The organism is Pasteurella dagmatis (assembly GCF_900186835.1).
GTDB lineage: Bacteria > Pseudomonadota > Gammaproteobacteria > Enterobacterales > Pasteurellaceae > Pasteurella > Pasteurella dagmatis.
Map to the genome: position 1 here is coordinate 1405172 of NZ_LT906448.1, position 115343 is coordinate 1520514.

Genomic DNA, 115343 nt, shown 5'->3' on the forward strand with positions numbered 1-115343 from the left:
CACTTTCTTCAATGACTAATTCGCCCACTTTCAAACCGTTGCGTTCCATTTGTTTTGCTAATAAATGGCGAGTCGCAATATTGAGTTTTTCATCTTCGGTATAACCAGAGAGACGAATCACTTCCATACGGTCTAATAATGGCGCAGGAATACGCATTGAGTTTGAGGTTGCCACGAACATTACATCAGATAAATCGTAATCCACTTCTAAATAATGATCGTTAAATGTGGTATTTTGTTCAGGATCAAGCACCTCTAACAATGCAGAAGCTGGATCTCCACGCATATCCGAACTCATTTTGTCGATTTCATCAAGCAAGAATAACGGGTTTTTCACGCCCACTTTGGCCATTTTTTGAATCAATTTACCCGGCAAAGCACCGATATAGGTTTTACGATGACCACGGATTTCAGCTTCATCACGCACTCCACCTAACGCCATACGCACATATTTACGCCCTGTTGCTTGTGCGATAGATTGACCTAATGAAGTTTTACCAACCCCCGGAGGCCCAACTAAACATAGAATCGGACCTTTAATTTGATTTAAACGTGTCTGTACCGCTAAATATTCTAAAATGCGCTCTTTCACACGCTCTAAACCGTAATGATCTGCATCAAGCACTTGTTGTGCTTTCGCTAAGTCTTTTTTCACTTTAGTGCGTTTATGCCAAGGTACTTGTACCATCCAGTCAATGTAACTACGAACGACTGTGGCTTCTGCTGACATTGGGGACATCATTTTTAATTTTTGTAATTCAGCTTCGGCTTTTTCTCTTGCTTCTGTCGGCATTCTCGCATCTTCAATTTTTTTACGAAGTTGCTCAATTTCATCTGCGCTGTCACCTTCGCCAAGTTCTTTTTGAATTGCCTTAATTTGCTCATTTAAGTAATAATCGCGCTGAGTTTTTTCCATTTGTTCTTTCACTCGGCCACGAATACGCTTTTCAATTTTCAACAAATCCGTTTCAGATTCCATTAAGCCAAGCAAATATTCAAAACGTGCAACAACTTGTGGAAGTTCTAACACCTTTTGTTTGTGCTTAACCGCTACCGGCATATGCGCAGCTAGAGTGTCACTTAAACGGTCAAATTCTTCGATACGCTCTAAAGCAGAATGTACATCAGGTTGTACTTTTTTATTCAACTTCGCATATTTTTCAAACTCAGCCAACGTAGCTTTTTTCACCACTTCAAGTTCTTTATCATCACCAAATTCAGTTTCGATTAGACTAATGTTTGCTGAGAAAAACTCACCGTTATCGTCTAAATGCTCAATATTTGCGCGTTGCTGACCTTCTACCAACACTTTTACTGTGCCATCTGGCAATTTCAATAATTGAATGATATTAGCAACAGTACCGACACTGTAAACATCATCAATAGTTGGCTCTTCTAAATCCGCTTGTTTTTGTGAAACTAGTAATAGTTGTTTACCTGCCTCCATTGCTTCATCGAGGCTGCGAATAGATTTCGGTCTACCAACGAATAATGGCATTACCATATAAGGAAATACAACGACATCACGCAATGGTAAAACTGGAATTGTCTGCTGCTGTGTTTTTTTTGCGCTCATTACGCTCTCTCTTAGTTAAAAATTGGGGTATTTTGCCTAATATGAGGGCAAATAATAATAAATCAAGTTGGAAAGTGAAAAAGTGCGGTAAAAAATGACCGCACTTTTTATTAGTATGACAAGAATGAATTATGCTTTATACACCAATGTTGGTGCTTGTTTTTCGGTAATTGTACGCTCTTCAACAAGGACTTTTTCAAGATTCACCAAAGACGGTAAATCATACATTGTGTCTAGCAGTACCGCTTCAACAATTGAACGTAATCCACGTGCTCCCGTTTTACGCTCTAATGCTTTTTTCGCCATTGCGATCAATGCTTCTTGCGTAAACTCTAATGCCACATCTTCTAACCCAAACAACGCTTGATATTGCTTGATCAACGCATTTTTTGGCTCAGTTAAAATTTTGACTAAAGCTTCTTCATCAAGCTCAGCCAGTGGTGCAACTACGGGTAAACGCCCAATAAACTCTGGAATTAAACCAAACTTCATTAAATCATCAGGCTCAACTTGCTCGAATAATTGGCTTAATGTCGCTTTATCTTGTTTACCTTTCACTTCCGCACTGAACCCAATGCCAGAACCCACGTGGACACGTTTTTCAATCACTTTATCTAAACCCGCAAACGCACCACCACAGATAAATAGAATTTTTGAAGTATCAACACGTAACATTTCTTGTTGCGGATGCTTGCGACCACCTTGTGGTGGAATTGATGCCACAGTGCCTTCGATTAATTTTAATAATGCTTGCTGTACACCTTCACCTGATACATCGCGTGTGATTGACGGATTTTCAGATTTACGTGTAATTTTATCGATCTCATCAATGTAGATAATGCCTTTTTCAGCACGCTCAACATCGTAATCACAGCTTTGTACTAATTTTTGCAGGACGTTTTCAACGTCTTCTCCTACATAACCCGCTTCTGTTAACGTGGTAGCATCTGCCATTGCGAAAGGCACATTCAACATACGTGCCATTGTTTCAGCGAGTAACGTTTTACCACTTCCCGTAGGACCGATTAATAAAATATTACTTTTACCTAATTCAACATCGATAATTTTTTTATCTGAACGCAAACGCTTGTAATGATTATAAACTGCAACCGATAACACTTTTTTAGCATAATCTTGACCAATCACATAATCATCTAAATGCGCACGAATTTCGTGTGGTGTAGGCAGTTTTTGTTCTTCTTGCCCCTCCACTTCTGGTGTTTCTGAAACTTCTTCAGATAACAGCATATCGTGGCAAAGTTCGATACATTCATTACAAATATAACCGGAAGTGCCCGCAATTAACTTGCTCACTTCTTTTTGTTCTTTACCACAGAAAGAGCAATGTAACTCAGTGTTTTTTTCCATTTTTAATCCTAAATTCTTATCGTTTCACTAACACTTCATCTACTAAACCATAGGCTTTTGCTTCTTCAGCTGACATAAAATTATCACGATCTGTATCACGCTCAATACGTTCAATACTCTGACCTGTGTGGAAAGCCAGACGTTCATTTAAGGTTTGTTTAATTTTTAAAATTTCTTGAGCGTGAATTTGAATATCAGATGCTTGACCACGGAAACCACCTAACGGTTGATGAATCATCACACGTGCATTTGGTAATGCAATACGCTTGCCAGCAGTACCACCCGCTAATAAAAATGCACCCATTGAGCAAGCTTGCCCAACACAAAGCGTGCGAATATCAGGTTTAATAAATTGCATTGTGTCATAGATTGCCATACCCGCAGTCACTGAGCCACCTGGTGAGTTAATATAAATATTAATATCTTTTTCTGGATCTTCTGATTCTAAAAATAATAATTGAGCGACAATTAAATTTGCCATACGGTCTTCTACTTCACCACTCAAGAAAATAACACGCTCTTTTAATAAACGTGAATAAATATCATAAGAACGCTCACCTCTTGAGGTTTGCTCTACAACCATAGGAATTACACTCATATTTACCTCTTTCAATCCAATTTAATAAAATTAAAGCAATTCAGTTATTCTACCTGAAAATTAGAATTTTTCTAACTTGAATATTTCTAAGTAATAAAAAAGTGCGGTCAAAATTGGATTTTTTTGACCGCACTTAAATAAGCGCTAAATTTCAACGCAATAATTGAATTATGCTTGTGGATTCATCACTTCATCGAAAGAAGCTGCTTTTTCTGTAACTTGTGCTTTGGCAAGAACTGCATCCACAGCCTGCTCTTCTAAGACCACATTACGAATATTATTCATTAACTCTTTGTTTTTGCTGTAATATTCAACAACTTCAGCAGGTTGCTCATAAGCAGATGCGATTTCTTCGATCATTGCTTTAGCACGAGCATCGTCAACTTTTAATTCATTAGAAGCAATAACTTCAGCTAATAATAAACCAACTTGAACACGACGTTTTGCTTGTTCTTCGAATAATTCACGTGGTAATTGAGCTGTTTGTTCTGCATTACCACCGAAACGTTGTGCTGCTTGACCACGTAATACTTCAATTTCTTGTTCTACTGCAGATGCAGGTACTTCAATTTCGTTTTGCGCTAATAAACCGTCAATAACTTGACCTTTTACTTTTGCAGTTAATGCATTTTTCAATTCACGTTGCATATTTTTACGAATTTCATTACGTAAATCATCTACAGTTTTGGTATTTGGGCCAAATTTAGCAACAAATTCATCTGTTAATTCTGGTAAAACCATTACTTCAACTTTTTTCAAGTTGATCGCAAATTTCGCTGCTTTACCTTTTAAGTTTTCAGCATGATATTCTTCTGGGAAAGTAACGTTAATATCAAATTGTTCACCTGCTTTGTGACCAACAATGCCCTCTTCAAAACCAGGGATCATACGACCTTGACCCATAAATAATGTGAAGTCTTCCGCTTTACCACCCTCGAACTCTTCACCATCAACAGAACCTACAAAGTCGATCACCACACGATCTTCTGCTTTTGCAGCATCTGTGCTTTCAGCCCAAGTTGCTTGCTGTTTACGTAATACTTCGATCATTTTTTCGATGTCAGCATCAGTGATTTCAACAACTGGTTTCTCAACTTTGATTTGATCTAAACCTTTTAATTCAACTTCTGGATAGACTTCAAAAGTTGCAGTAAATACTAAATCTTTACCCACTTCAAATTGCTCTACTGCGAAAGACGGACGACCTGCAAGATTTACTTTTTGTTCAATAATTACATTGAAAAAATTGCTTTGTAATAATTCGCCTAATACATCGTGACGCACTGATGGTCCAAAACGTTTTTCAATAATGTGTGGTGGTACTTTACCTTTACGGAAACCGTCAACACGTGCAGTTTTTGCAACACGTTTTAATTCTTCACGAACTGCACCTTCAACAGCGTCAGATGGAACGGTGATTTGAACACGACGCTCAAGACCTTGAGTTGTTTCAATAGTAAATGACATTATGTTACCTCAAAATGAATTTGCACTCGGCGAATGCACACACCGAACACGTTAGTAAAAATTAAAGTTAAAAATAACCGAAGAATTATAGCGACATAAAACACATCAGTCGAGAAAATGCCATATAAAAAAATATATTTGTTTATTTTTTAATCTAAAATAAAAAGAGGCATTCATTTACGCCTCTCTTTTTTTATTTAAACAGCAAATTAAAGAGCTTTAGGTAAACGAATTTTTTGTCCTGGGAAAATTTTATCCGCATCTTTGATAACTTCTTTGTTTGCATCAACAATCGCAGTGTATTTTGCACCATTGCCATAGGTTTTTTCAGCAATTTTCCAAAGTGTGTCGCCTTTTTGAATCACATAGAACTCATCATCGCCAGCTAAGCTTTCACCGCTTTTAATCACAACTTTATCTACGTTTACAGAAGTGATACCTTCAACGTTCCCCACCATTAATACCGCTTTTTCTAATGCGCTAGCAGACTCTGCATTGCCTTCAATAAAAGCAACGCCATCTTCTACTTTCACGACCACATTTTCAAGACCTGGGTTGTCTTCGTTAAGGTGTTTAGTTACTGCTTCTGCTGCATCTTCTTTTTTAGAAAATAGTTTACGACCGATTTCGCCTACAAAATCAAATAAACCCATAATATGTTCCTCTGTTGTTAATGAAAATCTTACCAAACATAACGGAATATATTCTCTAAGTCCACCGAGAAAGTCGAATATTTACACAAATTGAAAATTATTGCATAAATTTGACCGCACTTTGAGCAATCTACGCTACAATGCAAATTTATGCTAAAAAATAGATAGGACATTATTATGCGTTGGCGTGGTCGTAGAGAAAGTACAAATGTTGAAGATCGCCGCTCGGCAGGCGGTGGTTTCGGTGGTGGTAAAAAAACGGGAATTTTAGGTTTTATTATCTTATTAATTGGCGCTTACTATGGGGTAGATTTATCCGGTTTAGTCGGCACGCCTGACTTCGGTTTACAACAATCTAATTCATTAAATTCACAAGAAGAACAAGAGCTTAATGGCTTGTCTCGTGTGGTTCTTGCCGACACAGAAACTGTTTGGGGCAATTACTTTGCGAGCCAACAGCAACGTTATCAACCACCAGTGATGGTGCTTTATAATGGCGTTACTCATACTGCTTGCGGTACAGGTCAATCAGCAATGGGGCCGTTTTACTGCCCGAATGATCATAAAGTCTATTTAGATCTTTCTTTTTATAGCGATATGAAACACAAGTTAGGCGCAGACGGCGAAGCGGCATTTGCTTACGTTATCGCACACGAAGTAGGACATCATATCCAAAACTTATTGGGCATTTTACCAAAAGTTCACCGCTTACAAGGGCAAACAAGCCGTGCACAAGCAAATCAACTTTCTGTCAAAGTGGAACTTCAAGCAGACTGTTTTGCTGGCGTTTGGGCACACCAAGCCTCAAAAACGGGTTTATTTGAAACAGGTGATATTGAAAAAGCCTTCAATGCAGCCGAAGCCGTTGGCGATGACCGTTTACAAAAACGTAGCCAAGGTTATGTTGTGCCTGACAGCTTTACTCACGGAACATCAGAACAGCGTTTGCAATGGTTCAAACGTGGGTTAAACAGTGGCAATCCAAGCCAATGTAATACATTCTAACCATCTACATCTTTGCTTAAAGTGCGGTGAAAAATTTAAAATTTCACCGCACTTTTTTATGTTTTTATTACCAACTTATTTTAATAAAGCCGCAGCTTTTTGCATAATCTGCAAAGTGAGCTCGCAAGATTTCACAAAACTTGGGATAGGTAAAAACTCAAAATTCGAATGAAAATTATGTGCGCCTGTAAAATAATTAGGTGTTGTAATCCCTTTTACAGATAGTGCTGCACCATCAGTACCGCCTCTCATTGGTATCACTTTAGGCTGCACATTAACCTCTTTCATGGATGAAAAAAGTAAATCAATCGATCGTCGATCTTCTGTTAATGTATTTGCAATATTGCCATAAATATCAGAGATCTCACATTCAATTTTTGCACGCGGATATTGTTTTTGAATTTTATCTACCGCATGCAAAATAAATTGTTTACGTTGCTCAAAACTGTTTTTATCAAAATCTCTAATCGCAATATTTACATTTGCTGCTCGTTGATTAGCTGAAAATCCATTAAACCACCAATATCCCTCTTTATGCTCTGTGCATTCTGGCGTTTGGTTACGATCAAACAACTGAATAAAATCTTGTGCGACTAAAATAGGATTAACCAATACACCTTTGGCTGACATTGGATGTGCACTCACTCCTTGAATATTCACTTTAGCAACTGCAGCATTAAAATTCTCATAAACAACTTCACCTAACTCGCAGCAATCGATAGTATAAGCAAAATCTGGTTTAAATTTCGTTAAATCAAGTAACTTTGCTCCCCTTAAACCAATTTCCTCGTCAGGTACAAATGCAATATAAATATCCCCCGTAGGAATTTTATCTTTCTTAATTAACGTCAGTGCACTCATAATCGTTGCAATTGCCGCTTTATTATCTGCGCCTAATACACTGGTACCATCACTAAAGATAATTTTCTGGTTTTCATAAGCTAATATTTCGGGATGCTCTGCTACCCGTAACCAAATATTTTTATCTTTATTCAACAACAAATCTTCACCTTCGAAAGTTAAGATTTGTGGTTTAATATCTGGCGATAACGATACATCAACTGTATCTAAATGTGCCACAAAGCCAATTGGTGTCGCATTTTCAATGTTACCTTTTAAAAGTGCGGTCACATTCGCATGCTCATCAATTTCGACATTTACTAAACCCAAGGCTTTTAGTTCATCAGCAAGTAAATGAGCCAGTTTTCTCTGCCCTTCTGAACTTGGTACTACAGTTGCACTGGCTAAACTCTGGCTACTTATAGATAAGTAACGAAAGAAATTCGAAACAAGTAATTGTTGTATATCCATACTGCCCTCCTTTTTGATGTTCAAATAAACATTAGTACAAGATAGCCTATATGAGCGATAATATACAATTAGATTATTGAAAAACTATTCCCCTTTCTCAACCTGATAATTCGTTATAAAAAAGCCACTTCTTAAGAATCAAATACTGAATTGATTGAATAGTAGTAAATAGCGCATAAAACGCAACACCCTGTAATACCAACATTTGCTTATCAAAAAGCGTATCCATATAATAAGCAGCTACTGAGTATTTTATGGGTAAAAAAATGGATTTAACGATTTATCTACAGTTTTTTGTTAGCCTTATCGCATTAGTGAACCCGATTGGGGTTGTGCCTGTGTTTTATGCAATGACGTCTACTTTTAGCAAAGAGCAACGCAATAAAACAGGATTAATTACTTGCTTTTCAATTGCAGTGATTTTACTTGTCAGCTTTTATTTTGGACAATTTATTTTAAATTCCTTCAAAATTTCAATTGATTCCTTCCGCATTGCAGGGGGAATTATTGTAGTGCTGATCGCCTTAACAATGATCAACGGTAAAATCGGTGAACACAAGATTAATAAAGAAGAAAAAAGTGAGAATTTGGATGACTATACCAACATAGCAGTTGTACCACTTGCTATGCCAATTATGGCAGGCCCCGGCTCAATCAGTGCTACAATTGTGTTTGGCTCGACACAACATCAGGCTCTAGATTATCTCTATTCATCACTCACCATTATCCTATTTGGTATCACTTGTTATATGTTATTCCGTTATTCTGAGCCGTTAATTAAACGCTTAGGAAAAACAGGCGCTAACGTGATTACCCGTATTATGGGTTTACTGCTGATGTCTCTTGGTGTTGAGATTATTACTAGTGGATTAAGAAACCTCGGTGTTTTCTAACTCTCTTAACTCGACAAAAGTGCGGTGATTTTATAAACAATTTATAAAATCACCGCACTTTTTTATTTCCCATCTAAAAATCATTCTCAATTTTTATCTTTATCTCTATACACCCTATTTAAAACTAGATATTTATAGATAAAAAACCATCAAAATTAAATTTTATCTAAAAAAACATAGCTTTTTTCATACAAAACATCGGCTTTATTAAAAATAATAAAATAATCCAAAGAAAACGTTTGCATAAGCCCAAAAACTTATTGCATATTATCTGAGAAGCCTATGTGGCGAAAAAAATAATAAAACAATGCAAACAATTACAACATCTTAGAAGGATATCATTATGACAACTCAAGTTACCTCATTAGAAGAGTTTTTATCCTACGTTGCAAAACGTGATTCAAACCAACCTGAATTTTTACAAGCGGTACGTGAAGTTTTCACATCAATTTGGCCATTCTTAGAAGCAAACCCGAAATATCGTTCACAAGCGTTACTAGAACGTTTAATTGAACCAGAGCGTGCAATTCAATTTCGTGTTGCGTGGACAGATGATAAAGGTCAAACACAAGTAAACCGCGCATTCCGTGTGCAATTTAACAGCGCTATAGGCCCATTCAAAGGCGGTATGCGTTTCCACCCGTCTGTAAACCTATCAATCTTAAAATTCTTAGGTTTTGAACAAATTTTCAAAAACGCATTAACTACATTGCCAATGGGTGGTGGTAAAGGTGGCTCAGACTTCGATCCAAAAGGAAAATCAGATGGCGAAGTAATGCGTTTCTGCCAAGCATTAATATCAGAATTATATCGCCACGTAGGCGCAGATACTGATGTACCTGCTGGTGATATTGGCGTAGGTGGTCGTGAAGTCGGTTACCTTGCAGGCTATATGAAAAAATTATCAAACCAAGCATCTTGCGTATTCACAGGACGCGGCTTGTCGTTCGGCGGTAGCTTAATTCGTCCTGAAGCAACAGGTTATGGCTTAGTATATTTCGCTCAAGCGATGCTTGCTGAAAAAGGTCAGAGTTTTGAAGGTAAAACCGTTTCTGTATCAGGTTCTGGTAACGTTGCCCAATATGCCATTGAAAAAGCCTTACAATTAGGTGCAAAAGTCGTCACTTGTTCCGATTCTTCTGGCTATGTGTACGATGAAGACGGTTTTACTCCGGAAAAATTAGCTGCATTAATGGAATTAAAGAATGAAAAACGTGGTCGAGTTGAAGAATACGCAAAACAATTTGGCTTAAAATATGTAGCGGGCAAAACCCCTTGGGAAGTGCAAGTGGATATTGCATTGCCTTGCGCAACGCAAAATGAATTGGATTTGACCTCTGCGAAAACCTTAATTGCGAACGGTGTTCAGTTAGTGGCAGAAGGTGCAAATATGCCAACAACAATTGAAGCAACTGATGCATTCTTAGAAGCTGGTGTATTGTTTGGACCTGGTAAAGCAGCAAACGCAGGTGGCGTGGCGACTTCCGGTTTAGAAATGGCACAAAGTTCTCAACGTTTATATTGGTCGGCTGAAGAAGTGGATCAACAACTACATAGCATTATGTTGAACATTCACGAAAACTGTAAAAAATACGGTACAGTTGAAGGTCAAGAAAACATTAACTATGTAGTGGGTGCTAACATAGCAGGTTTTGTAAAAGTGGCTGATGCAATGCTTGCACAAGGCGTGTACTAATCGAAGCTGAAAATCTAAAAAAATCGACCGCACTTTGAGCTCATTCATCGCAAAGTGCGGTCTTTTTTTGCTATTCTTCTTTATCTATAATTGTTCTAAAATAACGTCAATTAATATCAGGATGATAGGTAGCACAATGAAAGGTATCAATTTTCTTTTTCTTCTTTTCTCTTTATTTTCTTTGAATAGTTGGGCCTCAAGTTGCACTGCATCAAATTTAGATGTAGTAGTGCTTGGCTCCGGAGGACCTGAAATTCAATTATTTAGAAGCAATCCGCCACCACAAGCAAGAGCCTCAGCTAGTTACTTAGTGCGTGAAAATGGGCAAGCAAAATTTTTAGTGGATTTAGGTACTGGTGCATTACAAAACTTTGCTCAAGCAGATGCTAAAATCGAAGATCTTAAAGCAATCTTCGTCAGCCATTTCCACGTAGATCATATAAATGACTTACCCTCATTGTTAAAAGCCTCTTTCTTCTCTAATCGTACTGACGATCTCCCAATTTATGGTCCAACTGGAAACGAGGTCATTCCTGATACTGCACAATTTATTTCTCGTTTATTTGGTGAAAATGGTGCCTATGCCTATTTGTCTGATTTTCTAAGTGGCGATGCAAACTATCTAGTAAAACCAATTTCAATCAATGCGGATAAACATAATCCTGTAGTATTCAATACCGAAGTTGATGGTTTCCAAATTCAGGCTATTGGCACAGAACACGGTTTACTTCCAGCCTTGGCTTGGCGGATTGAAAAAAATGGCTGTAGCGTGGTCTTCTCTGGTGATACCAGTAATAAAGGCAAAACATTAAACCAGTTAGTAAAAAATGCGAACTGGTTTGTGGCACACAATGCAGTGCCTGAAAGTAGTCAAGATAAAGTGGCACAAAAATTACATATGAAACCATCAGAAATCGGTGATATTGCAAAGCAAGGCGAAGTCAAAAATATTCTTTTAAGTCACTTAATGCGTCGTACTGAAAATGCAAAATCAGAAACGAAACAAGCTATTAAACAGAGTTATAAAGGAAAGATTCACTTTGCGGAAGATTGCGCGATCTATGCATTAAATGAGAATAAGCAAACGATAAGTTGTAAAAAATAAAAATCGGTTATAAAACAACCCGAATTGTTAATTTTTTGTTTAAGAAACAACGTCTATCTGTTGAACTTTTCAGCATTATAGTGAATAATTTCCATTATTTTGTAAGGTTATTAGTAAGAAGTTTTTTATGTGCCAATTATTAGGAATGAACTGTAACACCCCAACAGATATTGTGTTCTCTTTTGAAGGTTTTCGTCGCCGAGCAGGATTAACCGACTGCCACTCTGATGGCTTTGGCATTGCCTTTTTTGAAGGAAAAGGCGTACGTATTTTTCGTGATAATCAGGCAGCACATTCATCACCTATTGCAGACTGTGTGAAGCAATATCACATTAAATCTTTTAATGTAATTGCCCATATTCGCAAAGCCACTCAAGGGGAAGTCAATATTGAAAATACACACCCTTTTATTCGTGAATTATGGGGACAAAATTGGGTATTCGCTCATAATGGCAACTTACAAAGTATTCCTCTGCCACGAAATGCATTATTCTACCCAATTGGCGATACTGACTCAGAATCAGCTTTTTGTTATATGGCAAGTGAATTAAAAATGCGTTTTACACAAAAGCCTACAAAATCGGAGTTATTTGAAGCAATCAAAGAAATTACACACGAGATTGTAAAAGGTGGCACATTTAACTTTATCCTTTCAAATGGAGAGTGGATGATTGCACACTGTTCCACTAATTTACATTACCTCACACGTAAAGCCCCCTTTGGTAAGGCGCAGCGCATTGATGATGATGGTGTTATTGATTTTAATGATCACGCAAAAGCTGGCGATAAAGTGACTATTATCACCACATTTCCACTGACTAAGGATGAAGTTTGGACAAAAATGGAACGAGGTGGTTTTGTGTTCTTTCAACAGGGCGAGAAAATCGATGAAGTACTAGGTAAAAAAGGTGAGAGTATTGATGATGGCACATTAGGCTATCAAAAATGTGCATAATTATTTTAAATGTATTTTTCAACAAAGCGTGATGTTTATCACGCTTTTATTTTGTTCAAATCTTATCCTGAGTTTTTGTTAAAAATTAGTTAATTAATGATATTTTTTAACCAAAAACAGGATAAAATACCGATCTAAATCACAAATTCGAGATTTAATTTAATTTTATTTTTGAATTTATACTCCAACCTGACTACTATAATGACCTAATTCTTTTCTGCGTATCTATTTCATACCTACGCACCTTGTTTTTCAACAACAAAACGGAGCATTATATGACAACGAAGTCTTGTGCAAAATGGAGTAAATTTGATCTCATTTGGGCATTAAATTTATTTGGAACAGCCGTTGGCGCTGGGGTTTTATTTTTACCAATCAACGCAGGTAAAGGAGGGTTCTGGCCATTGGTCTTAATGGCAATTATCGTAGGCCCAATGACCTACTTTGCGCACCGAGGGCTTGCTCGCTTCGTATTGTCGTCTTCGAAAAAAGGCAGTGATATTACAGAGGTGGTTGAAGAACATTTTGGTCACACTGCTGGCAAACTTATCACACTCCTCTATTTTTTCGCCATCTTTCCAATTCTTCTTATTTACGGCAATGGTATCACTAATACTGTCGATTCATTTATCATAAACCAACTAGGAATGGAACCTATTTATCGCCCATTACTTTCTTTTGTATTAATTGCTGCACTGATTTCTGTAATGTTAATGAGCGAAAAAATTATGCTTAAAATTACAGAATTTCTTGTTTATCCACTTGTGTTAATTCTATTAGCCTTATCATTGTATTTAATTCCAGAATGGAATACCTCAATGTTAAGTGAAATGCCAACTGCAAATGCATTCATTAGTACACTTTGGATCACTATTCCAGTATTAGTTTTCTCATTCAACCATTCACCAGCAATTTCATCATTCGCACAGTCCCAACAACGAGAATATGGTGACTTAGAAAATACCGAAAAACACGCAAGCCGTACTTTAAAAGCGACTTCAACAATTTTATTAGTATTTGTAATGTTCTTCGTATTTAGCTGTGTGTTAAGTTTAAGCCCTACTGAATTAGCAGAAGCAAAAGCACAAAATATCAGCATTTTATCTTTCTTAGCGAACAAATTTGATAACCCTTATATTTCTTACTTAGGTCCATTAGTCGCATTCCTTGCGATTACAAGCTCATTCTTTGGTCACTATTTAGGGGCTAGAGAAGGTTTAGAAGGATTAATCACAAAAATAAGTGGAAAAGACATCAATCGTAAAAAATTAAATTATACAACTGCAATCTTCTTCTTAATTACACTTTGGATTGTTGCAATTATTAACCCAAGTATTCTTGGCTTAATTGAATCTTTCGGAGGTCCAATTATTGCAGCTATTTTGTTCATTATGCCAATGTATGCGATCCGCAAAGTGCCAGCAATGCAACGTTATCAAGGTAAATTATCCAATATCTTTGTGGTCGTAATGGGGCTATTTGCAATTTCAAATGTGATTTATGGGTTATTTTAAAATTTAAAAATCCGTGTAGAATAGCCTCCTTTTTTACTCTCTTTAGGGAAAAGTAAGAACATTATGATTAGTGTATTTGATATGTTTAAAATTGGTATTGGACCATCCAGTTCCCATACCGTTGGACCAATGAAAGCAGGTAAGCAATTTATTGATGACTTAGTCTCAAAAAATCAGCTTGAGCAAGTGACAGCACTTCAAGTAGATGTTTATGGTTCACTTTCAATGACTGGGCGTGGGCACAATACTGATATCGCTATCATTATGGGATTGGCAGGCTATTTACCACATAATGTCGATATTGATCTCATCCCTCGTTTTATTTCTAACTTAAAACAGACCGCACTTTTACCAATCGCAGAAAACAAAAAAGTGGTGAATTTTGATTTTGATAAAAATCTGATTTTCCATCAAACCTTTTTACCGTTGCACGAGAATGGGATGAAAATTACTGCGTTTACCGGTGATGAAGCAATTTATAGCCAAACCTACTATTCTATTGGTGGTGGATTTATTGTTGATGAGGCACATTTTGGTCAAGAAGAAGAGCAATCAGTCGCCGTGCCATATCCTTATAAAAATGCGGCTGACATGCTAAAACACTGCCAAGAAAACGGCTTCGCATTATCTACAGTAGTTATGCAAAACGAATTAGCCTTACACGGCAAAGAAGCACTTAGTCAGCATTTGCAAAATGTGTGGGAAAGTATGAAAGCCTGTATTGATCATGGAATTAGTACAGAAGGGATTTTACCAGGTCCATTGAGAGTACCTCGCCGTGCAGCAACGCTTTACCGTATGTTAAAAGCCAATAGTAGTTTATCTAATGATCCAATGAGCATTGTAGATTGGGTTAATATGTTTGCTTTAGCTGTAAATGAGGAAAATGCGGCAGGTGGCCGTGTTGTGACCGCCCCAACAAACGGAGCTTGTGGTATTGTTCCTGCCGTATTTGCTTATTACGACAAATTCATCGCACCAATCACTCCTGAGATCACAGAGCGTTATTTACTGACTTGTAGTTTCATTGGCTCACTTTACAAAATGAATGCCTCAATTTCAGGAGCAGAAGTAGGCTGTCAAGGTGAGGTAGGCGTAGCTTGTTCAATGGCTGCTGCTGGCTTAGCTGAAATTCTTGGAGGTAGCCCAGAACAAGTGTGTATCGCCGCAGAAATCGGTATGGAACACAACCTTGGTCTAACGTGCGACCCTGTTGGTGGGCAAGTACAAGTTCCTTGTATTGAACGCAATGCGATTGCATCAGTAAAAGCAATCAACGCTAGCCGTATGGCACTGCGCCGCACTACAAGCCCACGAGTGACCCTAGATAAAGTGATCGAAACCATGTATGAAACAGGGAAAGATATGAACGCAAAATACCGCGAAACCTCACAAGGGGGATTGGCGATTAAAGTGGTGTGCTAATCTGCATTTCATCAGATAAAGAGTGCGGTCAATTTTCAGAAAGTTTTAAAACTTTTTCAAAATTGACCCCACTTTTCTTTAGCTCACCTGAAATTAGGTAATCAAAAAGCGGATAACAAAATCCGCTTTGATGTGTTTACTTTATGGGTAGCGATAATGCCCAATCATTTTATATTTAAACAAAATATCTTCTTCTTGTGTCCCTGACCCTATATTATGAATGACTAATGGGATACCCTCTGGTGTTTTCTTATCTGAAACAATGCCAATATGCGGTAAATTACGGGGCAAACGCCAAGTAACAATATCACCCGCCTTGAAACTAGCAACATCAGTCAGAGATAACGACTTACCTTGTCGTTGGAAAAATTTTTCCAAATTGGGAACTCGACGGTGATCAATATTGGTATCCGTCGCTTTTAGTCCCCACAGTTTTGGATAACTTTCCCATGCTCTTTTCATATCTTGATTGACTAATTTTTGTAAATCAATATGCTGATGGCGATAAGCTCGGATAACCACATCTGTACAAACTCCCGTATGTAATGGTACATCCCCCATTGGAAATGCAATTTTACGATAAGTCGGATCATAACTTTTAGTGACATTAATTTGTTGGCGTGCATCTTGCACCAATTTCGTGAGGTTCACAGCAAGGCTTGCTTGACTCACCAATAACAAACAGATACCTAATAAATATGTATTCATGACTGAAACTCCAATTCTACAGCCCTCTCCCCTAATATTTCCCCTAATTGTGCAAGTAATTCATCCGTAGGATTAATTGACCACTGAACTCCCATTTTGACCTTGCATTTGCCTCGTGGACTCGAATAATACACATGCATAGGTAGACTCCCCCCACTATGTGGCTCAAGTAAGGTTTTAAATTGTCGAATAAATAATGGTGTTATCTGTTCTTCCGACAAACAAACAGCAAGAGCTTTCGCATAACGGCTACGCGCCTCATCTAAGCTCATTAATTCACGCACTGTCATTTTTAGTCCACCTGAAAAGTCATCAAAGCTCACTTGCCCTGAGACAATCACTATTGTATCTTTCTGCAATTTCTCGCCAAATTTTTCTAAAGCATCTCCAAATAAAGTAATATCTAAACGACCAGATCGATCATCAAGAGTTGCAATGCCCAAACGGTTACCTTTTTTTGTAATTGCCACACGTGAAGCGACCACTAAGCCGCTCACTGTACTCAATTGTCCTCGATAGTTTGGTGCCAAATCTTTTAAACGAGTAGAACTATAGTGCTCTAATTCTTTAATATACGGGCTAATTGGATGGCTACTTAAATACAGCCCAAGCGTTTCTCGTTCTCCATCAAGTATGACTTTTTCACTCCAACGTGGCGTACTGGCATAGGCCTTTTCCACATCTTCGTGTCTTTCTGTCAAGACACCGAACATATCTGTCTGCCCAAGCGCCTCGTCTTTTGCATGCTGATCAGAGGCTTTCAACGCATCTTCTAGATTTTTCGACAATGCGGCTCGATGTGGACCTAACTTATCAAAAGCGCCAGATAAAATCAGGCTTTCAAAAGTACGGCGGTTGATTTTTTTCAAATCCACACGAGCACATAAATCAAATAAGTCTTTAAAAATACCACCTTGCTCGCGTGCAGAAATTAAAGCTTCAATCGGCCCTTCACCCACACCTTTAATCGCTCCGATGCCATATACGATTTCACTATTTTCATTCACACTAAAATGATGTTTACCCGTATTAATATCAGGTGGAGCTACTTTTAAGCCCATACGCAAACACTCGTCATACAAGCCCACAATTTTATCAGTGTTATCCATTTCTGATGTCATTACCGCTGCCATAAATTCTGCTGGGTAATGGGTTTTTAACCATAAAGTTTGATAAGAAACCAATGCATAAGCTGCTGAGTGCGATTTGTTAAAGCCATAACCTGCGAATTTTTCTACAAGGTCGAAGATCTTCATCGCAAGTTCACCATCAACTCCCTTTTGAATAGCACCTTTTTCAAAAATTTCACGTTGTGCTGCCATTTCCTCAGGCTTTTTCTTACCCATTGCACGGCGTAATAAATCCGCACCACCTAGCGTATAACCTGCCAGTTCTTGTGCAATCTGCATGACTTGTTCTTGATAAACAATAACACCATAAGTTGGTTCTAAAATTGGTTTTAAACTTTCGTGTTGATATTCAGGATCAGGATAAGCAACAGGCTCATTTCCGTGTTTACGGTCAATAAAGTTCTGCACCATTCCCGATTCTAACGGACCCGGTCGGAATAATGCCACTAGTGCGATAATATCCTCAAAACAGTCAGGTTGAAGACGTTTTATCAAATCCTTCATCCCACGCGATTCTAGCTGGAAAACAGCCGTTGTTTCAGAGCGTTTTAATAGTTCAAAGGATTCTGGATCATCTAATGGAATTGTGGAAATATCAACTAGTGGTTTCCCCTCTTTAGCAAGGCGTGTATTGATCATATCCAACGCCCATTTAATGATGGTCAAAGTACGCAAACCTAAGAAGTCGAACTTCACTAAGCCGGCATATTCCACATCATTTTTATCAAAATGCGTCACAGGGTGTTTACCCTCTGAGTCGCAATATAGTGGTGAAAAATCCGTAATTAATCCCGGTGAAATGACTACCCCACCTGCGTGTTTACCCGCATTACGTGTCACACCTTCGAGTTTACGAGCCATATCGATCAGGGCTTTGACTTCTTCATCCGAATCATAAACTACTTGTAACTGTGGCTCCGCTGCAAAAGCCTTTGCCAGCGTCATACCTGGATCAGGTGGAATTAACTTAGAAATTCGATCAACAAAGCCATACGGATGCCCAAGTACACGCCCTACGTCCCTGATGACCGCTTTTGCTGCCATTGTGCCAAAAGTAATAATTTGTGATACCGCACCACGTCCATAAGTTTCTGCAACATGTTCGATAACTCGATCTCGACCATCCATACAGAAGTCAACATCAAAGTCAGGCATAGAAACACGTTCTGGGTTTAAGAAACGCTCAAAAAGTAAGTCAAATTCGAGAGGATCAAGATCGGTAATTTTTAACGCATAAGCGACTAACGAGCCCGCACCAGAACCACGCCCCGGTCCTACTGGAATATCGTTATCTTTCGACCACTGAATAAATTCCATTACGATCAAGAAGTAACCTGGGAACCCCATCTGGTTAATTACATCCAATTCAACTTGCAAACGCTCATCATATTCTGAACGACGCTCTTGTCGGACTTTCTCATCAGGAAACAGCACTTGCAGACGCTCTTCCAAACCTTCTTTAGATTTTTTAACCAGAAATGCTTCAGTAGAAAGATCTCCTGTTGGAAATTTAGGTAAAAAATATTCGCCTAAACGAATTGTCACATTACAACGTTGAGCGATGAGTAAAGTATTTTCAAGTGCAGAAGGAACATCTGAAAACAGCTCACACATTTCTTGTTCTGAACGAAAATATTGCTGACTAGTATAAATTTTCGGACGTTTTGGATCATCAAGTGTATAACTGTCGTGAATAGCTACACGAATTTCGTGCGCCTCGAAATCCTCTTCCTCTAGGAATAACACATCATTAGTCGCAACAACAGGTAAACCTTTTTGCTCCGCATATTTAATAGCTAAGCTCACATAACGCTCTTCTTCATGGCGTCCAGTTCGGCTCAAACTTAAATAAAAATGTTCAGGGAAATATTCTTGATAAAAATGTACCGCACTTTCAATCTCTGCTTGGTTACCTTTAAGTAACTTTTTCCCTACATCACCATTATGCCCCCCCGAAAGAATGATGAGTCCTTCACGATGTTCAATGAGCCATTCTTGATCGATATAAGGTAAATCTTGGTAGCCACGCTCATAAGCTTTAGAAAGTAATAAAGTAATATTTTGATAACCTGTATTGTTTTTCGCCAGCAAAGTGAGTTCAAAACGTTCATCACCACATAGAGCGCTTTTTACTAGAACATCCGCCCCAATAATCGGCTTTATGCCTGATGATAGTGCTTCACCATAAAAGCGTACCAATCCACAAAAGTTAGTAAAATCAGTCAATCCCATTGCTACCATATTGTTTTCGACACAGGCTTTAACTAACGGCTTTACTTTAGCAATGCCGTTAATCATCGAAAAATCACTGTGAACACGCAGGTGAACAAAACGGGGGATAGACATAAAATAGAATCCTTGGAGTGTGTAAGTTTATGTGGAAAGTGCGGTTTATTTTAACGGGATTTTTTCGGTTGCACAAATTTAGTAAGATGAATGAAAGTACATAATTTAGGAAATAAAAAAGGCTTGGGTTGCCCCAAGCCTGAAAAGTCATAAAGTTCAATAAAAATAATTATTTTGCTAAATTCTCGCGAATTGCATCAGCTAATTCTTTGCTTACTTTATCGAATAAAGCTAATTGTCTTTCAACAATTGCAGGGTCAGTTACGCCTGATAAACCTGCTGCGAAGTTTGATGCTACGCGAGCTTTTTGTTCCGCATTGAACAAATTGTAAAGCGCAGCTGGTTGTGAATAATAATCTTCATCATACTCACGGAAGTTAAAGTGTGCAGCTGAACGCTCTAATTCTAATGCTGGCTCTTGTTGGTGAGTAGGCACATAAGTATCAAAACGGTTCGGTGCATAGTTAGGGTGTGTACCACCATTGTTATCTACACGCATTGCGCCATCACGGTGTGTGGTGTGGTATGGGCATTTTGGTGCGTTAACAGGGATTTGGTGATGGTTAACACCTAAACGGTAACGTTGCGCATCTTGGTATGAGAATAGACGTCCTTGTAACATACGGTCTGGAGAGAAACCAATTCCTGGAACGATGTTAGAAGGTGCAAACGCTGCCTGTTCTACTTCTGCAAAGTAGTTAATTGGGTTTTGATTTAACTCTAATACGCCCACTTCGATCATTGGATAATCTTTGTGTGGCCATACTTTTGTTAAGTCAAACGCATAGTTATGTTTGTGTGCATCTGCTTCTGGCATGATTTGTACTTGAACATTCCAACGTGGGAATTCGCCACGCTCAATCGCTTCGTATAAATCTTGTTGGCTTGACTCACGGTTTTCACCCACCACTTTAGCCGCTTCTTCATTAGTATAGAATTTGTGACCTTGTTGTGTTTTGAAGTGGAATTTCACCCAAAAACGTTCATTTTGTGCATTGATAAAGCTATATGTGTGGCTACCATAACCATTCATATGACGTAAATCTGCTGGAATACCACGGTCACTGAAAAGAATCATAATTTGGTGTAATGATTCAGGATGACGTGACCAGAAATCCCACGCAGCATTCGCATCACGCATATTAGTTTGCGGATTACGTTTTTGAGTGTGAATGAAATCAGGGAATTTCAATGGATCACGGATAAAGAATACTGGTGTATTGTTACCTACTAAGTCCCAGTTACCTTGCTCTGTGTAGAATTTTAATGCGAAACCACGAACATCACGCTCTGCATCAGCAGCACCACGCTCACCCGCTACAGTTGAGAAACGCAATAACACTTGAGTTTGTTTACCAATGCCATTGAATAAATCCGCTTTTGTGTATTTGCTAATATCGTGAGTTACAGTGAATGTACCATAAGCTGCTGAACCTTTAGCATGAACAACACGCTCAGGAATACGCTCACGAGCAAAGTGCGCTAATTTCTCTTGATACCAAACATCTTGTAAAAGTAATGGGCCTTTAGGACCTGCAGACATTGTATTATCGTTTTCAACGATAGGTGCACCTGCAGCGTTAGTTAAAGTTTTTGAACCGTGGTCAAATGGGCATTTAGACATAATCTACTCCTCTAAAATAATGGACATACCAGATTTATTTTATCAATAAAACTGATAACAATTTTCATCATAAGTACGGTATTCATACTTGGTTTGAAAAATTATATGTATTTTAAACAAACTCGCAATCTATTATTTTGATAGAAAAATTTTATTAAAAAGGAAATATCAAACAATCTGATATACAAAACCTATTACAATACATAAAAATATTCACTATAAAAATTTTTATTCCTGTATGCTTTTATTCTAAACTAGAACCCCATCCAGATTAAAAGAAAAAACACATATAAATCAATTAATTAAAAAAATATTACATTCTATCAAACCCACTTTAATATAATAAAATGGAATAAGTATCAGTTACTTTTTTAAATATAAAAATTTAATACAAAAAAGAAAAAATTTATTTTAAGTAAATATAAGAACTATATTAATACCAAAATAATATTTATTGTGTTACGAATAAAAAATAATAAAACTCAAATAATAAATATAACACCAAACCAGTAAAATTAGAATAATTAATCGAAAGTTAAATGGCATATGATATAATTTAATTATATTAACAATATGTGTATTTATATTTTTTATAAATCTGTAACAACGAGCGATTAACAGTTGACTATAAGGAGATAAATAATAGTTTGAAAACACAAGAATAATTTAAAAGGAAGTAAAAAAGAAAACTCAAAATAATTTAAGACGAGATATAAAACACATAGGGCAATCTATAACATTTACCCTATATAAAACATAAAATTTTTTTCATTGACAACAATCAATAGTTTATTTTCAATAAAAATAAACTATCAATATAATCTAAGAGCATTACTTGAGAAGCAATGCTTGTGCGCATACATAAGCAGAACTCCACGCCCATTGAAAATTATAACCTCCTAGCCAACCTGTCACATCTAAGACTTCACCAATAAAATACAAACCTTGGACAGAATAAGCCTCCATTGTTTTTGAGGACACTGCACTAGTATCAATACCTCCCATTGTGACTTCTGCAGTACGGTAACCCTCTGTTCCATTAGGTAAAAATTGCCAATGATGAATTAATTGATCGAGTTGTTGAAAAATTGGTTTGCTCAGTTGTGCAATAGGCATATCTTGTACTAATTGTTGTACAATCCAAAGCTCTACTAATTTTTTAGGTAATACTTTTGCCAAAGCATTTTTTAGCAGTAACTTTGGCGAAGTTGCTCGTAGTTGTTGTAAAAAGTCAACAATATTTTCACTTGGTAATAAATCAATTTCGATGGATTCATTTGGTTGCCAATAATTTGAGATCTGCAAAATCGCAGGACCTGAGATGCCTCGATGAGTAAACAACATATTATTAGCAAAAGCCTTGCCATTTTGCGCTGTAGCCACGATAGGTAATGCAATTCCTGAAAGTGCGGTATAAAATTTATCAATTTCACGCCAAGTGAAAGGCACAAGGCTAGCACGTGGAGCGAGCACTTGAATACCAAAATGCTCTGCAATTTGATAACCAAAAGGTGAAGCTCCAAGACCTGGCATTGAAAGCCCACCCGTTGCAATCACTAAGGATTGGCAATACCATATTTGCCCATTGGCAATTAATGAAAAGCGCCGCTTATGGTCATTTTCTTGCTTTCTTACACCGCTAATTTGTTGACGTAGTTGAATATTAACACCATATTTTTCACATTCTGACAGCAACATTTCAACGATTTTTTCTGCACCTTCATCAGTGAATAGCTGTCCTAACTCTTTCTCATGATAAGCAATACCGTACTCTGCCACCATTGCAATAAAATCCCATTGGGTATAGCGAGCAAGAGCAGATTTAACAAAGTGCGGATTTTGTGAAAGATAATGTTGTGGTGTAACATCAAGATTAGTGAAATTACAAAATCCACCACCCGACATCAAAATTTTACGCCCAACTTTTTTGCCGTTATCAAATAACGTCACTTGCTTACCTAGCTTAGCGGCTTGGCTTGCACAAAATAAACCAGCAGCCCCCGCTCCAATAATAATAACTTCAGAATAATTGTTCATAAATGTGATTAATATGTTGTAAGCAATAAGCTAATGTAGGTTAATATCAGATTATTGCTTTATTTTGATTGTTGCAGTCTAATTTCTGCCATTTGAATACGTTGAATCAAAGTACGGCGATCGATATTTGGTCGGTCGGAGTCTAACATTTTTTGCCATGTCTGTGCGGCTTTTTGATAATTTCCTTGAACAAATGCATCAGTAGCAATCAATGATAGGCTTGAAATTTCTTGTGGATCTTCAATCAGTGCTTGATTTAATAATGCCTGCACTGCCTCCGTCAGTTGTTGCCCCGATTGATAATAAAGTGCAGTCGCTAAAGCGCCTAAAATATAAGGCTTATTGCCTAACAAGCTTTGTGCATTCTGGTAAGAAATCCTTGCACTATCAAATTCATTATTTTCGATATACGCTTGTCCCAATGCGAGCCAATTTTCTGCATCATTAGGATCTTGGCGCAATTTATTTTGAATTTGTGTGATTTTATCCTCATTTTGCTGAGATATAGCTTGCTCCATTAATTGCATTTGTTGCTGTAAAAAAGTGGCTTCGCCTTGCTCAACGTCTGTATAACGAGGCAAAGAAAAATAGTACAAACTTGGCACAGTAATTAATAAGAACGCTAAAAACATATTCAATTTTAATGAGAAACGCACCGCACATTTCCCTTCAGTTAATACAAAATCCGATTGATTTTGTAATTGTTTTTCATCTTCCAATAAACGCTGCCCCAATTCATTACGCAATTCTGGGTCTGAGCTCATCATCAATTGCTCACGATATAAAGCAATATTTTTTTGCTGACGATAGTTGTTTTGCCAAGACAACCATTTTCCGAAAGGTAATAATAGCAACACAATAATCAACAACGTAAAAGTTAATAATCCCCACCACATCATTCTTGTCTATCCGTTTGTTCTGTTTGCTTTAATAAACGTTCAATTGCATCTTGTTGCGATTTATTGAGCACCCTCTCGGCTTTTACTTGTTTTGAACGTTTTTTGGCATAGCTAAGCATCAAACCTAAAGCAAACAATAATGAAATAGCAGGGAGGCTCCATAATGCGGCGGTCGTCCATTGGAGAGGTGGATTATACAACACAAAATTACCAAAACGTGATGTCATTAAATTCACAATTTCTTGATTGCTTTTACCTTCATCAACCATTTTGTATACTTCAATTCGCAAGTCATAAGCAATAGGCGAGTTAGATTCCACTAAATTTTGATTTTGACATTGTGGACAACGCAAGGATTTAGCAAGCTCCACAGCTCTCACACGATCTTCCGTATTTTTGAATTGATAAGTGTCCACTATTTCTGCTCGAACCAAAACACTGAAAAAGAGCAAAAAACTTAACAAGAATCCATTGCACCTTGTCACTATCTGTTTTGTCATTATTTTGTCTCCAAATGTTGCAACTCAGGCACAAAGTAGTTTTGCCATATTTCAGCATTAAGTGGACCAGTATAACGATACTGAACAACACCGTATTTATCTACTAAATAGGTTTCGGGTGCACCGTCCACACCAAGGTTTAACGCAAATTCCCCTTTACTATCATTAATCACCAATACAAACGGGTTGCCAATTTTCTGCAACATTGCTAATGCATTTGAGGTTTTATCACGATAATTGAGCCCGACAATTGGAATAGATTTTGATAGTTGCATTAAAAAAGGATGCTCTTGCTTACAATAAGCACACCAACTCCCCCAAACATTCAATAAAAATGCTTGTTTTGGTAAATCCTTATTGCTTAATACTCTCTCTATTTTTAATAAATCTGTTTGATAAAATTCTGGTACAGGCTTACCAATTAACGCAGAAGCTATTTTCTTTGGATCTTGCTGTAAACCAATTAATAACAATGTACAAACAGCTAAAATCACAAATAATGGCAGAAATAAAAGAGCTCTTTTCATCTTAGATTTTTCCTGTTTAATCTGTGTTTTTCACAGACTGAAATTGCTTATTGCGTCTTAATCCAATCGTAGCCAACAGTGCACCAAATGCCATTAAAATACCGCCAAACCATAACCACCTAATAAACGGCTTATATTGCAAACGGAAGGTAAATTCGCCATTGCCTAAGCGATCGCCCATCACAATATACACATCACCAAACCAACCCCAATTGATACCGACTTCACTCATATTCATTGTGCGAACATCGTAATAACGGCGTTCAGGATAAATTTCGGCATAAGGTTGATTTTGTTTTGTCACCACAAAATGGGCTTTTTCACTGGTATAATTTGGTCCCAATACATTTTTGAAACCTTTATAATGGAAATGATAGTTCCCTAATTGTTGAGTTTGATTTGGTGCAAGGCGAACACCGATTTCACTACTGTAATAACTACTCATAATCGCGCCAATCGCAGTAACAGCAACGCCTAAATGTGCAAGAATCATCGCAAATTGTTTTACTGAAATATATCGCCACGGTGCCCACAAAGTCGCTAAGATTAACCAAATCGATAAGCTCAATAGTATGTAAGCAGTTAAGTTAAAATACAATGATTCGTTCCTATCCACATAGTAGGATATTAAGAAATACGCAATGATTAATGCAGGAACTAACAATAAGGCTCGTTGTATAAAACGCTTTTTATTTAAGGTTTTCCAATGCATTGACAATACCGCGATCATTGCAAATAAAGTAATAGCAAAGAGAGGTAAGAAAATCGCATTAAAATAAGGTGCACCAACGGAAATCGAACCCCATTGAAATGCAGTGAATACAATTGGATAGAAAGTGCCTAAAAACACACTTAAGGTTGCAATAGTCAATAAAATATTCAGTAATAGCAGGGCATTCTCTTTAGAAATTATGCGAAAACGTACCGCACTTTGCTGTAAATTAACTTTCAATGCAAAAAGAGTTAATGCCCCAACTGTCAGCAAGAAGAATAAAATTAGTAGAGCAATACCACGCTCTCCATCCACGGCAAAAGCGTGTACCGAGGTCAGCACGCCAGAGCGGACAATAAAAGTACCAAGTAAACTAAAAGAAAAAGCAAGTAAAGAAAATAGAATCGTCCAATAACTAAAAATACCACGTTGTTCAGTGACGGATAAGCTATGTAATAACGCTAAGCCAAGCAACCAAGGCATTAAAGAAGCGTTTTCAACAGGATCCCAAAACCACCAACCGCCCCAGCCTAATTCGTAATATGCCCACCAAGAACCTAATACTATGCCCAAAGTTAAAAATAACCAAGACACCAGCACCCAAGGACGCATCATTCGTGCTAATGCAGCATCTAAGTGTCCACTAATGAGCGCAGACACCGTTATCGCAAAATTCACAGCAAAGCCTACATAGCCAAGATACAACAATGGCGGGTGGAAAATAAGCCCAACATCTTGCAACATGGGGTTTAAATCACGCCCTTCAAAGGCTTGAGGGAATGCACGTTCAAAAGGGTTAGATAAAAAGAGGATAAAAAGGCAGAAAGCTAAACAGATCAAGCCTAATACTGAAAGGCTTCTCGCAGAAATAATCGGTTCTTTATGACGGCTTGAAAAGGCAAATAACATCACCCAAATAGCGAGTGCAAACAACCAAAATAGCATTGAGCCTTCGTGTCCACCCCAAGTGGCTGACACCTTAAAGAAAATAGGTAATTGAGAGTTTGAGTGATGTGCAACATATTGCACAGAAAAATCATCAACTGCAAAAGAATATGCCAAACAAGCAATAGAAATGCTCGTAAAAATGCCAAATAAATAACTTAGATTCCAAGCCGTACCAATCATAGTAGGTTTACGTAAAACAATGCCAAATTGTGGCACAGTTGCGAGCAATAGTGCACAGAAAGAAGCAATAAGTAAGGCAAAAAAACCAAGTTCAGGGATCATATCGAGTAATCAAATAAGATAGAAGTACACATTAAAAAGGCGAACTAGCCGTTCGCCTCTCTCATTATTTTTAAGGGCTATTACGCCAACGTCATTTGTCCTGCGTAGAGGATAAAGAAACGCAAACATAACACGCCAATTAAACCTAAGCAAGACACGAATACCATAAAGCCTTTTGTATGCTTTAACTGATGATTCGCTATCGCATTAAGGATTAATGGCAGCACTAAACCAATGCCAACCACACCAATCCAGAACACATTTGCCCAAAATCCACTTAAAAGTGCGGTCTCAAATGCAACAGTTTTTTGTCCACCACCTAAATACAAGCCGATAAAGAATGCGGCTAATAGGAAAATTTCGATACAAACAACAGGAACCTCAAATTTATGAATAAATGCTAGCGATTTTGAATGTGTATCTTCTTTAGTAAAAAGCAATGTACACACAATTAACGCAGCTACACCAGATGATGTACCCGAAGCCAAGAACAAGATTGGTAACACTGGGTTATTCAACATTGGATAGCTGATCAATGCAGACAATAGGAAACCTGTATAAGCCCCTAATAATACAGATAAAATGATTAAAATAATTTCAATTAAACCTGTAAATTTTGTTGCAACTGCAATCAGCTTATTCACAAAAGCAAATAGCTTAGCATATTTCTCAATCAGTCTTGCAACTAATTTATGGAAAATAATCGCTAACCATAACATTAAGAACAGCATATACACTTGGAATAACATTACACCCATCGACATAATGGATGTCGTACTATAATTAAACATCAAATACCAGAATGTCCAAGGCTTGGTTAAGTGGAAAATCAAAATCACTAAACCAATAATAATACTCAATGGTGCCAAAAAAGCGGTGCAACGAATGACATTATTTTCTGAAGGATCATCACCTGCTAGCCCTGCTCGTTTTAACAATACCGCAAGCATTGCCGCACCCGCTGAGATCCCGAGTAAAAACAAGTAAACCGCAATGGTATGATCCCATACTAAAGACGGGAAATGAAATGGACTGTTCATCGTCTTAACTCCCCTCTTTTCGCTGGCACATGGTAAAGATTTGGATCTGTACCTAATTCAACTTTTGTACGATACACTTGTTTCTCTTTCACTTTCTGTACTATCTCGCTATTTGGATCATTCATATCACCAAACGTCAATGCGTTTGTCGGACAAGATTCAACACAAGCCGGTAATTTACCTTTGGCTAAATTTGTATCACGACAGAAGTTACATTTATCTGCGGATTTATATACAGGGTGAATAAAACGGACGCGATATGGGCAAACCGCAATACAATATTGGCAACCTACACAAAGATCTTTATGTACATCAACAATGCCGGTTTCCTTATCAACAAAAGATGCCCCCGTTGGACAAACGTGTACACAAGGTGCATTACTACAATGCTGACAGGAATGGCGGAAAAACTCATATTCCGCATTTGGAAATTCGCCATAAGGTTCGCTGCGTATAATTTCCAAACGAGAAACCCCTTCAGGAACTTGGTTAGTTTCACGACAAGCATCCATACAAGCTGTGCAACCGATACATGAGGTTTCATCATGTAACATTGCATAACGGATTGGCTTTTTCTCGTCACTAACACTTTGTCCCACTGATTTTATTGATGTTCCCGTCATTAGGATTAACGCTCCCATACCGGAAACAAAGTTTCGGCGTGAGCAAGCTGTCATTTTTTATCCTTTTGTTCGGTTGCATAAATATGTGGTGGTTTCAACTCGGCTTTACGTTTTTGTTGTTCACCGTGACAATCCACACAAAGTTTCACTTGTTCTTTCTTCGCAATACCAGACATTTTATCTTGTGCTGGGTGTAACGTATGGCAACTTGCACAAGGTAATTTCATTGCATGAACATCGTGCGCCCAAAGCGTTTCACGTAATTTTTTCGGTTGGTGACACGCAAAACACACTTGGTTTTGCTCTTCTACAGTAAACATTGGTTTTTTATCACTGAAAATATTACTATGGAAACGCATTACATCTTTTGCACCTCGACGATGATCTTCAGAGATATTACCATGACAATTTACACAGGTAATTGGTTTACCTGTATTCGGATTTTTTTCTGATAAGTGAGTACCATGGAATTTACCAAAATGGAACTCTCCGCCAGATTGACTATCGTTAGATTCTAGTTTATGACATTTCGCACAATATTGGTTTGGATCACGTTGATGCTCTAGTTGTGGCTCATAAACTAGTGTGCTTACGCCCTTCGACGTATTCGCTTCAGCCACTGTCGCAACACCAAAAGCAATTAATCCTATTACGATAGCTATTCCTTGTTTAAAAAGGGAATTTAAGCTCATTTTCATTACCTCAAAATTAGTGTTAAAAGCACCGCACTTTTACTTTATTTAGCACATTAAAGTGCGGTCGTTTTTGACAAAGTTTGTTTATTTCTCAGGAGGAAGTAAGCCTTTTTCTCTAGCTTCTTTATCCCATTGAGGAACAATAGTTTTGAGGAATTCTGCTTTCGCTCTGCGCTCTTTCTCAATATCAACACCAGTTGCTTTCCACGCATTTTCAGCGGTTGAAATATCAGGCACTTTTACAGGCTCTGTGATACCATGTTTTGCTAATACACGAACTAATTGTGTTCTTGCATCAGAAGCACGATCTAAGCCTGTACCAAGCACTTTTAAGATCACATCAGGTGCGTGAATATGACCACCATGACCTGCAGCTGAGTAGTCCCAACGCCATTGTGCATGACGGATAGCTTGCAATGCGTCTTTCATTTCTTCTTTAGTTGCACCCGCTTCCCAAGCGGCTTTAGCTTCAAAGTGTGCTGCAACTAATTGATCTTCAAGTCTTAACATTACGTCTTTGATTTCTTTCTTACGAGACTTCACGATATCTTTTAATTTTTCTTTGCTTTGATCGTGACAGTTTGCACAAGTATGCTCAAAGGCATTGAATGGGTTACCAATTTGGTGATCTGTATAAACTTTACCATCTACCCCTTGTACTTTTGGCATATGGCAGTCAATACAAGTCACACCATTTTTACCATGAACACCTAACATCCAAGTTTCATAGTCAGGGTGCTGTGCTTTTAACATTGGCGCTTTTGAAAGGGCATGTGTCCAGTCAACAAAACCGATATCGTCGTAATATTTTTCCATTTCATCAACGCTAATACCGTTGTCCCAAGGGAATGTCACTTGTTTCAAATCCCCTGCAAAATAGTATTCCACGTGGCAATTTGCACAAAGCGCTGCTCGTTGATCTGTTCTATCTGCATCCGCAAATTTCTTATTAATTTTTTCTAAAGGACGTAATACGTGAGGGCGAGCGATACGTAATGCTGGTTTACCTTCAGCAAAATCTTTCGATGTGGTATCGTGACAATCTGCACAGCCAATTGGATTCACAATTTCTGAACCGCCGCTTCCCCAAGTTGCACCGAAATAGCCCGCTTCACCACGCTCTGCGATTAAACGAGGAACGTCTGGGCTTTTACAAGTCCAACAAGCCATTGGCATTGGACCAGCATCTGGTGTCATCGGTGCGCCAGTACGTAAAATTTCTCTTACATCAGTAATTGCATAAAAGTGTCCACGAGGCTTCTTATAGTCTTTTGCAAAAGCGTAACCGGCCCATAAAACAACTACACGCGGGTCTTCATAGTTCACTGAATCAAGATCTGTCGATTTTGAAGTGTCTGCCCAACCTTGGTACTGTTTTGGGAACTGTTCTTTAAATAAGTCATTTCTCGATTCTATCTTTAAGCTAGGATTTGCTGGCTCAACTGGTTGTTCGATTGGTTTATACTCAGCCATTGTGTTAGGTAATACTGAAACACCCCAAGCCACAGTTGCCGCAAGTAATAGGCGTTTTTTCAATACGTTCACGATAATTACTCCATTAAAAGGTTTGACCTTAAGTTGATTTGTGTGTACAAAAATGATTAAAAACTACCAACCCCTTCATCATCCTAAATGATAATTTTTATCATTAAAAACAACAAAATAGCTGATAAAAAAGAAAAATCCATACTATAAAAATAACAAACCATTTTATGAATTGCTTATTTTTTTCACTATTTCTTGTTTTGGATCAAGTTTTTTATTTAAGAATAAAATAAAAGCTAATTTTGTAGCATGAAAAATACCACTTAAGAGGTATGAATCATATGTAATAAACTAGGATTTAAAGCGTTTTAGGGATATAAAGAGAATATACATAAAAATACTCATAAAGAGGTGTTATGCTCATTTTATGCCACATAAAATAAATAATTGAATAAAACAAAAATATTTTATTTCTAATAACGTAAAAAATATAAAATGAAATGAAGGAGCTAAACTTAAAAAGGAAACCAACAAAAAAGTGCGGAAAATAGACCGCACTTTTTTATCAATCTAACGTAGTATCTCAATTACTTGTCCCGATAAAGTTTAGAACAGATGAGTTTACCTAAAATATATAACTGCGATTTCTTATAATCTTGCACTAACTGAATATGCTCTGATATTTCTGGCGATTTTTCCCCTTCTCCCCAAAACTCGGTGTAATAGGCTGTTGAGAGCTGATCCATTGTTTGTGTATCGCAATTCACTACATGTTTTCTACGTAATGACTTAGCATATAATTCAGGTTTTTCAGGATAAGCATATTTACTTTTTTCTAAATTAACGACGACATCAAAGTAAACTAAATAGTCCTCAATATGCCCTTTAATCACTTTATTGGCATCAACAAAGTGATTTGGCTCTTGTGATAATCGAATAAAACCTGACTTAATTAGTGTTGGCACAACCAATGCAACATCGTCAGGAGCTTTTGGCTGTGGAGCGGGAGCTTTGCAGGCAGTTAAAGTAGAGAGCCCAATAATAATAGCAAGTAATGTTTTCATATTCACTCCTAGTTAGTTCCTTTTTACATAGGCAAATAGAAAGGTTTATTTTCCAGCACTTTGCATTCTAACGGGATCAAGGTGACAAAAAAAGCATTTATTGCACAATTTAATAAAATTAATTCAAACAAATAAAATTTATAAAACAACTATCGCAAACGTTTGCTTAGACGTGATACAATTCGCCCGTTTTAGAATTTCATATCCAATCAATATAGGAAACAATCGTGAGTAAACAATCATTAAGTTACAAAGATGCGGGTGTTGATATTAATGCGGGTAATGCATTAGTAGAAAAAATCAAAGCCGATGTAAAACGTACAACTCGTCCAGAAGTTATTGGTGGTTTAGGCGGTTTTGGTGCGTTATGTGCGATTCCAACCAAATATAAAGAGCCAATTTTAGTGTCTGGAACTGATGGTGTTGGCACAAAATTACGCCTTGCAATTGATCTTAATCGCCACGATAGCATTGGTATTGATTTAGTCGCAATGTGCGTGAATGACTTAGTGGTACAAGGTGCAGAGCCATTATTCTTCCTTGACTATTACGCAACAGGTAAGTTAGATGTTGATGTTGCAGCCAGTGTAATCAAAGGCATTGCAAATGGTTGTGAACAATCAGGTTGTGCATTAGTTGGTGGCGAAACTGCTGAAATGCCAGGTATGTATCACGCTGGTGACTACGATCTTGCCGGTTTCTGTGTCGGTGTCGTTGAAAAATCAGAAATCATTGACGGTAGCCAGGTTAAAGTGGGCGATGCTTTAATTGCCCTAGGTTCTAGCGGTCCACACTCAAATGGTTATTCTTTAATTCGTAAAGTGATTGATGTTGCAGGTGTAAACCCTGCAGAAGAACAATTGGCAGGTAAACCACTTGCTGATCAAGTGCTTGCACCAACGAAAATTTATGTGAAATCAATCTTACAATTACTCAAACATACTGATGTCCACGCAATTTCACATTTAACTGGTGGTGGTTTCTGGGAAAATATTCCACGTGTATTACCAAAACACGTGAAAGCAGTGATTAATGAGAAAAGTTGGGAATGGCAACCTATTTTCAAATGGTTACAAGAGAAAGGCAATATCGATACTCACGAAATGTATCGCACATTTAACTGTGGTGTTGGGATGATTATCGCATTACCACAAGAAGATGTTGAAACTGCTCTTGCACTACTCCAACAAACTGGCGAAAACGCATGGTTGATTGGTCGTATAGAACACATTGAAGAAGGTGAAGAACAAGTAATTATTCGCTAATGAAAAATATTGTTGTTTTAGTTTCTGGTCAAGGCACAAATTTACAGGCATTAATTGATGCTTGTAATGAGGGCCAAATTGCAGGAAAAATTGTTTCTGTCATTAGTAATAAAGCAGATGCATTCGCTTTAGAACGTGCGAAAAGTGCGGGTATTTCTAGCCGTGTTTTTTTACGTAAGGATTTTGAGAATAACCAAGCAATGGATCACCAAATTGGCAATTACATTGAATCTATTAATGCCGATCTTATTGTCCTTGCTGGCTATATGAAAATTTTAACTGCGCCATTTACACAACGTTTTTCAGGTAAGATTTTAAATATTCATCCATCTTTATTACCTAAATATCCAGGATTACATACCTACCAACAAGCCTTAGATGCGGGTGAGAAAGAACATGGTACTTCTGTGCATTTTGTTAATGAAGAAGTGGATGGTGGTGCTGTTATTCTCCAAGCGAAGGTGCCAATTTTTGAAGGCGATAGTATTGCGGATATTGAGGAAAGGGTTAAAACACAAGAACTCCGTATTTACCCATTAGTGGTAAAATGGTTCACTGAAGATCGTTTAAAACTCGTTGGCGATATGGCTTTCCTAGACGGGGTGAAGTTGCCACCTCAAGGCTATGCAATGGAAGACGAAATTGATTAAAAAAAGTGCGGTCTGTTTTCAGACCGTTTTTTATGCCTAAAAAATATCAAATTAAACAAATACTGACCTGTTAATTTCACAGATTATGTTTTAGAATTTAACGATTTTATTTTTCATATATGTAAAAGGAGCACACCATGAAATTAGTAGAAGTACAACATCCGCTCGTCAAACATAAACTAGGCCTAATGCGCGCTGTCGATATTAATACCAAAAAATTCCGTGAATTAGCCACTGAAGTAGGTAGTTTATTGACTTATGAAGCAACAGCTGATCTTGAAACAGAAAAAGTGATTATTGACGGCTGGTGTGGTCCCGTTGAAATTGACCAAATTAAAGGTAAAAAAGTTACCGTTGTGCCAATTTTACGTGCAGGTTTGGGCATGATGGATGGCGTATTAGAACACGTCCCAAGTGCACGTATCAGCGTTGTAGGGATGTACCGTAATGAAGAAACACTTGAACCAGTGCCTTACTTCCAAAAACTTGCCAGTGATTTAGAAGAACGTTTAGCGATTGTTGTTGACCCTATGTTAGCAACTGGTGGTTCAATGATCGCTACGATAGATTTATTAAAAGCAAAAGGTTGCCGCCACATTAAAGTATTAGTTCTTGTTGCTGCACCAGAAGGGATTAAAGCATTAGAAGCAGCACACCCTGATATCGAATTATATACCGCATCAATCGATAGCCACTTAAATGAACATGGCTATATCATTCCAGGTCTTGGCGATGCGGGTGACAAAATTTTTGGAACCAAATAATCCAAAAAACAAAGCGACATTTCAGATGTCGCTTTTTTCCGTTCATTTATAGCGTTTGCCGCATAATTAGAAAACGCATCACTATAAATATAAAGTTAATTCAGACAGAGAGTTGAAACTTAAATGACAAATCAAAATCCAACTGTTCTTACAGAACAAAGCCACGCTAAACAAGCATTTGTAGGCTTACAGATGCTATTTGTTGCATTTGGTGCATTAGTATTAGTGCCACTCATTACGGGTTTAAATCCGAATACTGCATTATTAACGGCAGGTATCGGTACGTTATTATTCCAATTATGTACAGGTCGCCAAGTCCCTATTTTTCTTGCTTCTTCTTTCGCATTCATCGCACCAATTCAATACGGTGTAGCGACTTGGGGTATTGCAACCACAATGGGCGGATTAGTTTTCACCGGCTTTGTATATTTCGCATTAAGTACTTTAGTGAAATTAAAAGGTGCAGGTGCATTGCAAAAAGTCTTTCCACCAGTTGTAGTTGGACCTGTTATTATCATCATCGGTATGGGACTCGCTCCGGTTGCAGTTGATATGGCGTTAGGTAAAAACAGTAACTATGAATACAATGATGCTGTGCTTGTTTCAATGGCAACTTTATTAGCCACCCTATCTGTTGCTGTATTTGCCAAAGGGATTATGAAACTCATCCCAATTATGTTCGGCATTACTGTGGGTTATATACTTTGCTTATTCTTAGGCTTAATCGATTTTAAACCAGTTTTAGATGCACCTTGGTTCAGCTTACCAGAAATTACAACACCAGAGTTCAAATTAGAAGCAATTCTTTATTTATTACCAATAGCAATTGCACCTGCAGTAGAACATGTGGGCGGTATTATGGCGATTAGCTCAGTAACAGGTAAAGATTTCTTACAAAAACCAGGTTTACACCGCACTTTACTTGGTGATGGTATCGCAACTAGCGCAGCATCATTCTTAGGAGGTCCACCAAACACCACTTATGCGGAAGTTACAGGTGCAGTAATGCTTACTCGTAACTTTAACCCGAAAATTATGACTTGGGCTGCAGTATGGGCAATTGCAATTTCATTCTGTGGTAAAGTAGGGGCATTTTTATCGACTATTCCAACTATCGTGATGGGCGGTATTATGATGCTTGTATTCGGATCAATTGCTGTTGTTGGTATGAGTACATTAATTCGTGGTAAAGTTGATGTAACAGAAGCTCGTAACCTTTGCATTATCTCTGTAGTAATGACATTTGGTATCGGTGGAATGTTCGTAAACTTTGGTGAAGTATCATTAAAAGGTATCAGTTTATGTGCTGTAGTTGCTATCTTATTGAACTTAATTTTACCAAAAGCTAAAAACGCACCACTAGAAGAGAATCAATAATACAAAATAGGGGTTAAGTCTTGCTTAACCCTTCGTTTTTCGTTTATTCTTATTGCTGTTTTGGAATATTTTATATAGGTCTTTTTTTGTTAGAGAAGCAATTACTCTTACCTATTCATCAAATTGATGATGAAACATTGGATAACTTTTTCCCCGACAATAATTTATTGTTGCTTAATTCTCTGCATAAAAATTTTACTTTTCCTGAACAGCAATTCTTTTATATTTGGGGAGAACAAAGTAGTGGGAAAAGCCATCTACTTAAAGCAATTTCGAACCATTTTTTCTTACAACAACGCCCCGCAATCTATGTTCCACTGGAAAAATCTTGCTATTTTTCACCTGCGGTCTTAGAAAATTTAGAATATCAACAGCTTGTATGCTTAGATGACCTACATACTGTGATTGGTAATGATGAATGGGAGTTAGCAATTTTTGATCTATTCAATCGGATTAAAGAAATCGGTAAAACACTCTTATTGATTAGTGCAAATCAATCCCCTACCGCGCTGCCTGTAAAACTGCCTGATCTAGCCTCTCGTTTACGTTGGGGTGAAATTTATCAATTGACACCACTCACAGATATACAAAAAATCCAAGTGTTACAACAACATGCTAAAGAACGTGGTATTGAACTACCTGATGAGACATCAAACTTCTTACTAAAACGCCTTGAAAGAGATATGCAAACTTTGCTTGATGCTCTCACTCAACTCGACCAAGCATCGCTACAAGCACAACGTAAACTCACTATTCCTTTTGTAAAAGAAATTTTAAAATTATAAAAAAACCACCGCACTTTTCAGTCAGTGGTTTTCATTTCATTCGTATTATATTAACGATAATGACTATAATGATAACCGACACTCGGCATTATTAGCACTGGTCGAGAATAGATAGCTCTTTTATCCTGCTTTACTCTTGAATCGCTAGCATTCAACGGGGACTCAACACTATCTGAATACGCTTTTTTCTTGTGAGCAGGTACAGTATCTCCTGTCATCACTTTTTGTTGATATTCCTCAACTACTTTGTAATCTAACGTAATTGGTGCATCAGGCTGCTTTGCAGAGCAAGCATAAAGCGACAATAACATAAATAGAGTGAAGATTTTTTTCATCTGTTACTTCCTTTATTTGCAAATAACATTAGATAACATATTTGCACGTTTTTGAATATTCTTACCTGCTAATGATTTCCCTTCTTTTTGCTCCTGTGCTTGTACCTTTTCTGCTAGTGCCTGATCTTGGATATAGAAAACAGGTACATATTGCATATTTTTAGGGGCTTCTTGAGCATTGACATTAGCAGTCGCAATATTAGTGTAGTACTCTTCTTTCTTTTTAGGTTGTATATAATAAGTGGTTGCATCAGTAACATCAACACCACTATCATTTTTGAATCCATAACAAATACCACCACCAGATTCAAAAATAGTATGTGACGATCTGGATTCATTAATTTCATAAACATCAAATTCGATACTTTGCCCTAATGCTTCAGCATCTTGTTCATTCTTATTTGGATTCAAGCTTCTTGTTCCATTGTGGTTCACATAAGTGACAGTCTCTTCACCTCTAGTTTCCACAAAAGTCTCCTTCTCTGGCTGAGCTATTTTAAAGAAATCATTCTTAAACTGCTTCACGTTTTCCTCCGTAATACGAATAACCAAAGGTGGTTGTGGCAATGCTGTACCGGAGAGCAAAAAACAACTCAAAAAAACAAAAATTTTGGAAGACATCATCATTCCCTTTATTCTATTTCATATAATTCTAATGGAAGATTGTCGGGATCTTTGAAAAAGGTAAAACGCCGTCCTGTTAAAGGATCAATCCTAATAGGCTCACTTTCAATATGATAGTTTTTCAAAAAGCCAATTGCGCTATCGATGTCCTGCACTTGAAAAGCAAGATGCCTTAAACCACAGGCCTCTGGGTAAGTCAAGCGTGAAGGTGGATTAGAAAAAGAAAATAGCTCTAGTTGGGTACCATCTTTGAAACGCAAATCTAGTTTATAGCTATTACGTTTTTCACGATAGGTTTCCTGTATTATGTCAGCACCAAGAATTTTTGTATAAAAATGCTTAGACTTTTCATAATCAGAAACAATAATGGCGATATGATGCACTCCGATGATAGGAAAGCTCACTTTATTTCCTTCAATGCCCCGAGGTTTATTATATTTATTGTTTGGCTCTTCTGGGAGCAAACACTTGCATAATACCAAATGCCACAAAGAGAATGCAATACTTTTTAGCCGACTAACAAAAGACCTGTATTTTATTTAATTAAATACAGGCCCTCATTTGAGTTTTCACAAATTATTTCTTGTTTGTTTCTTTTTCTTGATACGATGCTCTAGCAGACTCTATGCTTCGTTGAATAAGTTCAGTGCGAGGATCATCTTCTGGTAACAAACGTAACATCATTGCCCAAGTTACTGCTGCCATTTTATAATCTTCAGTCTCAAAGTAACGGAAAGCAAGCAACCCAAGCGCTTCTAAATTAGCATGATCTTTACGAATAACCTCTTTTAATAGTTCATCGCCCTTGCTTTTATCTGTTGGATCTTCAGAAAACATTAGAATCCGTGCATAGGATAACTTATATTCTAAATTGTCTGGTTCTAACTTATTTGCTCTTGCATAGCTGTCCAAAGCAAGTTGTGCTTTATTTGTATTCATTGCAATTTGTCCAAGTAACCACCACCCTTTCGCATCATTTGGCGATTTTTGTAAATGCAAGCGTTGAGCAATTGCGAATTGTTGTAACTCTGCATCTGTCAGCGGATTATTTTTCTCATCTTGAATACGCTCATAAAAGTGCGGTAGTTTTTGGTACGTTTTTTTTAACATATCTTCTGATTTCCACGAGCCCACGCCCATATAGAAAATGACAGAAATAATCGCTAAAACCAAAAAGCCAGAAATAAACCACAGCTTACCGTAATGTTTTTGATCTATTTGAGCTGCGTTTTTTTGCTCAGGAATGTCTTCCAATAAAGATTGTTGTAATTCTTGTTTTAATATCTCGGCATTTTTTAATAAACCTTGTGCCTCATCTCGTTCAATTTCTACTAAACGTTGGAAATAAAGGGCTTTGTTAAGCTCGTCACGTTTAACAGTTTGTGCTTTTATTTGCTTTTTTAATAATGGGTAAAAACAGATGCAGGCAATAATAAAACTTAATAGTAATACACTTAACCAAAAAATCATTATTCTTTCTCTTCTAATATTTTTTTCAAACGCTCTAATTCTTCAGCGCTTAAATTAGCCTCAACAGCTTGTTCCTTCGTTTTTACTTTACGACGAAAAACAACAATCACGCCAATTACAACTAATAATGCAGGAACTACCCATAGAGCAATAGTCGCAGCTGTCAATGGTGGATTATAAGTCACAAAATTACCATAACGATCTACCATATAGTTAACAACATCTTGCTTTGAATGACCTTCTTGTAATAATTCAAATACTTTATGACGCATATCAACGGCAATTGTTGCGTTAGAGTCAGCAATATTATTGTTTTGACATTGAGGACAACGTAATTCCTGTGTTAATTCTTTGTAATCTTTTTCTTGTTGTTGAGAGCTAAACTCAAGCACATCAATTGCAGCAAAAGTAGAAACACTAAACAACAATAAGATAAGTGCGGTTAATTTTTTCATTAATTTGCCTCGAGTAATTTTTGATAAATCGGTTGCAGTTTCTCTCTCCATACCTTTTCATTCACATCTCCAGCATAGCGATAATGAATAATCCCTTTCCCATCAACAATAAATGTTTCTGGCGCCCCATATACACCTAAATCTAAACCAAATGCGCCTTTTTCATCTTTTAAGACTACTTTATATGGATTGCCTAAGTCTTTTAACCACTTTATAGCACTAGCTGTTTTATCTTTATAATCTAATCCAATAATGGTAATGCCTTCAGCTGCAAGCTTATTCAGATATTGGTGCTCGGCATAACAAGTTGGACACCAAGTAGCCCATACATTTAAAAGTAATGGTTTCCCTTGTTGGAAAAGTGCATTGTTATAATGTCTATCTTCAAATAAATCTGGAATATTTTTATTTGGTACAGGTTTTCCAACAAGAGCGGATTCCAATAATTTTGGATCATCTCCCAAAGAATTACGTTGCAGTTGCACAGCAAATGTAATCACAAGAATAAGAAATAAAGCTAAAGGTAAATACAGCTTTTTATTCATAATTTTCCTTTCTATTTAGCATTTTTGAGAAACGATAACGACGGTCAAACATACAGAGTAAACCACCTAATGCCATAAATACACCACCGAACCAAATCCAACGGATGAAAGGTTTGTAATATAGACGTAATGCCCAAGAATCACCACCTAAATTTTCACCTAGAGCCACATAAATATCTCGACTAAATCCCCAGTCAATTGCCGCCTCAGTCATTGTCATTTTACTGACAGTGTAAAAACGTTTTTCAGCAAATAAAACCGCTTCAATTTTACCATTTTTAGAAATATCGACCTGTGCCTGTCCACCTAAATAGTTTGGTCCATTGGCTTCGGTAATACCTTTAAATGTAAATTGATAATCTGCGATATTTACAGAATCTCCAATATTCATACGCACATCACGCTCAATGCTATAATTCTGGCTGAATGCAATTCCCCACACCGACATCGCAACTCCTAAATGGGCAATTACCATTCCCCAATGTGAACGAGATAATTTTGTCAAACCAATAAAGAAAGAATGACGATGTATCGCACGTTGCTGCAATTCATATAAACTTAAAATTGCAATAAAGACTACCATCATCACCCCTAGGACTGAGCTTACAGTGATCTTATCTTGCAAGAAATAAGGCAATGCAAACCCTGCAATAAGCATAATCACAAGGCTTACAATAACAGGAGTACGAATCTCTGAAAATTCATCCCTGCGCCATTTTACTAAGGGTCCAATCCCTAGTAACAAAGAAAATGGGATCATAATGATTAAGAACATTTGATCAAAGAAGGGGGCGCCTACAGAAATCGTCCCAAGACCTAACTGCTTATGCACTAATGGTAATAATGTACCTAAGAAAACCACAGAAAGTGCAGTCATCAATAAAATATTATTTAATAACAGCATACTTTCACGAGAATAACGCTCGGCATTATCACGTGAACGAATTTGACTACCTTTATAGGCATATAACGCCAATGACCCACCAATTACAACGATTAAATAAGCTAAAATATATAAACCACGTGTTGGATCAGAAGCAAAGGCATGTACTGACACTAAAATACCCGAACGAACGAGGAAAGTACCTAATAAACAAAGTGAGAAGGCTAAAATTGCTAATAATACAGTCCAAGCTTTGAAAGAACCTCGTTTCTCTGTTACAGCTAAAGAATGCAATAATGCTGTACCAGCAATCCAAGGCATAAATGAAGCATTTTCTACGGGATCCCAGAACCACCAGCCACCCCAGCCAAGTTCATAATAAGCCCACCAAGATCCTAATACTATGCCGAGTGTTAAAAAGACCCAAGCAGCCATTGTCCAAGGGCGTGACCATCTTGCCCAAGCAGTGTCTAGTCTACCAGTCATTAAAGAGGCTAGCGCAAAAGCGAATGCTACAGAAAACCCCACATACCCCATATAAAGTAGCGGTGGATGGAAAATCAATCCCACATCTTGTAATAATGGATTTAACTCTTTGCCATCAACAGGTAAATCAGGAAAAGTACGGTCAAAAGGGTTTGAAGTAAATAAAACAAAAACAAGGAAACCAATACTGATAATCCCCATAATACCTAATACACGAGCGACCGCCTCTTGTGGTAATTGCTTACTAAAGAAAGCAACTGCAGCCCCCCATAAAGTCAATAACCAAATCCATAGTAATAAAGAGCCTTCATGTGATCCCCAAACTGCAGATAGGCGATAATGTAAAGGTAAATTCGTATTTGAGTTATTCACAATGTATTGCACTGAAAAATCATTCACTGCGAATAAATAAAATAAAGCAACAAATGCCACGCTTAAACTAACAAATAAACCATAAGTCATTGGGCGAGCTAACGACATTAATTGAACATTACCTTTTTCTGCCCCCCATAAAGGAAAAACTGCCACCAGCAAAGCGATGGCAAGACTTAAAGCTAAAGCATAATTTCCTAATTCAGCGATCATTTTTGACCTTCTTGTGTGTATTTCTGCCCGTAAGTTTTTTCTTGACGATCACGCTCACTTTCGCCTTTCAAATCAGTCATACCCATTGGCTTATGCACTTTTTGCATTTGTGCATCTAATTCTGGTGGTACATAATTCTCATCATGTTTTGCCAATACTTCTGTCGCCTCAAGCAATGTTGGTCCCTTCAATACACCTTGTGCCACAATACCTTGCCCTTCACGAAATAAATCTGGAAGAATACCTTCATATTGTACTGTAATTGAAGGTCCTATATCGTTCAGATCAAACTTCACTTTTAAGCTTTTAGGATCACGTTCTACAGAACCTGCAACTACCATTCCTCCCACACGAATACGCTGACCTACTTCTGGTTTTTGTGAGGCATCATCATTTTTACCATAAACAACTTCAGAAGGTGTGTAGAATAAATCAATGTTTTGACGTAGCGCATATAAAATTAATGCGGAAGCAATCGAAACGCCAAATAAAATGAAAAAAACAACCATCATTCTCGATTTACGTCTTGGTGTCATAACGCCCCCTTCACATTCGCTTGTTGCAATCTTTCTTCACGTTGTTGTTCACGTAAAACTTCTTTTAACACTTTTTTTCTTGCACTTACGCTTTGAATAATTAATCCAGCAATCGTAATAAAACAAATAAAGTAGGAAAGCCACACATAGAAGCCATAGCCTCCCATATTGAAAAAATCACTCCAACTTTCAAAAAACATATTCTCCCCCTATTTTAATTCTGCCGCTAATGCTCTTACCCAAGGTCGTTTACTATCGTCTTTCAGCAATGCCACACGATAACGTACCAATGTCAGCCAAATATAAAGCATCATAAATCCGAAAATACATAAAATTAATGGGATTAACATCGGTGTCGCAATTGATGGTTTTTCAAATTTTGTGATACTTGCTCCTTGATGCAAGGTATTCCACCACTCGACTGAGAAGTGAATAATTGGCAAGTTAATAACGCCAACAATACATAAAATACCGGCAGCTTTTGCACCAACTGCACTATCTTGGAAAGCAGAATAAAGTGCCATCACGCCAAGATATAAGAAAAATAAAATAAGTTCAGCAGTTAAACGTGCATCCCAGACCCACCAAGCGCCCCACATTGGTTTTCCCCAAATTGCCCCCGTGACTAAGGCAAGAAAAGTAAATAATGCGCCAATCGGTGCCATTGCAATCATTGCTAAATGTGCTTGTTTAATTTGCCAGACCAGTGCCACAAATGCTGCGATTGCCATTGAACCATAAACGCCCATTGACCAAATTGCAGTTGGCACATGAACATACATAATTCGGAAACTATTCCCTTGTTGATAATCAGCAGGTGCAAATGCAAGCCCCCACAAAATCCCCACAATTAAGAGAAGTGCAGTCAAAATTGCTGTAATTGGTAGAAACTTACCACACAAGTGATATTGTGTTTCAGACTTGGCATAAGGATGTAACCACTTCCACATAATGCTTTCCTTTTATTGATCTAAACTAATTCGTAATGCTGCTGCCACTGCAAAAGGAGTGAGTGTCAATGCGCCCACCATCATTGCCCCCAAGATTGCTAACTGACCACTATAAGGCATATTCAAACTAGCAGCTTCCAACACAGAAGAAGAAAAAATTAAAACGGGAATAAATAACGGCACGACTAACAAACTTAATAATACTCCACCTTTGCGTATCCCTACTGTTAATGCAACACCGATAGCACCGATACAACTTAATACGGGCGTGCCGATTAATAAAGTTAATACTAACGCCCACCAAATATGCATTTCTAACGAGAGTAATAACGCTACAATCGGTGATAATAAAATTAGCGGTAATCCTGTTAATAACCAATGAGCAATCACTTTTGCTAATGCCGTCAACACTAATGGCTGCGCAGTTAACATTAATTGTTCTAAAGAGCCATCAATAAAATCATCACGAAATAAACGTTCAAAAGATAATAGCGCAGATAATAATGCAGCAACCCAAGCAATACCTGGTGCAATACGTGATAATAATTTTGGCTCTGGACCTATCACCAATGGGAATAAGGTAATGACAATTAAAAAGAACCATAGCGGATTTAAAATTTCCGCTAACTTACGCATTGCAATTTGTAACTCTCGCTTTATGATTTCTAAAAAGATCATTATCGTTCTATTCTATATTCGTTATTCTGTTTCAAAAAACTTGTAATTTTCTAACCGCACTTTGCGCAAAATTGTGCTTTGAACATCTTGGTGGCTTGTGAAAATCACGATGCCACCTTTCTGAACGTGTTGCTCAAACAATGCGGTCAACACTTGAATACCTTTCTTATCAATAGCGGTAAAAGGCTCATCTAAAATCCACAAAGGTGCTTTTGATAACCATAAGCGAGCCAATGCAATACGGCGTTGTTGCCCTGCAGAAAGCTGTGCAGCTGGAATATCCTCACGACCAAGCAGACCAACGGTTTCTAGCACCTGCCAAAGCACCTCATCTCCTTGTTTACAAGCGCTAATACGTTGATAAAATTTTAAGTTTTCCCAAGCTGTTAATTCTGGTTTTACACCAGAATGGTGACCTAAATACAGCAAATCATAATGATAATTCTCACGCTGTTTTACTACATTGATGCCATTCCAAGACACTTCACCAGATAACGCTTGTGCTAACCCAACAACAATACGTAATAAACTGGTTTTACCAATCCCATTATGCCCCTCAATCTGTACAAAATCGCCACTATTTACAGTTAAATTTAGCCCTGTAAATAATATTTTGTCACCTCGCTGACAAGCTAGCTGTTCTGTTTTTAATTGATACGTTTTTTGCATAATTAATCAATTCCGCCTATTAATGGCTCGCATTCTATCATACGCAAAGTACTTAGCGTAGTCATTGCGCTTGGAAAATACTACCTCTTTAGAGGTGTATGATAGGGTTTATTGATTTAGAACAAAAGTTATGATTTATAACAAAAAAATTGCCTATTTATTCAATAGGCAATTTTATTTATTCAGACAAAATTGATTGACTAATTGAGAGTCTCGTTGCTCACTTTATTTTTTTCTTCTTCGAGTAATATTTGTATCATTTCTGCAATTTTCTGGTCTTGTAACTTCCCTTCTTCTAGCATAGCCTCATTCGCAAAGAGTGATAATTCTGGATCATATAAACTCGCCATTTTCCCCATACCATTACGATCCATTCTAAAATAAAGCTCACCTACTTTCTCTGCAATTTCTTTTGGCATACCTAAATATTCTAATGTGCGTTTACCTGAACGTACTGCGGAATCAAAGGTTTCACGGATGATATCATTTACGCCTTTACCATATAGCCTAAAAGTATGTACTCGATCATAAGAACGAACGACAAGTTTGATATTCGGATTAACTTCTTTTGCAAATTCTACAATTCGCAATGTTTGCTCGGGATTATCAATTGCAACAACTAATACTTTAGCATCTTCAATTCCTGCTTTTAACAAGAGTTCTGGACGACTTGCATCGCCAAAATAAGCTTTAATTCCATATTTATTAATACCGGAGATAGTTGTTTCATCCATATCAATAATTGTTACTTTATAACCACTAAACTGTAAAATACGGTTAATGACTTGCCCAAAACGCCCCATTCCAATTAATAATACTGAATGTTTCTCATCAACATTATCGGCTTCACGCAATGTTTTTACTTTAGGCTGTAAAAATTTTTGCTGTAATATTAGCAATAATGGTGTAATTGCCATCGAAAGTACAACAATTGTTGTCATATTCGCATTATCCACTTCATTCAATACGCCTTGCGAAGTTGCAGCAGAGTAAAGTACAAAGGCAAACTCACCACCTTGTGCCATTAAAAATGCACGATCAATTGCCTCTTGATGATCGCTCTTTGCGATACGGGCAACGCCATAAATAGTCGCAAATTTGACGATCATTAAAACAACTACACCTAATAAGATCAGCAACCAATTATCTGCAACAACTGCCAAATCTAGAGCCATACCTACACCTAGGAAAAATAAACCTAGCAGTAACCCCCTGAAAGGCTCTACATCTGCTTCTAATTGATGACGGAAACTAGATTCAGATAACAATACACCTGCTAAAAAAGCCCCCATTGCCATGGAGAGTCCTCCCCACTCCATTAATAAGGCTGCCCCTAATACAACTAATAGGGCTGCAGCTGTCATTACTTCTCTTGCTTTATAACGCGCTAAAATTTTAAATAACGGATTTAACAGCCAACGCCCAATAGCAACTAAAATCACAATTGAAAGCAAAGAAATACCTATGCTTTGCCATAAAGGTTTATCACTTTCAGTATGAATAGGAGAAAGAAAAGAAACAATTGCAAGTAATGGAACAATGAGTAAATCTTCAAATAATAATACGGAAACGATTTTCTGCCCGCTTGAAGTAGAAAGTTGATTACGTTCTGCTAATTCAGACATGACTATCGCTGTTGATGTCAACACAAAACCTGAAGCACTAACAAAAGAGATTGGCAATGAAAAACCAAATGCGACACCTACTCCCGTTAATAATGCCGCAGCCAAAATAACCTGTAAGCTACCTAAACCAAAAATTTGCTTGCGTAGATGCCATAAATGTGAAGGGTGCATCTCAAGCCCAATGACGAATAGAAAGATGACAACGCCTAATTCAGCGACATGTAAAATTGCTTGTGGATCCGTAAATAAACCAAAACCAAATGGACCAATAATAAGCCCTGCTGCTAAATAACCTAATACAGATCCTAATCCTAAACGCTTAAATAAAGGTACTGCAATTACTGCCGCCCCTAATAATGCAACGACTTGTACTAAGCTACTGGCTCCTTCAGCTGCCATCTTTTTCTCCTACAATATATTCAATAAAAAGTGTGCGTATTCTAGCTTTTTTACTAAAAAAATGCACATAAACATTAAATAGACGAAATAAACTAGCTAAAAATAGACCGCACTTTTCTCACAAAATAAACACTGATTCTAGTATTAAAAACAAGCAAATATCCCTTAGTTATAAAGGTATTTTTATGCTTACTATATAATATGCATTATATTAAAAATGTATCTATCTATGTGATTTTGTGTCGATATGTTAAATTAATCATTGTTCATCACTTACTAACTCTTTCTCTCGATATATTGTATCAAAGGTAAGGATTACAAAATATGAACACCTAAAATTTAACCTCTGAATTTAAGGAAGAAATCATGAAAGTTGCATTAGTATTAGGCAGCATTAGTCAAAAATCGATGACACATAAGATTGCACAATTTATGGTGGAGCAATTCCCAGAAGATATACAATATGATGTTGTACAAATTCAGGATCTACCTCTTTATACACAAGATCTTGACAGTATCACTGTCCCTGCTTATGAGCGTGTACGTGAACAATTAAAAACAGCAGATGCCGTATTAATCGTCACACCTGAACATAACCGTAGCGTACCTGCTGCTCTCAAAAACTTACTTGATATTGGCAGCAGACCATCTGGACAAAATGTATGGGCGGGCAAAAAAGTTGCTGTTGCAACTGCCTCTCCCGGCTCATACGGCGGTATCAACTCAGGCTTACATACACGTCAAATCCTTCAGGCACTAGGCAGTAATGTACTGAGTGCAGAAGTCTACTTAAGCCAAGCACATACTGCATTGAGTGAAGAGGGAAAAGTTATAAATGAACGTACAGCTGGATTCTTAGGGAAATTTGCCGCTAATTTTGTCACTTTCATAAAATAAGGAGATTTGTTCATGAGTATTGATAAGTTTACAGCACTGACGAAAGATGTTGGTGGAATCCCTGTTGCTCGACTTTTACCTAAATCAAGCAAAAAAACAATTGGTGCATGGTGTTTTTTAGATCATGCTGGTCCTGCTGAATTTTCACAAGAATCAGATGGTTTACAAGTTGGCTCACATCCTCATACAAACCTACAAACGTTTACATGGATGCTCTCGGGGGAGGTATGGCATCAGGATAGTTTAGGCTTTCGTCAATTAATTCGCCCTAAACAAGTCAATTTAATGACGGCAGGAACAAACAATTATGGTATTTGCCATACAGAGCAAACACCGGAAAACGTCAAAGATTTGCACGCTGTGCAACTTTGGATTGCATTACCAATGAATAAAGAGATTAAGCCTAATTTTGAACATTATCCGACTCTGCCAGAGTGGTCTGAAGAGGGCATTAATTTTATCTTAACAACAGGTAGCTTTGCTGGTCATACGGCACCCACAACGCAATTTAGCCCATTATTAGGCTTAGATGTACAGTTTACTAAAAAGACCTCGCTGACAGTAAAAGTAGAAAATGGTTGGGAATATGGCGCGCTAGTGATTGGCGGTACATTACGTGTTAATGGTGAAGAATACCAACAAGATGAACTAGCTGTATTAACTGCTTGTGATGAACATGGGACATTTACTTTAGAAGGGGAAGAAGGCTGCCATCTCATGTTATTAGGAGGGGAACCGCTCCCACATCCCACTGTGATTTGGTGGAATTTTGTTGCGGACAAAGCAGAAACCTTAAAACAAGCGGTAGAAGACTGGAATAACAACCATCCTCGATTTGGCCATATTAATCTTGAAGGCACAAAACTTAAACGATTAATTGCTCCTAGAGTACCTGAAAAATTAAAATAACAAAAAAATCGTACTGCTAATATCCTAAAGTGCGGTCCGTTTAAAACACATTTTATCAGTAAGAAAAAAGTGAAAAATAGCTTATTTTTCACTTTTTTATTTCTTTAATTATTGATAAAGATAGACTGCTTGGTAAGGCATTAACGTAACTTTGCTAGTTTCAATTCTATAGTCTCCATAATTATTCATCAAACATATGACTTCCTTATGACACCACTCGGGAGGCAATTCAAATATCTGCTCTACCTCACTTAAATTAGCCAATACAAGTAATTTTGCATCTAAAGTCTGGCGTTGATAACACCACAATAAAGGATGCTCAGGGGCTAAATCTTGATAATCACCTTCTGTTAAAATTGGCAGTTTCTTACGTAATGCGATCAAGCTTTTGTAGGTATAAAACACTGAATTTTTGTCTGCCAGAGCAGATTTTGCATTGATTTTTAAATAGTTTTTTGCCACTTCAATCCAAGGCTCACCTGTTGTAAATCCAGCCTGTGCCGAGTCATCCCACTGCATTGGTGTTCGGCTATTATCACGAGATTTTTGTGCCAAAATTTGCATAATCAATGTTTCATCAATGCCTTTTTTCTGTAATTCTGCATAAGCATTTAAACTTTCTACATCACGATATTGCTCAATAGTAGTGAAATTTGGATTTGTCATACCAAATTCTTCACCTTGATAAATATAAGGTGTTCCTTGCAAGCCGTGTAATAACATAGCTAGCATTTTTGCTGACTCTTGATGCCACTGTTCTTCATTGCCAAAGCGCGACACAATACGTGGTTGATCATGATTACACCAGAACAAGGCATTCCAAGCTTTGCCATACATACCTTGTTGCCAATAATTAAAAATAGATTTCAATTGTACATAATCAGGTTGAGCATAAGTCCATTTTTCCCCATCTGGATAATCGACTTTCAAATGATGAAAATTAAAAGTCATCGAGAGTTCTGTGCCTGCTAAATTGGCATATTTTTGACAGTTTTCTAAGGTTGTCGAAGACATCTCTCCAACCGTCATTAAGCCATAAGGAGTGAGTGCACGTTGATTTAATAACTGTAGATATTGGTGAATTTTAGGTCCATCTGTATAAAAACGGCGACCATCCCCTTCGTAGTCATCTTCAAATTGTTCAGGTTTTGAAATTAAATTCACCACATCTAAGCGCAAGCCATCAATGCCTTTCTCAGCCCAGAATTTACAAATATCAAATAATTCTTCACGTAATTTCGGATTTTCCCAATTTAAATCCGCCTGCTCGGGGGCAAATAAATGCAAATAATATTTTTGCGCTTTGTCAGACCATTTCCATGCTGAACCGCCAAATTTTGACTTCCAATTGGTTGGACTCTCACGCCAAATATAATAGTCGTGATATTCGCTATTTGGGTCCTCACCTTCAACAAACCAACGATGGAAAGTTGAGCTATGATTAAACACCATATCCATCACAATTTTGATGCCACGTTGATGCGCTTGTGCAATTAACTGTTCAAAATCAGCCATACTGCCATAACTCGGATCTATATCACGATAATTAGCGATGTCATAACCATTATCAATTTGTGGCGAAACATACATCGGTGTAATCCAAAGCCCATCAACGCCCAATTCTTTTAAATAATCTAAACGCTTAATAATTCCCTGAATATCCCCAGTTCCACTTCCCGTTGTATCTTGGAAAGATTTTGGATAAATTTGGTAGATAACCCCATTTTGCCACCAATGTTTACTACTCATATTTTTTCCTTATCAACTCGTATTGCACTCAATTTTTATGCCTATTTAAAAAATCATAAAAAACAAACCGCACTTTTCTCACATCTGAAGATAAAGAGAAACTAAAAATCGGCATTAATTTAAAGTACCCGCTTTTTCTTTACGTTTGTAAACAAGAGTAGTGAGAATAAATGGTACGACAATCGCTGTTGCCATCGCTAAAGCATAGACTGCCCAATATTGATGTTGAATAGATAAAATTCCAGGTAAACCACCCACGCCAATACTGCTTGCTAATACACCAGCTAGACCACAAATTAAACCAGCAGCCGTAGAACCAATCATGGCGCAAAGCATTGGAAAACGATATTTTAAGTTAATCCCATACATAGCAGGTTCTGTTACGCCTAAATAAGCAGAGATTGCAGCGGGCACAGAAACCTCACGAGATTCTGCTGTTTTATTGACATAAATAATCGCTAATACAGCTGATGCTTGAGCAATGTTTGAGAGTGCAATTAAAGGCCACACTGGCGTCCCCCCAATACTACCAATCATTTGGAAGTCGATAGCTAGTGTTGTTTGATGTACACCAGTTACAACTAATGGCGCATATAAGAAACCAAATAACGCTGCGCCAATTGGGGCAAAATCACCCGTCATAGCGTGTTTCACAACAAAAGCGACACCATTACCAATTTCACGTCCGATTGGACCGATAATTGAATGTGCAAGGAAAACCGCTAAGATAATAGAGACTACTGGCACAATCACTAAGTTCAAATAATTGGGTACAATTTTAGTTAAATACCGTTCGATAAATGACAATGCTAGCCCAGCCATAATCGCTGGAATCACTTGAGCTTGGTATCCTACTTTTTCAATTGCCATGAATCCAAAATCCCATGCTTCAGGCAGTTGTGATCCTAATGCATAAGAATTCATTAATTGTGGTGAAACTAATGTGACCCCTAACACAATGCCTAAGATAGGCGATGTTCCCATTTTACGTGCGATAGACCAACAGATACCTACTGGTAAAAAGTGGAAAATCGCCTCACCGATCAGCCATAAGAAACTGTGCATACTTGCCCAGAATGCGCTGATATCAACTAGTGTTTTAGTGCCATCTTCAAACATTTTGATGTCACCAATCACATTACGGAAACCTAAAATCAAACCACCACTAATTAGTGCTGGTAGCAATGGAATAAAAATATCAGCTAAATGAGAAATACTGCGTTCATACCATTTTTGATTTTGGCGTGCTGCTGCTTTGATTTGTTCTTTATCAGCATTAGCTAAGCCTGTCTTTTCAAGTAAAACTTTGTAATAATCACTAACTTCCTGACCAATCACCACTTGATATTGACCACCCGTTGCAAAACTGGCTTTAACCATTGGTAAACTTTTCAGCTTTTCATCATCAGCTTTTTTCTCATCGTTTAAGATAAAGCGTAAGCGAGTAATACAGTGGCTAACTGCTGCGATGTTTTTGCGTCCACCAACATATTCAATAATTTTATCTACTGCATTTGGATCAATTTTTGCCATAAGTAGCCTCTTTTACTTGATAATCGACAGGGGAAATAAATTATGGCTTATTATAATTATGTTTATTATTCAATCAATGGGAACGTTCCCATATAAAGTGAATAAAATGAGATCAAGATCACAAATCCAATAAAAAGATAAATAAAGATATTAAATAACTAATCGACAATCGAGACAATAATGTTGAATAGGTTGATGTGCCAATAAAGCAAGTAATTGTTTCACTGCAACTTCACCCACTTGATCAAACCCTAAATCAACACTTAACACCTTAGGAAATAAGAACTGTAACAATCGGCTTTTGCCTACCCCACATACTTGGATATGTGATAAGTGTTGTTCTTGCAGATATTTTAGTGCGCCAATCGCTAAAGTATCAGTGGCACAAACAAGAGCAGAAACTTCAGGAAAAATAACCGCACTTGTGTGATTATATGCCCATTCATACCCTAATCCACCTTGTAAAGAGCAAGGTTGTAAGCTGTATTGTTGACAAAAATGTAAATATGCTTGATGACGGGCATAACCAGTAGTTGTATCTTGATCGCTCACACCTAAATAACTAATCTGACGGTGCCCTTGTCCATAAAGATGGGACATCAGCAAATTTACTGCTTTTGTATCATTATAGTAAATAGAGGAGAAAGTCGTATAATTTCTCGCAATAACAACCATATTATGTTGCCATCCCTCTAAATCACTCTCATCTAACTCACTAAACGCAAATAAAATCACCCCATCAACACCACGTTTTTGGAAAAAGGCTAAATGCTCTCTAACTAATTCAGCCTTAAACTGGCTCTCGACAATAATGGGCTCACATTGTTGAGCATACAATAATGGTAAAACATTTGATAATACTTGATTTTCAGCAGTAGAAGACAGGCGTGTCACAATGATCCCAATCACTCGGTTAGACATACCTCTCATTGCTCTCGCTGATTTTGACGGCTGAAAACTATATTGCTCAATAACCTCTTGTACACGTTGACGAGTTGCCTCACTAACTTTAGGATCATTATTCAGCACTCGAGAAACTGTTGATTTTCCCACCGCACTTAGTCGTGCTATATCCTTAATCGTGAGCTTGACCATCTGCCTTATTTAAATTCCTATAAGTTAAAAAATAATAACAACTCACCCCAATAATACTGCATAAGGCCATTGTTAATAACATAGGCGCAGGTGTTTTCATTGGCATTAAAGCGACTAATGATCCTACAATAGCGCCTGTGCCAAAACGCACACTACCAACCATTGAATTAGCAGTTCCCGCCATTGTCGGGAATTTTTCCAAAATAGATGCCATTGCATTGGAGGAAATCAGGGGATTTTGCCCTGCAAAAATCGCTAAAAAGCACGTCATTGTCCAAAAGCCAAGATCAAGAATAGATACCATAATCAAGCCAATACCTGCGATAAATTGAATAGCTAAACCTACACGTAACATTGTTTCTGTACCCACTTTATTCACGATTTTACCATTCAAAGCAGAGCCTATGGTCATCACACCAATATTGAGCATAAAGAAATAACCAAATTGATCAACAGGAACACCATAAAGCCCCACATAAACAATTGATCCTGCGGTAATTAAGGCAAATAAACCACCAAAACCAAATGCTGAAGCAAACATATAGCCCAATACTTCTTTTTGCTTACACAAACTTAAAAAATTGCGTCCAACAACCCCCAATCTCAGTGGAATGCGTTTTTCTTTATGATGCGTTTCAGGAATCAAGACTAGCACCAATAAACAGGATAGAAGCCCCATAAAACTAATCACATAAAAAATGGAATGCCAATGAAACCAAGAAACCAAATGTCCACCAATAATCGGCGCAAGTAATGGTGCAAGCATAAATACTAATGTGATTGAAGACATAATTTTGGACAACTCATTTTTATTAAATAAATCACGTAAAATTGCGCCAACTAGTACCACGGGAGCGGCCCCAAAGAAGCCTTGCACAAAACGAAGTGCGGTAAAATTTCCGATAGACTGAATATTGGTTAAAATCAATGCAGCAATTGCACTAATCGTCACACCTAACAAAATGATCGGTTTGCGTCCATAACTATCGCCAACAGGCCCCCAAAAAAGCTGCCCAATCGCCATTCCGGCAGCAAAGAAAGTTAAGGTATGTTGTACTTTTTCAGGTGTCACATTCAAATCTTGCGCAATCAATAGAAACGCAGGCAGGTACATATCAACACCCAGTGGAGGAAGCATTGATAAAATACCTAAAGTAACAATAAAAATAGCGCCTACTTTCAATGGCTTTTGTTCAATCAAAATATCATCCTTTATTGAAACTATTAATTTCTTGTTCAGAAAGAGAACGATATCCTCCCTCTTCAAGGGTTTCATCTAGTTCAATACAGCCAATTTTCCAACGATGTAACCCTACCACTTTATTACCCAAAGCGGCAAACATACGTTTTACTTGATGATAACGCCCTTCACTAATAGTTAAATTCACATTGTAATCATCTAGAATTTCTAATTTTGCAGGTTTAGTGAGTTCTTTCTCTCCACGTAATAAAATCCCAGCCTCACACGCTTGTTGATAATTGCTTTCGATAGGATCGGCTAATGTCACTAGATAAGTTTTCTCGCAATGGTGTTTTGGAGAGGTAATACGATGCGACCATTGTCCATCATCAGTTAATAGTACAAGACCTGTAGTGTCTACATCTAAGCGCCCTGCGCTATGTAATTTAGTTGAAAGTGGATAATCAAAAAACTGATAAATTGTTGGATAATCACCATCATCGTGCGAGCACACATAACCTTGTGGTTTATATAACATAATGTATTGCCCTTCCTCAATCCAAGTGAGCAACTCACCATCAAAGCAAATTTCATCTTCAGAATTGACTTTCACTGAGCCATTTTTTTCCACTTTTCCATTCATTGTAACCGCACTTTGTTTCAATACTTTATTGGCTTGTGAACGTGTTAATCCTGTACTTTCTGCTAAAAACTTATCTAATCGCATTTTATATCTTAATCTTTCAAATCATAAACGCTCATATTCTACTACGTTTCATATCCAAAGTGAGATATTTTCCAAACTAAGCAATAGTACTTTGTAACTAAAATATTAATACTGTGTTTTAGCTCACATTTTTTATTCCTATTTTCTTTATAATAGATCATCCAAATATTTATTTATTCACCAACAAGAGGACTCTTTTATGGATGCACAATTACGCCAAGCTGCTCTCGATTTTCACGAGTATCCAACCCCTGGGAAAATTGAAGTTAGCCCAACTAAATCGCTCGCAACTCAACGTGATTTAGCGTTAGCTTATTCGCCTGGCGTTGCCGTACCTTGCCTTGAAATTCAAGCAGATCCATCCGCCTCTTACCGTTATACATCACGTGGTAATTTAGTAGCAGTAATTTCTAATGGTACTGCAGTTTTAGGATTAGGTAATATCGGTGCACTTGCAGGTAAACCTGTGATGGAAGGAAAAGGTGTACTATTCAAAAAATTTGCTGGAGTTAACGTATTTGATATTGAAATTGATGAAAAAGATCCCGATAAATTAGTTGATATTATTGCCTCACTTGAACCTACTTTTGGCGGGATTAATTTAGAAGATATTAAAGCGCCTGAATGTTTTTACATTGAGCAAAAACTGCGTGAAAGAATGAAAATTCCAGTCTTCCACGACGACCAGCACGGTACTGCAATTATCAGCGCAGCAGCAATTATAAACGGCCTGCGCATCGTGAAAAAAGATATTGCGAAAGTAAAATTAGTGGCATCTGGTGCTGGTGCAGCATCCATCGCCTGTTTAAATTTATTAGTAAGCCTTGGTTTACCACGTGAAAATATTATTGTATGTGACTCAAAAGGCGTTATCTTCCACGGCCGTGATGAGCGCATGGATGAAACCAAAAAACTGTATGCTATTGAAGATAACGGTAAACGTACTTTAGCTGAGGTCATTAATGATGCGGATATTTTCCTCGGATGTTCAGCAGCAGGCACATTAACACAAGAAATGGTAAAAACAATGGCTGCAAATCCATTAATTCTTGCGTTAGCAAACCCTGAACCTGAAATATTACCACCGCTAGCAAAAGCTGTTCGCCCAGATGCGATTGTTTGTACTGGTCGCTCTGACTATCCAAACCAAGTGAATAACGTACTGTGTTTCCCATTCATTTTCCGTGGTGCTTTAGATGTCAGTGCAACTGCCATTAATGAGGAAATGAAACTCGCAGCAGTGCACGCTATTGCTGATCTTGCCCTCGCAGAGCAAAGTGAAGTGGTGACATCTGCTTACGGTGAAACAGAATTATCTTTTGGTCCAGAATACCTTATTCCAAAACCATTTGATCCGCGTTTGATCGTAAAAATTGCCCCTGCAGTCGCAAAAGCAGCAATGAATTCAGGTGTAGCAACTCGTCCTATTGAAGATTTTGATGCTTATGTAGAAAAACTCACACAGTTTGTTTACAAAACAAACTTATTTATGAAACCTGTTTTCGCACAAGCCAAACAAAACAAAAAACGTGTTCTCTTAACAGATGGAGAGGAATCTCGTGTCTTACACGCCGTGCAAGAAATTGCTACTTTAGATATTGCAAACCCTGTATTGTTAGGTCGCCCAAATGTAATTGAGCAAAAAATCAAACAATTAGGCTTACACATCCAAGCTGGGCGTGACTTCGAGTTAGTGGATATAGAAAATAATCCATACTATGAAGAATGTTGGACTGCTTACTACAATTCACATAAACGTCAAGGTATCACACCAGCAGGGGCAAAACGCAAAATGTTACACAACCCAACTGTCATTGGTGCCACCTTATTATCACTCGGCAAAGCAGATGCGATGCTATGTGGCTTAGTGGGACCTTACTCATCACACCTTGATAACGTCAAAGCTATTTTAGGTGTACAATCTTGTATTAAAACACCAGCGACAGTAAATGGGCTTGTGCTACCAACGGGCAACCTATTCATCACTGATACTTTTGTAAACCAAAATCCAACTGCGGAAGAATTAGCTGAAATCACGATTATGGCAGCCAATGAAATTCGTCGTTTCGGTATTGAGCCACAAATTGCGTTAGTATCACACTCTAACTATGGCACTTTTGATGACCCAAGTGCGGTTAAAATGCGTGAAGTTTTAGCGTTAGTGAAAGCACAAGCACCAGAGCTAATTATTGACGGTGAAATGCATTGTGATGTGGCACTAAATGAAAAACTTCGCAATACCATTATGCCTGATAGCCCAATTAAAGGTGCCGCAAACTTATTAGTCATGCCAAATATGGAAGCCGCACGTATTAGTTTGAATTTACTTCAAGGTACTGCAACGCCAATCACCGTGGGACCAATTTTAATGGGCATCAATAAACCAACGCACATTTTAACTTCTGCCTCTTCTGTACGTCGTATCATCAATATGGTGGCAATTGCCGCAGCAAATGTTGAAAGTACTTGCAGATAAAAATAAAAAGGGTGGAAATTCCACCCTTTTTCTTCTCAAGAAAATATGAAAAATTTCGCTTAATGATGCAAAATCAATCAGAAATAATGATCTTAATCAAATTTTCTGTTAAAATCTTGTTACTTTTTTGGCAATTCTGCCACCCTACTTTTACTCAAATAAAGGAAATTTACTATGGCTTATACTCTACCAGAACTTGGTTATGCTTATGATGCATTAGAACCACATTTCGATGCGATGACAATGGAAATTCACCATTCTAAACATCATCAAGCCTATATTAACAACGCTAACGCAGCATTAGAAAGCTTACCAGAATTAGCACAAGGCTGCCCAGGTCAATTATTAACTAAACTAGCAGAAGTGCCTACAGATAAATTCACTGTATTACGTAACAACGTAGGCGGTCACTTAAACCACACTCTTTTCTGGAAAAGTTTGAAAAAAGGTACAACATTACAAGGTGCTTTAAAAGACGCTATCGAACGTGATTTTGGTTCAGTAGAAACATTCCAAGCTGAATTTGAAAAAGCAGCAGCTACTCGTTTCGGCTCTGGTTGGGCTTGGTTAGTATTACAAGAGAATGGCAAATTAGCTGTAGTTTCAACAGCAAACCAAGACTCACCTGTAATGGGAAAAGAAATCGCGGGGTGTGAAGGCTACCCATTATTAGGTTTAGATGTTTGGGAGCACGCTTATTACTTGAAATTCCAAAACCGCCGTCCGGACTACATTAAAGAATTCTGGAACGTTGTAAACTGGGATTTTGTTGCAGAACGTTTTGAGAAAAAAACCGAGCACTGCAACTGTTCAAAATAATTGCGCTCGAACATTCTAGCAGCGTATAAAAATCCCCTCATCAAGGGGATTTTTACATTTAGAGTAGCAAATTTATTTTAGATAAATTTTAACCGCACTTTTCTCTAGTTTATGAAGTAGATCACATTAATCTGCTAAAAATGAGTAGAGATACAGCGCTATTTTTTCTACAATTAAATCCTTTATACCCTACTTATTTATCGAGGAGTCATTTATGGATAGAAGACGTTTTCTGCAATTAGGTGCTTGCAGTATTTTAACTTTTACCGCATCTAAATATGTTTTTGCCACCCCTAACAATTCAGCATCACTTCGAGTGATCGCAACCACTGACTTACACAGTTTTTTAACAGATTTTGACTATTATAAAGATGCGCCTACTGAAAAATTTGGTTTTACCCGTGCCGCAACTTTAATCAGACAAGCTCGCAAGGAAGTAAAGAACAGCATTTTAGTTGATAATGGTGACTTGATTCAAGGTAACCCAATTGCTGACTACCAAGCAGCAAAAGGTTATAAAGAAGGTAAAGCGAACCCTGCTATCGAAGTGTTAAATGCAATGCATTACGATGTAGGCACATTAGGTAACCATGAATTTAACTATGGTTTAAAATACTTAGATGATGCAATCGCAGAAGCAAAATTCCCAATCATTAACGCAAACGTAGTGAAAGCTGAATCAGGCGAACCACGTTACCAACCTTATGTGATCCAAGAAAAAGGCATTATGGATGCTAATGGTCAATTGCAAGTCGTAAAAATCGGTTATATCGGTTTTGTGCCACCACAAGTTATGGTGTGGGATAAAGCGCATTTAGAAGGTCATGTATTAGCACATGATATCAAGAAAACTGCGGAAAAATATGTGCCAGTGTTAAAAGAAAAAGGTGCAGATATCATCATTGCTTTAGCACACACAGGGCCATCTGACGAGCCATATAGAGAAGGGGCTGAAAACTCCGCATTCTATCTGGCAGACGTGAAAGGCATCGATACAATCATTTTCGGTCATTCGCACCGTTTATTCCCAAACAAAGAATTTGCTAAATCACCAAATGTAGATATCTCAAAAGGTACAGTGAAAGGTGTACCTGAAAGTATGGCAGGTTATTGGGGGAACAACATCAGCGTTGTTGACTTAGAGCTTGCACAACATGGCGATAAATGGGTTGTTGTAGATGGTAAGGCGGAGCTTAGACCAATCTATGATAATGAGAAAAAAGTTGCAATTGCACAATCAGACGATGAAATGAATGCAATTCTTGCCCCAGTTCACGATGCAACTCGTCAATTCGTTGCTCAGCCAATTGGTAAAGCAACCGACAATATGTACAGTTACCTTGCTCTCGTGCAAGATGACCCAACAGTACAAATCGTAAACCAAGCTCAAAAAGCATATGCTGAAAATGTAGTGAAAAACTTACCTGAATTGGCAGGCTTACCTGTATTAAGTGCAGGTGCACCATTTAAAGCGGGTGGACGTAAAAATGATCCTACAGGTTATACTGAAGTAGATAAGGGTGATTTAACCTTCCGTAACGCAGCAGACTTATACCTCTATCCAAACACATTAGTGATCGTTAAAGTCACTGGTGCACAATTAAAAGAATGGTTAGAATGCAGCGCAGGTATGTTTAAACAAATAGACCCAACAAACGATCAACCACAAAGCCTATTAGATTGGACAGGTTTCCGTACCTATAACTTTGACGTCATTGACGGTGTACAATATCAATTCGATATTACCAAACCAGCACGTTATAATGGGGATTGTAAATTAATTAATGATAAAGCTGAGCGAGTAATCAACTTAACTTATCAAGGTAAACCAGTCGATCCAAAAGCAGAGTTCTTAATTGCAACTAATAACTACCGAGCATACAGTGGTAAATTCCCAGGAACAGGCGATAAACACATCGTATTTGCAGCACCAGATGAAAACCGTCAAATTTTGGCGAACTACATCACTGAGGAAAGTAAAGTACACGGTCATGTGAGCCCAAGTGCAGATAAAAACTGGCGTATTGCACCAATCAATAGCAAAGTTAAATTAGATGTTCGTTTTGAAACTTCACCAAGTGAAAAAGCAAAACAGTTCATCCAAGAAAAATCACAATATGCAGTCAACTTTGTGGGTACTGATGAAATTGGTTTCGCTGTATACCAAGTGGATTTTTCAAAATAATCCATTTTCTCACTCAATTAAAAGCAAAGCGTGATTTACGCTTTGCTTTTTTATATCCAACGTCTCACTTTTTGTTTATAAGAGCGGTATTCTTCTCCAAACAATTTTTCTAGCACTTTTTCTTCTGGCTTAATTTGAAGTTGCGTGATACTAAAAAGAAAAACAATTAAAAAAATGACCGCACTTAAGCTACCAAGCCAGAGCCCCCACGCCAATAAAAGCAATGCTAAACTTAAATACATTGGGTTTCGGCTAAACCGATACACACCACTGACAACCAGCTGACTGGCTTTTTCTAACGCAATGGGATCAACAGTGGTTTTTGCCTGCCAAAATTGCCAAAGGCTCAGTGTGCCAATTGCACCGCTACAAACAAATAGCAATGCAATTGTCCATAAATAACGAGGGAATGAATAAACAGGCGGTAAAAACCACATTACAGTAGCACAAGCTAGAAAAATTACTGGCGGGGGAATGCGAAATTTCATTAATAAACTCACTCAAGATACATTTTTTCTTAATTGATATAGCAGGACTATTTTTATCAGCTTCTGGATACCAATAACGAGAAACACAATAGGATAAAAGAATAATAAAGGCTGCGTACTGAAAAAACTCACTCCCCACATCAATAACACACTCACGGCAATCAACTCGAATACACTGCCTTTATCTTCATAATCCATAAACCAATTAACAATTTGCACAGGAAGCAAGAAAAACCAAATAAGTAATCCTCTTATCGCATACATTAAACGCCATAACATATTTTGCTGTATCAGCTTACTAGATAAGATATCTTTCATCGTGAGCAGTTGGGCAAAATACGCTCTGGCATATTTCTCTAAAAAGAAATTAAAATTAATCCAGAAAATCGCCAATTCTAGTGCATAGTTAGTCATCTCAATAAACATAAAATACATAAAACAAGTCATAAAAATATACACAAAGAGACTCTCTCTCAGTATTCGAGTTGCTAAACTGCTCCAGGATAACAACAGAAGTAAAAAATACACAGCATCAAAATAAGCTGGTATTGCTACCAAATGACGTATCAAAATTAATACAATAGGCAGGCAGAGACCGAAAAGAAAGGCAAGATAACGATTTAACCACATTGTAAAAGGCGATAACAGCCGATAAAAAGCCATCAAGAGTAAGGTACTGATAAACAAAAAGCCTAAAATGAAAACACTAGCAGAAATTAACCCATCAGTGAAATCTGCTTCCGCATAATAAATCATTATGATCAAGCCAATAATCAACTCACCACGAAACATTAAACGCAATAGAATTGCCCAATCGTATAAGCGCTTTATCCCCTTATGTTGCCTCTCAAAAAATTTTCGTTGTGGTTCAGGTAACTCATAAAATAGAAAAGGCGCAATCAGAAAGGCGTAAAGCACATTGAAGATGAAATTTGTGCCTTGATTTAAACGCGCGAGGAATGTGCTAAAAATAGGATATTCAAAAAATCGTGTCGGTTGAGGAGAATGAAGATCAGCTAAGAGAATATATTTATTTAGGTCTTCAATATCATCATAATTAAGTCTAAATTGGATTTGATAATCATTGTGCCAGTTAAAATAAGAAGACCATTGTGCCCACAACATTGGATTGTCTATATTATTCTCTCGTAAAAAACTTAAAAATGACCAAGAAACATCTTCACTCTCTTCAATCGGTAATTTAGTGAGTAGATTCTGTATTTCTCTCCATTTCTCAATCAGTAAAATATCACCGCCCTGCTTGAACCAACGTTCAATGATTTCAATCAGTTGAGAAGCACTGATATGCTCATAAAAGAGTTCCGATGTATCCATTACAGCATTAATGCTGGATGCTTCGGCTGGATTATTTTGTTCAGTGGTACAATCTGGAGTTGAACCTGCATCCTGTTTATTTATATTAGAGAGAAATTCAGATTTATTGAACCAAGCAGAATACACATCATCAAAACGAAATTCGTTTTCAAATAACTGTGCTGTATTTTGCTCTTCTACAAATTCACAACCTGCATTTTTTTCATTTTCGCGAATATCTATATCGTCATCGAGCCAATTATTTTTATCCTGAGAATCATGTTGGCTTGCAAAATAAGGCGCCATCATCAAGGCATCATCGAAAGCCTCTCGCAAGCGTTGATAGGCCTCAGGGTCGTCATCTGGACGTGTGATTTTTAGTTTCTTTGCATAAGCACGCCGAATTTCCCTCTCGTCATAAGTCGGCTCGATCCCTAAAATAGTCCAACAGCTCATCACTTATTCTCCCGCTATTTATAGCAACCAACCACTATCATAGCGAGATAGAAAATCACCAAAATGTTTTCGTGCTCGTCGTATTTGCGTGTCATCTTGTGAATCCAAAGCACACAAGAAATAGCCCATCTGTTCACTAATCATTTGTCGATTATCGCCTAAATATTCACTATATAAACGTTTCGCTTTTTCCAGTAAATAAATATTTTGCTCTTGCTCACGTGGATGCACTTTAAGTGCGGTCAATTTTTGGCGAGATTCTACAATTTGAGCATCTGTCAAATTTTGTGCATTTTGTTGGAAAATATTGGAGACTTGTAAATTGATTTCTTGGTTGCTTATATCCACTTCCAATAGCCCATTGGAGTCATAGCTAAAACGTACATCAATCGCAATCTCTCCCGCAGGTTTCGGAGGAATTCGGATGCACATCTCACCTAAACGCAAATTCTCTTTAGCTAATGGGGACTCACCTTGTAAAACTTCAAATAAAATTTGGGTTTGGTTATCAGTCACTGTACTAAAGGTTTGCACACGAGAAACTGGCACAGGCATATTACGTTCAATAATCGGTGCGAATTGCCCCTCAATACGTCTACCGTCTGCCAAATAACGTACAATATTGGTGCCTAAAGAAAACGGCATTACATCTGTTAATACAATCTCTTCAACACAATGATGACGAGCAATTAAGGCGGCTTGTACTGCAGCGCCTCTTGCAATCGCCTCATCAGGGTTAATACTAGCTTGAGGAATACGTTGGAAAAGTTGCCCCAACATATTACGAATCATCGGCATGCGTGTTGCACCACCAACTAAAATCACTCCCTCGATTTGATTAGGTTTCAATCTTGCATCACGCAAAGCTCGTTCCAAAGGCTGACGAAGTCGGAATAATAAGGATTGAGAGGCTTGTTGAAATTCATTTAACGTGACTTTAGCTTGATGTTGCTCACCATCGAGTGTCAAACAAATATCCACATGTTTAGATTGACTTAGCACCCGTTTGGCATTCTCAAAAATCTGCCAGTATTCATTGCTCTCTTGAATTTTGTAGTACTCTTTCTCATTTAAAGTTGTACAATTTTTTAAAAAACAATGGGATAGCACTTGAACAAAATCTTCACCGCCTAAATGATTATCCCCTGCACTAGCAGAAACTTGAACGACACCATCAAAATAATCCAAAATCGACACATCAAATGTGCCACCACCAAGATCATAAATTAAGAAACGAGTATCATCAGGCTTTTCTTGTAAATTATAAGCAAGCCCTGCTGCTGTGGGTTCATTTAGTAAACGTAGAACATTTAAGCCTGCCATTTGTGCAGCTGCTTTTGTCGCTTGACGTTGAATAGCATTAAAATAAGCGGGAACAGTAATCACCACATCTTCAACGGGTTCCCCTAAAAAAACTTCAGCATCTTCCTTCAGACTTTTCAGAATAATTGCGGATAATTCTTCTGCTCGAAAACTTCGTTTTCCAAGCTTGAAAATTTTATCGGTGCCCATAAAACGTTTAAATGCAACAGCACTTAAATGTGGTTGAGTAGCTAATCGCTCACGAGCAGAAAGCCCAACAAGTAAACGGTCATCATCACTTACACTGATGACTGATGGCGTTAAATAATGTCCCAACTTATTCGGAATTAATCTTGTTTCACCATCAACAAATTGTGCAATGAGGCTGTTTGTAGTACCTAAATCAATACCAATTTGCAATGCCATTTAAACTGTCCTATCTACGAAAAAGCGTCACATAATAAAAAAGGCTTGGAACTTAAACGCCAAGCCTTATTAAATATAATTATAAATTATTTAACCGCACTTTCAACCATTGAGCCTCTAACGGAGAGGCTTTTTCTTGGGCTTTTTCATAGTTTGTTTTCGCAGAAACAATATCACCTTTTGCGAGGGAAATATCACCCATTAGAAGATACTTTTTGCTATCCCAAACATCTGACTTCACTTTATTTAAGCTATCTAATGCACCATTATAATCATGCTGCTGGTATTGAACTGATGCTAAACGTAATGATGCAATTGAAGCTAAAATATCATCTGGCGCATCTGTAACTGCTTGTTTTAAAGTTTTTTCCGCTAATGCATAGAATTGTTGTTCAACTTCAACTTTCGCTTTATTTAATAACGCCAAAGTTGAATAAACATTCTTACCGCTTTCTTGTACAAACTGCTCAATGTCTTTATTACGTTCAGTCAAATCTGTAGTATTGCGGTAAATTAAATACTCATAAGCTGCAGAAGTTTGCTGAGTTTTTGTAATTTGGTAACTTTTCCAATAATTCCAACCCAAAATTGCAGCAAAAGCTAAAATCACAGAAGCAATTACTGTTTTGTGATTTTCACTCCACCACGCTTTCAGCTGATTCAACTCTTGTTCTTCTTCAATTGTATAAGCCATTTTAGATCCTTATTCGATTACAAATTATTCTTAATGTATGCAACAATTTCACTTAATGCAATAGTTTGCTGTTCGGCTCCGTTCAGTAAGTGTTTCACTACAACTTGCTGATTTTGAACCTCGCTTTCTCCAATAACTAGTGCAAGTGTTGCTCCACTTTTATCCGCACGCTTAAATTGTTTTTTAAAATTACCACCACTGCAATGAGTCATCACACGTAAGTGAGATAATTCAGAACGCAGTGTTTCAGCTAATCGAAATGCCGCCAAAGTTGTACCTTCACCTTGGTAAACAACATAAATATCTACCGCACTTGGCAGTAAAATGTCTTTATTCACCTCTTGCACTAACAACACTAAACGCTCTAAGCCCATTGCGAAACCAACACCGGTAGTTGAGTGTCCACCAAGTTGTTCTACTAAGCCATCATAACGACCACCACCGCAAACAGTACCTTGTGCACCTAATGCTGAAGTAACCCATTCAAATACGGTTTTATTGTAATAATCTAAACCACGCACTAATTTTGGGTTCACTTCGTATTGAATACCAATCGCATCGAGCAATGAACAAAGTTGTGCAAAATGCTCACGGCTGTCATCATCTAAATAATCTAATAATTTTGGTGCTTCATTTAGTACTTCTTGTAATGCTTGGTTTTTGGTATCCAAAATACGTAAAGGATTCTTCTCTAAACGTTCTTTTTCTTCGTCACTTAGTAAATCAACGTGCTGTTGTAAGAATTCTACTAATGCTGAGCGATAATTTTTACGTGCTTCTAAGGAACCGATTGAGTTAAGTTGTAAGGTCACGTGTTCAAAAATACCCAACTCTTTCCATAAACGAGCAGTCAATATAATTAATTCTGCATCGATTTCTGGATTAGGAATACCAAACACTTCAACACCTGCTTGGTGAAATTGACGATATCGACCTTTTTGTGGACGTTCGTGACGGAACATTGGCCCCATATACCATAAACGTTGTTCTTGGTTATAAATCCAACCATGTTCAATTGCCGCACGCACACACCCAGCAGTGCCTTCAGGGCGTAAAGTTAATTGCTCATCATTATCCCAAAATGTGTACATTTCTTTTGATACAACATCCGTGACCTCACCGATTGCACGTGCAAATAACGGTGTACTTTCCACTATTGGCATACGGACTTCAGAATAACCATAATTTTGTAAAACTGACCGCACTTTGCCTTCCACCCATTGCCACAATGGGCTTTCAGTTGGGGAACAATCATTCATACCACGAATTGCTTGAATTGTTTTTGCCACAATAATGTCCTACTTCTTTTCTCTTATATTTTAAATAATTCTATTTTTGGGATCCTGTGCAGCAACACGCGCACGGATTTTTGCTTCTAGTTGATTAATTAAATCATCGTTATCGAAGCGTTCTTTTTGGCGTTCGCCATCTAAATAATAGCCACTTTTTTTGTTGCCGCCGGTCACCCCTAAATCAGACACAAGGGCCTCACCCGGTCCATTTACCACACAACCGATAATAGACACATCCATTGGTGTAATAATGTCTTCAAGACGTTGTTCAAGTGCATTTACTGTGCCAATCACATCAAATTCTTGGCGTGAACAAGTTGGACAAGCAATAAAATTAATTCCACGTGAACGAATACGTAATGATTTTAAAATATCAAAACCTACTTTAATTTCTTCTACAGGATCCGCAGCTAAAGACACACGTAATGTATCACCAATACCTTCTGCTAAAAGCATGCCTAAACCGACCGCACTTTTCACCGCACCTGCACGCGCACCACCTGCTTCAGTGATACCTAAATGCAATGGCTGTGAGATTGCTTTCGCTAACAAACGGTAAGATTCAACAGCTAAGAATACATCCGATGCTTTCACGCTCACTTTAAATTGATCGAAGTTCAAACGATCTAAAATTTCCACGTGACGCAATGCTGACTCTAATAATGCTTCTGGGGTTGGCTCGCCATATTTCTCTTGCAGATCTTTTTCTAAAGATCCTGCATTAACCCCAATACGAATTGGAATATTGTTATCACGCGCACAATCTACCACAGCACGAATACGATCTTCACGACCTATATTACCAGGGTTAATACGCAAGCAATCAACACCGTATTCCGCTACTTTTAATGCGATACGATAATCAAAATGAATATCTGCCACTAATGGTACATTCACTTGTTGCTTAATTAGTTTGAACGCTTCTGCCGCATCCATTGTCGGTACAGAAACACGAACAATATCTGCACCAACACGCTCAAGTGCTTTAATTTGAGCGACTGTAGCGTCCACATCAGTCGTTCTGGTGTTTGTCATTGATTGCACTGCAATTGGTGCATCACCACCCACTGGCACATTGCCAACGTAGATTTTTTTTGATTCTCTACGTTTAATATTTGGTTTTGCTAACATCTTAGTTTGCTACCTTTATTTGCCACATTATTGTGGTAACTTAAATCTTGCTACGCGACCATCCACTTTTAATGGATAAGCTTCGCCTTTATAAGTGATGTTTACATTGCTTGGCGCACCCACGATTAACGAGTACGGACCACCTTCGTTAAAGCTTAATACATCACCTTGTTTATATTCTTTTTGTGCTAAAACACGACCATTTTTATTCTTCACGCTGATCCAACAAGTACCTGTCACTTCAATATATAGCTCATCATTTGTGACTGCTGCGACAGGTTGGTTTTCGGCTAAAACTGTCGTATTTTGTGAATCATCTAATTTCGCCATTTCTGCTTTTAATACATCAGCAGAAGTAACTGGCTGTTCATCTTGTGGATTAATCACCACAGGCGTATTTACTGAATTAATATTTGTTGCAGTTTTAGTCACTTCAGTTAAAGGCAATGTCACAACTGGAATACTTAACCCAGAACCTTCCACAGACTGTCTTTCAGTATTAGTTTGTGCAGCAGGAACTTGATTTGAAGATGTTTGCATTGGTTGAAGCTGGACAGCTTCTGTTACTGTCGACACCGCACTACTCACGGTAGCTGTCGCAGGTAAAGCCGCGACAGCATTGCCCGAATCACTAGTAGATGAGGGTTGAATACTTGTTTCCGCATAATTTTGCACTAAATTATCACGCTCAACATTAGATTGTTGATAGCTTTCCCACCACCAAAGTCCTGTCATTCCGGCAACAACTAAAATCACGATTAAACTTAACCAACCGATCCAACGATTATGAGAGGAATATTGATTGACTGCTCTTGTTGCACGTGCATTTTTTCCGAGATCATTAGTAAGATCATCACCAAAATTCACACCAATCCAAATTGAATCTGGTAATCTTAAAAATTTCGCATAATTTTTAACATATCCTTTCATAAAGGTAGCGGGTATCGCTTTATGAATAAATTCATTATTTTCAATATGTTGTAGGATAGACGGTCTCAACGCAATCTGCTTAGAAACGTCTTCAATGGAAAGGTTTTGCGCTTCACGAGCTTGTCGGAACTTATCACCTAAAGTGATTTCGAGTTTCTCTGTATTGTTGATTGCCGTAGTCATAACCATCCTAATGCGATTTAAAGAAATTTAAGTACCAAAGTTTAAAGTTGTAAAGCAGGTTTTGCAATAGTTATTACATAGATAAAACCTTTCAGTTGGCTATTTTACAAAGGAAAAAGACTATTTTAAGGTTTTAGGAAGTTTTCTGACTCGGCTTTCATCAATATTCATCAATTTCTGCACAGCGTGTTGATAAATTTCTGTATTTCTTTGTGCAAAAGCACAAAGAGCCATATTTTCATAAGTATCTGCTTGCTGATAATAATTTTTACTTTGTAACGCTTGTTCAAAATGTGCATACGCTTGTTCAAACTTGCCTTGACTACACAAAAATGCACCGTAATTATTTAACACATCTCCTTGCTGTGGGCTCAGTTTAATCGCAGTTAAATAAGCATTAGTGGCATTTTCAGCATCACCTTGTTTTTGATAAAAATAAGCTAATGCTGAATGAACTAAATAAGAATTTGGTGAATGCGCAAGAGCTTTATCAAGGTTTTTCTTAGATTGCACAAAATCATTTTGAGCTAAGTAACCTAAACCTAATTCCACTCTCGCTTTTGCAGCTTGCTCTAAATTCACAGTCTGTTTTTCTGATTGTGAAACACAAGCACAAAGAAAAAGAGAAAAAATGCTCGCTATCCATAATTTCAAAGTGCGGTTCATTTTTTCTCCTTTTTATCTTAAATGTAAAACTTAATTAGTGGTTACGCACCACAATTTCTTGTCCAAATTGTTTTTTCTGCGCAGTACGTTTTGTGCGGTCAATAACATCACCTGCGAGTTGACCACAGGCAGCATCAATATCATCCCCACGAGTCTTACGCACAATCACTGTAAAACCATATTCCATTAATGTTTTTTGGAAACGATCAATACGCGTATTTGAGCTTTTCGCATAAGGCGCTTCTGGGAATGGGTTCCACGGAATTAAATTGATCTTACTTGGTGTATTTTTCAATACTTGCGCAAGCTGATGTGCGTGTTCAACCGAGTCATTCACGTGATCTAACATCACATATTCAATCGTCACTTTGCCGTGGTTTGCATTAGAAACACTGAGATAACGATTTACAGAATCAATTAATGCCTTGATATTATATTTTTTATTAATCGGCACAATTTCATCACGTAGCTCATCGTTTGGTGCGTGTAATGAAATCGCAAGTGCCACATCAATCATTTCACTTAATTTATCTAAAGCAGGCACAACACCTGAAGTTGAAAGTGTGACACGACGCTTTGATAAACCATAAGCAAAATCATCCAACATAATTTCCATTGCTGGCACAACGTTTGCCACGTTTAACAACGGCTCGCCCATTCCCATCATTACCACGTTAGTGATTGGTCGCACACCAGTCACACCAAAGTTACCAATGATTTTTGATGCACGCCATACCTGACCGATAATTTCAGATACCGTTAAGTTGCGGTTAAAACCTTGTTGTGCAGTTGAACAGAAAGTACAAGCTAACGCACAGCCCACCTGTGAAGATACACATAATGTCGCACGATCCGCTTCTGGAATATATACGGTTTCCACTTGCTGATCGCCCACTTGCATTGCCCATTTGATCGTACCATCTGCAGAGCGTTGTTCCACGGCTACTTCTGGTGCTTTAATTTCAGCAACTTGTTTTAATTTATCTCTTAACTTTTTGTTAATATTAGTCATATTGTCGAAGTCATCTTCGCCAAAATGATAAATCCATTTTACTAATTGATCAGCACGAAACGGTTTTTCGCCCAACTCTTTGAAAAACTCACGCATTTGTTGACGCGTTAAGTTCATTAAATTGATTTTTTTCGCTGGTTCTGCTGACACATCAACAGTTTTTACTGCATTTTCAGCACAAGTTTGTTGTTCTAACATAGAGCCTCGTTGTTACACATTGCGGCATTGATAATCGCCTCTAAAAAATGAGTTGCGATTGTACAGAGTTAGTACGCATTAATCTAGCAATTTCGCCAAACTCTGTAAAAAAACACCGCACTTTTTTGCGATCTCGATCGAGAAAGAAAAAAGTGCGGTAGGTTTTAAGAAAGTTCTAACACGATATAAGAACAAAATGTCGCTATTCAGAATGAAGCACTATACAACTTATATAAAGCAACTAATTTATGATGTGCTTATTCATAAATCGAGTAAATACGCCGATCAGTTTTTGTGCCAAAAATAAGTTTATCCCGACAAGAACAAAACCCATAACCAGATAAGGGAATATGCGATCCAAAGGGTATTCTAGTTGTGATATGCATTGATAAAGAATCCATATAGAAATTGGTAAACAAATAATACTTGTGATTGTTGCAGGAATATATTTTCTTAATACTAGAGTTTGTATGATATGAATAAAGAAATGTAAGGTACAAGCGATGAAAGCGCCTAGCCAAAGACCAGAAGTCACTTCATTATGGATAAATACGACTAATAAACAAAGTAATAAGCATATGACCAACTCTTCTAATACTGCTAGTGCAAATCCTTCCGTACTAAAGTCCTTCGATAACTTATAAAAATACGGATATTTTTGATTAAGTAACACCTTATTTTTGTGCAAAAATACTCTCATACCAATGATTTCTTCCAAATCGTGAAACACAAAAATAATAGGGAAAAGCCATATATATTCTCGCATATTAACTCCCATTAAGAGTTGATCACAGGCTCAAGCACATAAAAAGAATTAGCTAAGTAAGTTGAAGAGAATATACCGCACTTTCTCTATTAGTAAAAAGTGCGGTGTGTTTTTAATTAGTTTTGTTATTTTTGATCGGCGGCTTTGGCGATGGCTTGGATTTCCGCTTCAATTTCGGCTTTTGCTTCAGCGATAACGCCTGCGATGGCTTCGTTTTTCGCTTCTTCTTTTGCGGTGGCGATTGCATCTGCAATTTCTTCCGCATTTTCTTCCCACTCAGCTTGCTCTTTCATTCGTTCGGCGACTTCTTGTTTGGCGTCGATAATTTCGCGGTTAATGTCTTTCACATCGCCTAGTAAAATGGCATATTTAATGGTTTCTGGGCTGGCTTCAAGGGCAATTTTTAACACCATTGTGAGTGGCACTGAAAGCAACATTCCGACTGTTCCTAATAACCACCCCCAAAATAATAATGAGAGGAAAACCACAAGGGTGGATAAACCTAAAGTGCGCCCCATCATTTTTGGTTCGAGAATATTACCCACAATCATATTAATCGCCCCTACGCCAATGGCGACCCCAAAGCCTGTTGGGAAACCGTTAAGTAGCAAGGCTTGAACCACAATTGGCACGGCGGCAATGATTGATCCGATATTGGGAATATAGTTAAGCAAGAAACTTAAGGTCGCCCATAAAATCGCATATTGCACATCAGTAAGTTCAAGTAGGATATAAACACAAATCCCCGTTAATAGGCTAGTTAAGGTTTTTACACCCAAATAGCTAATTACGCCTTGTAAAATGCGATTGATGTAATGTTCCTCACGGTGAATATTGCGTACATCTGAACTAAAAACTAGCGCTAATTTATGTTTGGCAAATGGCGCTTCGCTTAACATAAAAATCACAACAAGGAACAGCACGAACACGTTCGTCACTACGCCGGAAAAACTCAGTAAGGTACTACTCACAAGGTTCATAATCACACTTGGATCCATATATTCCATCGTTTTCTCAGTTGAAAGATCTAGTGGAATATTCCATTTTTTCGCTAAGGTAATAATACTTGCAATTCGTTCCGATAATAAAATGCGATATTGAGGGATAGACTGAGTAAACTCTCTAGCTGTGCTATTAATTAAGCTCAATAAGAAGAAAAATACGAACAAAATCATAATTAATAGCAAAGTTATAGCTAACCAATGTGGCACTCTGCGGCTAGTCATAAAACGAATAATCGGTGAGCAAATAATAGCGATAAACAGTGAAAGCAAAAACGGAATAGCAATTTCACTAGCAACTTTTACACCCGCTAAAATAATCACAATGGAGGCTAAAGCAACCAGCACCTTTAGAATCGGGGATTCTACTTTGATCATCTAAATTGCATCCTCATTTTCTTCGCCTGTACGGATACGTATTACACGCTCAACATCATAAACAAAAATCTTGCCGTCACCAATTTTGCCAGTTTGTGCTGTTTCAATGATCGCTTCAATACATTGCTCAACTTGCTCATCTGGCACGACAATTTCCATTTTCACTTTTGGCAGGAAATCTACCATATATTCTGCGCCACGATATAGCTCAGTATGCCCTTTTTGACGACCAAAACCACGCACTTCGGTGACAGTCATTCCCGTAATACCAATATCTGACAAACTTTCACGCACATCATCAAGTTTGAAAGGTTTAATAATTGCTTCGATTTTTTTCATAAAACTTTCCTATTTCTGACCGCGCTTTAGCAACTTTCACGGCGTGCCGATTTCGGTCTAAAACTTTCAATCACTTCGGGTTTGGTATCAATATAAATGCCATCAATCAGTTGTAAACAATAAGGTACTGCGCTAAAGATCCCTTTCACTAGCACTTTGCCTTCAGCATCTTTCACACCTTCTAAGGTTTCTTTAATTGCTTTTGGTTGACCCGGTAAATTGAGGATCAAACTATTTTTACGGATCACACCAACTTGGCGAGATAAAATTGCTGTTGGCACAAAATGTAAACTTACTTGACGCATTTGCTCACCAAACCCCGGCATTTCACGATCTGCAACAGCCAATGTTGCATCAGGCGTAACATCACGTTTTGCAGGTCCTGTTCCACCAGTAGTTAACACTAAATGACAATGGCAATCATCCACCAGCTCACATAATGTTTTTTCAATTTGATCTTGCTCGTCTGGAATCAAGCGTGTTTCCACTTCAAATGGCTCACACAACGCATTTTCTAACCAAGCTTGTAACTCAGGAATTCCTTGATCCTGATAAACTCCTTGTGAAGCGCGATCAGATACTGAAACTAAACCAATTTTTAAAAGTGCGGTCATTTTTTCCTCTTTTTATTTACTACCAAACCCAATAATATCGCACAATATGGAAAAAGATTGGTGCTGAAAAACACAGGCTGTCCATACGGTCTAACATCCCGCCGTGTCCGCTAATCATATTGCCCCAGTCTTTCACCCCTATACTGCGTTTAATTGCAGACATGACTAGGCCTCCTAAAAAGCCCATCAAGCAAATCACTAAACTCATTAAAATAGCTTGAATAGGTGTAAATGGTGTTAACCAATGTAATAATCCGCCTAAAATCGATGCACTAATCACGCCGCCAAGAAAGCCTTCAATAGTTTTAGAAGGCGACAATGTAGGTGCAATTTTATACTTACCAAATAATTTTCCCCATATATATTGCAACACATCACTGGCTTGCACGACTAAAATTAAGAAAATCATCAGTAATAAATTTTTCCCTCCAAATCCGCTAATATCTAAAGTCAAAATTGCAGGAATATGCGAAATACAGAATACAGAAATCATAATCGCCCACTGCACTTTGGTAGAACGATCTAAGAAATGAGAAGCATCACCAAGCAGAGCTGATAAAATCGGTAAAAATAAAAACGCATAAACTGGAATAAAAATAGTAAACATACTAAACCAATCTGCCACTATGAAATAATACTGCATAGGCAAGATGATATAAAAACAAGCCGCTAGTGCAAGATGATCACCACGACGAATATAAATAAGCGAGAGAAACTCACGTAGTGCCATAAATGAAATGATAAAAAAGAGGGAGATCACACCATAAAAGCCAATAAATGCTGCAATGAAGATAATTAGGATCATCACCCACCATGCATTAATTCGGGCATTCAAATTATCAATTACTATGTGCGGAGTAGAAAAACCTACTTTCCATTTCAACGCATAACCAATAGATGAAGCTATCACTAGTGTTGCGATTAATCCCCAAAACAATGTCCACATTTCCATTTTATGCCCCCTTCTGTTTTGGATTTAACTTCAATAAAGCTTGTTCTGCTCGTGCCAGAAAAGTCTCTTTTTCTTCCCCTTCTTGATAATACAAAGGTTCGCCTAAATATAAATCACACAATAATGGAATCGGTAAAATAAATCCTTTTGGCAAGACATTATGCATATTGCTAATCCAAACAGGTACAAGTTCTAAGTCCGGATTTTCTTTTGCCACGTAATACAAACCACTTTTAAATGGTTGTAATGCGACATCATCGTCGATTTTACGTGTACCTTCGGGGAAAATAATCAACGAGCTTTCTTTCAACACATCACTAATTTTATCGGTAATCGCTTTTGGGTCATCGCCACCACGCTCAATCAGCAACATATTAAATACTTTTTCCGCTAAGAAGCGACGGATTTTGCCTTTTGCCCAATAATCTGCACCAGCCACAGGACGAGTATTTTGGCGCACTTCATAAGGTAGTGATACCCATAATAAAATAAAATCACCGTGACTATTGTGATTGGCATAATACAAGCGATTTTTGCCCACCGATTGCTGTGACACGACACTTTGTGGGCGAACACCTGTGATAAATGAGGTGAAACGACATAAAATAAAATCCACAAATTTCGCGAGCATCTTATTCTCCTTTTTGTGATTTAGTGGCTTCAAGTGCGGTCGTTTTTTCTGAAATTTCAGAAGGTAATATCAGTGGTGCTTCAGCTAAACCTGCACGCACACGTTTTACACAAGTCATCACTAACAAAGCAATAATTACCCAAGCAAGCCAATATAGCCAATCTGGTAAATATGGCACGAAAGTATAAACTAAGCCTAGTACACCAAATAAAAAAGCGCGATCACTTTTTCCTAATGGACCATCATAGCGTCGAGTTTGCCCTTGTACTTGTCCCAATACGCCACAAAATTCAGTTAATGCAGCAAGCCAAATAATTAGCCCAATTAATAGCGGGTCAAATGGGAAAATCAAAGCAAACGGCAGATATAAGGCTGCATCAGATATCACGTCTGTCACTTCATTTAAATAACCACCTAAACGAGATTTTTGATTAAATTCGCGTGCGAGCATTCCGTCAATGGCATTCAACGCCATTCGTAAAAACAGCCAAATCGGGATCAAAATAAACAGCCAATTGACAGTAGAAAATGCGGTCAAAACAATCCCTAAAATCACTGAAATCGCACAAGCAAGCAATGTGACTTGATTGGCAGTTACGCCTCGTTCCGCCAATTTCACGACCGTTGGACGTAACAGATTTTGGAATTTAGGTTTGAGATCATAAATACTCATTTAACCTCCTTTAAAATGGGAACAGTAAAGGAATTAAAAATACACTCACAATCATGACTAAGAAAGTAAAAGGTACGCCCACTTTGACGAAATCCGCAAATTTATATCCTCCCGGACCAAGCACCATTGTATTAACAGGGGAAGATACTGGCGTCATAAAAGCGGCTGATGCTGCCACTGCAATAATCATTGCAAATGGCATTGGCGATACTTGCAGTTTGTGGGCAATTGTAATTGCAATTGGTGCCATTAAAATTGCGGTTGCAGTATTCGAAATAAACAAGCTAACTGCCGCACAAAGTAAGAATAAACTCATTAAAACAGCATGAAGCCCTAAGTCACCAACCGCTTCTAACATGAGTTTTACCGCTAAATCCACTCCACCTGTTTTCTGTAATGCAATAGAAAATGGCATCATTCCAACAATTAACACTAAGCTCGACCAATGGATAGATTGATAAGCACTTTTACCATCCACACAACGGAAATAACCTAACATTAAACAAGCGATTAATGCCGCAATAGAATTTGGCACTATACCTGTAACCATTAAAACAACCATCGTTAGGATTGACAACACTGCATGTGGAGCTTGGCTTGCAGCAGGTACTGCACGCTCCATTTCTAATGGATAATTTAAAATATAAAAATCTTTTGTATTTTTCTGCGCTTCAGCAATAGCTTTCCAGTCACCAACTACTAAAATCAAGTCGCCTACTTTGTAACTAATTTCAGACAAGGTTCCATCTAACACCTCACCATCACGCTTCACACCTACAACATTTAAACCAAATTGTGAACGGAAGCGAATCTCAGTAGCATTTTTACCGAGTAAGTCCGACTCAGGCACTAACGTAATTTCTGCCATTCCGACCGACTTTGCTTGTTGTGAAAAGTTTTGGCTACGAATCTCTGCCATTTCCAAATAATATTCAGAACAAAATTCTTCTAGATCCAGTTCAGGATCACTAATATCAATCATCAAGATATCTTTTTCACGAATTTCTGAGACCCCTAATGCACCGAGATAAACAGGACGGAATCTTTTCCAACGTTCAATCGCAAGAACATTGACACCATAAGTAGAACGTAAGTGCAGTTCATCTAGGTTTTTACCAATAAAAGATGAACCATTTTTTACGACTAAACGTTTGGTTCGCTCTCTTAAGCCATATTCTTCAATTAGATCATTCATCGAACGCTGGCTAGTATCCTTGTTAGTTTGCTCATTTGGGTCATTCAACCAACGGCGTGCCACTAACATATACAAAATCCCCATTATCAGCACGACTACCCCCACTGGAGTGAAATCGAAGAAACTAAAACGGAAATCCGTATTACGAATTAACTCTGCATTCACCACTAAGTTCGGTGCAGTAGCGATTAGAGTCATCATACCGCTAATTAAACCTGCTACACTTAAAGGCATCATTAAACGACGTGGTGAAATATTCATTTGTTGACAAATAGCAAGTACAACTGGAATGAAGATTGCGACAATCCCAGTTGAGCTCATAAAAGATCCCAACGTTGCCACTGCTAACATCAGTAAAATCAATACTTTCGTTTCACTATTATTCGAGGCTTTTAGTAACCATTCACTCACTTGATAAGCAATACCCGTGCGTACAATCCCTTCACCCACAATAAACAGCAAAGCAATCAAAATCACATTGGGATCACTAAAACCTGCAAATACTTCATTTACCGTTAAAATATCACTTAAAGAGAATGCAACCATCACTAATAATGCGACCACATCCATTCTGATTTTATTACGAACAAACAACACAATTGCACTGAATAATAATGCTAACACCCAGAATAAAGGGGTTGTCCATAATTCATTTTGTAACATTAAATTCACAGCGAACTCCCAAAGTTAAATCGTTGATTAATTATACGTTATTGAATAATTTTCGAACAGGGGAAAAACTACGGCGATGTTCAGGTAACGGCCCAAATTCAGCTAATTTTTCTAAATGTAATTTAGTTGGATAGCCTTTATGCTTCGCAAAAGCATATTGCGGATATTGTTTATCTAATTCTTCCATTTCGTGATCACGAGCCACCTTCGCTAGAATAGAAGCTGCACTAATTTCAGCCACTAAACTATCGCCTTTAACAATCGCTTGAGCAGGCATTACTACATCAGGCACTCGATTACCATCCACTAACACTAAGTGCGGTTGAATTTTTAAATTTTCCACCGCTCTTTTCATTGCCAACATTGTTGCATGCAGAATGTTTAACTCATCAATCTCTTCAGGTTCTGCACGCCCTAAACTCCAAGCTAACGCCTTTTGTTTGATCTCTTCTGCAAGAGCTAAACGTTTTTTCTCCGACAATTTTTTTGAGTCATTTAAGCCTTCAATAGGGTTATTCGGATCTAAAATCACCGCTGCAGTTACAACTGCACCAACCAACGGCCCACGCCCCACTTCGTCCACGCCGGCAATTAACTCAACATCTGTTGGGTAAGTAAATTCCATTTTATTGTCCTTGCTGTTCTAATAAATGCGCCACTGCTTGTGCAGCTTGTTTATCTGCATCACATTGAATTAACTTATGTAAATCAATAAAGCGTTGAATTAATTGATGACGTTTTTGCACCGCACTTTCATCTTGGCTTAAATACACTGAAAGTTTTTCTGCTAATTTTTCTGGTGTACAGTCTTCTTGAATCATTTCTGGCACTAACATTTCATTCGCAAGTAAATTTGGTAACGAAATATAATCAGTTTTCACCAAACGTTTTGCGAGGAAATAGGTGGTTGATTTCATACGATAGCCCACCACCATTGGCGATTTACATAACATCGCTTCTAAAGCGGCTGTGCCTGACGCCAATAAGGTTGCATCTGCCACTGTCATTGCTTGACGGGCTTTACCTTCTAACAAAATCAAGTCTAAATCAGGTGCAACTTGTGCTTTGATTTTTTCAAATTGCTCACGACGTTTTTGATTAATGAGCGGCACTAAAAATTGCACATCTGGATACTGTTGTTTTAATAATTGCGCAGCTTTCAAAAATGGCTCAGTTAAAAACTCCACTTCTGCTCCACGGCTGCCCACTAAAATCGCAACATAACGTTGTTTATCATCTAATTGCAAATACTGGCAAGCTTCTAAACGACTTGGCTTAAGTGCAATCGTATCAGCCATTGTGTGCCCGATAAAACGACAAGGCACATCAAATTGATCGTAAAAGGCTTTTTCAAAAGGTAAAAATGCAAGCACAAGATTAGTTGCTTTTGCAATTTTATAAATACGATTTTGACGCCAAGCCCAAACAGAGGGACTGACATAATGAATGGTTTTAATGCCATTTTGTTTTAATTTGAGCTCAACATCAATGTTGAAGTCTGGTGCATCAATACCGATGAAAATATCTGGTTTTTCCATCAATAAAGTTTGAATTAACTCGCGACGAATTTTCAGCAAACGTGGCAAATGTTTCACCACTTCGGCTAACCCCATTACGGATAACTCTTCCATATCGAACAGGGTTTCACAGCCTTCTGCCAACATTCTTGGTCCAGCAATCCCTATAAAACGTGCGTTTGGATAGCGAATTTTCAAACTGCGAATCAGACCCGCCCCTAAAATATCACCCGAAACTTCGCCTGCCACAATAGCAATTGTGGGACTTATTTTTGTCATTTGTTCCATTTTCAGATCCTAGATAAAAAATAACCGCACTTTTCATCACAAAAGTGCGGTCGATTTTATTCAAATTTTATGAATTAACGAATAATTCCACGAGTTGAACGCTTGAAAAATTCAACAAAGAAACTAATCGATGATTCTTTTGCCGCCACTTGCTCAATTTCAGGCATCACTTCATCTAATGTTTTACCACTTCGGTAAATTAATTTGTACACATTACGAATTGCGTGCAAGGTTGATTTATCAAAGCCACGACGCTTTAAACCTTCAATATTCACACCAAATGGTTTTGCGTGATTGCCTTGTGCCATTACATACGGAGGCACATCTTGGCTCACCATTGAGCCACCACCTAGCATTACGTGCGCCCCTACAACAACGAATTGGTGAATTGCTGACATCCCTCCAACAATCACGAAATCATCTAATTCTACATGACCTGCAAGGGTTGCGTTATTAGCTAAAATACAACGGTTTTTGATACGACAGTCGTGAGCGACGTGTACATTTACCATTAATAAATTGTCATCACCAATAACCGTGACACCACCACCTTGAGTTGTACCACGATGAATCGTTACACTTTCACGAATACGGTTACGATCACCAATAATAGTACGAGTTGGCTCGCCTTGATACTTTAAATCCTGATTAGTGTCACCAATGCTTGCAAATTGGAAAATTTGGTTATCACAACCAATTTTTGTAATCCCTTTTACGACAACGTGAGAATATAAAACTGTGCCACTACCAATTTCAACGTCTGATCCAACGATACAAAAAGGACCAATAGTAACATTCTCACCGATTTTAGCGCCTTCTTCAACGATAGCCGTTGGATGAATTTTCGCTGTTGAATGGATCATTCTTGACTCCTTATTATGCTGGGCGACGGGCACACATTAATTCAGCTTCACATACAACTTGTCCGTCAACAGTCGCAACGCCAGTAAAACGTGTTACACCACGACGCTCTTTCACAAAATGTACTTCTAACATCATTTGATCGCCAGGTAAGACAGGACGTTTAAAACGAGCATTATCAATCGCTGCAAAATAGTAAAGTTCGTTTTCTAATTGGCGATGCGTTTTGCAAGCTAAAACCCCTGTTGCTTGAGCCATTGCTTCTAAAATTAATACGCCAGGGAAGATCGGTTGTTCAGGGAAATGACCTGTGAAACAAGGTTCATTTACACTGATATTTTTCACTGCTTTCAGCCATTTACCTGCTTCATAATCCACAACGCGATCCACTAATAGGAATGGATAACGATGTGGAAGTAATTTCATTATTTCATTTGCTTCAATGGTTTTCGCCACAGTATTTTCAGTTGTCACAATAGTACCTTTCAATAAAAATAAAAAATGGGAAAAATTTTTGGAATTATACGGTATTTAAGGACTGAATACAAAACGAACCGCGAAAAAGTGCGGTTCATTTTTAGATTATTTTGATGAGAGCTTTTTCTCTAAGGCTTTCAAGCGTTTATTCATCCCATCGATCCCTAAGGTCAATGCGGCTGTTTTACGCCATTCTTTGTTGGTTTGTAGCGGAATACCTGAAGAATATACGCCTGGCTCTGTAATCGGGCGCATCACCATTCCCATACCTGTTATAGTGACTTTATCACAGATTTCCATATGACCATTGATCACACTTGCACCACCAATTAAACAATAGCGACCTACTTTTAAACTACCCGCCATAATCACACCACCTGCCACAGCTGTGCCTGTTCCGATGTGTACGTTATGTGCAATTTGACAAAGATTATCAATAATCACATTGTCTTCAATCACTGTTGGATCTAATGCGCCACGGTCGATACAAGTACAAGCTCCAATTTCCACGTGGTTGCCGATAATCACTTGCCCTACTTGCGGAATTTTGATCCAACGACCACGATCATTAGCGTAACCAAAACCATCGCTACCAATCACAGCGCCAGATTGTATTAAGCAATGCTGACCGATTTCAACATCATGATACACACTCACATTCGCCCATAACTGAGTATTAGCACCAATTTTCGTGTTTTTACCCACAAAGCAGTTTGCACCAATCACCACGTTGTCGCCAAGCTCAACACCATCTTCAATCACAGCATTTGCACCGATTGATACGTTTTCTCCAAGTACGACTTGTTCAGAAACAACCGCTGTTGGTGCTATTCCTGAAGCTGCTTTTGGAGTTTTATCCATATATTGCGCTAAGATTGCATAAGCCACATAAGGATCTTTTACAATCAGCAAATTACTCTGCTCAGAACAAAAGACGACATCTGCTTCAGATACAACCAAGATGCCAGCTTTTGATTGAGAAAGTAATTCACGAAACTTTGGATTAGAAATGAAAGTGAGCTGTTTTTCATTCGCTTTATCAAGCGGTGCGATACTTTCAACAACGACATCGGCGTTACCACGAATGGTAGCGCCGATTTGTTGTGCTAATTCTTGAAGAGAATAGACTTGCATTATTTAGCCTGTGTTGCAGGAATTGATTTTAATACTTCTTCAGTAATGTTTTTTGCATCAGCTGCGAAAACAACTGCACCTTCGTTAAGTACTAATGTATAGTTTTTCGCTTTTGCAACGTTGTTTACTGCATTTTGGATGCTGTTTACTAATTTATCAGTCTCTTCTTTATCACGTTTTGCGTAATCTTCTTGATATTTACGCACTTCTTCATCGTGAGCTGAAACTAATTTGTTTAAGGTTTCTTGTTCGCTGTTACCTAATTTATTAATTTCTTCTTCACGTTTTTTAATATCTGCACTGCGTAATTTTGGTGCATCTTTTTGTAATGCAGCAATTTTAGCTTCTACTTTTTTCTGTGAAGCTGCAATTTTGCCATCAATGTCTTTTTTATTTGCAGCTAATTTTTCTACACGAGGTTTGAATTCAGCTTCTAATTTTTCAGTGATCATTTTACGATCTGGGTGGTTTTGGAATAAATAATCACCACTCACAAATGCAATGTTTTCAGTTGCCATTGCTAAAGAAGAAGTGAACGCTAACGCTAAAGAAAGTGCGGTTACTTTTACTGCTTTTTTCATTGTGTTGTTTTTCCTATGTGAATTTATTAATTAATTCTGTGCTACCCGAAGATAGCACAAACATTATAATTAGACAGGAAACTTTTCAATAAGTTCCATGCTAATCTTAGAAACTACCACCAATACTGAATTGGAATTGCTCAATCTCATCACCTTGGTATTTTTTAAGTGGTTTAGCGTAAGAGAACACTAAAGGCCCAATTGGTGATTGCCATTGTAATGCGACACCAGCTGATGCACGAACGCGACTTGGATCGCTGTAATCAGGTAAGTTTAATTGTGCAAATCTTGCTTTATCTTCGCCTTTCCAACGAGTATTCCACACACTTGCCGCATCAACGAAGAGTGACGTTCTCACTGCATTTTGATTTTTATCTGCCACAAATGGAGTAGGAACGATTAGTTCTACACTCGCAGTCGCCATTGCGTTACCACCTACGATATCTGAACTTGGTGAGCAATAACCTTGACACTGTTTGCTTAGATAAATTGCATTTGGCCCAATTGCACCGTATGCAAAACCACGTAAGCTACCGATACCACCTGCAGTGTAAGTTTGATAGAACGGTAAACGTTTGCCACTGATACCATCAGCAAAAGATGCGCCCATACGACCTGAAAGGACCCACGAGTGATCACGATCTAATGGGTAATAACCTTGAACATCTGCATTTAATTTGTAGTATTTATTATCAGAACCAGGAATTGTCACACGGCCACCAACGCTCGCTCTCACACCTTTCGTTGGGAAATAACCGCGATTTAAGCTGTTATAATTCCAACCAAATGATAAATCAAAATCGTGAGATTTGAAGGTCCAAGAATCATAGTTCATTGATTGTAAATACAATGCGCGATTATATTCTGGCGACACATTTTTTAATTTGTTGTAGGCGTAACCTAAACCTAAATAGTATGAGTTGTTCTCATTTACTGGGAAACCTAATGTTAAGTTTCCACCGTAAGTTGTACGACCATAAGCTGCCGCAGTACTACTTTTCGAGCTGTCGTAATCTTCGAAGAATACGTTTCCGCCTAAACTTACACCATCTTTCGTGAAGTACGGTTCAGTATAACCAAGGTTAATTGTTGTACCGTAGTCATTACGTGAACCTGCTAAACTGATTGATGACCCCATACCTAAGAAGTTATCTTGTTTGATACTTGCTTGGTAACTTAAACCACTTTCTGTACCGTAACCGATACCGAAGTTAATACTACCTGTATTACGCTCTTTGACTTTATAAATCACATCAACTTGGTCTGAACCAGGTACAGTTTCAGTACGAGCTTCTACACTTTCAAAGAAACCAGTACGGTCTAAACGTAATTTACCTAATTCAACTAATTGAGAAGATAACCAAGCACCTTCTTGTTGACGCATTTCTTGACGTAATGTGCTGTCTGCACTTACGGTATTGCCTTCAAAGCGAATTTGACGAACAGTGAATGTTTTGCCCGCTTCAACAATGAAACTTAATGCGATTTCTTTTTTCTCATCATCAAAATCAGGGTGAATATTGACAGTTGCAGTTGCATAACCACGCTCACCTAATTTTGCTTTAATGCTTTCTTCAACATCTGCAACGTCCGCACGACGGAATGTTTCGCCAACACGAATTTGTTTTAACAGAGGTTGAAGTTCTTCTGACATACCACCAACATCACCGATAATACGTGCGCTTTTTACGGTATATAAATCGCCTTCATTTAATACGATTTTCAAACGCGCTTCTTTTTTGTCATCACTTAACTGAACATCAGTATCAACAATTTGGAACTTCGCATAACCACGATCCAAATAATATGTACGAATAGCTTCCAAATCTTTATTTAACTGAGTTTGATCGAATTTATTACCGAAGAACTTCCACCAAGAATCAGTTTGCAGTTCCATTTGTTCTTCAAGGGTAGCAGCACTGAATGCGTTGTTACCTTCAAAAGCTAATTCTTTGAATAATGCAACATCATCTTCATTGATTTGGATTTTAACTTCTGCACGGTTATTTGGAAGAGTATTGACGATAGTATCTACTTTCGCATTATAGCGGCCAACACTCTTATAGTGTTCTTCAACACTTTTACGGAATTCTTCTAACTTAGCACGGTTTAAAACTTCGCCGGCTTTAAATCCATTTGCATCTAAATTCTGTTTTAATGCTTCATCTGGAATTGATTTATTACCCGCTAATACAACATCGGCAATAATTGGCTTTGGCATCACGCTCACAACAAGGGTATTTCCTTCTCTTGTTGCTTTCACATCGTCATACTGACCGCTTAAGAAGAGTTTTCTCACTACATTAGCAATATCGTTATCCGTTGCACGTTGTCCAACTCGTACAGGTAAAGCTGCTAATACACTTCCCTCTGAACCAGCTTGAACACCATCAACACGAATATCTTTCACCACAAAAGGGGCGGCAAATGCACTGGTTGAACCAAATAATAAGCTCGCAATTAAAAGTTTTTTCATCGTGAATGTTATCCTGTAAATAAAAATTAACTATAAACGCAAGAAATCGTTAAATAATGCAAATGTCATCAACATTAACACTAATACTGCACCAATTCGATAACTTATGTTTTGAATACGCTCAGAAAGCGGTTTCCCTCTAACAGCTTCCGCCGCCAAAAATACTAAATGACCACCATCGAGAACCGGTAGTGGAAATAAGTTCATTATCCCCAAATTCACACTGATTAATGCCATAAAGCCTAAGTAATAAACAAATCCAATTTCAGAGGTCATTCCTGCGCCTTTTGCGATAGAAATTGGACCGCCTAAATTATCCAAAGATAAATGACCAGTAAGCAATTTACCAATGACTTTAATTGTCAACCAAGAAAGTTGAATCGTCTTCTCAATCCCTTTTTGTAAAGCCTCAAGAATATCATATTTTAATTCTGTTCGATACTTGTCAGCGACTTTGTGTGCAGTGGGAGAAATACCAACGATCCAATTACCTTTCTTATTTAATTCTGGAGTTAAATTCACAGAAAAAAATTGTCCATCTCGCTCTACTTGCACTGTAAAAGATTTTCCTTTCTGAACTAAAGCGACAAAATTTTGCCAAGAGATCAAGACATTTTTTTCATAAATTTTATCGCCCACTTTCAGACCTGCTTTTTCTGCAGGTGAATTCGGCTCGACTTTAGACAAGATCATTTCGAATTTAGTTCGCACAGGCTCAAGACCTAAGGTACTGATTGCACTTTCTTTTTCTGGGTCAAAACGCCAATTACGAATATCTAACGTTCTGTGCTGCTCAATACCTGAACCAAACGGTGATAACGTTAACTCAATTTGATCATTGCCCATTTTGGTTGCTAGCATTAGGCTGATAGTTTCCCAATCTGGTGTTGCCGTTCCGTCAATTGCCATAATTTGTGAATCTGGCTGAATATTCGCTTTTGCGGCAATAGAATTCGGCTGTACAGTTTCAATAACCGGCTTAACGCTAGGAATACCAATAGAATAAATCACAAAATAGGCAAAAATCGCAAATAAAAAATTCGCCATTGGTCCAGCTGCAATAACAAAAGCTCGCTGCAAAACAGTTTTATTATTAAATGCTTGTGAAGCCAAGTGAGCTGGCACTTCTTCATTACGTTCATCAAGCATTTTCACATAGCCGCCAAGCGGAATGAGAGAAATAGCAAATTCTGTATCCTGCTTATCACGACGTCGCCAAATGACTTTACCAAAGCCTATTGAAAAACGTTCAACTTTTATACCGCACTTTCTTGCAGCCCAAAAGTGACCATATTCGTGTACAGCAACTAAAACAGCAATAACAACAAGAAAAGAGGCTAATGACCACAAAAAAGACATTGGCTAACTTCCTATAATACAAAGAAATAAAAATAAGCAAAAAATGGTACTGCAGCAGTTAAGCTATCAATACGATCTAAAATACCACCATGTCCTGGAATTAAGTGGCTACTATCTTTAATGCCACTTTCACGTTTAAACATACTTTCAGTTAAATCACCTAAAATTGATACTGCAACAGTACCAATTGAAAGTAATACAAATTCTGTCATTGCAATATCTGCAACCAATTTGGATGGCATAAAATACACAAATATGGTGGCTAACACTGTGGCAGTTATTAAACCACCGATCACACCTTCCCATGTTTTCCCAGGTGACACTTTTGGAGCTAGTTTATGTTTGCCAAATTTACGACCTGAGAAATAAGCACCAGAGTCTGCACTCCAAACCAGAATAAAGACATAAAGTAACAACATAATACCATGATACGGATCGGTGACATAATGGTCTAAACGTAAACGTAAAACTCCGAGGAAGAAAGGAGTTAAGGTAAGGAAAGCAAAAATAAATTGTAAGAATTTATTTTTAGACCAAATTTTGGCTGTGGCAGGATAACGAATAACGAAAAATAATGCAACTAGCCACCAAATGACTGATGCTAATAATAAAGGTTCGATGTAATCTTCAAAAACACGAGCTGCGGAAAGGTAATTCGCTTGATCATAAATCCATAAGAAGAAAAAGGCAGAAATGACAACCGTAATTCCTAAGCGTAAAAAAGGTAGTTTAAAATGTGCAAATTGTGTCCATTCCCAAACTGCTAACATTACCACAGCGCCTAAAACTAGTGCAAAATAGAAAGGTGAAAAGAAAAATAATGCAGCAAAAACGACTGCAATCAATGCAATAGCGGATAAAACTCGTTCTTTTAGCAAAATATAACCCTCTTTTATTTATTATTCTGAGCCACCAAAACGGCGATGGCGTTGTTGATAGACAAGAATCGCTCGTTCAAACTCGCTCTCATTAAAATCTGGCCAAAGTACATCAGTGAAATAAAGCTCTGCGTAAGCTAATTGCCACAATAGGAAATTACTAATTCTCTGTTCACCACTGGTACGAATTAACAAATCCACTTGTGGTTGCGATTTTGTCACTAAATGTTGTTGAAATAATTCAGGTGTAATGTCAGATACCGCAATTTGATTGTCTTTCACTTGTTCAGCAAGCTGTTTCGCCGCTTGAACGATATCCCAACAACCACCATAATTTGCCGCAATATTTAAAGTAAGAGCGGTATTATTTTCCGTTAATTTTTCAGCTTGTATAATCTTTTGCTGTAATTTTTCACTGAATCCAGTGATATCGCCCAAAATGTTCAGCCTAATATTATTTTTATGTAATTTTTTAACTTCTAAGTCCAAAGCTTGCATAAACAAGTTCATCAATGCACTTACTTCTTGTTCTGGACGATTCCAGTTTTCACTGCTAAACGCATATAAAGTCAGGACTTTGACTCCCACTTTGCGTGCATAAGCCACTGCATCACGCACGGCATTAATGCCATTCTTATGACCAAAAATGCGCATTTTGCCTTTTTGCTTTGCCCAACGCCCATTTCCATCCATAATAATCGCAATATGTTGTGGAATATTATTAGGATTTAGTTCTACCATAATTTCTCAAATTTCTGACCGCTCTTGTGCGCCACTATACCACAAGCACGCCCGAATGTTAAAAACTTAAAATGACCGTTTTAGCTAATTCTCTTGCTTTTTTATCCACATCTAAAACATCATCAACGCTATGAATTTGTTGTGGTTTAATTAAATCCACCACTTTTGCATTTACTTTAGCAATATCAGTAAATTTAATTTGAGAATTTAAGAAACTTTCAACCGCAATTTCATTCGCTGCATTCATTGCTGTTGTCGCATATTGACCAGCAGCAAACGCCTCAATTGCCAATTTTAAGCAAGGGTAACGTTGATAATCAGGCTGAATAAACGTTAAGCCATTTAATTGATAGAAATCTAGTGGTGCTACACCGGCAAAAGTCCGTTTAGGATACGCCATGGTTTCCGCAATTGGTGTACGCATATCAGGATTACCCATTTGTGCAATCACAGAGCCATCAATATAGCGCACCATCGAATGAATAATTGATTGAGGGTGGATAATCACTTCCATTTCTTCTGCACTTGCATTGAATAACCAGCGGGCTTCAATATATTCCAGCCCTTTATTCATCATTGTGGCGGAATCTACGGAGATCTTTTTACCCATAGACCAATTCGGGTGAGCAACCGCTTGTTCCGGAGTGATATGTTCAAACTGCTCCAATTCGGTATAACGGAATGGACCGCCCGAGCCAGTTAATACAATTTTACTGATACCTAATTCAGAAAGCGGACAAAAGCCAATTTTTTGCTGTGCTTCAGGCGGTAATGATTGAAAAATCGCATTATGTTCGCTATCTACAGGCAATAATTGTGCACCATATTCACGCACAGCATCAATAAATAGCTGACCACAGGTCACTAATGATTCTTTATTCGCAAGTAAAACTCGTTTACCTGCTTTCACTGCTGATAGGGTTGGTAGCAATCCAGCTGCACCAACAATTGCTGCCATTACCATATCCGCCTGTGGGTGTGCTGCTAATTCACAAATCGCTTGCTGACCTGCTAGCACCTCCGTTGCACATTTATGTGCTTTTAACTTTTCCGCTAGCACTTTTGCGGAGGCAACATCATCTAATGCTGCAAAGTGCGGTTGAAATTTCAAACATTGTTCAAACATCAATTCCACATTACGCCCGCCTACTAAAGCAAACGTATGGTATTTATCAGGATTGTGTTCAATTACAGATAAGGTACTAGTACCAATAGAACCAGTTGATCCTAAAATCACTAAATTTTTTTTATTTTGCATATTTCGACCGCATTTTACCGAGAAAAACCATTTGTTCTTTATATACTAAAAGACGCAGTAACTTACTGCGTCTTTCATTTTGATCTCAAACCACAATTAGAAATCCATCAATTCTTTTTCTTTATCAGCTAACACTTCATCTACTTTTTTCACATAAAGATCGGTGATTTTTTGAATTTCGTCTTGTGCTTTACGTTCCTCATCTTCACTAATTTCTTTATCTTTCAATAATGCTTTGATTTGGTCATTTGCATCACGACGAACGTTACGCACTGCGATTTTGCCCTGTTCTGCCTCACCTTTTACGATTTTAATCAAATCACGACGGCGCTCTTCTGTTAACGGAGGTAGTGGTACACGAATCGTTGTGCCTGCAGATGATGGATTTAAGCCTAAATCAGAAGTTAGAATCGCTTTTTCTACTGCGCTAATTAAACTACGATCAAATACAGTAACAGCTAATGTACGTGCATCTTCAGCAACCACGTTAGCTAATTGGCGTAATGGTGTTGGTGAACCATAATATTCTACTTGAATACCATCAAGCAAACTTGGCTGTGCACGACCTGTACGTACTTTGGCAATATGATTTTTAAAGGTTTCTAAGCTTTTTTCCATACGCGCTTGCGTATCTTTTTTAATTTCATTAATCACAAGAGGTCCTTATTTATTCAGTCAAACCAGTTAAGAAACTGGCAGTAAGTTTAATCTAATTTTGTACAAAAATCACGACAACTTTTATTCGCAGATCAGCGTACCTTCTACTTCACCCAGAATCACTCGACGTAATGCACCCGGTTTACCCATATTAAATACGCGGATTGGCATATTATGGTCACGTGCTAAAGTAAAGGCAGCTAAGTCCATTACTTGTAATTCTCTGTCAATAACTTCTGCATAAGTTAAGTTGCTATACAATTGAGCATCTGGGTTTTTAGCTGGATCACAGTCATAAACACCATCGACCTTAGTTGCTTTTAAAACAACATCCGCTTCAATTTCAATACCACGTAAACACGCAGCTGAATCAGTTGTAAAGAACGGGCTTCCTGTGCCAGCAGAGAAGATTACAACGCGTTTTTCACGTAACATTTTGATTGCTTCAGACCAGTTATAGGTATCACAAATCCCATTTAATTGGAATGCAGACATCAATTTTGCATTTACATCAGCACGATGTAAAGCATCACGCATAGCGAGACCATTCATCACAGTTGCGAGCATTCCCATATGGTCACCTACAACTCGATTCATTCCGGCTTTTGCTAATTTAGCACCACGGAATAAGTTGCCGCCACCTAATACGACGCCAACCTCTACCCCCATTGCAACTAACTCCTTAATTTCTAACGCCATTCTATCTAAAATCGATGGATCGATACCAAAACCCTCATCGCCTTGTAAAGCTTCACCGCTAAGTTTTAACAAAATTCGTTTATAGATTGGTTGGCTCATCTTTTTTCCCTCGTTTCAATTAATATCGTAAGTTACAAAAAAATCGATCTATTCTAAAGTATTCTCCTCCCTCTGTGAAGAATTTGGAAGTAGAATTTCATTATTGAAGTGGCTAAAATACAAAACAACTTGTTTTATCAGGAAGGGAAAAGAGAATATGTTTCAAAACGCAAGAATAACAACCAAAATTTCTTACTTTTTGATCGCACTTTTTGCTTTATTCCTAATAGTTTTTATTAGCTATTTCATTCTACTCGGCACTGGCTTTTGGACAACATTCGAACTTTTGCCCGTACTTGCACTCAGTGCAATAATAATTATACTAAGTGCCTCCCAAAAGAGTTTCTATTTTCTACTTATCCCATTAGTGTTTAGCCACACTTTATATATTCCCGTGGGGCTAAATTTTGGTGCACCAAGTTATCAATATATAGCCTCATTGTTTGCTACAGATATGCTAGAAACTCGTGAATTTCTGTTACAAATTCCGATAACAAGCTACTTAATCGCTTTCAGTATTATTCCTTTATTACTATTATATCGTTGGCTAACACAACGATATGAAATCCAACTTTATAAAAATAAACTATTCTTAGTAGCATCCTTTTTGCTCTTGGCATTCTATTCGCCTGCTGCAATGTTTTTTAAAGAAATTTATAAATCAGGTATGGAAGTGCAAGCAGAATTAGATCGCCTCAATAAACTACGTTTAGAAACACAATGGCAAAATGTGAGCTTACCCCGTACAAAATACGATGATTATATATTAGTGATTGGTGAAAGTGCACGTAAAGACTACCATCACGCTTACGGCTATCCCATTGAAAATACACCATTTATGAGTAGTTTAAACGGCACCTTAATCGATGGTTTCACCTCTGCAGGCACAAATACTGTTGCTTCGTTACGCTTAATGCTGACTCATAACGATAAAAATCAATGGAAGCCAAAATATGAATTTAGTTTAGTAGATTTAATTAATGCTGCTGGGATAAAAACTTATTGGCTATCAAATCAAGGCTTCCTTGGCGAATATGACACACCAATTGCAGTTCTTGCGAGCAAAAGTCAATCTGTCCAATTTTTAAAAAAAGGAGGAAGTTTTAATTCAACCAATTATAGCGATTTCGAACTATTACCAAAATTAGATAGTGTTCTGCAAGAGAATGTTGAAGGCTCACGTTTTATAGTATTACATCTTTACGGTTCACATCCCTTGGCTTGCGATCGCCTCACAGACTACCCTCGTATCTTTAAAGAAGGCGAGCTTTCTGCCGAATATGAATATTTAAATTGCTATATTTCTTCAATTAAAAAAACAGATAATTTACTTGCACAGGTGTATAGCAAGCTACAACAAAATCAACAAAAAAATCACCGCACTTTCTCGATGGTCTATTTTTCAGATCACGGGCTTTGCCATACAAAAGGGCAAAAAAATGATGTATTCTTCAGCCAGAATTGTGTAAGCCAAAGACACAATGATATTCCGTTATTCAAAACGTCATCAGATGATACAGAAAGAAAATATTATAAAGTATTTAAATCAGGTTTAAATTTCTTAGAAGGCATTGCCAATTGGATTGGAATCCAACATCCCGAACTCGATCCTGAAATAGATTTATTTTCAAATCAAAATGACAAGAATGATTATGGCTTAAAAAAAGAAATCCAAAAACGCACAACACCACTTGAGCCTGCAATTGATATTCGAAATGGCAAACAAATTGATAACAAATAAGTGGTACATAGAAAAATAAAGAAAACAAAAAAGCCAGCAAGCGCTGGCTTTTTCAATCTGCTGTTAGCGATTAGATTTTTTGCATTGCTGCAACTTCTGCTGCAAAGTCAGATTCAACTTTCTCAATACCTTCACCAACCTCAAAACGAACAAAGTTAGTTACCTCAGCACCACTTTCTTTTAAGAATTCACCTACAGATTTAGATGGATCCATTACAAATGGCTGACCTGTTAATGATACTTCGCCAGTAAATTTCTTCATACGACCTTCAACCATTTTCTCTGCAATTTCACGTGGTTTTCCAGATTGCATTGCGATATCAACTTGAATTTGACGCTCATGCTCAACGACATCAGCAGGAACATCAGATGGGTTAACATATTCTGGACGGCTTGCAGCAATGTGCATTGCAACTTTCTTAAGTAATTCTTCGTCTGCGTTTTTACCTGCAACTAATACACCAATTTTAGCACCATGTAAATATGAACCAACAACATCGCCATCTAAAAATTGAACACGACGAATATTCATATTTTCACCAATTTTAGCAACTAATGCAGCACGTTTTTCTTCAAATTGTGCTTGAAGTGCTTCAATTGTAATACCTTTATTTGCTAATGCGAAATCAGTAACTTCACTTGCTAAACCTAAGAAACCAGCATCTTTCGCTACGAAGTCAGTTTCACAGTTCATTTCAACTAATACACCAAAGCCTGTACCAACACGAGCAAGAATTACACCTTCTGCTGCTACACGACCTGCTTTTTTAGCCGCTTTTGCTTGACCCGATTTACGCATGTTATCAATTGCTAATTCAATATCGCCATTCGCTTCAACTAACGCTTTCTTACATTCCATCATACCTGCGCCAGTACGCTCACGAAGTTCTTTTACTAATGATGCTGTGATTTCAGCCATTTTTTAATCCTCTGTCCACTCTTTTCGTGCAAGTGTTTAAATGCACTTTGATATAAAAAACAGGGAACTTAATCAAGCCCCCTGCTAACCAATTAATCGTTGTGATTAATAATAAGGGCTTTCGCCTTATCTACCTGAATTACTCAGCTTCTGCAGTAAAGCTTTCTTCAGATACAGCGTTTTGGTTACGGCCTTCTTTAACTGCCGCAGCTGCTGCTGAAAGATATAATTGGATTGCACGGGCTGCATCATCATTACCAGGGATAACGAAATCAACACCATCTGGATCTGAGTTAGTATCAACGATAGCAAATACAGGAATACCTAGGTTGTTTGCTTCTTTAACAGCGATGTGCTCGTGGTCTGCACCAATTACGAATAACGCATCTGGTAAACCACCCATTTCTTTAATACCACCAAGACTTAATTCAAGTTTCTCCATCTCACGAGAGCGCATTAATGCTTCTTTCTTAGTTAATTTATCGAAAGTACCATCTTGAGATTGAGTTTCTAAATCTTTTAAACGTCTAATTGATTGACGAACTGTTTTCCAGTTAGTCAACATACCACCTAACCAACGGTGATTAACATAATATTGTTGACAGTCTAATGCTGTTGATTTAACTGCTTCAGTTGCTGCACGTTTGGTTCCAACGAATAAGATTTTACCGTTGTTACTAGCGATACGTGTTAATTCAACTAACGCATCATTGAACATAGGAACAGTTTTTTCTAAGTTAATGATGTGAACACCGTTGCGAGGTCCGAAAATGAATGGTTTCATTTTTGGGTTCCAGTAACGAGTTTGGTGACCGAAGTGAACGCCAGCTTGTAGCATATCGCGCATTGAAACTTGTGCCATAATAATATTTCCTTTTTATTGGGGTTTAGCCTCCACATACCCAGCAAATCGACCGTTTGGCACCCCGACTTACCTTCACGATATGTGTGTGATGTCTAAGTTAATAATAAATGTGTATGTTATTTTTGATAAGTTAAAATAACGGGGTGCTTTATATCATAAAGAGCGGTCAAATTCTAGCAATTTTTTCCAATCAGTCACGATTTGTGCTATAATTCTTCTTGCATTATCGTTCTTCAGTATAAGGAGGAGTGTAATGAAAAAAGGGCTATTTTTAATCCCGCTTCTTGCAATTGGCGTTTTCATTTATTGGTATCAATATCTCCAGACAAATCAAAACTCTCATATTGTTCACTCTAACGGTCGATTGGAGTTTGCACGTTTAGATGTTGCAAGTTTATATGCTGGACGAGTGGAACAGATCTTTGTACAAGAAGGTCAATATGTAGCACAAGATACTTTACTTGCTACTCTTTCCGCTGACAGTATTCAGGCACAAGTGGATACTGCAAAAGCTAAAGTTGAACAAGCACAACAATCAGTTAAACGTATAAAAGCCCAATTCAATGCTCAGCAGCAACAACTCAATATCTCCCAACTCGATGTTGATAATGCGCAACAACTTTTCAAAGATAAACTGATTTCCTCTAGCGAATTAAATAAACGTATCGCTCTGCGTGATGCTGCGTTTGCCGGGCTGAATGCACTACAATCTAGCATAGAGGAAGCTGAAAGCGTAGTAAAACAAGCTAACGCACAACTCATGCAAGCCCAAAGTACACTGAATGATCTACATATTAAAGCTCCAAAAACTGGGCGAATTGAATATCGTTTGGTTGAGCTAGGTAGTGTCATTCCTGCTGGACATAAAATTGCAAGTATTATTGATTTAACTGATGCAAGCATGAACCTATATTTCCCAGCACCTGTTGTAAATCAAATACCATTGAATAGTGAGGCTCGTATCGTATTTGATGGATTAGATGCCGTCTTCCCAGCTCAAATCACTTATATTGCTGCGGAAGCGCAATTCACCCCAAAATTTGTAGAAACCCAAAGTGAACGTGAAAAATTGATGTTCAAAGTGAAATTACACATTCCACAAGATATCGCAACAAAATATGCGAACTACCTAAAAGCCGGAATGACAGGAAATGGTTTCGTCCGATTACATAATACAGATGATTGGTCTGCGGATCTTCAGGTGAACTTGCCAAAATAATAGAGGTGTGCAATGGATGCTATTCGATTGCGAGAAGTATCACATTCTTACCAAAAAACGACCGCACTTGTTCGGGTATCTTTAAATTTACCTGTGGGGTGTACTGTTGGACTCATTGGCCCTGACGGTGTTGGAAAATCCACTTTATTATCCTTAATCGCGGGGGTAAAAATCTTGCAGGAAGGAGAAGTCGAAGTTTTTGGGTTACGTCAAGGCATAAAATCTGAACGTGAAAAACTACTGCCTCGCATTGCCTTTATGCCACAAGGCTTGGGCAAAAATTTATACCCTACTCTATCCGTCTATGAAAATATTGAATTCCACGCTCGCCTATTTAGTTTAAATCATTCACAACGCCAACAACGAATTCAGCGTCTACTTTCTGCAACAGGTTTATCCCCTTTTGCTAAACGTGCTGCAGGCAATTTGTCTGGCGGTATGAAACAAAAATTGAGCTTGTGCTGTGCTTTAGTTCACAATCCTGATTTATTAATTTTAGATGAACCCACTACAGGTGTAGATCCCCTTTCTCGTCGCCAATTTTGGCTACTAGTCAATGAACTACGCAATGAAAACCCAACGATGACAATCATGGTCGCAACAGCATATATTGAGGAATCAGAGCAGTTTGAATACTTAATTGCAATGGATGAGGGAAAAATTCTTACTTGTGCACCAACGCAACAAGTATTGCAACAAAACCAAAGCGATACTTTAGAACAGGCCTATATCAAGCTTCTGCCTGAAGCCAAACAAACTCACTGGCTGTCAGATATCCCAACTTTTATTGCTGATCCCAATTTGTCTTTTGCAATTGAAGCGAAAAATTTAACCAAACAATTTGGCGATTTTACCGCCGTGGATCATGTGAGTTTTCAAATCGCACAAGGTGAAATCTTCGGTTTTCTTGGTTCAAATGGCTGTGGTAAAACCACCACAATGAAAATGCTGACGGGTTTACTTGATGCAACTGAAGGTAGTGCAACTTTATTGGGCGAAGCAGTAGACTCCAATGATATTGAGACTCGCAAGCAAGTAGGTTATATGTCGCAGTCATTTTCTTTATACGAAGAATTAACTATTCGGCAAAATTTAGAACTACGTGCAAAACTTTATGGTTTACCCCTCGAAATACGTACGCTTGCAGTAGAACAAGCACTTGAGCAATTCCAATTAAACCAAGTTGCCGAGAACTACCCGAAGCAACTTTCACTAGGTGTTAAGCAACGTTTACAGTTGGCTGCTGCGTGCTTACATCACCCTAAAGTCCTTATTTTAGACGAGCCAACATCAGGCGTCGACCCTGCTGCTCGTGATATGTTTTGGCAATATTTAATTAAATTATCGCGTGAAGATAACATCACAATATTTGTTTCTACTCACTTCATGAATGAGGCACAACGTTGTGATCGTATATCCTTAATGCATCGAGGCCAAGTGCTCGCAGTAGGTAAACCAAGTGACTTACAACAGCAACAACAATCAGATAGCTTAGAGGGAGCCTTTATTGCTTTTCTTGCCGAACAATCTGATCAAATCACTGAACATAATGTACACAATGAAGAAAAAACCGAAAATTCGACCGCACTTTTTAAACAAAAAGCTTCTCGCAATGCTCTTTGTGTATGGTTAAATAGCGTTTGGAGCTTTGCTCTGCGTGAAAACAAAGAAATTCTTCGTGATCGAATTCGTTTACTCTTTGCGATTTTTGGTCCGATTTTGTTACTGTTTACGGGGAGCTGGGGACTATCCTTTGATACTAACGCACTGAATTTTACCGTTTTAGACCAAGACCAAAGCTACGAAAGTAGAATGCTGATTGAGCAATTTAGTGGTTCTGCTTATTTTAAAGAGCTTCCTCACCTAGGAGATAGGTCAAATTTAAACGAATTTCTAAAAACAGGGAAAGCACGTTTAGTCATCGAGATTCCACCTAATTTTGGCAAAAGTCTGTTACAAAATAGAAAACCAGAAGTCGCCTTTTATATTGATGGCTCAATGCCGTTTACTGGTGAAAATATTGCTGTCAACGTCAAACAAATTCTCGTGCAATATCACAAACAACTTTATGCTGAACAGGGAATTACACTTCCTTTCCCTGCAAACCTTGAAGTGCGTTTTCTGTATAACCAAACCTTCCGTAGCGTGAACGCCATTTCACCGGGTCTGATAATGGTTACGTTAATGCTTATTCCAGCAATGATGACTGCACTTGCTGTTGTAAGAGAAAAAGAAATTGGCTCAATTACCAATTTATCCACCTCACCAGCAAGTGTTTTACAATATGTGCTTGGTAAACAAATGCCATATGTGTTGTTGGCTATGGTGAATTATCTCATGCTCGTAGTACTAACCATGTATGTGATTGACGTGCCAATGAAAGGCTCTTTTGCGGCAATGACCGTTGGCGCGCTGTGCTTAATTTTAGCCTCAACATCATTTGGTTTATTAATTTCTGCTTTCGTTCATTCACAAGTAGCCGCAATTTTTGCGACAGCCATCATTAGTATTATTCCGACAATTAACTTTTCAGGCTTGCTCTACCCTCGTTCCACTTTGACAGGGCTAGGCTATTGGATGGGACTGAGTTTTCCAACCAGCTGGTATCACTTAATTAGTCTAGGTGCATTCACTAAAGGGCTCGGCTTTACCCAATTCTTTTCGCTGTATGGCATTTTATTGCTATTTTTCGCCAGTTATTTGTTTATCACTTGTTTACTTTTGAAAAAGCAGGAGAAATAAGATGAAGCAATGGTTAAAAAATGTTTATTTCTTATGTGGTAAAGAAATCAAGAGTTTTTTTAGTGACTTCACTTTATTTGTATTGGTTGTCATTATTTTTACAGTAACCATTTACTCCATTGCAAAAGGGATAACAACGGAAGTCAAAAATGCAACAGTGGCGATCTTAAATCAAGATCATAGTGTATTATCTTATCGCATACAGGATGCAATGCTCGCACCGCAATTTAGTCGAGTTGTTGAAATTCAAAAAGAGCAAATTGATGATGCAATGGATCACGGAGAATATATTTTTGTCTTAACTATTCCTTCGCATTTTAGCCAAGATTTACTAGCCAATCGTCAACCCGAATTACAGTTATTAGTGGATGCGACTGCAATGTCTCAAGCTGCGATTGGTGCAGGCTACATGCAACAAATTATCCAACAACAAATTACAGAATATTTATCTAAACAAAAAATAGATTTCACACTGATTACACCGAAAATCAATGTGTTATTTAATAGCAATTTAAGTAGTGAATGGCATATGCCAATCACTCAAATTACAGGTAATGCTACGTTGCTCACACTAATTTTGGTTGGTGCAGCAGTAATTAGGGAACGAGAACACGGCACGATAGAACAATTATTAGTGATGCCAGTCAGTGCAAGCGAGATTGTGATAGCTAAAGTGCTGGCGAACGGTTTGATCATTTTAGTCGCTGCCTTTTTATCACTCTATTTTGTTGTCCACAAGTTTATTGGTGTACCACTGAATGGCTCAATTGGCTTATTTCTACTAAGCAAAGGGATTTATATTTCATCAATGGCAGGGCTTGGAATTTATCTCGCCACGATAGCACCGACGATGCCCCAATTTAGTTTGTTGAGTATTCCTGTTTATGTGGTGCTTTATTTGCTATCAGGCAGTTTATCACCGGTTGAAAATATACCGCTATGGGTGCAAAACATTATGCAGTTTTCACCACTCACACAATTTATTTCTATCGGACAAGATATTTTATTTCGTGGGGCTGGACTCTCTGTGATTTGGTATCGTTTGCTGATCATCACAGGAATGGGCGCATTTTTCATTATTGTAGCAATTTTGCGTTTTAAAACGATGCTTGCCAAACATAACTAACATTCGGCAACTCAAGGAGCATAATATGCAAAAATCAATTTTAGCTTTAATTTTGACCGCACTTTTAGGTGGTTGCCAAAATACAACTGTGCCTGTCAAATCACAGGTTGAACTGCCCGCACAATATGAACAAGCACAATATGCACAAGGAAAAAAAGCGATTCAACAATGGTGGACATCTTGGCAAGATCCACAACTTAGCCATTTAATTCAACAAGGTTTAGAACAAAACAAAGACATTGCAACCGCAAAAAGTAAACTAGCAGTAGCCAAAGCAATCACCAAAATCGCTCGAGGCAATCTATTCCCAACCATAGGCGCAGCAGGCAATGCAAACAAAGCGCATATTGACGTTGAGCAATTTGATATTAGTAGCCAAATTTTAAATGGTGGAGTAAATATTGCTTGGGAACCGGATATTTTCGGGCAAAAACAAAGTGATCTTGATGCAGCCAATGCCGCCGTGACTGCACAACAAGCACAAATTTATGGTAGCCAAGTGCTCGTTGCCAATGAAATCGCCCATTATTATTTGAAAGCCTTACATAGCCATAAACAAAGCTTTTTATTGCAGCAAACTGGAAATGCATTACAACAGTTAGAACGTTATCTACAAGGTCGTTTTCAAGCTGGGCAAGTGAGTGCTCACGAAATAAATGAAATTAACATCCAACGACAAGAACTAAAAGCCAAACAAACGACTTTACAAGCGCAGTTTGATGCTTACCAACGTGCGATTGCTGTATTAACAGGACAAATACCACAAGGTTTCAAGTTAGATCTACCTCAAATGAAAAAATACAATATTCTAAGCACATTACCTAGTGCACCAAAAGGCCCTCTACCCAGTGAATTATTACAGCAGCGTCCAGATCTGCAAGCAAGAAGTGCTAATATTCAAATCCAGGCAGCTAAGCTCGCAAGTGCTAAAGCAGACTTATTACCACGTTTTAAATTACAATTCCTATGGCAAACAGGGCAAATTGAGTTAGATAGCCCAATTCCCACTTTAAGCACTTGGCAGAATTTATTTAATGCCAGCGTGCAGTTACCGATTTTCACTGCTGGAAGAATTCAAGCCAATATTGAAAGTGCGGATGAACGGCTGAAACAAGCATTGTTGCAATACGACCAAACATTGCTCAAAGCTTTAGCCGAAGTGGAAAATAGCTATCAACTGCAATTTGCTTTACATAAACAAGCTAAGCTATTAAAACAAACGCTCAATATACAAAAAAAACAAACACGTGATACACAAAAATTATTTCAGTATGGTAATCAGACCTTTGATAGCACGATTCAAGCACGTTTAAGTGAGCTAACATTGAAAGAAAAATTGTTAGAAAACCAATTGGCTCAAGCTGTCAATTTAATGAATTTATATAAAGCTATTGGGCTTGGTTGGGAGAAAGAATATCAAATAACCAAGTGAAAAACTTTTTATTTTTACACCGCACTTTTTACCTTCCATCACTTTCAAAAGGCTTAGAACAAAAAAACCTAGCGATATTGCTAGGCTTTTTTATAGTTTTGTCAGAACATTATCGGCTGATCCAAAGCGGTAAACGGATTGTTACACATAAACCACCAAGGAAACTCGCTTCAGCCCAAACTTTACCATGATGCTCTTTTATCACGTTCGCAACAATTGCCAGACCTAAACCTGTACCGCCACGTTCTCTAGTTCTTGACTCATCCACTCGATAGAATGGTTTGAAAATTTTATCATATTCAGTTTCAGATAATCCCTCTCCATTATCATCAATTACAATAAAAAGCTCTTTATTTCTGACAAATATAGATGCCTGAATATGATTTTGAGTATATTTCAGCGCATTACGAACGATGTTTTCTACTGCACTGATCAATAATGCTTTGTTTCCATTCATATAATAATTTTTAGGATAAGCTAATTTTTGCTTAATGGTAAACTTAATTTTACGTTGTTCTGCTTCAAAAGATGCGTCACTAAATACATCTTCCCATAATTCTAAGACGGGGAAAATCTCTCTTTCCGAATGACTATTTAATTGCTGTCTTGAGAGTAAAAGTACATCATTAATCATTTTATCTAAACGTTCAGCTTCATTTTCAATACGCTGGATTTCTGGAATTTCCCCCAAACGACGGCGTAATAACGCCAATGCTAACTGTAAACGTGTTAATGGTGTTCTTAATTCATGAGAAATTGAAGAAAGTAAAACTTGCTGACTGGAAAGCAGTTCCTGCAAAGATGCTGTCATCTGATTAAAACTTCTTCCCACTTGGCGTAGCTCAATAGAGCCTTTTGTCTCTAGTTCTTTATTTGCTTGTAAGTTACCTAAAGCAACTGCTTTAGCTGATATTTGTAAGTTTTTAATCGGCTTACCAATACTTCTTGCTAGCCACCATAATAATGGTGTTGAAATAATAATCAGCAAAAGAACTAAAATAACCGGATTAGCAAAAATAAAGCTCACAATTTCTTTTTGTGAATTTACTCTATCTAAAAAATATAATGTGTAAGATTTCTGTTCTTCTCCACCTAAGTGAATTGTGAATGGACCTACAACACGTAAATCACCAAACACTTTCTTAAGTGGCTTCGTTGCACCTCCAGCATGATACACAAACTGATTTAGTAATGGAATTTCACTTGGCGTTGCCCCCATAATATTATTATCTGACTCATCAACTAAAACAGGCCTTACAGAATCTAAACGATCTACTCTAGAAAGAGGCACACCTGCAAGAATACGAGATATATGATTATTACGAATAGATGTAATAATCTCTTGTTGGTAAGTAGAAAGCTCACTTTCAGTTAATTCTGAATAAATCCGAGAGTCGAAGTAAGGAATCGAAAAAATTAAAATTGATAGCAACGAAAACGTAAGCCAGAAAAAGGCAAAAATTCGAAAAGAAAGCGTATTAAACAGATTTTCTTTAGTAAAAGACATAACTTCCTCAAATAAAACAAGGCCATTAAAATAGCCTTATTTTCTACTTTTCAGACACTAAAAGATAGCCACGCCCCCGTAGTGTTTTAAACCAAGGTGAATCATCACTTCTTGGTGGTAATTTTTTACGTAAATTTGACATATGCATATCAATTGCACGGTCAAATGGGGTCAATGGTTTACCTAAAATCTCAACACTCAATGATTCACGAGATAAAATTTGTCCGGGATTTAAAATTAATTTTTGTAATAGAGCGAATTCAGTCCCTGTTAATTCTAAATCTGTTTCGTGATAAAAAGCCTGCTGGCGACCAGGATATAACGTAATATCACAGAATTCGAACGAGTTTTTACTATCTTTTGTTTCATTTGCTGCTGGTTGCTGCAATTGCACTCGACGTAATATAGCCTTAATACGAGCAACTAATTCACGGTCATTAAATGGCTTAGGAATATAGTCATCAGCCCCTAATTCGAGCCCGAGAATACGGTCAATATCATCACCTCGTGCAGTGAGCATAATAACTGGGACGCTAGACTGTAACCTGATCTTTTTAAGTGTTTCCACACCGTTAAGAACTGGCATCATTATATCTAATAAAACGACATCATAACCTATATCTAGCTTGTCTAAGGCCTGCTGGCCATTATTTGCGATGTCAATTTCAAAACCTTCTAACGTTAATAACTCCGCCAACAACTCTACCAATTCAACATCATCATCAACTAACAATATTTTGGGCATATATGATCCTTTATAAAAATGAATCTAAAATAAACTATTTGTTTCGGCTAAATGAGCTTGAAATTATTTCCAAAATTGCCACCAACTTTTCGTACTAGCACCTTCTGAAGTAATAATGGCATTATTTACTGCGGGAGTATTGTCGTCAGGTAATGGCTTATCTAAATTAAAGTTAGTAACAATACCACGTTGATCAAAATTAACCACTAAAGTATGTTGTTCAGGTGAGGTGTACGCTTTTTGTTGTAAGAAAACATAGTGCCAAGTATTTTTATTAAACGGCTCAACTAATACTGGCGTGCCTAATAAGTATTGAACCTGTTGAGCTGTCATTCCTACTTTTAATTGTTTTACTGCAGCAGCTTCTAAATAATTACCTTGTGGTACATCAATTCGATATACGATTTTATCCACAGTTGAACAAGCTGTAATACTGAGTGCGAGGATAATTGCACTAAATACTGATTTTAATTGCATAATTTTTACCTTTTTATACACTGCAAATTATTGACGATAATACAGAAACTTTATTCAATTGCCAAATCAATTCTGCTCTTTTAATTGACGCTGTAATTGATCTTTTAAATTAGGTGGTAAGCCTTTTATCGTTAAGGTATCGTTATTTTCGTCCCAAAAAATACGTTGGTTAATCAACTCGGCATCAAAGCTTAAGGTAACTCCTTTGCCAGAGCCAGAAAACTTCGTCAGTGATTTTAATGCAGATCTTACAGGTGGAATACGTTCTTCCAATCCATAATTTTGCTCATTTGCAAACTCCATAAATGCACGTTCGTTTAGAGTTGGCATATTGGCAGAAAGTTCCGTTAATTCAATCTCTTCCCCAGCATTAATCTGACCTTTGCAATACTCAAATACTTGTTTTTTGACTGATTGAGATTGTGTTTTATCTAATTCGGCTTGTTCACAATAATCACTAACAGCTTGTAATAAACATTGATTTTGTACTTTCGGATTTAGGCCTTCATCTGCACCTAAGAAATCCATAAAAAAATCACCAATTTTGCGCCCTACACGTCCCTTCACAAAGGTTAAATAACGATTTGAATTTGCATCTAATTGTAATTCAGTCAAATTAATTCGAGCTGCAATATCAAATTGAGTAATATCTAAATATTGTGTGCGATGAATTTCTAAATTTTCATCTACCAACATACTTGCACGACTATCAAGCAATGCAATAAATAAATATTCTGTTGCTAAAAAATTATATTGACATAGCACGAGAGTACCATTATCCGCAAAAGCATATTTACCTAATTCTTGTGCTAAAAGTACAGTAGATTTTTGACTAAATTCAAGAAATTCAAATTCTTTTTCGAGAAGACGATTAAGATCCTGAGCAAACATTGAGTTTGCTTGGAATACACCATAGGCTTTACTTTTGGTTTGATAACCCTGATGTAATTGCAACATCATTTGTTCTACTTCAGGTGTGATAGCAAGTAATTGCTCACGTAATATAGTATTTAACTTTGCCTGCTCCCCTTCGTTAATTTTGATTAATTGATGCAACACAATTTCATTAACAGTAATACTCATATTCTATCCAATCATTTTCATCTCAAAATTATTGCTATTATAACCGCACTTTTTTAACTATAACTAAGAAAAAATGATAGGATATGGAAAATTATCGGTTATGATATTAGGCTAAATTTATTCAGTCAGATGTTAACTATGGCAAATCAATCAAAATATCAAGATAAACAAATTGATGCGATTTTAAATGATATGATCGCAGTATTAGAAAAACACCACGCACCGGTGGACTTATCCCTCATTGTATTAGGGAATATGGTCACAAACCTATTAAACAGTAGTGTAGGAAGTGCGCAACGTGCTGCGTTGGCAGTTGCATTTTCTGATGCACTCATCAACTCAGTAACGAAAAAATCATAATTATGTGGTTTACCAATAGCAAACAATACCGCGAAGAGACCTCACGCAAAATTTCTTGGGGTCACTGGTTCGCTTTCTTCAATATTTTATGGGCTATTGCTATTGGTAGCCGTTATGCATTTTTGATTGACTGGCCAGATACACTGTTAGGAAAAGTCTACTTTTTCATTAGTTTATTTGGTCATTTTAGTTTCGTGATTTTTGCATTCTATTTGTTAGTCATCTTTCCACTCAGTTTTATCATTAAAAATCACCGCGCCTTTCGAGGCATTACAGTCATTCTTTCCACTATTGGTATAACCTTACTAATTATTGATGCAGAAACATTTTCTCGTTTTAACTTGCATCTATCGGCTGTTGTATGGAATTTATTAGTTAATCCAGAGAACGGTGAACTTTCACGCCACTGGCAAATTTTCTTTACACCAATGCCTTTTATTTTATTGGTACAAATGGTGTTTTCACGTTGGTCTTGGCAAAAATTACGTAGCTTAGAACGCCAAAAATGGTTGAGAAGTGTAGGGATTTTCTTTATGTGTAGTTTTATTGCTACACATCTCATTTATGCTTGGGCGGATGCAATGATTTATCGCCCAATCACAATGCAAAAATCCAATTTTCCGCTTTCTTACCCAATGACTGCACGTACCTTTTTGGAAAAGCATGGCTACATCAACAAAGAAGAATACAGCCAAACAATTGAAGAACAAGGGCGGGCGGATGCATTAAAAATTAAGTATCCAAAACATGATCTCATTTTCAAAAGTGACAATAAACCGAATCTAATTTTCATCACAGTATCAGGATTGCGCTACGATGTAGTTTCTGGAAAAACAATGCCAAATTTAAGTCAATTTGCACAAGACAGTACAGAATTCTTAAACCATTATAGTAGCGGCAATACTAATAATGCGGGCTTAACAGGATTATTCTATGGACTAAGTGCAAACTATACTGACAGCCTATTAAGCTATAAAACACCTTCAGTACTCATAAATAAACTAAATAATGATAATTACGCCTTTGGTATCTTCTCAAGTTCAAAACGTAATGCCAGCTTACTACAACAAAGCTTATTTAATGGCGTATATAAAGCCAATGCAAAAGCAAATAACCAATCAGAAGCACAAGCCTTTGTAAATTGGTTATTACAACAGGATAAACCATTCTTGGGCTATCTCGGTTTAAATGTACGGAATAACTTATCAGAAACCGATTATGCTCTTGAATTAGCAGAAATTGACCGTCTGTTAGGGCAAGTATTGACTAATCTGAACCTTGATAACACCTTACTTGTGATTACAGCCGAGCACGGCTATAGCTTTCAACAACTTGATGAAAAGCAAAAACATAATAATTTTTCACCAGATGAAATCCAAGTACCAATGATTGTACATTGGAAAGATCTTGCAAAAGGGAAAGTGGATAAATTAACCAGCCACGTTGACGTATTGCCTGCAATTTTGAAAAATGTGTTCAACGTACAAAATCCAATTTCAGACTATGCACAAGGCCGAGACTTATTCAATTTAAGACAAGAATTTGATTGGGTTCTGGTGTCTAATTATCGATGGAATGTAATAGTAGAAGCCAATGGCACACAGTATCACATTGATAAAAATGGGAATTATCAAAAATATAACCGCACTTATCAGAAAGAATCATCAAAACGGCCACCTCTAGGGCTATTCCTTGATGTATTCAATCAGGAGCGCTCATTTATTGAGAAATAATTTAAAATCTCACAAAACCAATAGTCAAAACCAATTATATTTTTTAGGTTGAAGCCTTTATACTAGCGAGCAATTCTTTAGGATATAGACATAATGTTATTAATTAAAAATCAGAGAATTTTTCATAACATTGTTACTCATCTAGCCAATTGTGTTTCCACATTGAGCTCATTTCTATTTTTAATTAATAGAAAATCCTCTTTAATTGGGGATTTTTTTATATCTACGATTCCTAGCCCTTTTCAACATCTTCAGTCCTTATGGAGCCATTATGAAAAACCACGTTCGTAGTTTTAAAACTTATATTAGAGATGAAATCATTAAAAAAGGTGGCTGGGTGAATGCCCACGCACACGCAGATCGCGCATTTACAATGACTCCTGAAAAAATCGGGATTTACCATAACAGCAACTTACAACAAAAGTGGGACTTAGTAGATGAAGTAAAACGTACTTCAAGCGTAGATGATTACTATGCACGTTTCTGCCAATCGATCGAGCTAATGATTTCACAAGGCGTAACCGCCTTTGGTACATTCGTAGATATCGATCCAATTTGTGAAGATCGCGCAATTATTGCTGCCCATAAAGCACGTGAAGTGTACAAACACGATATTACATTGAAATTTGCGAATCAAACATTGAAAGGTGTGATTGAACCAACAGCAAGAAAATGGTTTGATATTGGTTCTGAAATGGTAGATATGATCGGTGGTTTGCCATATCGTGACGAACTTGATTATGGTCGTGGTTTAGAAGCAATGGACATCTTATTAGATACTGCAAAATCACGCGGCATTATGTGCCATGTTCATGTAGATCAATTCAACTCACCAAAAGAAAAAGAAACTGAACAATTATGTGACAAAACTATCGAACATGGTATGGAAGGTCGTGTTGTTGCGATTCATGGAATCTCAATTGGTGCGCATTCAAAAGATTATCGCTATCGTTTATACGAAAAAATGCGCCAAGCAAAAATGATGATGATTGCTTGCCCGATGGCATGGATCGATAGCAACCGTAAAGAAGACTTAATGCCATTTCACAACGCATTAACTCCAGCAGATGAAATGATCCCTGAAGGTATCACTGTAGCAATCGGTACTGATAATATTTGTGACTATATGGTACCGTTATGTGAAGGTGATATGTGGCAAGAATTAAGCCTATTAGCTGCAGGTTGCCGTTTCCCTGATCTTGATGCAATGGTAAATATTGCGAGTATAAACGGTCGCAGAGTATTAGGCTTAGAGGTTTAATATCTCTCAAATAAAAAAGCGAACTTGAAGGTTCGCTTTTTTCTCTGTGTAATAAAATGTGTAAAAAATTGACCGCACTTTTGTGCCGTTCAACTGATATGGTTTTAGACAATTTCTAATAATTTATCGAAACAACCGATACTGTATGTTGGCTTGATATTACTATTATTCTCACGATTATAATGCAGCCAGCAAGTATCTATATTCGCATTATGACCGCCTAAAATATCAGAATCTAAATTATCACCGACCATTAACACTTGGCTACGATCTTTAACTTTCGCAAGTTCTAAACTGTATTCAAAAATACGTGGATCAGGTTTAGCAATACCAACTTCCTCTGAAATTGTCACAAATTGGAACCAGTCTGCCAGCCCTGTTTTTTCTAAACGTAATTTTTGTAATGTAGTAAAACCATTAGTGATAATCCCTAAATTCGCACGTTCTTTTAACACCTCAAGAGTTTCCACTACCTGTTCCAATGGCTTACAAATATCTGCCATTGCGGTTAAATAATGGTCATTCAATTCCACTGGTTTTTTATTGAGTTTCTTTGCCCAACTGGCAAAACGTGTGACTTGTAATTGTTCTGCGGTAATTTCAGCGTTTTGATACTGCACCCAAAGAGGTTTATTAATTCGTTGAAATTCCTCAAAATCATTACGTTGGAAATCTACTCCATAATCAGAAAAGAGTTTTTGCAATCCCGCAAATGCATCAAACGAAAATAACGTATCGTCGGCATCAAAAAAAATCCATTGGTATTTCATTACTTCATTACCCCGTTTATTTTATGTCTTAATTCGTGCGCATCGTGGCAAGTTTTAATTAATTGAAATAAATCACTTGCCTCTGAATATTCTTGCTTCAAATAACCTAACCACTGCTTAATGCGGGCTACATGGTAAAAACCTGTATCAAATTGGTTTTCGGTGTGAGTATAACGGTGCAAAATGGCTAGCACATCTACCCAAGGCATTTTAGGATGGTTAAATTTTACCACGTTACTTAAATTTGGTACATTTAACGCACCACGCCCAATCATTAAATCTTCGCAACCCGTTTGTACTAAACAATCCTGCCCGCTTTGCCAATCCCAAACTTCTCCATTCGCAATGACTGGAATTGATAAGCGCTGGCGAACCTCATTAATCTTTCGCCAATTAATTCGATCTGCTCGATAGCCATCTGCTTTTGTTCTACCGTGAATAGTGATTTCAGTTGCACCACCTTGTTGCACCGCATCAGCGATTTCAAATGCTTGGTTGACATCATCCCAGCCTAAACGCACTTTCACACTCACAGGCAAATGTGCTGGTACTGCTGCTCGTAAAGATGTTGTGGCACGGTAAATCAACTCAGGTTGTTTTAATAAGGAAGCACCACCATTACTACCATTCACAGTTTTTGAAGGACAACCACAGTTTAAATCCACACCATATGACCCCAGCTCAATTGCACGTTGGGCATTCTCTGCTAGCCATTCAGGATATTGCCCAAGTAATTGAACTCGTACAGGTGTACCTGATGGTGTCAATCCTTGATGTTGAAGCTCAGGACAAAGTCGATAAAACACTTTAGTTGGGAGTAACTGATCTACAACACGAACAAATTCAGAAATACATAAATCATAACTGTTAACGGCAGTTAATAACTCACGCACAAAAGGATCTAACACTCCTTGCATTGGGGCTAAAATTACGCGCATTGTTTATCGGTTCTCACCAGATAGAATAAGACTAAGGCAGTGATTGCCCCTAACGTATCCGCTAGAATATCTTTTTGTGCATCCCAAATATCACCTTGTGAACCTAAAAATGAGATACCTTCATTTCCACCCGCAATTACAGCATATTGCCACTCAATAATTTCATAGATCGCAGCAAGGCTCATAATGAAAAAGAGAGAAAATACGCCCGCTAAAACTGGTCCACATAATTTACGTCGTAACAACCATTCCGCCATAGGGAAGCTGTAAAAGCCAATAATGAAATGTGCCACTCGATCAAAATGGTTGCGTTCTTCCCCTAGTAAGCCAGAAAGTACATCATTCCCCCACTGGAAAGGCACGTGTTCAAAGGTATAATGTGCACCGATGAGATGTAGGATCATCCATAAGCTCATTAAAAAATAAGCCAGATGACTAAATTGAAAAAGTGCGTAAGTAAACACTAATCCTGAAAAAACAAGAAAAATTGGTAAAACTTCCGCATACCAGACCGCTCTTGAGAAAGGTTCAACACCAGACCAAATAGCAATGCTCGCAATAATCAGTGCGAGCATTGAAGGGAAAAAATGGCGAACAGCAATGAGCATTATTTCCAGCCTTTCGTTTTGCAAATCAAATCATAAGCTGCCTGAATTTGTTGTGTTTTCTCTTTTGCCATTTCAAGCATTTCTTTTGGTAAACCTTTTGCCACTAATTTATCAGGATGGTTTTCATTCATTAAGCGACGATAAGCACGTTTCACTGTTTGTTGATCGTCCGTTGCTGAAACACCTAACACTTGATAAGCATCTTCTACTGTGGGTCCCGAATGCTGTTGATAGCCACCGTATTGTTGACCACCCTGTTGCTGATATTGATAATTGCCTTGATAACCTTGATGTTGATAGCCACCACGCGAAAATTGGCGTGCTGCAAATTCCATTGCCAACATTTGTTCAAATTGGAAACGAGATAAGCCCAGTTCTTCAGCCACAATATAAAGGATCTCTTTTTCTGCGGGATCAAGCTCTGAATCTACAAAAGCTGCTTGTACTTGCACATATAAGAACATACGCAATAAATCTGCACGCTGACCACAGCCTAAACGGAACTCACGGATTACTTGACGTAATGGAAAATCTGCATCTTTTCCACGATTAAATGCATCTTGTGCTAAACGACGATTACTATCATCCAATTGCATTTGTTGCATTAATGAAAGTGCTAATTGAATATCGTCCTCTGTCACACGCCCTTTAGCTTTACTTAAATGACCTAACACCGCAAAGGTAGTTTGCATAAACAATAACTGACGGGTGATTTTACTCTTAAAAAAAGTTGAGTTGACTGTGCCAAGTTCATACAGTTTTTTATCACCTAAATGCCCCAAAATGACACCACAAATTGCGCCAAAGAAGCCCCCCAATTTCCAGCCTATAATCAGCCCCAAAAATTTTCCAATAAAGTTCATTTATTTCTCCATAGAAGTGCGGTGAATTTCCACAATAGTTCAGAGTCCTTAAATTTTTATTAAAAACAACCGCACTTTTTATCACTATTTAACACCATATTGCTCGCGATAAGCAGACATCGCTGGCAAATATTGTCGGTATTGTACATCTTGTTCAATAAATGTCATTAAATCATCAAAATCTACAATTGATAGCACCTGGCATTGATAATCACGTTCAACTTCTTGAATTGCTGAAATTTCACCTTTGCCTTTTTCTTTACGATTTAATGCAATCATCACAGCACTTAATTGGGCATTGTTGGCTGCAATTAATTCCATTGATTCACGAATTGCTGTACCGGCAGTAATCACATCATCGACCAATAAAATATTACCTTTAAGTGGGCTACCGATAAGGTTGCCACCTTCTCCGTGATCTTTAGCTTCCTTACGGTTAAAACACACTGGTTTATCTAATTGGAAATGATTAAATAACGCTACTGAAACTGTGGTTGCAATTGGAATCCCTTTATATGCAGGTCCAAAAATGACGTCATAATTGAGCGCACTTGCTTGAATAGCCTTTGCATAAAACTCGCCTAAACGAGCTAAATCTGCACCCGTATTAAACAAGCCAGCATTAAAGAAATAGGGGCTGATACGCCCAGATTTCAAGGTGAAGTCACCAAATTTTAATACTTGGCGACTTAATGCAAATTGAATAAATTCTAATTTATACGCTTGCATCATTGACTCCATTTACGCTGCTAATGCTTGACGTTGTGCCACAAAAATTGTCTCACAGCCCTGTTTTGCTAAATCTAATAAAGTTAATAATTCGTCGTGGTTAAACGGCTCGCCTTCTGCAGTGCCTTGCACTTCAATCATTCGACCATCTTCCATCATCACCACATTCATATCAGTTTCTGCGGCAGAGTCTTCAACATACTCTAGATCGCAAACAGCTTGACCATCAACGATACCCACTGAAATCGCTGCAACTAGCCCTTTAATTGGATTAGTTTTTAACGTGCCATTTGCTACCAAACCATTGATTGCATCACAAAGAGCCACACAAGCACCTGTAATAGATGCAGTACGTGTACCGCCATCAGCTTGAATTACATCACAGTCTAATGTAACTGAACGCTCACCTAATGCTTCAAGATCCACCATTGCACGTAATGAGCGAGCGATCAAACGTTGGATTTCCATTGTGCGCCCACCTTGTTTTCCTTTTGCTGCTTCACGTTGCATACGACTATGAGTAGAGCGTGGCAACATACCATATTCCGCAGTTACCCAACCTTGGTTTTGCCCTTTCAAAAAGCGTGGCACACTTTCTTCCACCGTTGCAGTACACAATACTTTAGTATCACCAAACTCCACTAATACTGAGCCTTCAGCATGTTTAGTATAATTACGAGTAATTTTAATTTGGCGGGGTTGATGATTAGCACGTTCATTTGGGCGCATTAGAGGTTCCTCATTATTCTGTTTTCAGTAAAAAATTCGCAGTATTTTAGCACGCAAACTGACAGAAACGAAATTTAACAGTACAATAGCCCTATTTGATTTTTATCTTCATAACGCTAAGGATTCTTAAATGATTTATAGTATGACCGCTTTTGCACGCCTCGAGTTAAAACAAGACTGGGGAGATGCGGTATGGGAAATTCGCTCTGTCAACCAACGTTATCTCGAAACTTTTTTCCGTCTACCTGAGCAATTTCGTGGTTTAGAAAATGCATTACGTGAAAAACTACGTCAAAAACTCACCCGCGGTAAAATTGAATGTACATTACGTATTGATAATAAAAAACAAACGACAACCGAATTAAATTTGAATAAAGATCTCGCACAACAAGTCATTCAATCATTACAGTGGCTCAAAGCACAAGCTGGTGAGGGCGAAATCAATCTGACCGATGTATTACGTTACCCTGGTGTTGTTGAGGTACCTGAACAAGATTTAGATGTCATTAGCCAAGCGCTATTAAATGCCTTTGATTCCCTACTCGATGACTTCATTGCAATGCGTGCAAGAGAAGGTGAAAAACTCCAAGAATTAATTAAACAACGTTTAGACGCAATCAGCGTAGAAGCCGATAAAGTGCGGTCAAAAATGCCAGAAATTTTACAATGGCAACGTGAGCGTTTATTACAACGTTTTGAAGAAGTCCAATTACAACCTGATCCTCAACGTCTTGAGCAAGAATTAGTATTACTCGCACAACGAGTTGATGTCGCAGAAGAATTAGATCGTTTACAATTACATGTGAAAGAAACCAATTCAATTTTGAAAAAAGGCGGGGCTGTTGGACGTAAATTAGATTTTATGATGCAAGAATTAAATCGTGAATCGAACACACTTGCGTCAAAATCCATCAATACGGAAGTGACAAATTCTGCCGTAGAATTAAAAGTGTTAATTGAACAAATGCGTGAGCAAATTCAAAATCTGGAGTAAATGAATGATCAGCTATCCATTATTAACAACCCAACAATCTACCGTTGTCTGCCAACTACAACAATACACCTTAATTGAAATCAAAGGCGAAGATGCAGAAAAATATCTACAAGGTCAATTGACTTGTGATGTCACAAAACTTGAAATAGGGCAAACAACCTTAACAGCACATTGTGATCCAAAAGGAAAGATGGTGTCATTATTCCGTTTAATTCGCACTGAAGCACAATGTTTCTATGTATTAATCAAAAAATCACTTTTACCGACCGCACTTGATCTTTTGAAAAAATATGCGGTTTTCTCAAAAGTGACCTTCACAGAATTAAATTGGCAAATTATCGGCTTAGCAGGCGAAACCACCTGCAAAGCATTCAGCGATATAAATGCTCAAATTCGCATTGATATTCAAACTCAGCAACCACGCACGTTATTAATTCACCCAACCTCATTGGATATCACGCCGAATATGCCATATCAAATTTGGGATTTATTAGATATTCAAGACGGAATGCCATTACTGAGTGCACAAACTCAAGGTGAATTTATCCCACAAGCACTTAACGTACAAAGTATTGAACAAGGGATTTCTTTCCAAAAAGGTTGTTATATAGGACAGGAAATCGTAGCTCGTGCAAAATATCGTGGTGCAAACAAACGCGCAATGTTTACTCTCGTTGGTAACAGTATTGAAACACCAGAAATTGGTAGCGAAGTAGAAATGCAATTAGAAAACAATTGGCGTAAAACCGGTATTGTGTTAAGTGCGGTTAATATTGAAGGTGTTTTATGGCTACAAGTGGTCCTAAACAACCAATTAGAAGAAAATACCCAATTCCGTTTAGCAGAAGATATCCCGTTAAATTTATATCCTTTACCTTATTAATTAGTATAAGCATATTAATGGATAGCACAAAAATAAAGAGCCTATACTTTTAGGCTCAAATTTCTAACACTTTTACTTGATTTATGATAACTATCTAGAATCACTAAATTTAATATTCCTAGAAAACTCCTAACAAATTGACTTAGTCCATATCTTATTTTTGTTAGCAAAATTCATAAAACCGAAATAAACAACTTGAGTATTTGAAGAAGAAAAAATAATCATAAATTGTCTCCTAAATAGGATATTTTAATTATCTTTTTATAAAATTCTGTCAAATTTAATTTGTACAATCAGTAAACTTGGTAGAATATTCCATATTACGAAAATAATAAAAGGAGAACATTCATGAAAGTGAAATATTGGCATGGAGGTTTAACTGATCACGAAGTAAAAGCGATCGAAAAAATCAAACAAGCTTTTTCAGATTCCGAAAAAGTAAAC

At 37.7% G+C, this 115343-nt stretch carries 107 protein-coding genes (2 of these 107 running past the window's edge); 28 read left to right on the forward strand and 79 right to left on the reverse strand.

What is annotated here, in order from left to right:
• The 5 genes from lon to lysM form a co-directional block, all read right to left on the reverse strand.
• On the reverse strand, positions 1 to 1576 hold the 5' portion of the coding sequence (lon, locus tag CKV78_RS06415) for an endopeptidase La (protein WP_005763085.1). Its footprint begins 839 nt before the window's first position; only the first 1576 of its 2415 coding nucleotides appear in the window; it begins with the start codon at positions 1574 to 1576; its stop codon lies beyond the left edge, outside the window.
• A gap of 129 nt (positions 1577 to 1705) precedes the next feature.
• Positions 1706 to 2944 (reverse strand): ATP-dependent protease ATP-binding subunit ClpX, encoded by a 1239-nt coding sequence (gene clpX, locus CKV78_RS06420; RefSeq protein ID WP_005763087.1) that lies wholly within the window; start codon positions 2942 to 2944, stop codon positions 1706 to 1708.
• Between the two features lie 16 nt (positions 2945 to 2960).
• The gene (gene clpP, locus CKV78_RS06425; RefSeq protein WP_005763088.1) at positions 2961 to 3542 is read right to left on the reverse strand and encodes an ATP-dependent Clp endopeptidase proteolytic subunit ClpP; all 582 of its coding nucleotides are present in this window, start codon (positions 3540 to 3542) and stop codon (positions 2961 to 2963) included.
• A 168-nt stretch (positions 3543 to 3710) separates the two neighbouring features.
• Positions 3711 to 5009, reverse strand: a complete 1299-nt coding sequence (tig, locus tag CKV78_RS06430; RefSeq protein ID WP_005763090.1) for a trigger factor — start codon at positions 5007 to 5009, stop codon at positions 3711 to 3713.
• 209 nt (positions 5010 to 5218) lie between these two features.
• On the reverse strand, positions 5219 to 5662 hold the full coding sequence (lysM, locus tag CKV78_RS06435; protein ID WP_005763091.1) for a peptidoglycan-binding protein LysM: 444 nt from the start codon (positions 5660 to 5662) through the stop codon (positions 5219 to 5221).
• Between the two features lie 177 nt (positions 5663 to 5839).
• On the opposite strand from lysM, the gene ypfJ reads away from it, so the two are divergent.
• On the forward strand, positions 5840 to 6667 hold the full coding sequence (ypfJ, locus tag CKV78_RS06440) for a KPN_02809 family neutral zinc metallopeptidase (protein WP_005763093.1): 828 nt from the start codon (positions 5840 to 5842) through the stop codon (positions 6665 to 6667).
• A 75-nt stretch (positions 6668 to 6742) separates the two neighbouring features.
• Here the strand turns inward: ypfJ and pepT are convergent, their stop codons facing one another.
• Positions 6743 to 7978, reverse strand: coding sequence for a peptidase T (gene pepT, locus CKV78_RS06445; protein WP_005763095.1), 1236 nt, complete (start codon positions 7976 to 7978; stop codon positions 6743 to 6745).
• Positions 7979 to 8244: 266 nt separating this feature from the next.
• Here pepT and CKV78_RS06450 point away from each other — a divergent pair, with 266 nt between their 5' ends.
• From CKV78_RS06450 to CKV78_RS06475, 6 genes are all read left to right on the forward strand, one after another.
• A complete protein-coding gene (locus CKV78_RS06450; RefSeq protein WP_032855470.1) occupies positions 8245 to 8871 on the forward strand; it encodes a YchE family NAAT transporter in 627 nt (208 codons plus the stop codon).
• 343 nt (positions 8872 to 9214) lie between these two features.
• On the forward strand, positions 9215 to 10567 hold the full coding sequence (gdhA, locus tag CKV78_RS06455; RefSeq protein ID WP_005763100.1) for an NADP-specific glutamate dehydrogenase: 1353 nt from the start codon (positions 9215 to 9217) through the stop codon (positions 10565 to 10567).
• A gap of 136 nt (positions 10568 to 10703) precedes the next feature.
• Positions 10704 to 11672 (forward strand): MBL fold metallo-hydrolase, encoded by a 969-nt coding sequence (locus CKV78_RS06460; protein WP_050397009.1) that lies wholly within the window; start codon positions 10704 to 10706, stop codon positions 11670 to 11672.
• 127 nt (positions 11673 to 11799) lie between these two features.
• A complete protein-coding gene (locus tag CKV78_RS06465) occupies positions 11800 to 12627 on the forward strand; it encodes a class II glutamine amidotransferase (protein WP_005763105.1) in 828 nt (275 codons plus the stop codon).
• Between the two features lie 275 nt (positions 12628 to 12902).
• Positions 12903 to 14141 carry an HAAAP family serine/threonine permease gene (locus CKV78_RS06470; protein WP_005763107.1) on the forward strand — a complete coding sequence of 413 codons (1239 nt, stop codon included), beginning with the start codon at positions 12903 to 12905 and terminating at the stop codon, positions 14139 to 14141.
• Positions 14142 to 14204: 63 nt separating this feature from the next.
• Complete coding sequence (locus CKV78_RS06475; protein ID WP_005763109.1) at positions 14205 to 15566, forward strand: L-serine ammonia-lyase; 1362 nt, start codon at positions 14205 to 14207, stop codon at positions 15564 to 15566.
• Positions 15567 to 15707: 141 nt separating this feature from the next.
• Here the strand turns inward: CKV78_RS06475 and CKV78_RS06480 are convergent, their stop codons facing one another.
• From CKV78_RS06480 to CKV78_RS06540, 13 genes are all read right to left on the reverse strand, one after another.
• Positions 15708 to 16274 (reverse strand): DUF1287 domain-containing protein, encoded by a 567-nt coding sequence (locus tag CKV78_RS06480; protein WP_005763110.1) that lies wholly within the window; start codon positions 16272 to 16274, stop codon positions 15708 to 15710.
• On the reverse strand, positions 16271 to 19750 hold the full coding sequence (gene dnaE / locus CKV78_RS06485) for a DNA polymerase III subunit alpha (RefSeq protein WP_032855325.1): 3480 nt from the start codon (positions 19748 to 19750) through the stop codon (positions 16271 to 16273). Before dnaE ends, CKV78_RS06480 begins: the two co-directional genes overlap by 4 nt.
• A 169-nt stretch (positions 19751 to 19919) precedes the next feature.
• Positions 19920 to 21374, reverse strand: coding sequence for a catalase (locus tag CKV78_RS06490; protein WP_005763114.1), 1455 nt, complete (start codon positions 21372 to 21374; stop codon positions 19920 to 19922).
• Positions 21375 to 22205: 831 nt separating this feature from the next.
• Positions 22206 to 23411, reverse strand: a complete 1206-nt coding sequence (locus CKV78_RS06495) for a BaiN/RdsA family NAD(P)/FAD-dependent oxidoreductase (RefSeq protein WP_005763116.1) — start codon at positions 23409 to 23411, stop codon at positions 22206 to 22208.
• Positions 23412 to 23470: 59 nt separating this feature from the next.
• Positions 23471 to 24310, reverse strand: coding sequence for a tetratricopeptide repeat protein (locus tag CKV78_RS06500; RefSeq protein ID WP_005763118.1), 840 nt, complete (start codon positions 24308 to 24310; stop codon positions 23471 to 23473).
• A complete protein-coding gene (gene nrfF / locus CKV78_RS06505) occupies positions 24307 to 24795 on the reverse strand; it encodes a heme lyase NrfEFG subunit NrfF (protein WP_032855473.1) in 489 nt (162 codons plus the stop codon). Before nrfF ends, CKV78_RS06500 begins: the two co-directional genes overlap by 4 nt.
• Before the next feature lie 14 nt (positions 24796 to 24809).
• On the reverse strand, positions 24810 to 25337 hold the full coding sequence (locus CKV78_RS06510) for a DsbE family thiol:disulfide interchange protein (RefSeq protein WP_005763122.1): 528 nt from the start codon (positions 25335 to 25337) through the stop codon (positions 24810 to 24812).
• Between the two features lie 16 nt (positions 25338 to 25353).
• Positions 25354 to 27279 carry a heme lyase NrfEFG subunit NrfE gene (nrfE, locus tag CKV78_RS06515; RefSeq protein ID WP_005763124.1) on the reverse strand — a complete coding sequence of 642 codons (1926 nt, stop codon included), beginning with the start codon at positions 27277 to 27279 and terminating at the stop codon, positions 25354 to 25356.
• Positions 27280 to 27359: 80 nt separating this feature from the next.
• Positions 27360 to 28319 carry a cytochrome c nitrite reductase subunit NrfD gene (nrfD, locus tag CKV78_RS06520; protein WP_005763126.1) on the reverse strand — a complete coding sequence of 320 codons (960 nt, stop codon included), beginning with the start codon at positions 28317 to 28319 and terminating at the stop codon, positions 27360 to 27362.
• Entirely contained in the window at positions 28316 to 28996 is a 681-nt protein-coding gene (gene nrfC / locus CKV78_RS06525) for a cytochrome c nitrite reductase Fe-S protein (protein WP_005763129.1), read from the reverse strand. Before nrfC ends, nrfD begins: the two co-directional genes overlap by 4 nt.
• Positions 28993 to 29634, reverse strand: a complete 642-nt coding sequence (gene nrfB / locus CKV78_RS06530; RefSeq protein WP_032855329.1) for a cytochrome c nitrite reductase pentaheme subunit — start codon at positions 29632 to 29634, stop codon at positions 28993 to 28995. Before nrfB ends, nrfC begins: the two co-directional genes overlap by 4 nt.
• A gap of 87 nt (positions 29635 to 29721) precedes the next feature.
• Positions 29722 to 31182, reverse strand: coding sequence for an ammonia-forming nitrite reductase cytochrome c552 subunit (nrfA, locus tag CKV78_RS06535; protein ID WP_005763133.1), 1461 nt, complete (start codon positions 31180 to 31182; stop codon positions 29722 to 29724).
• Positions 31183 to 31709: 527 nt separating this feature from the next.
• A complete protein-coding gene (locus CKV78_RS06540; RefSeq protein ID WP_005763135.1) occupies positions 31710 to 32186 on the reverse strand; it encodes a surface-adhesin E family protein in 477 nt (158 codons plus the stop codon).
• 227 nt (positions 32187 to 32413) lie between these two features.
• On the opposite strand from CKV78_RS06540, the gene purM reads away from it, so the two are divergent.
• From purM to hda, 5 genes are all read left to right on the forward strand, one after another.
• Complete coding sequence (gene purM / locus CKV78_RS06545) at positions 32414 to 33451, forward strand: phosphoribosylformylglycinamidine cyclo-ligase (protein WP_005763137.1); 1038 nt, start codon at positions 32414 to 32416, stop codon at positions 33449 to 33451.
• Entirely contained in the window at positions 33451 to 34101 is a 651-nt protein-coding gene (purN, locus tag CKV78_RS06550; RefSeq protein WP_005763139.1) for a phosphoribosylglycinamide formyltransferase, read from the forward strand. The genes purM and purN overlap by 1 nt, the downstream gene beginning before the upstream one ends.
• A 137-nt stretch (positions 34102 to 34238) precedes the next feature.
• On the forward strand, positions 34239 to 34865 hold the full coding sequence (gene upp, locus CKV78_RS06555) for a uracil phosphoribosyltransferase (RefSeq protein ID WP_005763141.1): 627 nt from the start codon (positions 34239 to 34241) through the stop codon (positions 34863 to 34865).
• 123 nt (positions 34866 to 34988) lie between these two features.
• Positions 34989 to 36242, forward strand: a complete 1254-nt coding sequence (locus CKV78_RS06560; RefSeq protein WP_005763143.1) for a nucleobase:cation symporter-2 family protein — start codon at positions 34989 to 34991, stop codon at positions 36240 to 36242.
• An 86-nt stretch (positions 36243 to 36328) separates the two neighbouring features.
• The gene (gene hda, locus CKV78_RS06565) at positions 36329 to 37027 is read left to right on the forward strand and encodes a DnaA inactivator Hda (protein ID WP_005763145.1); all 699 of its coding nucleotides are present in this window, start codon (positions 36329 to 36331) and stop codon (positions 37025 to 37027) included.
• A gap of 50 nt (positions 37028 to 37077) precedes the next feature.
• Here the strand turns inward: hda and CKV78_RS06570 are convergent, their stop codons facing one another.
• The 13 genes from CKV78_RS06570 to CKV78_RS06630 form a co-directional block, all read right to left on the reverse strand.
• On the reverse strand, positions 37078 to 37362 hold the full coding sequence (locus tag CKV78_RS06570; protein ID WP_005763146.1) for a hypothetical protein: 285 nt from the start codon (positions 37360 to 37362) through the stop codon (positions 37078 to 37080).
• A 12-nt stretch (positions 37363 to 37374) separates the two neighbouring features.
• Positions 37375 to 37989 (reverse strand): hypothetical protein, encoded by a 615-nt coding sequence (locus tag CKV78_RS06575; RefSeq protein WP_005763149.1) that lies wholly within the window; start codon positions 37987 to 37989, stop codon positions 37375 to 37377.
• A 5-nt stretch (positions 37990 to 37994) separates the two neighbouring features.
• The gene (gene gloA2, locus CKV78_RS06580) at positions 37995 to 38390 is read right to left on the reverse strand and encodes an SMU1112c/YaeR family gloxylase I-like metalloprotein (RefSeq protein WP_032855332.1); all 396 of its coding nucleotides are present in this window, start codon (positions 38388 to 38390) and stop codon (positions 37995 to 37997) included.
• Positions 38391 to 38562: 172 nt separating this feature from the next.
• On the reverse strand, positions 38563 to 39456 hold the full coding sequence (gene ccmI, locus CKV78_RS06585; protein ID WP_005763153.1) for a c-type cytochrome biogenesis protein CcmI: 894 nt from the start codon (positions 39454 to 39456) through the stop codon (positions 38563 to 38565).
• Positions 39456 to 39911 (reverse strand): cytochrome c-type biogenesis protein, encoded by a 456-nt coding sequence (locus tag CKV78_RS06590; protein WP_005763155.1) that lies wholly within the window; start codon positions 39909 to 39911, stop codon positions 39456 to 39458. The genes ccmI and CKV78_RS06590 overlap by 1 nt, the downstream gene beginning before the upstream one ends.
• Positions 39911 to 40456, reverse strand: coding sequence for a DsbE family thiol:disulfide interchange protein (locus CKV78_RS06595; protein ID WP_005763157.1), 546 nt, complete (start codon positions 40454 to 40456; stop codon positions 39911 to 39913). The genes CKV78_RS06590 and CKV78_RS06595 overlap by 1 nt, the downstream gene beginning before the upstream one ends.
• Positions 40449 to 42410, reverse strand: a complete 1962-nt coding sequence (locus CKV78_RS06600) for a heme lyase CcmF/NrfE family subunit (RefSeq protein ID WP_005763159.1) — start codon at positions 42408 to 42410, stop codon at positions 40449 to 40451. Before CKV78_RS06600 ends, CKV78_RS06595 begins: the two co-directional genes overlap by 8 nt.
• Positions 42407 to 42946, reverse strand: a complete 540-nt coding sequence (gene ccmE, locus CKV78_RS06605; RefSeq protein ID WP_005763160.1) for a cytochrome c maturation protein CcmE — start codon at positions 42944 to 42946, stop codon at positions 42407 to 42409. Before ccmE ends, CKV78_RS06600 begins: the two co-directional genes overlap by 4 nt.
• Positions 42943 to 43146, reverse strand: coding sequence for a heme exporter protein CcmD (gene ccmD, locus CKV78_RS06610; protein WP_005763162.1), 204 nt, complete (start codon positions 43144 to 43146; stop codon positions 42943 to 42945). The genes ccmE and ccmD overlap by 4 nt, the downstream gene beginning before the upstream one ends.
• Positions 43147 to 43155: 9 nt before the next feature.
• Positions 43156 to 43896: a heme ABC transporter permease gene (locus CKV78_RS06615; protein WP_005763164.1), complete on the reverse strand. Its 741-nt coding sequence runs from the start codon at positions 43894 to 43896 to the stop codon at positions 43156 to 43158.
• Positions 43897 to 43908: 12 nt separating this feature from the next.
• A complete protein-coding gene (gene ccmB / locus CKV78_RS06620; RefSeq protein ID WP_005763166.1) occupies positions 43909 to 44574 on the reverse strand; it encodes a heme exporter protein CcmB in 666 nt (221 codons plus the stop codon).
• 21 nt (positions 44575 to 44595) lie between these two features.
• A complete protein-coding gene (gene ccmA / locus CKV78_RS06625; protein ID WP_005763168.1) occupies positions 44596 to 45243 on the reverse strand; it encodes a cytochrome c biogenesis heme-transporting ATPase CcmA in 648 nt (215 codons plus the stop codon).
• Positions 45244 to 45443: 200 nt separating this feature from the next.
• Positions 45444 to 47267, reverse strand: a complete 1824-nt coding sequence (locus CKV78_RS06630; RefSeq protein WP_005763169.1) for a monovalent cation:proton antiporter-2 (CPA2) family protein — start codon at positions 47265 to 47267, stop codon at positions 45444 to 45446.
• A gap of 366 nt (positions 47268 to 47633) precedes the next feature.
• On the opposite strand from CKV78_RS06630, the gene CKV78_RS06635 reads away from it, so the two are divergent.
• Positions 47634 to 48164, forward strand: a complete 531-nt coding sequence (locus tag CKV78_RS06635; protein WP_005763170.1) for an NADPH-dependent FMN reductase — start codon at positions 47634 to 47636, stop codon at positions 48162 to 48164.
• A 12-nt stretch (positions 48165 to 48176) separates the two neighbouring features.
• Entirely contained in the window at positions 48177 to 49073 is an 897-nt protein-coding gene (locus CKV78_RS06640) for a pirin family protein (protein WP_005763172.1), read from the forward strand.
• Between the two features lie 108 nt (positions 49074 to 49181).
• On the opposite strand, the gene treC is transcribed toward CKV78_RS06640, so the two are convergent.
• From treC to rsuA, 5 genes are all read right to left on the reverse strand, one after another.
• Entirely contained in the window at positions 49182 to 50822 is a 1641-nt protein-coding gene (gene treC / locus CKV78_RS06645) for an alpha,alpha-phosphotrehalase (protein WP_005763173.1), read from the reverse strand.
• Between the two features lie 114 nt (positions 50823 to 50936).
• Positions 50937 to 52355 carry a PTS trehalose transporter subunit IIBC gene (gene treB / locus CKV78_RS06650; protein ID WP_005763177.1) on the reverse strand — a complete coding sequence of 473 codons (1419 nt, stop codon included), beginning with the start codon at positions 52353 to 52355 and terminating at the stop codon, positions 50937 to 50939.
• A 150-nt stretch (positions 52356 to 52505) separates the two neighbouring features.
• Positions 52506 to 53450 (reverse strand): trehalose operon repressor TreR, encoded by a 945-nt coding sequence (treR, locus tag CKV78_RS06655; RefSeq protein ID WP_005763179.1) that lies wholly within the window; start codon positions 53448 to 53450, stop codon positions 52506 to 52508.
• Positions 53431 to 54654: a Bcr/CflA family multidrug efflux MFS transporter gene (locus CKV78_RS06660; RefSeq protein ID WP_050397012.1), complete on the reverse strand. Its 1224-nt coding sequence runs from the start codon at positions 54652 to 54654 to the stop codon at positions 53431 to 53433. Before CKV78_RS06660 ends, treR begins: the two co-directional genes overlap by 20 nt.
• A gap of 1 nt (position 54655) precedes the next feature.
• Entirely contained in the window at positions 54656 to 55357 is a 702-nt protein-coding gene (gene rsuA, locus CKV78_RS06665) for a 16S rRNA pseudouridine(516) synthase RsuA (RefSeq protein WP_005763183.1), read from the reverse strand.
• A gap of 199 nt (positions 55358 to 55556) precedes the next feature.
• Between rsuA and CKV78_RS06670 the strand changes: the two genes are divergently transcribed.
• From CKV78_RS06670 to cpdB, 3 genes are all read left to right on the forward strand, one after another.
• Entirely contained in the window at positions 55557 to 57833 is a 2277-nt protein-coding gene (locus CKV78_RS06670; protein WP_005763185.1) for an NADP-dependent malic enzyme, read from the forward strand.
• 174 nt (positions 57834 to 58007) lie between these two features.
• Positions 58008 to 58652 carry a superoxide dismutase [Mn] gene (gene sodA / locus CKV78_RS06675; protein ID WP_005763187.1) on the forward strand — a complete coding sequence of 215 codons (645 nt, stop codon included), beginning with the start codon at positions 58008 to 58010 and terminating at the stop codon, positions 58650 to 58652.
• Between the two features lie 214 nt (positions 58653 to 58866).
• The gene (gene cpdB, locus CKV78_RS06680; protein ID WP_005763189.1) at positions 58867 to 60837 is read left to right on the forward strand and encodes a 2',3'-cyclic-nucleotide 2'-phosphodiesterase; all 1971 of its coding nucleotides are present in this window, start codon (positions 58867 to 58869) and stop codon (positions 60835 to 60837) included.
• A gap of 50 nt (positions 60838 to 60887) precedes the next feature.
• On the opposite strand, the gene CKV78_RS06685 is transcribed toward cpdB, so the two are convergent.
• From CKV78_RS06685 to pyrH, 30 genes are all read right to left on the reverse strand, one after another.
• Entirely contained in the window at positions 60888 to 61325 is a 438-nt protein-coding gene (locus tag CKV78_RS06685) for a methyltransferase family protein (protein WP_032855337.1), read from the reverse strand.
• A 12-nt stretch (positions 61326 to 61337) separates the two neighbouring features.
• Positions 61338 to 63095 carry a J domain-containing protein gene (locus CKV78_RS10570; RefSeq protein WP_005763192.1) on the reverse strand — a complete coding sequence of 586 codons (1758 nt, stop codon included), beginning with the start codon at positions 63093 to 63095 and terminating at the stop codon, positions 61338 to 61340.
• Positions 63096 to 63113: 18 nt separating this feature from the next.
• Positions 63114 to 64823 (reverse strand): molecular chaperone HscC, encoded by a 1710-nt coding sequence (locus CKV78_RS06695; RefSeq protein ID WP_005763194.1) that lies wholly within the window; start codon positions 64821 to 64823, stop codon positions 63114 to 63116.
• A 79-nt stretch (positions 64824 to 64902) separates the two neighbouring features.
• Positions 64903 to 65517 (reverse strand): YfgM family protein, encoded by a 615-nt coding sequence (locus CKV78_RS06700; RefSeq protein WP_005763196.1) that lies wholly within the window; start codon positions 65515 to 65517, stop codon positions 64903 to 64905.
• A gap of 17 nt (positions 65518 to 65534) precedes the next feature.
• Positions 65535 to 66806, reverse strand: a complete 1272-nt coding sequence (gene hisS / locus CKV78_RS06705) for a histidine--tRNA ligase (RefSeq protein WP_005763198.1) — start codon at positions 66804 to 66806, stop codon at positions 65535 to 65537.
• A 30-nt stretch (positions 66807 to 66836) separates the two neighbouring features.
• Entirely contained in the window at positions 66837 to 67940 is a 1104-nt protein-coding gene (gene ispG, locus CKV78_RS06710) for a flavodoxin-dependent (E)-4-hydroxy-3-methylbut-2-enyl-diphosphate synthase (RefSeq protein ID WP_005763200.1), read from the reverse strand.
• 27 nt (positions 67941 to 67967) lie between these two features.
• Positions 67968 to 69053, reverse strand: a complete 1086-nt coding sequence (locus CKV78_RS06715) for a RodZ domain-containing protein (RefSeq protein ID WP_032855339.1) — start codon at positions 69051 to 69053, stop codon at positions 67968 to 67970.
• Between the two features lie 120 nt (positions 69054 to 69173).
• The gene (pilW, locus tag CKV78_RS06720) at positions 69174 to 69719 is read right to left on the reverse strand and encodes a type IV pilus biogenesis/stability protein PilW (RefSeq protein WP_005763205.1); all 546 of its coding nucleotides are present in this window, start codon (positions 69717 to 69719) and stop codon (positions 69174 to 69176) included.
• Between the two features lie 34 nt (positions 69720 to 69753).
• Complete coding sequence (locus CKV78_RS06725; protein WP_005763207.1) at positions 69754 to 70929, reverse strand: bifunctional tRNA (adenosine(37)-C2)-methyltransferase TrmG/ribosomal RNA large subunit methyltransferase RlmN; 1176 nt, start codon at positions 70927 to 70929, stop codon at positions 69754 to 69756.
• Between the two features lie 241 nt (positions 70930 to 71170).
• On the reverse strand, positions 71171 to 71695 hold the full coding sequence (locus CKV78_RS06730) for an HXXEE domain-containing protein (RefSeq protein ID WP_032855341.1): 525 nt from the start codon (positions 71693 to 71695) through the stop codon (positions 71171 to 71173).
• Between the two features lie 125 nt (positions 71696 to 71820).
• On the reverse strand, positions 71821 to 73074 hold the full coding sequence (locus CKV78_RS06735; RefSeq protein ID WP_005763210.1) for an AI-2E family transporter: 1254 nt from the start codon (positions 73072 to 73074) through the stop codon (positions 71821 to 71823).
• Positions 73075 to 73413 carry a nitrogen regulatory protein P-II gene (gene glnB, locus CKV78_RS06740; protein ID WP_005763212.1) on the reverse strand — a complete coding sequence of 113 codons (339 nt, stop codon included), beginning with the start codon at positions 73411 to 73413 and terminating at the stop codon, positions 73075 to 73077. It abuts the gene before it with no gap.
• Positions 73414 to 73439: 26 nt separating this feature from the next.
• Entirely contained in the window at positions 73440 to 74027 is a 588-nt protein-coding gene (mog, locus tag CKV78_RS06745) for a molybdopterin adenylyltransferase (protein WP_005763214.1), read from the reverse strand.
• A gap of 19 nt (positions 74028 to 74046) precedes the next feature.
• Complete coding sequence (locus CKV78_RS06750; protein WP_005763216.1) at positions 74047 to 74979, reverse strand: phosphatidate cytidylyltransferase; 933 nt, start codon at positions 74977 to 74979, stop codon at positions 74047 to 74049.
• A gap of 1 nt (position 74980) precedes the next feature.
• On the reverse strand, positions 74981 to 75610 hold the full coding sequence (locus tag CKV78_RS06755) for a lysophospholipid acyltransferase family protein (protein ID WP_032855344.1): 630 nt from the start codon (positions 75608 to 75610) through the stop codon (positions 74981 to 74983).
• 1 nt (position 75611) lies between these two features.
• Entirely contained in the window at positions 75612 to 76283 is a 672-nt protein-coding gene (locus tag CKV78_RS06760) for a CDP-alcohol phosphatidyltransferase family protein (protein ID WP_005763220.1), read from the reverse strand.
• A gap of 10 nt (positions 76284 to 76293) precedes the next feature.
• Positions 76294 to 78150, reverse strand: a complete 1857-nt coding sequence (locus tag CKV78_RS06765) for an SLC13 family permease (protein ID WP_032855347.1) — start codon at positions 78148 to 78150, stop codon at positions 76294 to 76296.
• Positions 78151 to 78181: 31 nt separating this feature from the next.
• Complete coding sequence (rnhB, locus tag CKV78_RS06770; protein ID WP_005763224.1) at positions 78182 to 78775, reverse strand: ribonuclease HII; 594 nt, start codon at positions 78773 to 78775, stop codon at positions 78182 to 78184.
• A 1-nt stretch (position 78776) separates the two neighbouring features.
• Positions 78777 to 79946 (reverse strand): lipid-A-disaccharide synthase, encoded by a 1170-nt coding sequence (gene lpxB, locus CKV78_RS06775; RefSeq protein WP_095075314.1) that lies wholly within the window; start codon positions 79944 to 79946, stop codon positions 78777 to 78779.
• An 83-nt stretch (positions 79947 to 80029) separates the two neighbouring features.
• Positions 80030 to 80818: an acyl-ACP--UDP-N-acetylglucosamine O-acyltransferase gene (gene lpxA, locus CKV78_RS06780; RefSeq protein WP_005763228.1), complete on the reverse strand. Its 789-nt coding sequence runs from the start codon at positions 80816 to 80818 to the stop codon at positions 80030 to 80032.
• Positions 80819 to 80831: 13 nt separating this feature from the next.
• Positions 80832 to 81290, reverse strand: coding sequence for a 3-hydroxyacyl-ACP dehydratase FabZ (fabZ, locus tag CKV78_RS06785; protein ID WP_032855349.1), 459 nt, complete (start codon positions 81288 to 81290; stop codon positions 80832 to 80834).
• Between the two features lie 108 nt (positions 81291 to 81398).
• On the reverse strand, positions 81399 to 82427 hold the full coding sequence (gene lpxD / locus CKV78_RS06790) for a UDP-3-O-(3-hydroxymyristoyl)glucosamine N-acyltransferase (RefSeq protein ID WP_005763232.1): 1029 nt from the start codon (positions 82425 to 82427) through the stop codon (positions 81399 to 81401).
• Positions 82427 to 83008: an OmpH family outer membrane protein gene (locus CKV78_RS06795; protein WP_005763234.1), complete on the reverse strand. Its 582-nt coding sequence runs from the start codon at positions 83006 to 83008 to the stop codon at positions 82427 to 82429. The genes lpxD and CKV78_RS06795 overlap by 1 nt, the downstream gene beginning before the upstream one ends.
• Before the next feature lie 106 nt (positions 83009 to 83114).
• On the reverse strand, positions 83115 to 85484 hold the full coding sequence (gene bamA, locus CKV78_RS06800) for an outer membrane protein assembly factor BamA (RefSeq protein ID WP_005763235.1): 2370 nt from the start codon (positions 85482 to 85484) through the stop codon (positions 83115 to 83117).
• 30 nt (positions 85485 to 85514) lie between these two features.
• Positions 85515 to 86843, reverse strand: coding sequence for a sigma E protease regulator RseP (gene rseP / locus CKV78_RS06805; protein WP_005763237.1), 1329 nt, complete (start codon positions 86841 to 86843; stop codon positions 85515 to 85517).
• An 11-nt stretch (positions 86844 to 86854) separates the two neighbouring features.
• On the reverse strand, positions 86855 to 87721 hold the full coding sequence (locus tag CKV78_RS06810; RefSeq protein WP_005763238.1) for a phosphatidate cytidylyltransferase: 867 nt from the start codon (positions 87719 to 87721) through the stop codon (positions 86855 to 86857).
• Between the two features lie 21 nt (positions 87722 to 87742).
• Positions 87743 to 88462, reverse strand: a complete 720-nt coding sequence (gene uppS / locus CKV78_RS06815) for a polyprenyl diphosphate synthase (RefSeq protein ID WP_005763240.1) — start codon at positions 88460 to 88462, stop codon at positions 87743 to 87745.
• Positions 88463 to 88520: 58 nt separating this feature from the next.
• A complete protein-coding gene (ispC, locus tag CKV78_RS06820) occupies positions 88521 to 89720 on the reverse strand; it encodes a 1-deoxy-D-xylulose-5-phosphate reductoisomerase (protein WP_005763242.1) in 1200 nt (399 codons plus the stop codon).
• Positions 89721 to 89816: 96 nt separating this feature from the next.
• Entirely contained in the window at positions 89817 to 90374 is a 558-nt protein-coding gene (gene frr / locus CKV78_RS06825) for a ribosome recycling factor (RefSeq protein WP_005763245.1), read from the reverse strand.
• A gap of 84 nt (positions 90375 to 90458) precedes the next feature.
• A complete protein-coding gene (pyrH, locus tag CKV78_RS06830; protein WP_005763247.1) occupies positions 90459 to 91175 on the reverse strand; it encodes a UMP kinase in 717 nt (238 codons plus the stop codon).
• A gap of 157 nt (positions 91176 to 91332) precedes the next feature.
• Between pyrH and CKV78_RS06835 the strand changes: the two genes are divergently transcribed.
• The gene (locus CKV78_RS06835) at positions 91333 to 92916 is read left to right on the forward strand and encodes a phosphoethanolamine transferase (protein ID WP_005763249.1); all 1584 of its coding nucleotides are present in this window, start codon (positions 91333 to 91335) and stop codon (positions 92914 to 92916) included.
• 70 nt (positions 92917 to 92986) lie between these two features.
• On the opposite strand, the gene tsf is transcribed toward CKV78_RS06835, so the two are convergent.
• Complete coding sequence (tsf, locus tag CKV78_RS06840) at positions 92987 to 93835, reverse strand: translation elongation factor Ts (RefSeq protein WP_005763251.1); 849 nt, start codon at positions 93833 to 93835, stop codon at positions 92987 to 92989.
• A gap of 139 nt (positions 93836 to 93974) precedes the next feature.
• Complete coding sequence (gene rpsB / locus CKV78_RS06845) at positions 93975 to 94697, reverse strand: 30S ribosomal protein S2 (RefSeq protein ID WP_005763253.1); 723 nt, start codon at positions 94695 to 94697, stop codon at positions 93975 to 93977.
• A 256-nt stretch (positions 94698 to 94953) separates the two neighbouring features.
• Between rpsB and CKV78_RS06850 the strand changes: the two genes are divergently transcribed.
• From CKV78_RS06850 to CKV78_RS06865, 4 genes are read left to right on the forward strand one after another with little or no spacing between them, the layout of a single operon-like run.
• Positions 94954 to 95919, forward strand: a complete 966-nt coding sequence (locus tag CKV78_RS06850) for an HlyD family secretion protein (RefSeq protein ID WP_005763255.1) — start codon at positions 94954 to 94956, stop codon at positions 95917 to 95919.
• Between the two features lie 12 nt (positions 95920 to 95931).
• A complete protein-coding gene (rbbA, locus tag CKV78_RS06855) occupies positions 95932 to 98661 on the forward strand; it encodes a ribosome-associated ATPase/putative transporter RbbA (protein ID WP_005763257.1) in 2730 nt (909 codons plus the stop codon).
• A 1-nt stretch (position 98662) separates the two neighbouring features.
• Complete coding sequence (locus CKV78_RS06860; RefSeq protein ID WP_005763259.1) at positions 98663 to 99787, forward strand: ABC transporter permease; 1125 nt, start codon at positions 98663 to 98665, stop codon at positions 99785 to 99787.
• 25 nt (positions 99788 to 99812) lie between these two features.
• Positions 99813 to 101219, forward strand: coding sequence for an efflux transporter outer membrane subunit (locus CKV78_RS06865; protein ID WP_005763263.1), 1407 nt, complete (start codon positions 99813 to 99815; stop codon positions 101217 to 101219).
• A gap of 109 nt (positions 101220 to 101328) precedes the next feature.
• On the opposite strand, the gene cpxA is transcribed toward CKV78_RS06865, so the two are convergent.
• The 4 genes from cpxA to yejK all read right to left on the reverse strand — a co-directional run bounded on the left by cpxA (position 101329) and on the right by yejK (position 105031).
• Positions 101329 to 102726, reverse strand: coding sequence for an envelope stress sensor histidine kinase CpxA (gene cpxA, locus CKV78_RS06870; RefSeq protein ID WP_005763265.1), 1398 nt, complete (start codon positions 102724 to 102726; stop codon positions 101329 to 101331).
• Between the two features lie 43 nt (positions 102727 to 102769).
• Positions 102770 to 103471 (reverse strand): response regulator, encoded by a 702-nt coding sequence (locus tag CKV78_RS06875; RefSeq protein WP_005763268.1) that lies wholly within the window; start codon positions 103469 to 103471, stop codon positions 102770 to 102772.
• 63 nt (positions 103472 to 103534) lie between these two features.
• On the reverse strand, positions 103535 to 103948 hold the full coding sequence (gene bamE / locus CKV78_RS06880) for an outer membrane protein assembly factor BamE (protein WP_032855355.1): 414 nt from the start codon (positions 103946 to 103948) through the stop codon (positions 103535 to 103537).
• Between the two features lie 66 nt (positions 103949 to 104014).
• Complete coding sequence (yejK, locus tag CKV78_RS06885) at positions 104015 to 105031, reverse strand: nucleoid-associated protein YejK (RefSeq protein ID WP_005763273.1); 1017 nt, start codon at positions 105029 to 105031, stop codon at positions 104015 to 104017.
• Between the two features lie 138 nt (positions 105032 to 105169).
• Between yejK and CKV78_RS06890 the strand changes: the two genes are divergently transcribed.
• The 3 genes from CKV78_RS06890 to CKV78_RS06900 all read left to right on the forward strand — a co-directional run bounded on the left by CKV78_RS06890 (position 105170) and on the right by CKV78_RS06900 (position 108385).
• On the forward strand, positions 105170 to 105391 hold the full coding sequence (locus CKV78_RS06890) for a YejL family protein (protein ID WP_005763275.1): 222 nt from the start codon (positions 105170 to 105172) through the stop codon (positions 105389 to 105391).
• Between the two features lie 2 nt (positions 105392 to 105393).
• Complete coding sequence (locus tag CKV78_RS06895) at positions 105394 to 107124, forward strand: DUF3413 domain-containing protein (protein WP_005763278.1); 1731 nt, start codon at positions 105394 to 105396, stop codon at positions 107122 to 107124.
• A gap of 271 nt (positions 107125 to 107395) precedes the next feature.
• The gene (locus tag CKV78_RS06900) at positions 107396 to 108385 is read left to right on the forward strand and encodes an amidohydrolase family protein (protein WP_005763280.1); all 990 of its coding nucleotides are present in this window, start codon (positions 107396 to 107398) and stop codon (positions 108383 to 108385) included.
• A 104-nt stretch (positions 108386 to 108489) separates the two neighbouring features.
• Here the strand turns inward: CKV78_RS06900 and yjjG are convergent, their stop codons facing one another.
• The 6 genes from yjjG to rph form a co-directional block, all read right to left on the reverse strand.
• Positions 108490 to 109155, reverse strand: a complete 666-nt coding sequence (yjjG, locus tag CKV78_RS06905; RefSeq protein ID WP_005763282.1) for a pyrimidine 5'-nucleotidase — start codon at positions 109153 to 109155, stop codon at positions 108490 to 108492.
• Positions 109155 to 110093: a tRNA dihydrouridine(16) synthase DusC gene (gene dusC / locus CKV78_RS06910; RefSeq protein ID WP_005763285.1), complete on the reverse strand. Its 939-nt coding sequence runs from the start codon at positions 110091 to 110093 to the stop codon at positions 109155 to 109157. The genes yjjG and dusC overlap by 1 nt, the downstream gene beginning before the upstream one ends.
• On the reverse strand, positions 110084 to 110701 hold the full coding sequence (locus CKV78_RS06915; protein ID WP_005763287.1) for a DUF2238 domain-containing protein: 618 nt from the start codon (positions 110699 to 110701) through the stop codon (positions 110084 to 110086). The genes dusC and CKV78_RS06915 overlap by 10 nt, the downstream gene beginning before the upstream one ends.
• Entirely contained in the window at positions 110701 to 111564 is an 864-nt protein-coding gene (gene djlA / locus CKV78_RS06920) for a co-chaperone DjlA (RefSeq protein WP_005763289.1), read from the reverse strand. Before djlA ends, CKV78_RS06915 begins: the two co-directional genes overlap by 1 nt.
• 84 nt (positions 111565 to 111648) lie before the next feature.
• Positions 111649 to 112293, reverse strand: coding sequence for an orotate phosphoribosyltransferase (gene pyrE, locus CKV78_RS06925; RefSeq protein WP_032855358.1), 645 nt, complete (start codon positions 112291 to 112293; stop codon positions 111649 to 111651).
• 12 nt (positions 112294 to 112305) lie between these two features.
• Positions 112306 to 113022, reverse strand: a complete 717-nt coding sequence (gene rph / locus CKV78_RS06930) for a ribonuclease PH (RefSeq protein WP_005763293.1) — start codon at positions 113020 to 113022, stop codon at positions 112306 to 112308.
• A 130-nt stretch (positions 113023 to 113152) separates the two neighbouring features.
• Here rph and CKV78_RS06935 point away from each other — a divergent pair, with 130 nt between their 5' ends.
• The 3 genes from CKV78_RS06935 to CKV78_RS10575 all read left to right on the forward strand — a co-directional run.
• Positions 113153 to 114016 carry a YicC/YloC family endoribonuclease gene (locus tag CKV78_RS06935; RefSeq protein WP_005763295.1) on the forward strand — a complete coding sequence of 288 codons (864 nt, stop codon included), beginning with the start codon at positions 113153 to 113155 and terminating at the stop codon, positions 114014 to 114016.
• 7 nt (positions 114017 to 114023) lie between these two features.
• The gene (gene ygfZ, locus CKV78_RS06940) at positions 114024 to 114899 is read left to right on the forward strand and encodes a CAF17-like 4Fe-4S cluster assembly/insertion protein YgfZ (RefSeq protein WP_032855477.1); all 876 of its coding nucleotides are present in this window, start codon (positions 114024 to 114026) and stop codon (positions 114897 to 114899) included.
• 348 nt (positions 114900 to 115247) lie between these two features.
• Positions 115248 to 115343, forward strand: partial view of a nuclease-related domain-containing protein gene (locus CKV78_RS10575; RefSeq protein ID WP_005763299.1) — the 5' portion only. Its footprint extends 753 nt past the window's final position; only the first 96 of its 849 coding nucleotides appear in the window; the start codon lies at positions 115248 to 115250; its stop codon lies beyond the right edge, outside the window.

What these genes read in the sequence shown, in the direction of transcription:
- CKV78_RS06875 (WP_005763268.1), bottom strand. Translation starts at nt 103,471, where the DNA reads ATGCCCAAAATATTGTTAGTTGATGATGATGTTGAATTGGTAGAGTTG.
- ypfJ (WP_005763093.1), top strand. Translation starts at nt 5,840, where the DNA reads ATGCGTTGGCGTGGTCGTAGAGAAAGTACAAATGTTGAAGATCGCCGC.
- ispC (WP_005763242.1), bottom strand. Translation starts at nt 89,720, where the DNA reads ATGCAAAATAAAAAAAATTTAGTGATTTTAGGATCAACTGGTTCTATT.
- ccmB (WP_005763166.1), bottom strand. Translation starts at nt 44,574, where the DNA reads ATGATCTTTTTAGAAATCATAAAGCGAGAGTTACAAATTGCAATGCGT.
- CKV78_RS06700 (WP_005763196.1), bottom strand. Translation starts at nt 65,517, where the DNA reads ATGGCTTATACAATTGAAGAAGAACAAGAGTTGAATCAGCTGAAAGCG.
- mog (WP_005763214.1), bottom strand. Translation starts at nt 74,027, where the DNA reads ATGACCGCACTTTTAAAAATTGGTTTAGTTTCAGTATCTGATCGCGCT.
- lpxA (WP_005763228.1), bottom strand. Translation starts at nt 80,818, where the DNA reads ATGATCCATTCAACAGCGAAAATTCATCCAACGGCTATCGTTGAAGAA.
- rpsB (WP_005763253.1), bottom strand. Translation starts at nt 94,697, where the DNA reads ATGGCACAAGTTTCAATGCGCGATATGCTACAAGCTGGCGTTCACTTC.
- CKV78_RS06460 (WP_050397009.1), top strand. Translation starts at nt 10,704, where the DNA reads ATGAAAGGTATCAATTTTCTTTTTCTTCTTTTCTCTTTATTTTCTTTG.
- pepT (WP_005763095.1), bottom strand. Translation starts at nt 7,978, where the DNA reads ATGGATATACAACAATTACTTGTTTCGAATTTCTTTCGTTACTTATCT.
- treB (WP_005763177.1), bottom strand. Translation starts at nt 52,355, where the DNA reads ATGGCAAAAATTGATCCAAATGCAGTAGATAAAATTATTGAATATGTT.
- CKV78_RS06850 (WP_005763255.1), top strand. Translation starts at nt 94,954, where the DNA reads ATGAAAAAAGGGCTATTTTTAATCCCGCTTCTTGCAATTGGCGTTTTC.
- CKV78_RS06470 (WP_005763107.1), top strand. Translation starts at nt 12,903, where the DNA reads ATGACAACGAAGTCTTGTGCAAAATGGAGTAAATTTGATCTCATTTGG.
- nrfB (WP_032855329.1), bottom strand. Translation starts at nt 29,634, where the DNA reads ATGAGCTTAAATTCCCTTTTTAAACAAGGAATAGCTATCGTAATAGGA.
- djlA (WP_005763289.1), bottom strand. Translation starts at nt 111,564, where the DNA reads ATGAACTTTATTGGAAAATTTTTGGGGCTGATTATAGGCTGGAAATTG.
- rsuA (WP_005763183.1), bottom strand. Translation starts at nt 55,357, where the DNA reads ATGCGATTAGATAAGTTTTTAGCAGAAAGTACAGGATTAACACGTTCA.
- lpxB (WP_095075314.1), bottom strand. Translation starts at nt 79,946, where the DNA reads ATGACAAAAATAAGTCCCACAATTGCTATTGTGGCAGGCGAAGTTTCG.
- CKV78_RS06480 (WP_005763110.1), bottom strand. Translation starts at nt 16,274, where the DNA reads ATGAATACATATTTATTAGGTATCTGTTTGTTATTGGTGAGTCAAGCA.
- CKV78_RS06795 (WP_005763234.1), bottom strand. Translation starts at nt 83,008, where the DNA reads ATGAAAAAAGCAGTAAAAGTAACCGCACTTTCTTTAGCGTTAGCGTTC.
- CKV78_RS06725 (WP_005763207.1), bottom strand. Translation starts at nt 70,929, where the DNA reads ATGTTAGAACAACAAACTTGTGCTGAAAATGCAGTAAAAACTGTTGAT.
- CKV78_RS06570 (WP_005763146.1), bottom strand. Translation starts at nt 37,362, where the DNA reads ATGAAAAAAATCTTCACTCTATTTATGTTATTGTCGCTTTATGCTTGC.
- CKV78_RS06595 (WP_005763157.1), bottom strand. Translation starts at nt 40,456, where the DNA reads ATGAATAAAAAGCTGTATTTACCTTTAGCTTTATTTCTTATTCTTGTG.
- CKV78_RS06615 (WP_005763164.1), bottom strand. Translation starts at nt 43,896, where the DNA reads ATGTGGAAGTGGTTACATCCTTATGCCAAGTCTGAAACACAATATCAC.
- dnaE (WP_032855325.1), bottom strand. Translation starts at nt 19,750, where the DNA reads ATGTCTATCCCCCGTTTTGTTCACCTGCGTGTTCACAGTGATTTTTCG.
- CKV78_RS06640 (WP_005763172.1), top strand. Translation starts at nt 48,177, where the DNA reads ATGAGTATTGATAAGTTTACAGCACTGACGAAAGATGTTGGTGGAATC.
- pilW (WP_005763205.1), bottom strand. Translation starts at nt 69,719, where the DNA reads ATGAACCGCACTTTGAAATTATGGATAGCGAGCATTTTTTCTCTTTTT.
- ccmA (WP_005763168.1), bottom strand. Translation starts at nt 45,243, where the DNA reads ATGCAAAAAACGTATCAATTAAAAACAGAACAGCTAGCTTGTCAGCGA.
- CKV78_RS06895 (WP_005763278.1), top strand. Translation starts at nt 105,394, where the DNA reads ATGTGGTTTACCAATAGCAAACAATACCGCGAAGAGACCTCACGCAAA.
- CKV78_RS06450 (WP_032855470.1), top strand. Translation starts at nt 8,245, where the DNA reads ATGGATTTAACGATTTATCTACAGTTTTTTGTTAGCCTTATCGCATTA.
- yjjG (WP_005763282.1), bottom strand. Translation starts at nt 109,155, where the DNA reads ATGAAATACCAATGGATTTTTTTTGATGCCGACGATACGTTATTTTCG.
- CKV78_RS06755 (WP_032855344.1), bottom strand. Translation starts at nt 75,610, where the DNA reads ATGCTCGCGAAATTTGTGGATTTTATTTTATGTCGTTTCACCTCATTT.
- rph (WP_005763293.1), bottom strand. Translation starts at nt 113,022, where the DNA reads ATGCGCCCAAATGAACGTGCTAATCATCAACCCCGCCAAATTAAAATT.
- CKV78_RS06490 (WP_005763114.1), bottom strand. Translation starts at nt 21,374, where the DNA reads ATGTCTAAATGCCCATTTGACCACGGTTCAAAAACTTTAACTAACGCT.
- clpP (WP_005763088.1), bottom strand. Translation starts at nt 3,542, where the DNA reads ATGAGTGTAATTCCTATGGTTGTAGAGCAAACCTCAAGAGGTGAGCGT.
- ccmI (WP_005763153.1), bottom strand. Translation starts at nt 39,456, where the DNA reads ATGATTTTTTGGTTAAGTGTATTACTATTAAGTTTTATTATTGCCTGC.
- rseP (WP_005763237.1), bottom strand. Translation starts at nt 86,843, where the DNA reads ATGTCTTTTTTGTGGTCATTAGCCTCTTTTCTTGTTGTTATTGCTGTT.
- yejK (WP_005763273.1), bottom strand. Translation starts at nt 105,031, where the DNA reads ATGAGTATTACTGTTAATGAAATTGTGTTGCATCAATTAATCAAAATT.
- CKV78_RS06670 (WP_005763185.1), top strand. Translation starts at nt 55,557, where the DNA reads ATGGATGCACAATTACGCCAAGCTGCTCTCGATTTTCACGAGTATCCA.
- CKV78_RS06915 (WP_005763287.1), bottom strand. Translation starts at nt 110,701, where the DNA reads ATGCTCATTGCTGTTCGCCATTTTTTCCCTTCAATGCTCGCACTGATT.
- CKV78_RS06695 (WP_005763194.1), bottom strand. Translation starts at nt 64,823, where the DNA reads ATGGCATTGCAAATTGGTATTGATTTAGGTACTACAAACAGCCTCATT.
- tsf (WP_005763251.1), bottom strand. Translation starts at nt 93,835, where the DNA reads ATGGCTGAAATCACAGCATCATTAGTAAAAGAACTTCGTGAGCGTACT.
- rbbA (WP_005763257.1), top strand. Translation starts at nt 95,932, where the DNA reads ATGGATGCTATTCGATTGCGAGAAGTATCACATTCTTACCAAAAAACG.
- CKV78_RS06635 (WP_005763170.1), top strand. Translation starts at nt 47,634, where the DNA reads ATGAAAGTTGCATTAGTATTAGGCAGCATTAGTCAAAAATCGATGACA.
- nrfD (WP_005763126.1), bottom strand. Translation starts at nt 28,319, where the DNA reads ATGAACAGTCCATTTCATTTCCCGTCTTTAGTATGGGATCATACCATT.
- cpdB (WP_005763189.1), top strand. Translation starts at nt 58,867, where the DNA reads ATGGATAGAAGACGTTTTCTGCAATTAGGTGCTTGCAGTATTTTAACT.
- CKV78_RS06575 (WP_005763149.1), bottom strand. Translation starts at nt 37,989, where the DNA reads ATGATGATGTCTTCCAAAATTTTTGTTTTTTTGAGTTGTTTTTTGCTC.
- CKV78_RS06590 (WP_005763155.1), bottom strand. Translation starts at nt 39,911, where the DNA reads ATGAAAAAATTAACCGCACTTATCTTATTGTTGTTTAGTGTTTCTACT.
- CKV78_RS06560 (WP_005763143.1), top strand. Translation starts at nt 34,989, where the DNA reads ATGACAAATCAAAATCCAACTGTTCTTACAGAACAAAGCCACGCTAAA.
- gdhA (WP_005763100.1), top strand. Translation starts at nt 9,215, where the DNA reads ATGACAACTCAAGTTACCTCATTAGAAGAGTTTTTATCCTACGTTGCA.
- CKV78_RS06735 (WP_005763210.1), bottom strand. Translation starts at nt 73,074, where the DNA reads ATGATCAAAGTAGAATCCCCGATTCTAAAGGTGCTGGTTGCTTTAGCC.
- rnhB (WP_005763224.1), bottom strand. Translation starts at nt 78,775, where the DNA reads ATGGAATTTACTTACCCAACAGATGTTGAGTTAATTGCCGGCGTGGAC.
- treC (WP_005763173.1), bottom strand. Translation starts at nt 50,822, where the DNA reads ATGAGTAGTAAACATTGGTGGCAAAATGGGGTTATCTACCAAATTTAT.
- ccmE (WP_005763160.1), bottom strand. Translation starts at nt 42,946, where the DNA reads ATGACACCAAGACGTAAATCGAGAATGATGGTTGTTTTTTTCATTTTA.
- bamE (WP_032855355.1), bottom strand. Translation starts at nt 103,948, where the DNA reads ATGCAATTAAAATCAGTATTTAGTGCAATTATCCTCGCACTCAGTATT.
- nrfC (WP_005763129.1), bottom strand. Translation starts at nt 28,996, where the DNA reads ATGACAGCTTGCTCACGCCGAAACTTTGTTTCCGGTATGGGAGCGTTA.
- CKV78_RS06500 (WP_005763118.1), bottom strand. Translation starts at nt 24,310, where the DNA reads ATGATGTGGTGGGGATTATTAACTTTTACGTTGTTGATTATTGTGTTG.
- CKV78_RS06730 (WP_032855341.1), bottom strand. Translation starts at nt 71,695, where the DNA reads ATGCGAGAATATATATGGCTTTTCCCTATTATTTTTGTGTTTCACGAT.
- upp (WP_005763141.1), top strand. Translation starts at nt 34,239, where the DNA reads ATGAAATTAGTAGAAGTACAACATCCGCTCGTCAAACATAAACTAGGC.
- nrfE (WP_005763124.1), bottom strand. Translation starts at nt 27,279, where the DNA reads ATGATCCCTGAACTTGGTTTTTTTGCCTTACTTATTGCTTCTTTCTGT.
- cpxA (WP_005763265.1), bottom strand. Translation starts at nt 102,726, where the DNA reads ATGTCTTTTACTAAAGAAAATCTGTTTAATACGCTTTCTTTTCGAATT.
- treR (WP_005763179.1), bottom strand. Translation starts at nt 53,450, where the DNA reads ATGGTCAAGCTCACGATTAAGGATATAGCACGACTAAGTGCGGTGGGA.
- CKV78_RS10570 (WP_005763192.1), bottom strand. Translation starts at nt 63,095, where the DNA reads ATGAGCTGTTGGACTATTTTAGGGATCGAGCCGACTTATGACGAGAGG.
- CKV78_RS06865 (WP_005763263.1), top strand. Translation starts at nt 99,813, where the DNA reads ATGCAAAAATCAATTTTAGCTTTAATTTTGACCGCACTTTTAGGTGGT.
- CKV78_RS06510 (WP_005763122.1), bottom strand. Translation starts at nt 25,337, where the DNA reads ATGAAAAGAGCTCTTTTATTTCTGCCATTATTTGTGATTTTAGCTGTT.
- bamA (WP_005763235.1), bottom strand. Translation starts at nt 85,484, where the DNA reads ATGAAAAAACTTTTAATTGCGAGCTTATTATTTGGTTCAACCAGTGCA.
- pyrH (WP_005763247.1), bottom strand. Translation starts at nt 91,175, where the DNA reads ATGAGCCAACCAATCTATAAACGAATTTTGTTAAAACTTAGCGGTGAA.
- CKV78_RS06495 (WP_005763116.1), bottom strand. Translation starts at nt 23,411, where the DNA reads ATGAACAATTATTCTGAAGTTATTATTATTGGAGCGGGGGCTGCTGGT.
- dusC (WP_005763285.1), bottom strand. Translation starts at nt 110,093, where the DNA reads ATGCGCGTAATTTTAGCCCCAATGCAAGGAGTGTTAGATCCTTTTGTG.
- CKV78_RS06900 (WP_005763280.1), top strand. Translation starts at nt 107,396, where the DNA reads ATGAAAAACCACGTTCGTAGTTTTAAAACTTATATTAGAGATGAAATC.
- purN (WP_005763139.1), top strand. Translation starts at nt 33,451, where the DNA reads ATGAAAAATATTGTTGTTTTAGTTTCTGGTCAAGGCACAAATTTACAG.
- CKV78_RS06475 (WP_005763109.1), top strand. Translation starts at nt 14,205, where the DNA reads ATGATTAGTGTATTTGATATGTTTAAAATTGGTATTGGACCATCCAGT.
- ccmD (WP_005763162.1), bottom strand. Translation starts at nt 43,146, where the DNA reads ATGTTTTTTGAAAGTTGGAGTGATTTTTTCAATATGGGAGGCTATGGC.
- CKV78_RS06540 (WP_005763135.1), bottom strand. Translation starts at nt 32,186, where the DNA reads ATGAAAACATTACTTGCTATTATTATTGGGCTCTCTACTTTAACTGCC.
- CKV78_RS06860 (WP_005763259.1), top strand. Translation starts at nt 98,663, where the DNA reads ATGAAGCAATGGTTAAAAAATGTTTATTTCTTATGTGGTAAAGAAATC.
- uppS (WP_005763240.1), bottom strand. Translation starts at nt 88,462, where the DNA reads ATGGTAGAACTAAATCCTAATAATATTCCACAACATATTGCGATTATT.
- lysM (WP_005763091.1), bottom strand. Translation starts at nt 5,662, where the DNA reads ATGGGTTTATTTGATTTTGTAGGCGAAATCGGTCGTAAACTATTTTCT.
- CKV78_RS06685 (WP_032855337.1), bottom strand. Translation starts at nt 61,325, where the DNA reads ATGAAATTTCGCATTCCCCCGCCAGTAATTTTTCTAGCTTGTGCTACT.
- clpX (WP_005763087.1), bottom strand. Translation starts at nt 2,944, where the DNA reads ATGGAAAAAAACACTGAGTTACATTGCTCTTTCTGTGGTAAAGAACAA.
- lpxD (WP_005763232.1), bottom strand. Translation starts at nt 82,427, where the DNA reads ATGCAAGTCTATTCTCTTCAAGAATTAGCACAACAAATCGGCGCTACC.
- CKV78_RS06630 (WP_005763169.1), bottom strand. Translation starts at nt 47,267, where the DNA reads ATGGCAGCTGAAGGAGCCAGTAGCTTAGTACAAGTCGTTGCATTATTA.
- CKV78_RS06835 (WP_005763249.1), top strand. Translation starts at nt 91,333, where the DNA reads ATGTTTCAAAACGCAAGAATAACAACCAAAATTTCTTACTTTTTGATC.
- sodA (WP_005763187.1), top strand. Translation starts at nt 58,008, where the DNA reads ATGGCTTATACTCTACCAGAACTTGGTTATGCTTATGATGCATTAGAA.
- glnB (WP_005763212.1), bottom strand. Translation starts at nt 73,413, where the DNA reads ATGAAAAAAATCGAAGCAATTATTAAACCTTTCAAACTTGATGATGTG.
- CKV78_RS06600 (WP_005763159.1), bottom strand. Translation starts at nt 42,410, where the DNA reads ATGATCGCTGAATTAGGAAATTATGCTTTAGCTTTAAGTCTTGCCATC.
- CKV78_RS06750 (WP_005763216.1), bottom strand. Translation starts at nt 74,979, where the DNA reads ATGGAAATGTGGACATTGTTTTGGGGATTAATCGCAACACTAGTGATA.
- CKV78_RS06715 (WP_032855339.1), bottom strand. Translation starts at nt 69,053, where the DNA reads ATGACTACGGCAATCAACAATACAGAGAAACTCGAAATCACTTTAGGT.
- CKV78_RS06465 (WP_005763105.1), top strand. Translation starts at nt 11,800, where the DNA reads ATGTGCCAATTATTAGGAATGAACTGTAACACCCCAACAGATATTGTG.
- pyrE (WP_032855358.1), bottom strand. Translation starts at nt 112,293, where the DNA reads ATGCAAGCGTATAAATTAGAATTTATTCAATTTGCATTAAGTCGCCAA.
- CKV78_RS06935 (WP_005763295.1), top strand. Translation starts at nt 113,153, where the DNA reads ATGATTTATAGTATGACCGCTTTTGCACGCCTCGAGTTAAAACAAGAC.
- ispG (WP_005763200.1), bottom strand. Translation starts at nt 67,940, where the DNA reads ATGTTAGCAAAACCAAATATTAAACGTAGAGAATCAAAAAAAATCTAC.
- CKV78_RS06890 (WP_005763275.1), top strand. Translation starts at nt 105,170, where the DNA reads ATGGCAAATCAATCAAAATATCAAGATAAACAAATTGATGCGATTTTA.
- CKV78_RS06760 (WP_005763220.1), bottom strand. Translation starts at nt 76,283, where the DNA reads ATGAGTATTTATGATCTCAAACCTAAATTCCAAAATCTGTTACGTCCA.
- tig (WP_005763090.1), bottom strand. Translation starts at nt 5,009, where the DNA reads ATGTCATTTACTATTGAAACAACTCAAGGTCTTGAGCGTCGTGTTCAA.